We start from the raw sequence: 113,259 nt of genomic DNA on the forward strand, positions 1-113,259 counted from the left end.
GGCGGACGCCGCCGGGGACGACCTGCTGGTGCTCCTCGGCGAGGAGGTCACCACCCGCAACGGCCATGTCGTGGCGCTCGGCACCGACCCGGGCACGTTCGTCGACTGGCGCTACCGGGCCAGGGACAACCGTTTCGGCCACTACGCCCGGGCGATCCGCCGCGCCGGCGGCCTCGTCGTGCCCGCGCACCCGCACGCCACCTGCATCGGCTGCAACTGGAAGTTCGGGTTCGGCGACGCGGACGCGGTGGAGGTGTGGAACGGCCCGTACACCCCGGACGACGACGTGTCCCTCGCGGACTGGGACAGCACCCTCGTCGCCGCCGTCCGCTCGGGCGGCCGGTGGACCCCCGCGATGGGCAGCAGCGACGCGCACCGGGACCCGGACGCGGTCGGCACGCCGCAGACGGTCGTCCTCGCCGACGACCTGACGCGGGAGGCGATCCTGGACGGCCTGCGCGCCGGCCGGTCCTACGTGGCCGAGTCGTCGGCGGTGTCGCTGTCGTTCGCCGCGTACGGGGGCCGGGGCCGGCGTGCCGGTATCGGCGAGCGGCTCCGGGTGGACGCGGACGACCCGGTGACGGTCCGCCTGGAGGTCACCGGCGCCCCGGGCCGCACCGCGCGGATCGTCACCGACCAGGGCGTACTGCACACGGCGACGCTGCCCGCGGAGGGCACGGGCACGGTGGAGTGGCGTACGACGGCGGCGTACGCGGCGTACGTCCGCGCGGAGGTGCGGCACCCGGCGGTCGTGCCGGTCCCGGGCTTCCCGGGGCCGCTGGCGGCGTTCACGAACCCGGTCTTCCTGGGGCACCCGGGGTAGGCGCCACGAGGACCCGCGCCGGGTCGGCGGCCCGGCGGGCCCCCTCCCACGAACCCGGTCTTCCCGGGGCACCCGGGGTAGGCGCCACGAGGACCCGCGCCGGGCGGGCGGCACGGCGGCCCTCTCCGCGGCGGCTCACGCCACCCAGCCGCCCGTGGTCCCGAGCACCGCCGAGCCGTCCAGGTCGTTCAGCTTCATGCCCGTGAAGTCGCGGGCCCAGTCGGAGGTCTGGAGACGGAAGGCGGGCCGGTCCGCCGTCAGCGCCTCCAGTACGGCCGCGGCGGCCTCGTCCTGCGTCTGGGCGCCGGTCAGGAACTGGGCCACGGTGCGGTTGACGTAGGCGTCGAGGGCGGGGGCGTAGGGGCCGGCCGACGCGATCTCCGCCTCCAGGTCGAGGCCGACGTTGTTGACGAACTCGGTCGCCACCGCGCCCGGTTCGACGACGGACACGCTCACGCCGACGGACGCGGCGACCGGCGCCAGGCTCTCCATGTAGCCCTCGACGGCGAACTTCGCGGCGCAGTACGCCTCGTTGAAGGGCTGGCCGACGACGCCGCCGACGCTGGTGACGGTGATCAGCCGGCCGCCGGCCGCGCGCAGGTGGGGGAAGGCGGCCTTGGAGACGTTGAGGACGCCGAAGAAGTTGACCTCCATCACCGTGCGGACGTCGGCGACGGTGTCGTTCTCCAGGGTGCCGAGGTGCCCCGCGCCCGCGTTGTTGATCACGGCGTCGAGCCGTCCGTGGTCGGCGACCACCCCGTCGACCGCGGCGGCGACGGACGCCTCGTCGACGACGTCGAGCTGCCGGACGTCGAGCTCGACCCCGGCCTCGGCGGCGGCCTTGCGGAGCGCGTCGGCGCGGCCCGGATCGCGGAGGGTCGCGACGGTGCGCCAGCCGGCCTTCGCCGCGGCGACCGCGGCGGCCAGGCCGATGCCGGAGGAGGTGCCGGTGATCAGGACGACCTTGGGGGTGGTGGAGGAGGACATGAGGGTTCCTTCGGAAGTGGAGGGAAAGCACACTCGGGAGATCCGTGCGTGTACACACACCTTAAGCATTGTGTGTGCACACACGCAAGCCGGTATGATCGGAGGCATGGCGACCAGGAAACTCACCCCGGCGGAGATGCCCGAGGCCGATCACGCCTTCTACGGCCTCGTCTGGGCCGGGACCGTGCTCACCGAGCGCGTCGACCGCGCCCTGTCCAGGGCCCACGACCTGCCCGTCTCCTGGTTCGAGGTGATGCTCTGGCTCGCGAGCAGCGATGAGCCCGTCGCCGCCTCCGTACTCGGCAACAGCACCATGCTCAGCCGCAGCCAGGTGTCCCGCGTCCTCGACGCGCTGCAGGCCCGCGGGCTGGTCTCCCGTACGCCGTCGGCCAGGGACGCCCGTTCCGTCGAGGTCGCGCTCACCGCCGAGGGGCGCCGGGTCTTCGAGGAGGCCGACGCGACGCGGCGCGCGTGCCTGGCGCCCGTCTTCACCGATGTCCTGGACCAGCGGGACATGGAGGCCCTGAGCGCGGTCTGGCGCAAGCTCAAGGCGCACAAGGACGCCTGACGGCGAGGGCCGCGGGGCGGCTACGCGCCGCCCGGGACCGGACCCTCCCGGGAACCCGGCCTCCCCCCGCGGGACGTTCGCGGACCGCGGCTGAACGGTATGCCTGAGGGGTACCGATGACCTGCCCACGGGCCGCCGCCGGCACCTGGCCGGAGCCCGGGGCGCCCCAGGAGGCCGGATGTCCCCACCTGTCAGCTCTTCCGCCGAGACCGGGCAGCCGCTGCGGCACCGCCTGGTGGACACCCCGGGCGGACGCATCCATCTGGTGGAACAGGGTTCGGGGCCGCTGGTCCTGATGGTCCACGGGTTCCCCGAGTCCTGGTACTCGTGGCGCCATCAGCTCCCGGTGATCGCCGCCGCGGGCTACCACGCGGTCGCGATCGACGTGCGCGGCTACGGGCGGTCGTCGAAGCCCGCCGGGCGGGAGGCGTACGGGATGCTGGCCCATGTCGCCGACAACGTCGCGGTGGTGAAGGCGCTCGGCGCGGAGTCCGCGGTGATCGTGGGGCACGACTGGGGCTCGCCCATCGCCGCCGACACCGCCCTGCTGCGGCCGGATCTCTTCACCGCCGTGGCGCTGCTCAGCGTGCCCTACGCGCCGCGGGGCGGCGGGCTGCCGCCCACGGAGGCACTGGCGCTGCTGGGCGGGGCGGAGGAGTTCTACATCCAGTACTTCCAGGCACCCGGCCGGGCGGAGGCCGAGATCGAGCCGGACGTCCGGTCCTGGCTGGCCGGGTTCTACGCCGGCGCCTCGGGCGGGGTGAAGCCCTCGGCCGACGGCCCGCGCTTCTTCGTCCCGGCGGGGGGAAGGCTCCGCGACCGGTTCCCCCGCGGTCCGCTGCCGTCCTGGCTCACCGAGGAGGATCTGGACTTCTACGCGGGCGAGTTCGAGCGCGGCGGCCTCACCGGCCCGCTCAACCGCTACCGCAACATCGACCGGGACTGGGCGGATCTCGCGGCCTGGGACGGGGCGCCGATCACCCAGCCGTCCCTGTTCATCGGCGGGGAGCACGACGGGCCCACCCTGTGGATGGCGGACGCCATCAAGGCCTATCCGACCACCCTTCCCCGTCTGGTGTCCTCCCACATCCTGGAGGGCTGCGGCCACTGGGTCCAGCAGGAGCGGGCGGACGAGGTGAGCAGGCTCCTGGTCGACTGGCTGCGGGCGCTGCCGGGCGGCCCCGGGCAGCCCTGAACCCGAAGGGCCCGGCCGCTGTCCCGGGAAACCTCCGGGGACAGCGGCCGGGCCCTTCGCGGGCGGGCCGGACGGTTCAGGACCGCGGGCCGGTCCGGGCCGCGGTCGGTCGGGGACCGCCGGTCAGTCCGGGATGACCAGCGACGGGGTGTCCTTCCTCAGGACCTCGCCCCGGAAGAACGCCGGACTGCGCCGCTGCATGACCAGCATGATCACGCCGCCGAGGAGCAGCAGTCCGACGCCGATGACGAAGACCGAGCCGACGCCGAAGACCGCGGAGCCGGAACCGTACGCCGGGTCCCACATGTCGTAGAGCGTCTTGCCGAAGACCGCCGAGAGCAGCAGGCCGCCGAGGACGGGGAAGAGGCCCTTGAAGGCGAAGTCGCGGCCGGAGCGGAAGAGCTCTCCGCGGAAGTACCAGGCGCAGGCGAAGGCGGTCAGCGCGTAGTAGAAGCAGATCATGAGGCCGAGGGCGTAGATCGTGTCGACCAGGACGTGCTCGCTGACCAGCGTCATCACGGTGTAGAACGCGCCGGTGGCGACGCCAGCGACGACGGTGGCGCGGCCGGGGACCTTGAAGCGCGGGTGGACCTTGGAGAAGGACTCGGGCAGGGCCTCGTACGAGGACATGGCGAGCACGGTGCGGGCGACCGGGATGAACGTGGTCTGCAGGCTCGCGGCGGCCGAGGCGAGCACGGCGACGAAGAGGGCGACGCCGAGGACCGGGCCCATGACGGGGCCGGCGAGCGCGGCGAAGACGTTGTCGGAGGTGTCCGGGTTGGCGAGGCCGAGGCCCTTGTCGCCCGAGCCGACGGCCATCTGGGCGGCGACGCCGGTGGCGAGGTACGAGCCCACGAGGACGACCATCGCGATGAGGGCGGCGCGGCCGGGGGTCCGGTCGGAGCCGGTGGTCTCCTCGTTGGTCGACAGACAGGCGTCCCAGCCCCAGTACATGAAGATCGACAGCGACAGTCCGGCGGTGAAGGCCGCGAAGGACTGGACCGCGAAGGGGTTCATCCAGGACCAGGAGAAGTCGATGCCGGTGTCGAAGGCGCCGCTGCCGGCCTTCTGGAGGGCCATCGCGACGAACACGGCGAGGACGACGAGCTGGAGGCCGACCAGGGCGTACTGCACGCGCTTGGTGGCGGTCATGCCGCGGTAGCTGATCGCGGTGGCGACGGCGATGAGGACGAGGCAGGTGAGGATGTGGACGGCCTTGTTGCCGTCGAGGGCGGCGACCGACTCACTGCCCGTGATCTCCCCGGCGAGCAGCCAGAAGTACGACGTCGCGACGCCGGCGAGGTTGGAGAGCACGATGATCGTGGCGATCACCAGGCCCCAGCCGCACATCCAGCCCACGCGCGGGCCGAAGGCCTTCACGGTCCAGGTGAAGGAGGTGCCGGAGTCCGGCATCACCCGGTTCAGCTCGCGGTAGGCGAAGGCGACGAGCAGCATGGGCAGGAAGCCGGCCAGGAACACGGCGGGCATCTGCAGGCCGACCTCGCCGGCGGTGGAACCGAGGGTCGAGGTCAGGCAGTACACGGGGGCGACCGTCGAGATGCCGATGACCGCACTGCCGAGGAGGCCGACGGAATTCTTCTCCAGCCCCTTGGCCCGGACGCCCCCTTCAGAGCGTCCCCGTACCGTGTCTCCGACCTGGGGCCGCGTCTCCAGCTGAGTCATGAGGAGGACGTTAAGTGCTGCGGTTCCCGTATCCGGAAGGCTCAACTTCGGATACGGGACCTTGGATATCTATGCAGCCACGGAAGGTAGGCCACGGATTGAAAGGTCAGGTCGCGCCGAATATCGGCATTCACAGGCACCGGGCGGGCCGTTCCGGATTGCGAAAACCGCAGCCGTGTCCGTTTTGCCCGTTTGGAAAATTTCCCGTGACCTACGTCTCCCGGCCGCGGCCCGGCCGTCTCCCGGCCCGGCCGCTCAGCCACCGGGCCACACGATCGCCTGCAGCTCGCTGTAGGCGTGCAGCGCGTACGAACCCACGTCCCGCCCCACCCCGCTCTTCTTGAAGCCGCCGAACGGGGCCTCCATGTTCCGGCCCACCGTGTTCACGCCGACCCCGCCGGCCCGCAGCCGCCGCGCCACCCGGAACGCCCGGGCCACGTCGCCCGACCAGACGTAGTCGATCAGTCCGTAGTCGCTGTCGTTGGCCAGCGCCACACCCTCCTCCTCGTCGTCGAAGGGCACCACGACCACCACCGGGCCGAAGATCTCCTCCCGGACGACACGCATGTCGTTGCCGCAGTCCGCGAGGAGCGCCGGGGCGACGTAGAAGCCGCGCGCCATGGCGGGGCGCTCCCCGCCCACGACCAGGCGTGCGCCTTCCTTCCTCCCCAGCTCGATGTACGACTCGACGCGATCCCGGTGGGCGGCGGAGATCACCGGGCCCACCACGGTGTCCCGCTCCGCCGGATCGCCGACCTTCAGCCGGCCGGCGAAGGCGCCGAGCCGCTCGACCAGCCGCCCGTACACCCCGCGCTGGGCCAGCACCCGGGTCGGCGCGGTGCAGATCTGACCGCTGTAGAAGGCGAACGTCGTGCCGATGCCCAGGACCGCGGAGTCGAGGTCGGCGTCGTCGAACACCAGCGCCGCGCCCTTGCCGCCCAGCTCCATCAGCTGCCGCTTCATGCTCCGCCCGCACACCTCGCCGATGCGCTGCCCGACGGCCGTGGAACCGGTGAAACTGACCATGTCGACGTCGGGCGCGTCCACGGCGGCCTCCCCCACCTCCGTACGGGAACCGCTCACCACGTTGACGACCCCCGGTGGGGCGCCCGCCTCGGCGAGCGCCTCGGCCATCCGGTAGACCGACAGCGGGTCCTGCGGGGCCGGCTTCACCACGACCGTGTTGCCCATCGCGAGCGCCGGGGCGACCTTCCCCGCCGGGTTCGCCCACGGGTTGTTGTACGAGGTGATGCAGGTGACCACGCCCACCGGGCGGCGCGCGGCGAGCGCGCCGAAGACGCCCGCCCGCCCCATCGGGCCGGCCTCGTTGACCTGCGGCGGCAGGCCCCGCTCGACCGGCTCCAGCGCGCCCTTCGCGTACCGGCGGAACCGGGACACCCCGACCGCGACCTGCATGCCCCGCGCGGTCCCCGTGGTGGCGCCCGTCTCGGCCCGGGCGAGCTCCACGTGAGCGTCGAACTCCCGCTGGACGACGTCCGCGGCCCGGTCCAGGACCGCCGCCCGCTCCTCGGGGGCCGTACGCGACCACGCCTCGAACGCGCCCCGGGCGGCCGCGGCCGCCTCGTACACCTGGTCCCGGCTCGCCTCGGGCGCGAGACCGACGACCTCCTCCGTGGCCGGGTCGATCACCTCGTAGTGGCCGCGGCCCGGCTCGACCCACTCCCCGCCGATGAAGAGCCGCTGCTCGGGGACCGTCCGCGGCGCGGCGGACCGCCCGGCCGCCCGGAGCCCACCGGTCACTTGGTGCTCACCGTCCTGGTGTCGCGGCCGGAGCGCAGCACCCGGCCCGGCACGGCGCCGGTGACCCGGTCGTCGCGGATGGCCTCGACCCCGTTGACGCGGACGGACACGACGCCCGTCGCCCGCGAGTCCAGCCGCGGGCTGTCGCCGGGCAGGTCGTGGACGAGGGTCGCCGGTCCCGCGTCGATCCGCTCCGGGTCGAGGAGGACCAGGTCCGCGTGGTGGCCCTCGGTGATCCGGCCGCGCTCGCGCAGCCCGAAGAGCTGCGCCGGGGCGTCGGTGAGCATCTTCACGGCCGCCTCCAGGCCCACGAGCTTCCGGCCGCGCAGGCAGTCGCCGAGGAACCTCGTCGTGTACGGCGCCCCGCACATGCGGTCCAGGTGCGCGCCCGCGTCGGAGCCGCCGAGCAGCACGTCCTCGTGCTGCCAGGTCTCCGCCCGCAGCGCCCAGCTGGCCGGGTCGTTGTCGGTGGGCATCGGCCACAGCACCGTGCGCAGACCGTCGTTGGCGCAGATCTCCACCAGGCACTGGAAGGGGTCCTGTCCGCGTTCGGCGGCGATGTCGCGCACGACGCGTCCGGTGAGGCCCTCGTTCGCGGCGGAGTAGGTGTCGCCGACGACGTACCGCTCGAAGTCGGCGAGCCTGCGGAAGACGCCGGCCTCCTTGGACGCGGCGCGGCGCAGCATGTCCGCGCGGACGTCCGGGTCGCGGAGTTTCGCGATCCGCTCCGGTACGGGCAGGCCCAGGATCCCGCCCCAGCCGGGGATGAGGTTGAGGGCGCAGAAGGTGCCCAGCGACATGTTCATCGGGGTGAGGATCGGCATGGTGAGGGCGACGATCCGGCCGCCGGCGCGGCGGGCCCGTTCGCTCGGCACGAGCTGGCGGGGGACGCGTTCGGGTACGGCGGCGTCGACGGTGAGCACGTTCCAGTTGAGCGGCCGGCCCGCGGCGGCGCTCATCTCGACGAGCAGGTCGATCTCCTCGTCCGCGAACCGGTCCAGACAGCCGGCGACGATCGCCTCGAGCTGGGTGCCCTCGTGCTCGCCGACGGCCCGGGAGAGCGCGAGGAGTTCGGCGGGCTCGGCATGCCGGGAGGCCACGGGGTTGCCGTCGCCGTCGGAGTGGGTGGACGACTGGGTGGTCGACAGCCCCCAGGCCCCGGCGTCCATGGCGTCGTGGAGGAGCGTGCGCATCTGCCGGAGCTGCTCCTCGGTGGGCCGGCCGCCGATCGCGTCCGGGCCCATGACGTGCCGGCGCAGGGCGCAGTGGCCCACCATGAAACCCGCGTTGACGGCGGTACGGCCGTCGAGCGCGTCCAGGTACTCGCCGAACGTGTGCCAGTTCCACGGCGCCCCCTCTTCGAGGGCGACCAGGGACATGCCCTCGACCTTGGACATCATCCGCCGTGTGTAGTCGGCGTCCTCGGGGCGCTCGGGGTTGAGCGGCGCGAGGGTGAAGCCGCAGTTGCCGCCCACGACCGTCGTCACGCCGTGGTTCAGCGACGGGGTGGCGTACGGGTCCCAGAACAGCTGGGCGTCGTAGTGCGTGTGCGGGTCGACGAAGCCGGGGGTGAGGACCAGCCCGGTCGCGTCCTCGGCGGTCCTGGCCTCCTCGGTGACGGTGCCGGGTTCGGCGATGACGGCGATACGGCCGTCGCGGATGCCGACGTCGGCGGTGAAGGCGGGGGCGCCGGTGCCGTCGACGACGGTCGCGCGCGTGATGAGGTGGTCGAGCATGGTCGTCCCTTTCGCGTGCGGGGCGCTGCGCCGGCATCGAGGGCCGGGCGCCGGTGCCGTGGGCGCCGGGGCGGCGCCGGTGGGGTCGGGGGGAGCGTCGGGGTCGGGGGGAGCGTTTCGCTCGGGGGCGTTGGGATCGGGGGCGGCCGGGGTGGGTCGGGTCGGCTGGGGGCGGCGCCTGCGGCTGTGTGCGGACGCCTGGCGGGGGCGGGCCGGTGACGCGTGCGTCCGCCGGGCGGGCGGATGCGGGCCGGTGACGCGTGCGTCCGCCGGGCGGGCGGATGCGGGCCGGAACGGTCCGGGCGTACGGCGACGTGAGCGTGGCCCGGTCGGGGTGCGCCGCGGCCGGCCGCAGCCGCGTCGCCCTCCGACCGGGCCGGATGCGGGAGGCGGCCCGGGATGCCACCGCCCGCGGTCCTGGAGGCGGGGGTTCGCCCCGCCACGTACCCCCGGTCGGCGGATCGCCCGCCGCCGAAGCGCACGGACGCCTGCCGGCGGTCCGCTCCCCGGCCGCCACGCCCGTCCCGGACGAGGCCGGGCGCGGCCGGACCGGCCGGGAGCGGGGAACGCCCGGGGCCGGGGCGTCCGGGCCCGGGCCTTCGGACCGGCCGGGGCGGCCGCTCCGACCCGGGCGTCGGGCCGTCAGGCCCCGGTCACGCGGACTCGCGGAAGCGGGTCGTGCGGTGGACCGGGTCCGTGTCGATCTTCGGGATGACGTGCTCGCCGACCAGGCGGATCGTCTGGAGGGTGTCCTCCTTGGAGATCCCGATCGGCAGACCGAACGACAGCTGGTCCGCTCCCGCCTGCTCCCACCGCTTGCACTGCGCGAGCACCTCGTCCGGGTCGCCGCAGATGAGCAGCTCCTCCTGGATGAGGAGTTCGATGAGTTCCTCGCTGAACTCCGGCAGGGTCTCCGGCCAGACGGGGAAGCCCTCGGGCCGCGGGAAGGTGTCGTGGTAGTGGAAGACCAGCGACTGCAGGTAGTGCAGTCCGCCGCCCGCCGCGATCCGCACCGCCTCCTCGTGCGTCGGGGCGCAGACCGCGGTCGACGTCACCATCACGTTGTCGTTGACGTAGTCGCCGATGGGTTCGGCCTCGCGGATCGCGGTCTTGTACTGCTCCAGCACCCACTCCATGTCGGAGACCTTCTGGACGCTGAAGCCCAGCACGCCGAGCCCCTTGCGGGCCGCCATGGCGTAGGAGGGCGGGGATCCGGCCGCGTACCACATGGGCGGGTGGGACTTCCCGTACGGCTTCGGCAGCACCTTGCGCGGGGGCAGTGACCAGTGCTTCCCCTGGAAGCCCTCGTACTCCTCCTGGAGCCACATCTTGGGGAACTCGGCGATGGTCTCTTCCCAGATCTCCTTGGTGTGGTTCATGTCGGTGATGCCCGGGAGGAAGCCGAGGATCTCGTGCGATCCGGCGCCGCGCCCCGAGCCGAACTCGTGGCGGCCCTCGCTGAGGTGGTCGAGCATGGCGACCTTCTCGGCGACCTTGACGGGGTGGTTGACCTGCGCGAGCGGGTTGAAGATGCCCGAGCCGAGATGGATCCGCTCGGTGGCGTGGGCGAGGTAGCCGAGGAAGACGTCGTTCGCGGAGAGGTGCGAGTACTCCTCCAGGAAGTGGTGCTCGGAGGCCCAGGCGTACTTGAAGCCGGACGTGTCCGCCTGGATGACGTACTCGGTCTCCTCCATGAGCGCCTTGTGCTCGGCGAGCGGGTCGGTCTCGGCGCGCTTGCCGACGTATCCCTGAACAAAGAGCCCGAATTCCAAGGGTGTTCACCGTCCCGTCCTACGTTTCTGACGCATCGTCAGGTCCGACTCCGTCGACTGTTCCACCGTGCGTCCGGGGCGTCAATAGAGGGAAGCACCTTGCCTGACGATCCGTCAGAGAACGCTGACGCCGGCCAGCCAGCCGCCGTCGATGACGAACGGCTGCCCGGTGATGTAGGAGGAGTCGTCGCAGGACAGGAACAGCGCGAGCCGCGCCACCTCCTCCGGCTGCCCGACCCGCCCGAGCGGCACGAGCTGCCGGTAGAGCCCGTCCAGGGCGTCCGGGTCCGCGCCGTCCGGATTGCTCATCGGGGTGTCCACCGCCCCCGGGCACACCGCGTTGACCCGGATCCGCTTCGCGGCGAGCTCGATCGCGGCGACCCGCGTCAGACCGAGGATCGCGTGCTTGGTCGCGGCGTACGCGCCGACGTACGACATGCCCGTGAGCGCCGTGTACGAGGCGGTGTTGACGATCGTGCCCCCGCCCGCCGCCTCGATCTCGGGCGCGACGGTCTTGATACCCAGGAACGCGCCGACCTGGTTGACCCGGACGATCTGCTGGAACTCCTCCAGGGGCGTGCTGACCAGCTCGTTGAAGCGCAGGATGCCCGCGTTGTTGACCAGGCCGTCGATCCGGCCGAAGGCGTCCTTGGCCGCGGTCACCGCCGTCACCCAGCCGGCCTCGTCACCGACGTCGAGATGGACGTACAGCCCGCCGAGCTCCTTGGCCACCGCCTCGCCCCGGTCGTCGAGCACGTCGGCGAGGACGACCCGGGCGCCCTCCGCGCTGAAGAGCCGCGCCTCCTGCTCGCCCTGCCCGCGCGCCGCGCCCGTGACGATGAAGACGCGCCCGTCCAGCTTTCCCATGCCGTACTCCTAACGGTCGAGGTGCGGAGCGACGTCGGCGGCGAAGGCCGCCATCTGGTCGGTGAGTTCACTGCGGCTCCGGCTGCGGAACCGCACCTGGATCTGGTCCACGCCCATCGCGCCGTACTCGCGCAGCGACTCGGCGAGCGCGTCGGGCTTGCCGGTCAGCGTGCGCCGGCCCGTGTCCCAGCCGGCGTCACCGACGTACAGGGGCTCGGTGATCGCGCCGACGACGAGGGGGTCCTCGACACCTGCGTCCTCGCGCAGCGTCCGCAGCCGGGCGATCTGCCGCGGCAGACGGTCGCGCGGATCGCCCTGCGGCAGCCAGCCGTCCCCCTTGAGGGCGGCCCGGCGCACGGCGGCGGGCGAGGAGCCGCCGACCCACAGAGGCACCCGGGCCTGGACGGGCCGCGGTCTCTGCCCGAGGCCCTCGAAGGCGAACCGCTCGCCCGCGAAGCTCGGGAACTCCTCCGGCCCGAGCGCCGCCCTGAGCGCGTCGATCGTCTCGTCGAGCACGGCGCCGCGCCCCTCGAAGTCGGCCCCGACCGCTTCGAACTCCTCCCGCACATGCCCCGCGCCGACCCCGAGCACGAGTCGGCCGCCGGACAGATGGTCGAGGGTCGCGTACTGCTTGGCCGTGATCAGCGGATGGCGCAGCCCGACGACGGCGACATGGCTGAGCAGCCGCACCCGTTCGGTCGCCGCGGCCAGGAAGGACAGTGTGGCGACGGGGTCGTACCAGACGGTCGACATCGCCCCGGCGAGCCGTGCCGGTATGGCGACGTGGTCGCAGACGGCCACGTAGGCGAACCCGGCACGGTCGGCGGCGCGGGCGATCGCGACGAGATCGTCCGGGCCCGCGGCCGCCTCCCAGGACTCGGCGTAGAGGGTGCTCTGCGACTGAACCGGGAGCTGCATCCCGTACACCACCATGATTCGGCCCCTTCGCTCCCGGATCTGACGATCCGTCATATCAATTGGGACCCCATGGTCTTGGCTGGCGCCTGATCGGGCAAGGGGGTGTGCGGGTCCGCCGCCGGGGCGGGACGGCACATCTCCGGGCGCGTACGGGTGAGGGGCGGCCGGTGGCCGGTGGCGTGCGACCTGCGGACGTGCGGGCGTACGGGCGTACGGGCGTACGGACGACGGGGCCGCGGGGTACGCGGGGCGCGGGGCGCGGGGCGCGGGGCGAACGTACGAGGGGTACGCGGGGGCGGGGCGCTCGGCCCGGACAGGGGTGGGGCGGGGCCGGGACCGGGCCCGGCGCCTGGGAGGGGCGCCGGGGGCCGGTCGGTGGCCGCGGGCGGACCGTGCGCGGACCGGGGGCGTCCGGGCGTGCGCATACCCCCGTGACGCGGACGCCGTCACCCCGCGGTGCACGTGCTCGCAGCCGCACGGAGGGCATGCCTCCGCGACACCTGCACGTTAGGACGCGGCCCGGCCCCCGGGCCACCGTGCACGGTGATCAGTTTCGGCGGCGGGCAGTGCACGCTGCCCACCCGTCACGTCCAGCGCGTGGACGAGGTCGTGGATCCCCGAACCGGTCGTCAGCAGATCGCGGTTGAGCAGCCGCTCGGCGGCGCGCAGCCGGGACCGGACCGTGTTCCGGCTCAGCCCCAGCCGCGCGGCGGCCGCACGGGCGTCGGCGCCGGTGTCGACCCAGGCCTCGACGGTGCGGTGCAGATCACCGTTCCGGCCGGTGTGCAGCGGACCCATGAAGCTCTCCGCCCAGTTCACGGCGGGTGCGGTGCGCAGCAGTTCGGGCAGGGCCGGGGCCGGCCCGCGGCCGTCGGCGGGACCGGGGTGGACGGCGGTCAGCGACAGGGCCAGGTCCAGCGCTGCCCGGGTCCGCACATCGCCGAGGTCCACGCCCAGCGCCTCCTCCGCCCGGCGGCAGTGCGCAGCGACGGTGGTGCGGCTGATCTGCAGCAGCCGCGCCACGGCGGCACGGGGGAAGGTCACGGCCAGGCGCGTGACGTCCACGGTCGGCTTGGGCACGGCGCCCAGCGGCTCCAGGAAGGCGGACGCCCAGGCGGCCGCGGGCCGCCGGGGCAGGACCTGCACCAGGGACGGCCGGCCCCGGTAGACGGCGAGCCGGTCCGGCGAGTTGCGGGCGACGGTGAGGGCGTGCAGCGCCTCGCCGTAGGCCTCGCCCATGGCCGCGAGCGGATGCGGTCTGCTGACGCCGAGGGCGTATCCGGGGTTCTCCCGGACGAGCCTGCGCAGCACCTCGCCCTGCCGGAGCCGGCCGCCGGGTTCGACGTCCTCGGCGATGGGGCAGATCAGATGCTCCTTGAAGGCCGGGCAGTGCACCATCAGGGCGGCCCCGTGGTAGCCCGAGGGGTCCAGATAGGTCCGGGCCAGCCGGTCGCGGTCGGCGGGGGTGCAGTGCAGCAGATGGACCCGGACGCGCTCCGCGCCGAGCAGCGGCGGCACGTCGCCCGTGGTCATGCGCCGGGCCAGGGTGACGTCCCCGCTCATCAGCGCGGTCAGTACCGCGAACCGCAACTGACGGGACTTCGCCTCGTAGCCGCGTGCGTTCTCGTCCGCATCCCCCGCCCTGTCCAGCAGTTCGAGGAGTCCGCCGGCGTGCGAGGCGAGCACCGCCGCGTCGCGCGGAAGCGGTGCGGACGAGGCCGTCACGAGCACCGGGCGCGGCGCCCGCCCGCCGAAAGCCTCGAGACGCACCTCCCGGCCGTCCAGATGCGTCGTGGCGGCGGCCAGACCTCCGCCGGCCAGGGGTCCCGCGTGCTCGGGCAGCACGCGCGCGATCCCGGGCGGGAAGCCGGGCGTCGCGGCGTCGACCGCGCCCGCCCTGCCGACCCATGCGACGTCCGCCCCGACCCTGCCGCCGAGCCAGGCCAGCACGGCGGCCGGGCTGCGGCGCCGCACCACACTCAGCAGTTCGTCGAGTTCCGCCCCGTGCGTCCCCGCCTCCACAGTCGTTCCCACTCCTTCGCGGCGGTTCCCTCCGCCTTCGCGCACCACCGCGGACGGCGCCCGTCCGCGGTCCGGACCACCCGGAACGCCGGCCCGGACCGGCTGCGGTGCGCGTCGCCCTCGGAGCCGCGCACCCGCCGCGACGGGCGGCACCGGTCGGCCGGGACCGGCCGGGCCGGCCCGGAAGCCGACAGCGGAACCTTAGACGGCCCTACCCGAGCAGTGCGTACACGGTCGATGCTCGGGCGGCGGGCTCCTCGCCGCCGTGCGCCGTCATCGTGATCTCGGCGAACGCCATACGCCTGCCGAGCTTGGACACCCGGGCGTCGACGAGCACGTCCGCGCCCGTCACCGCCCGCTGGAACGTCGTCGACTGCTGGACCGTCGTCATCGGGACGAAACCTCCGCGGGCCGAGGACACGGCGATCACGGTGGCGGTGTCTGCCGCCGCCATCAGCGCCTGGCCGGACAGCGCGCCGCCCTCCCGGGCGAGCCGGTCGGTCCACGGCAGGCGGAGCACGGCGTGGAGTTCGCCCGTCTCGACGACGGTCAGACCGAGATCGAGCACCCAGGGGGCGAAGTTGTCGGCGAGGATCTTGTCGGCTTCTGCCGGAGTGAGCGTCATGTCCCGATGGTGGCGGCGGGCATGGGCGGATGTCCACGTCATGGGTGGATGTCCGTGCATGGGTGGATGGCCGTTCATGAGTGGACGGCCCGGGGCGGACGGCCCGGGGCGGACGGCCCGGGCATGGGCGGACGTCCACGTCACGGTTGGGCACCCCGGCGCGCGGGCCGATGCCCCGGGGCGCAGGGGGCTGCCAGGTCATCCGCGGACGTCCGGCACGGGCCCGCGGACCACGCCGGCCGCCGCACGTCCGGCACGGGCCCGCGGACCACGCCGGCCGCCGCACGTCCGCCCGGGCGGCTCAGGGGCCGGGCCAGAGCCCGTCCTCCGTCAGCCCCAGCAGGTCGATCGCGTTCCCGCGCACGATCCGCTCCACCACGTCGGGGGCCAGATGCCCCATCTGCGCCTCGCCGACCTCGCGGGACTTGGGCCAGGTGGAGTCCGAGTGCGGGTAGTCCGTCTCGTACAGCACGTTCCCGACGCCGATCGCGTCCAGGTTCCGCAGGCCGAAGGCGTCGTCGAAGAAGCAACCGTAGACGTGCTCGGCGAACAGCTCCGACGGCGGCCGGTGCACCTTGTCCGCGACGCCGCCCCAGCCGCGGTTCTCCTCCCACACCACGTCCGCACGCTCCAGGATGTACGGGATCCACCCGATCTGGCCCTCGGCGTACATGACGCGGAGATTCGGGAACCGCTCGAACTTGCCGCTCATCAGCCAGTCGACCATCGAGAAGCAGCAGTTGGCGAAGGTGATGGTGGAGCCGACGGCCGGCGGGGCGTCGGCCGACGTCGACGGCATCCGGGAGGAGGAGCCGATGTGCATGGCCACGACCGTCCCGGTCTCGTCGCACGCCGCCAGGAACGGGTCCCACGCGTCGGAGTGGACGGACGGCAGGCCGAGGTGCGGCGGTATCTCCGAGAACGCCACCGCGCGCACCCCGCGCGCCGCGTTCCGCCGCACCTCGGCCGCGGCGAGCTCCGCGTCCCAGAGCGGGATCAGGGCGAGCGGGACGAGCCGGCCCCGGGCCTCGGGCCCGCACCACTCCTCCACCATCCAGTCGTTGTAGGCGCGCACGCCGAGCAGCCCCAGCTCACGGTCCTTCGCCTCGGTGAACGTCTGACCGCAGAAGCGCGGGAAGGTGGGGAAGCACAGGGCGGACTGGACGTGGTTGACGTCCATGTCGGCCAGCCGGTCCGGGACGCTGTACGAACCGGGCCGCATCTGCTCGTACGTGATGACCTCGAGCCTGATCTCGTCGCGGTCGTAGCCGACGGCGGTGTCGAGCCGGGTCAGCGGCCGGTGCAGGTCCTCGTACACCCACCAGTCACCGACCGGCCCCTCCTCGCCCGGCGCGCCCATGACGGGGGCGAACCTGCCGCCGAGGAAGGTCATTTCCCTCAGTGGCGCGCGGACGACACGGGGGCCGCTGTCCCGGTACTTCGACGGGAGCCGGTCCCGCCAGACGTTGGGGGGCTCCACCGTGTGGTCGTCCACCGAGATGATCTTCGGGAAGGTCTCCATGCGTACCACGGTAGCGTTCATCTGACGGGTCGTCAGCTCCCTGTTCGGGCAGGATCCTGCAGATCCTGTGCAGAGCGTCACCCCTTGCTGACGAGCCCGGCCCCCACAAGGCAGACTGTCGGGGGCGAACCCGCGACACGAGCGGCACGAAGCGGGACGAAGGCGGTACCGGCAGGGGGTAGCGATGCACCGCGAGGACGGGCCCTCCGCACAGCCACACATTCCGGAGCCGCGGACTCCGGACCCGTCGGACAGCGACGGGCACCTGCGCTTCAGCGTGCTCGGACCCGTCCGCGCCTGGCGATCCGCACAGGCACTCCCCTCCGGATCACCCCAGCAGCGCGCCCTCCTCGCCGCCCTCCTCCTCCGCGAGGGCCGCACCGCCACCGCCGCCGAACTCATCGACGCCATCTGGGGCGAGGACCCGCCCTCCCAGGCCCTCGCCGCCGTACGCACCTACGCCTCACGCCTCCGCAAGATCCTCGACCCCGGCGTCCTCGTCAGCGAATCCGGCGGCTACGCCGTCCGCATCCCCGCCGACGCCCTCGACCTCCAGGTCGCCCAGGAGCTCGTCGCCGAAGCCGAGAAGGCCCGCGCCGGCGGCGACCGCTGCCAGGCCCGCGTCCTCATCAACAAGTCCCTCGGACTCTGGGACGGCGAACCCCTCGCCTCCGTACCCGGCCCCTACGCCGAGACCCAGCGCGCCCGCCTCGAGGAATGGCACCTCCAACTCCTCGAGACCCGCCTCGAACTCGACCTCGACGTCGGCTGCCACGCCGAAGCCGTCTCCGAACTCACCGCCCTCACCGCCGCACACCCCCTGCGCGAACGCCTGCGCGAACTCCTCATGCTCGCCCTCTACCGCAGCGGACGCCAGGCCGAGGCCCTCGCCGTCTACGCCGACACCCGACGCCTCCTCGCCGACGAACTCGGCGTCGACCCCCGCCCCGAACTCTCCGCCCTCCAGCAGCGCATCCTCCAGGCCGACACCGAACTCGCGCGCCCCGCCGAACAACCCGCACCCACAGCGCCGCAGCCCGCCCGGCCGGCACAACTCCCCGCCACCGTGCCCGACTTCACCGGCCGCGCCGCCTTCGTCCGCGAACTCGGACACCGCCTCGGCTCCGCCGACGGCACCGTCATGGCCGTCTCCGCCCTCGCCGGCATAGGCGGCGTCGGCAAGACCACCCTCGCCGTCCACGTCGCCCACGAAGCCAAACCCCACTTCCCCGACGGACAGCTCTACGTCGACCTCCAGGGCGCCGGCCACCGCGCCGCCGAACCCGAAACCGTCCTCGGCGCCTTCCTCCGCGCCCTCGGCACCGCCGACACCGCCATCCCCGACACCCTCGACGAACGCGCCGCCCTCTTCCGCTCCCTCCTCGACGGCCGCCGCATCCTCGTCCTCCTCGACAACGCCCGCGACGCCGCCCAGGTCCGGCCCCTGCTGCCCGGCACCGCCGGCTGCGCCGCCCTCGTCACCAGCCGCGTCCGCATGGTCGACCTCGCCGGAGCCCACCTCGTCGACCTCGACGTCATGTCCCCCGACGAAGCCCTCCAGCTCTTCACCCGCATCGTCGGCGAAGAACGCGTCACCGCCGAACGCGAAGCCGCCCTCGACGTCGTCGCCGCCTGCGGCTTCCTGCCCCTCGCCATCCGCATCGCCGCCTCCCGCCTCGCCGCGCGCCGCACCTGGACCGTCTCCGTCCTCGCCGCCAAACTCGCCGACGAACGCCGCCGCCTCGACGAACTCCAGGCAGGCGACCTCGCCGTCAAAGCCACCTTCGAACTCGGCTACGGCCAGCTCGAACCCGCCCAGGCCCGTGCCTTCCGCCTCCTGGGCCTCGCCGACGGCCCCGACATCTCCCTCACCGCGGCAGCCGCCACCCTCGGACTCCCCGAACACGACACCGAGGACCTCCTCGAAGCCCTCGTCGACACCTCACTCCTCGAATCCGCAGCCCACGGCCGCTACCGCTTCCACGACCTCGTCCGCCTCTACGCGCGTGCATGCGCCGAACGCGACGAACAGCCACCGGCCGAACGCGAGGCCGCCCTGTCCCGGCTGCTGGACTTCTACCTCGCCACCACCGCCCGCGTCTTCGCCCTCGAACGCCCCGGCGACCGCCTCGTCGACCACCTCGCCTCCACCGTCTACGAAGGACTCGCCTTCACCGACCGCCACGAAGCCCTCGACTGGCTCTACCGCGAGGCCAACTGCCTCCTCGCCTGCGCCCGCCAGTCCTTCGTCGGCACCAGGCTCCGCCGCGCCGTCGACCTGCTCTGGGCCGCCAAGGACCTCGCCGAGTCCGGCGCCAACAGCAAGCAGTACGAATCCACGGCACTCGCCGCACGCGACGCCGCACGCACATCCGGCGACGCCCACGCCGAGGGACGCGCAAGGACGACACTGACGAGCGTCCACCTCGTGGCGGGACGGTACGACGAGGCCGACGACGAAGCCACCCGGGCCCGCACCCTCGCCTCCGGCACCGGCGACCACGCCCCCGTCCCCTGGTCCGACAACGACCGCGGCATCATCGCCATCGTCCAGGAACGCTACGAACAGGCCGAGGAGCACCTCCTCAAAGCCGTCGAAGGCTTCCGCGCCGACGCCAACCTCGTCGGCGCCGCCAGCGCCCTGTGCAACCTCTCACGCGTCCACCTCCTCCTCGGCCGCACCGCCAGCGCCATCGACCTCGCCCAGCAAGGCATCGCCATCTACGACGGCATGGGCATCACCGTCAGGCTCGCCAACGGCCGCTACGCCCTCGGCGTCGCCCTCACCCACGCCGGACGCCACACGGAAGCCCTGGAACAGTTCGGCGACGCCCTGCGCATGTTCGCCGACGACCGCCAGCGCCTGTGGGAAGGCACCACCCACTTCCGCATGGCCGAAGCCCAGCTCAAGGCCCGCAAACCGGCCATCGCCGCCCAGCACGCCGAACAGGCCCTGGCCAACGGCTGCATCGGCGGCGACCGCATGCGCGGCAACGTCCTCACCCTCCTCGGCCGCGCCCTCGACGCCCTCGGCCAGACCGACCGCGCACGCGCCTGCTGGCGCGAGGCACTGTCCGTCTACGAACAACTCGGCGTGTCCGACGCGGACCAGGTACGAGCACTGCTGACGCCTCTCGCCGCCGCCTGACAGCCCCCCGACCCGCACGTTCAGCGTTTGTTTATGCCGACACGGCACTCTCGTACCCATCGGTCCGTCGCGTCGGGGGGCAGACGGGTCACGGGGGACTCACCACTAAGGTGAGCGGTCCCAAGACGCCCGTTCGGCGACCCACGGGGGAGTCGCCGAACGGGCGTTACCGATCGGATCCGAGACACTTCGGGGAGCAGACGATGAGCGAAGCACAGAAGAACGACGAGACCATCACCACGATGGACAACCACGTGCCGGCCCCTCCGAGGGACGGCGGCGCCACCACCCAGGACAACCACGTCCCCGCGCCGCCCAAGGACGGGAAGATCACCACGCTCGACAACCACGTGCCGGCCCCGCCGAAGGACGGCGGCATCACCACCATGGACAACCACGTCCCCGCCCCTCCGAAGCCCTGAGACCGCACACGACGGGGTGCGGCCGCGGCGGCGCGGAGGGGGAGCCGCCGCGGCCGCGGTGCGTTCAGCGGGCGTGCGCCTCGGCGCGCGCCCGCAGTTCCGTCTTCAGCACCTTCCCGCTCGCGTTCCGCGGCAGCTCCACCACGAACTCCACCGACCGCGGCACCTTGTAGTTCGCCATCTCCCGGCGCGACCAGGCGATCAGATCGTCCGCCGTCAGCGTCGAACCCGCCCGGCGCACCGCGTACGCCTTCCCCACCTCGCCCAGCCGCCCGTCCGGCACGCCGATCACCGCCACGTCCGCGACATCCGGGTGCAGACCGAGGAGCCGCTCGATCTCCGCCGGGTACGCGTTGAAGCCGCCCACGATGAACATGTCCTTGATCCGGTCGGTGATCCGCAGATTCCCCGCCGCGTCGAGGACACCCACGTCGCCCGTGTGCAGCCAGCCGTCCGCGTCGACCGCCTCCGCCGTGGCCACCGGGTCCTCGAAGTACCCCTGCATCACGTTGTGCCCGCGCACCAGGATCTCCCCCGGCTCGCCCGGCTCGGCCCGCACCCGCACCTCGGTGCCCGGGATCGCCCGCCCCGACGTCGCCGCGATCGTCGCCGGATCGTCCCCGCGACGGCACATCGTCACGATGCCCGAAGCCTCCGACAGCCCGTACGCCGTCAGAACCGTCCCGATGCGCAACTCGCGCCGCAGCCGCTCCACCAGACGCAACGGCACCACCGCCGCACCCGTCACCACCAGCCGCAGCGCCGACAGGTCGTGCGCGTCCCTGGCCGGGTGGTCCAGCAGCGACTGGTGCAGCGTCGGCGGACCCGGCAGGACCGATATCCGCTCGGACGCGATGTTCGCCAGTACCGTGTCGACGTTGAACACCGGCTGCGGCACCATCGTCGCGCCCCGCATCAGGCAGGCGATGATCCCGGCCTTGTAGCCGAAGGTGTGGAAGAACGGGTTCACGATCAGATAGCGGTCGCCCTCGCGCAGCCCCGCCAGCTCGGCCCAGATCGCGTAGCAGCGCAGCGTCTGCGCGTGAGTGATCACCGCACCCTTCGGCGCCCCCGTCGTGCCCGAGGTGAACACGATGTCCGACGGGGCCGACGGCTCCACCGCGTCCGCCCGCGCCCGCACGAGGGACACCGGCACCGCGTCCCCGCCCGCGAGGAAGTCCTTCCACGTCCGGTAGTCCTCCGGCGCGCTGTCTCCGAGCACCACCACCTGCTCTAGATACGGCAGTTCCACCTCGGCGCGCCGCAGCGAGGCCACGTACGAGGTGCCGAGGAACGTGCCGGTGATGAACAGCAGCTTCGCCCGGGACCGGGCCAGGACGTACGCGGCCTCCGTGCCCTTGAAGCGGGTGTTGAGCGGCACGAGCACCGCGCCGGCCGACACCGCGCCCAGCGCGGAGACGATCCACTCCAGGGTGTTCGGCGCCCAGACCGCCACCCGGTCCCCCGGCTCCACACCCGCGGCGATACAGGCGGCGGCCGCACGGTCGACGCGTTCGCCCAGCTCGGCGTACGTCACCCGGGTACGGCCCTCGGCCACGGCCTCCCGGTCGCCGTGTCGTTCCGCGGCACTCCGCACCAGTCTCGGGACGGAGCCCCACTCCAGATCGCCGCGCATAGCCCGGACCTCCCGCCGTCGCGTATCGCTTCTCGCACCCCGGTAGCTGACTGTCCGTCAGATTAGCTGTACCCTCCCCCGCATGGCGACCCTCAAGGACGCGACGGCGATAGCCGGAATCGGACAGACCGCCTTCGCGAAACACCTCCCCGAAACCGAGAAGACCCTGGCCTGCCGGGCCATCCTCGCCGCACTCGACGACGCCGGTGTGAGCCCCGCCGAGGTGGACGCCTTCGCCTCCTACACGATGGAGGACACCGACGAGGTCGAGATCGCCAAGGCGATCGGCGCGGGAGACGTCACCTTCTTCAGCAAGGCCGGCTACGGCGGCGGCGGCTCCTGCGCGACCGTCGCCCACCTCGCCGCGGCCGTCGCCACCGGCCAGGCGAACGTCGGCATCGCCTGGCGCTCCCGCAAACGCGGCTCCGGGCCGCGCCCCTGGAAGAACACCGCGGCACAACTGCCCACCCCCGGACAGTGGACCCGGCCCTTCGGACTGCTGCGCCCCGCCGACGAGATCGGCATGCTCACCCGGCGCTACATGCACGAGTACGGCGCCACCCGCGACCACCTCTTCAACGTCGCCCTCGCCTGCCGCAACCGCGCCAACCAGAACCCGGCCGCGATGATGTACGAGCGGCCGCTGACCCGCGAGATGTACATGACGGCGCGCTGGATCAGCGAACCCCTGTGCCTCTTCGACAACTGCCTCGAGACGGACGGGGCACTGGCCTGCGTCGTGGTCAGCGCCGAACGCGCCCGCGACTGCCGGCACCGGCCCGTGTACGTCCACTCCGTCGCCCAGGGCCTGCCGGCCCAGCACCACGGCATGGTCAACTACTGGAACGACGACCCGCTCACCGGCCCGGCCTGGACCGCGGCCCGGCACCTGTGGAAGACGGCCGACTTCGGCCCGCAGGACGTCGACGTCGCCCAGATCTACGACGCGTTCACCCCGCTGATCCCGCTGTCGCTGGAGGGATACGGCTTCTGCGGGCGCGGGGAGGGCGGGCCGTTCACCGAGGGGGGCGCCCTGGAGATCGGCGGTCGACTGCCGCTCAACACCGGGGGTGGCGGGCTCAGCGAGGCGTACGTCCACGGCTTCAACCTGATCAACGAGGGTGTGAAGCAACTGCGCGGTGCCTCCACGGCGCAGGTGCCGGGCGCGTCGACATGCCTGGTGACGGCGGGCGAGGGAGTCCCCACTTCGGCGTTGCTTCTGAGGAGTTGAACTGACAGATGACAGATTCTGACACCGCGTATCTGACACCCGTCATCGACGAGGACGGTGCGCCCTTCTGGGAGTACGCAGCCCGAGGACAACTCCGCGTCCAGGCCTGCGCCTCCTGCGACGAGCTGCGCTTCCCGCCCCGCCCCTGCTGCCCCCACTGCCAGTCGTTCGGCAGCACCTGGCGCCGTATGAGCGGCCGCGGCCGGATCTGGTCCTACGTCCTGCCCCACCCCCCGCTGCTTCCCGGCTACGCCGAGCAGGCCCCGTACAACGCGGTCGTCGTCGAGCTCGCGGACGCCCCCCACATCCGGTTGGTCGGCAACGTCGTGGCCGCCGCGGACGCCCCGCTGAACTCCGTCGACCCGGTGCGGCTGCGCGTCGGGGCCCCGGTGCGGGTGGCGTTCACGGAGGCCGGCGGCGGGGTGACCGTACCGCGCTGGCTGCTGGAGCGGTGATGCCGGAGTCCGGTGTGCGCGTGGAGCGGGACAAGGAGACCGGGGTCGCCGTCGTCACCCTCGACCGGCCGGACCGGCACAATGCCGTCGACCTCGCCATGGCGGAGGAACTGTCGATCGTCTGGCGGGAGTTCCGCTTCGACGACACCGTCCGCGCGGTGGTGGTCACCGGCGCCGGCGGGAAGGCGTTCTGCACCGGCATCGACCGGTCCGCGGTCGTTCCGCAGCCCGCGTCGCCCTACTCGGTGGACGATCCGCTGGTGCGGATCGGACCGAAGGCGAACGACCTGTGGAAACCGGTGATCGCGGCGGTACGCGGGCTGGCGTGCGGCGGCGCGTTCTATCTGCTCGGCGAGGCGGAGTTCCTGGTCGCGGCCGAGGACGCCGTCTTCTTCGACCCGCACACCACGTACGGCATGGTCAGTGCCTACGAGTCGGTGTACATGGCGATGCGGATGCCGTTCGGGGAGGTGGCCCGCACGGCGCTGATGGGTACGGCCGAGCGGCTCTCGGCCCGGCGGGCGTACGAGACCGGGCTGGTCAGCGAGGTGACCGCGCCCGGCGAGGAGGTGCCGGCGGCGGTGCGCTGCGCCGAGGTGATCGCCTCGTACCCGACGGGGGCGGTGCAGGGGACGGTCCGTGCGGTGTGGTCGGCGAAGGAGGCGGTCCGTGCGCAGGCGCTGGCTCACGCGCCGCAGCTGGTGACGTTGGGGAATCTGCCGCCGGAGCGGCAGGCGGAGCTGTTCGCCGCGCGGCGGCCGGGTTTCCGGTTGCGCTGAGACGTGCCGCTCCGGCGATCGGCTTTGAGCCGCTCCCACTCGTCCCGGGCCATCCCCCGAGTCCTCCGCGTTCCGGCGATGCGGTGCCCCGGTTCTCCGGGCCCCCGATCCGATACGCCATGAGCCCCGAAGGCGACGGACGAAATCAAACAACCTTCGGTTCCCATGGCGATCCCAGCCGCGACCTCGCCGTCCGCTCTACCGGCGGCGCACACCTTCGTGGGCAGAGCGCCTACCCCGGGGGCGTCGTGTCCAGGAAGCGGTGGAGCGAGGTGGTCATGGCGGTGACGAAGGCGTCGCGGGTCGGCTCGTCGAGGAGGTCGAGGGAGAGGTAGGGGTTGAGGTCCTCCAGTTCGACGAGGAGGAGGTCGCCGTCGCGGGTGCGGCAGGCGTCGACGCGCTGGATTCCGTGGTCGAGGGTGTTCCAGTCGATGAAGCGCCGGGCGAAGGCGAGGTCGGCGTCGGTGGGCTCGTAGGGTTCGAGGACCCAGCGTCGTTCGGGGTCGGGGGCGTGGAGCGCGTACTGGAAGGTGTCGTCGACGTAGTAGAACGACACCTCGTAGCGGAAGTCGATGCGCGGCTGGACGAGGATGTCGCCGTGGTCGAGGCCGGTGAGCCGGTCGTGGGGCAGGAACCGGAGTCCTATGGAGTCCGCTCCGTCGCGGGGCTTGACGGCGTACAGGTCGGTCTCGGGCAGCCGGTGGAGGTCCTCGGGCCGGTCGACGGTGGGGATGACGGGGTGCCCGGTCCGGGTGAGGTCGAGCAGGTACTGCTTGCCCGCCATGTCGCCGCGGCCGGTGAGCGGGTTGTAGACGCGGGTGCCGTGCGCGGTGGCCCGGGCGCGGAAGGCGTCGTGGGCTTCGCGGTAGTGGAGTACGGGGCCGCTGTTGCGGACGACGACGGCGTCGAAGGCGTCCATGAGGGCGGCGGCGTCGAGGGGGTGGCAGAGGGCGAGGTCGAAGTCGGCGCGGAGCCGGGAGGTGAGGTGGATGTCCTCGTCGCCGTAGCGCCGTCCGCGGGCCGGATAGGCGAGGTCGGTGACGTACAGGAGGCTGGGGCGGGCGGGCACGGGCTTCTCCTCGGTGGGGCGGGCACCAATGTAGCGGCGGGGTGCGGTGCGGCGGGCGGTGGCCGGTGGGGCGGTCCGGGTGGCCGGTGGGGCGGTCCGGGTGGCCGGTGGGGCGGTCCGGGTGGCCGGTGGTGAGTGCGGCGGGCGGGGCGGTCCGGGTGGCCGGTGGTGCGGTCCGGGTGGCCGGTGGTGAGTGCGGGACGCCCGGTCGGCCGTATGGAGGGCGAGGGGCCGCGCGGTGGCGGTGCCCGTGGCGGGCCTGTCCCCGGTCGGGGCGGGCCGGTGCGGGGCCGGTTCAAGGGTCGCGGTCGGGGTACCACGGGCGTAGCGTCGTGCTGCGGAGAGGAGGCCGGCCATGGTCCGTAACGTCTTCGGGTCGGTGCTGGCTCTCGCCGGAGCGGCGGCTGCGGTGTGCGGCCCGTTCCGTGCCTGGTACGGCGGTCGTCCGGGCGTCGACTACCGGGTGCAGGATCTGTTCGGCGGTATCACGGACGCGCAGACGGAGCTCGTGTCGTCGTTGGTGCTGCCGTATGCGTTCGCCGCGTTGGTGACGTTGCTCGGGGTGGTGTTGCGGTCGCGGTTGCTGGTGGCGCTGGCGGGGCTGGTGGTTCTCGGTTTCACGGTGCTGTGGATGGTGCGCCAGGGTCAGGCGGCGGGGTATCTGTCGGTGGGCGGCGATCTGCCGGGGCTGGGTGAGGGGGTCGCGGCGGCGTTGGGCGGCGGTTTCCTGCTGCTGCTGGGCGCGGTGGTGATGCGGGGGCGTGCGCCTCGGGTCGTGGGGTTCGACGAGCCGGGCTGGGACGGTCCGCCGGAGGAGCCCGTCGCGTATCCGCCGGGGGATGCGGCTGCGTATCCGCCGGGTGGTCCGGCCGGGTATCCGCCGGAGGAGGGGGGCCCGTACGCGTGGGCTCCGGGTCCGAACGACACGCAGCGGCTGCCGGTGTATCCGCCTCCTCCGCCGTACGGGTCGGGGCCGCGTCAGCCGCGGCCGGATCCGTACGGTGCGGGTCCGGAGCGGGATCCGTTCCGTGACGAGGGGCGTGGGCCGTAGTTCCGGTGTTCTGCCCGGCGACCCCGCCGGACCCGCCGGCCGGGGTGGTCGGCGGGTGTTACCGGGGTGCGGTGGTGCGGCCGGTGGCGGTTCCCTTGGCGGCGTCGAGGGCGTAGACGCAGCGGTCCTTGGAGCAGGCGTAGACGACGCCGTTGCGGGCGACGGGTGAGCCGGTGATCTCGCCGCCGGTGGCGAGTTTCCAGCGGAGCTGTCCGCCGGCCGCGTCGAGGGTGTAGAGGACGTGGTCGGCGGAGCCGAAGTGGATGCGGCCGTCGGCGACGACGGGGCTGCCGGTGACGTCGCCGCCGGCGGCGAAGCGCCATTTGGGGGTGCCGGTGACGGCGTCGAGGGTGTAGAGGGCGCTGCCGCTGCCGACGTGGATGCTGCCGTCGGCGACGAGGACGGGTTCGACGGACTGGCGGGCCTCGGTGGCGATGCGCCAGCGGTCCTTTCCGGTGGTGGCGTCGAGGGCGTAGACGGTGCCGAGGTAGTCGGCGAGGTAGATTCCGCCGCCGGTGACGGCGGGGCCGGGGGCGAAGACGGGTGGGGCGAGGAAGACGGCGGGGGCTTCGAAGTGCCAGCGCACGTGTCCGGTGATGGTGTCGACGCAGAGGACGCGGGTGCCGGCGGCGATGTAGGTGCAGCCGTCGGGGGCCTGGGTGACGCGTACGGGTGCGCCGCCGCACGAGGCGGAGTCGCCGACGGGGTAGGACCAGCGTTCGTTGCCGGTGCGGGCGTCGAGGGCCTGGAGGCGGGCGTTGCGCCAGACGTGGACGGTGTCGTCGCAGAGTGCGGGGCCGGCTTCGGGGGTTTCGAAGTCGGTCTGGGCGCCGGTGATCTCCCAGAGTTTTTCGCCGTTGGAGGCTTCCCAGCCCTGTACGCCGCCGCCGCGGGTGGCGGTGACGACGGTGCCTCGGGCGGCTTGGAGGGAGTAGACCCAGGCGTCGGTCTGGGTGCGCCATCGTTCGCCGCCGTCGTGGGCGTCGAGGGCGTAGAGGGTGGGTCCGTCGGAGGCGTGGATGCGTCCGGCGGTGACGGTCATGGCCCAGGCGACGTCGCGGGTCTTGAACTGGCGGCGGCCGCTGGCGACGTCGAGGGCGTGGACCTCGAAGGAGGTGACGTAGAGGAGGTCGCCGTCGACGACGGGGGTGCCCCAGACGTCGTTGGACATGCGGAAGCGCCAGGGGCGCCAGCGTGCGGGGCCGGTGTCCGGGGGTGTGGTGGGTGCGGGTACGGGCGGGGCGGCGGTCATGGCGTTGGTGGCGGCTTCGCCGCCGGGCGGGCGGACCCAGCCGGTGGCCGGGCCGGCGTCCACGGCGACGGCGCGGGCGTCGGCGGCGGCGCGGGGTCCGGGGCCGATGGGGACCTTGGCGCCGGGCAGCTGCACGGGGGCCGGGTCGGGGCCGGGGCCGGGTGGGGCGTGCTGGGGGCGGACGGGTCCGGTGTTGCGGGGGTCGGGTCCGGCGGGGTGCTGCTGGGCGGCGGCGGGGGCGTGTTCGGGCCTGGGGGGTGTGGGGGGACGGGGCCGGCCGGCGGGTGCGCCGGTGCCGGGCAGTCGTCCGCCGCGTCGGTCCTCGATGAGGGAGACGGCGCGGCCGGGCAGCCAGGCGGAGGCGGTGCCGCTGTCGTCGCCGCCGGAGGAGAAGAGGTGGGGTGCGAGTTGCGCCTGGAGGTCCTCGGGGCTGGGCCGGAGTGCGGCGTCCATCTGCATGCAGGACTCGATGAGGGGGCGCAGTTCGTCGGGGAGTCCGGCGAGGTCGGGGCCTTCGCGCAGGAGCATGAAGACGGTTTCGACGGGGTTGGCGCCGTGGAAGGGTGCGTGGCCGGTGGCGGCGAAGACGAGGGTGGAGCCGAGGGAGAAGACGTCGCTGGCGCCGGTGACGCTGCGGGAGTCGCGGGCTTGTTCGGGCGACATGTAGGCGGGGGTGCCGACGGCGACGTTGGTCATGGTGAGGCGGGTGTTGGAGACGCCTGACGCGATGCCGAAGTCGATCACGCGGGGGCCGTCCTCGACGACGAGGACGTTGGACGGCTTGAGGTCGCGGTGGACGAGGCCGGCGCCGTGGATGGACTGGAGGGCCTCGGCGATTCCGGCTGCCAGCCAGCGGACGGCCTGGGCGGGCAGGGGCCCGCACTCGTTCACGATCTCCTCGAGGGAGGGGGCGGGGACGTAGGCGGTGGCGAGCCAGGGCACGGCGGCGCGTGGGTCGGCGTCCACGACGGCCGCGGTGTAGAAGCCGGACACCGCTCGTGCCGCTTCGACCTCGCGGGTGAAGCGGACGCGGAACAGTTGGTCTTCGGCGAGCTCGGTGCGCACCGTTTTGATCGCCACGCGCCGGCCGGACGCCGACCGTGCGAGATAGACCAGCCCCATGCCGCCGGCTCCGAGCCGTCCCAGCACCTCGAAGGGGCCGATCCGCCTCGGGTCGTGCTGCGTCAGCTGCTCCACTTCGCTTGCCACCTCCCCGTAGGGGCCATGTAGGTACGGCCCCGTCGCCACCTGATTGTTCCTGCCGGGGGGCACGGTTGCGAACCCGGGGCGGTATCGGGGTGTCTCGGGCTATTTTGCCGGGCTGCCGGGGGGTGGCGGGCGGCTTCGGCGGGTTCGGGGGGGGCAGTGGGCGGGGCGGCCGGGGGTGTCGGTCTGGCGTTCGGTGGTGGAGTCGGCCGGGTGTTCGATGGTGGGGCGGGCTGGGGTGCCGCCGGGGCGGTCGGGGCGCGGTTCGGCCGGGCCGGGGTCGCGGGGTTACGTCGCGGGACCGGGTTGCCGTTCGGGTTGCCGTTCGGGTTGCCGTTCGGCCTGCTGTTCGCGTGGGCCTCGGGGCGCTCGCCCTGTCCGCTCCGACGCCTGTTCGGACGTCTGTTCGGACTGAGCCGCGGGCCCCGATGCCGGCCCGGATGCGGGCCGGGGTTCGGCCAGGACCGCGAAGGCCGCGCCCTGGTCGTCGGTGAGGACGGCCATACGTCCGTAGGGGATGTCGAAGGGCGGCGTGGTGACGCGGGCGCCGAGCCGGGTGGCGAGCTCCACGGTGGCGTCGGTGTCGTCGACGGAGAAGTAGACGAGGAAGTGGCCGGGCATCTCCACCGGGAAGGCGTCGGTGATGACGCTGCGGGCGCCGACGGCGGTGTCCTCGCCGGGCTCGGTCCCGGCGGGCGACCACATCAGGTAGTCGACGGTGTCGTCGGGCAGCGGGGTGCCCTGGAAGCCGAACACTTCCCGGTAGAAGGGGTCGACGGCGTCCTTGTCCCGTGTGTAGACCTCGGTCCAGCAGAACGATCCGGGCTTGCCCTGAAGCGCGAAGCCGTCACGTTCGCCCTTCTGCCAGAGGCCGAAGACGGCGCCCGCGGGGTCGGCGGCGAGGACGACGGTGCCGAGGCCGTCGACGGGCGTGGGGGTGGTGATCACCTGGCCGCCGGCGTCCCTGATCGTGCGGGCGGTGGCGGCGGCGTCGTCGGTGGCGAAGTAGACGCCCCAGGTGGTGGGCATGCGGCCGTCGCTCTTGGAGGCGAGGGCGGCGACGGGTTTCCCGTCCCGCAGGGCGTCGGTGTAGTGCGGGTAGGGGCCGCGATCAGCGCTTTTCTCGCGGTACGTCCAGCCGAACAGTTCGCCGTAGAAGCGCTTGCCCGCTTCGAGGTCGGGCAGCTGGGCGTCCACCCAGCAGGGCATGCCCTCGGTGAATGCGGCCATGGTCCGGCCCCTTCGTCGGCGCGGGCCCGCGGGGGCGGGTTCCGGGTGCGGATTCCGCGGCGCGGAGCCCTCTCCGCGGGATGTGACGTCACTCACAGTCAATCGGACTGTGACATGCGCCGCACGCAGAGGGGGGCCGTTCGTTGAGTTGTCCACCGAAATTATCCACAGGCTGTTGATAACACTGTTGCCCCACCCGGGGGACGGTGCGGGAGCACCCCATTTGCAGTCGGCCGAATCGCGCGCCGATCACCCCTCGGTAAGCTGACGGCATGACAGGACAAGTACGCACTGTCGACGGCCGGGTCGCCGGCCGTCGCGGACAGGCGACGCGGCAGAAGCTGCTCGACTGTCTCAGCGAGATGCTCAGCTCCTCGCCGTACCGGGACGTCAAGGTCATCGATGTGGCCCGGAAAGCGGGGACCTCGCCCGCGACCTTCTACCAGTACTTCCCGGACGTCGAGGGCGCGGTCCTCGAGCTCGCGGAGGAAATGGCCACGGAGGGCGCGGCATTGACGGAACTGGTCGCGGGCCGCTCCTGGGTCGGCAAGTCGGCCTGGCAGACCGCCGAGCAACTCGTCGAGGGATTCCTCGACTTCTGGCGCAAGCACGACGCGATCCTCCGCGTGGTCGACCTCGGCGCGGCCGAGGGCGACAAGCGGTTCTACAAGATCCGCATGAAGATCCTGAACTCGGTCACCAACTCCCTCGCGGACGCGGTGAAGGAGCTCCAGTCCAAGGGCAAGGTCGACAAGGACGTCAGCCCGATGGCGGTGTCGGGTTCGCTGGTCGCCATGCTGGCGTCGGTGGCCTCGCACCAGAAGGGCTTCCAGACCTGGGGCGTCAAGCAGGCCGAACTGAAGCCCAACCTGGCGCTGTTGGTGCACCTGGGCATCACGGGCAGGAAGCCGACGAAGTAGCGGACGGGCCGCGATGACGGGCGCGCTCGCGCCAAGTCCTGTCACAGGCACGCCCGTTCGCCACCGCCGGTGCCCGACGCCGTCGTTCCTTCACGCGCCGTGCCTTCCACGCGCCGTGCCTTCCACGCGCCGTGCCTTCACGCGCCGTACCCTCCGCGTCGCGTGCATCGCCCTCACGACGTCCCTCCGTTCGCGCCTTCACCCCACGGCCTTCCGCGCCGGGACCTCCGCCACGGCCCTCCGCGCCGTGCCGGTCACTCTGCGGGCTTCCGGATCCACCGGGCCGTTCGCCGCGCGTCTGCCCCGCCGCCGTCAGTCCCCGTCGGGGTTCCGCCGCGTCAGCCGGAACAGCCGGATCTCCCGCTCCACCCTCGCCTGGTACGTCGCGTACGGCGGCCAGAAGGCGAGTGCCGCGTCCCAGGCCGCCGCGCGTTCCTCACCGGTCAGCAGTTCCGCCCGTACCGGCACGTCCCCGCCCCGCCAGCTGATCTCCGCCTCCGGGTGCGCGAGGAGATTTCCCGTCCAGGCCGGATGGCCGGGCCTGCCGAAGTTGGAGCCGACGAGGATCCAGGTGCCGGTGGCCTCCTCCGGCATGCACGCGAGCGGCGTACGGCGCGGAAGCCCGCTCCTCGCGCCGCGCGCGGTCAGCACGAGCCCCGGCAGCATCCGGGCGCTGAGCAGCACCTTCCCCCGGGTGAGCCGATGGACGGCCCGGTCCAGGGCGGGGATGACGTGCGGGGCGAGGCGCGCGAAGACGCGGGTCGAGGAGATCTTCTGGACCGTGCGGATCCCGGTGCGCATCAGACGCCCGCCGCCTCTCGTCCGGCGTGCCCCGGTCCCGCCCCGGCCCGGCGTAGGGAGCCGTCGGCGGGGGCCGGGACCGAGACGGGGAGGGGGGCGGCGGCGGGGGGAGCCGGGGCGAACAGGTCCCCCGTCTCCGCCGCCCGTGCGCGAAGCCGGTGGACGGGGCCGAAGAGCAGTTCGTCGGAGGCGGCCCGCTTGAAGTACAGATGGGCCTCGTGCTCCCAGGTGAAGCCGATTCCGCCGTGCAGCTGGATCGCCTCACCGGCGACGGTCCGCAGCGCCTCCAGGCACTGGGCGAGGGCGAGCGCGCCCTCGCGCGGGTCCCAGGCGGCGTAGTACGCGGCGGACCGGGCCGCCTGGACGCGTACGTACAGGTCGGCGAGGCGGTGCTTGACCGCCTGGAAGGAGCCGACGGGCCGGCCGAACTGCCGCCGGTCCTTGACATGCTCCACGGTGCGGTCGAGCGCGGCCTGGGCCGCGCCGACGGCCTCGGCGGCGAGCAGCGCCCCGGCGGTGCGGCCGGTGGCGGCGAGTGCGGCGGGCACGTCCGCGTCGGGGTCGTCGCCGAGCAGTTCGGCCCGGGTGTCGCGGAGCTGGACGCGGGCCTGCGGCCGGGTCTCGTCGAGCGCGGTCCACCGGGTGCGGCGCAGGCCGTCGGCGTCCTGACCGCGGACGAGGAAGAGGAGGGCGCGGCCGCGGGTGAAACCGCCGGTGTGCGCGGCGACGAGGAGGAGCCCGGCGCTGTGCCCGTCCAGGACCTGCGCGGCCTCCCCGTAGAGCCGCCATCCGCCGTGGCCGTCGGGCCGGGCCTGGATGCCGCCGGCACGGCCGCCGCCGGCCCAGGTGCCGTCCGGGTCGCCGCCGGTGAGCGCGAGGGCGGTGGCGAGGGCGGTGCCGGGTACGCAGACGGCGGCGGTCAGCGAGCCGTCGGCGATGCCCGGCAGGAGCGCGGCACGCTGGCGTTCGGTACCGAGCGCGGTGATCAGTGGGGCGGCGAGGCCGGAGGTCGCGAACAGCGGCAGCGGTACGAGTGCGCGGCCGGTCTCCTCGAGGGCGAGGGCGAGCTCCGTGGTTCCGCAGCCGACGCCGCCGTACTTCTCCTCCAGGGCCAGTCCGGGCAGCCCGAGTCCGCCGGCCAGCCGCGACCACAGGGCGGGGTCGTAACCCGGCCCGGCCCCGGCGGCGGGCGCGCTGCCGTCCCGTCCCGGCGGCCCCGGCGGCACGCCTTTCGCGAACGCGGCGCGCAAGGTGCGTCGGATCTCGGACTGCTCCGCGGTGAAGGCGGCGTCCATCGGGGCTCCCCTCGACGTCTGACGGGCCGTCATGTTAGGGGTGGGGGGCGCAGATGCCCAGAGCGGGGCGTACGGGGTGAGGGCCGGGCGCGGGGGTGCCGCGTGCCGGCCGCCCGCAGCGCCCGGCTCAGCAGATCCCGCCGGGCGCCGCCGCGACCGCCTTCAGCAGGTCCCGCACGAGGTCGAAGTCGATCCCCTCGGTGCGGCGGAAGCGCAGGCACCCCTTGCCCATGTCCTGGTCCGCGAGCCGCGCCTCGAAGGCGTCCCGGACGTCGGGGCGCATCAGATAGAAGGAGACGTACTGCTTCTGGTCGGCGAAGGCGATCTCGGGTTCCCCGCCCGGCCTGCGGTACGCGGGCATCCCGTACGCCATGACCTCCTCGTGGTCGCCCAGCTCGGTCAGGCACAGTTCGCGGATGCGCACGAGGGCGGTCGACCGGTCGGGATCGGCGACCTCCGCGAGGTAGCCGTCGACGTCTTCCGCAGCGGATCGGGCCATGCCCCGAGGGTACCGCCGACCCCCTGCATCTGATGTACCGTCAGATACATGCCTCGGAGTCAGCGCCATCCCCGCAAGGTCGCCGTCGTCGGCATATCCCTCTCGGACTGCGGTCGCGTCGACGGCCCCACCCCGTACGCCCTGCACGCCCAGGCCGCCCGTCGTGCCCTCGCCGACTCGGGTCTCGGCCGGGACGTCGTCGACGGCCTGGCCTCGGCCGGGCTGGGCACCCTCGCCCCCGCCGAGGTCGCCGAGTACCTGGGACTCCGGCCGCGCTGGGTGGACTCGACCGCCGTCGGCGGCGCCACCTGGGAGGTCATGGCCGCTCATGCCGCCGACGCCGTCGCCGCCGGCCACGCGAACGCGGTACTCCTCGTCTACGGTTCGACGGCCCGCGCCGACATCCGCGCGGGCCGGCGCACCTCCGACCTCTCCTTCGGCGCACGCGGGCCGCTGCAGTTCGAGGTGCCGTACGGGCACACGCTGATCGCCAAGTACGCCATGGCGGCCCGGCGTCACATGCACGAGTACGGTACGACGGAGGAGCAGCTGGCCGAGGTCGCCGTCCAGGCGCGGGCGAACGCCTCCCACAACCCGGACGCGATGTTCCGCGACCCGATCACCGTGGACGACGTGCTGTCCGGGCCGGTCATCGCCGATCCGTTCACCAAGCTGCACTGCTGCATCCGCAGTGACGGCGGCTGTGCGGTGCTGCTCGCGGCGGAGGAGTACGTGCCGGACACCGCCAAGGCACCGGTGTGGGTCCTCGGCACCGGTGAGCACGTGTCCCACACCACGATGTCGGAGTGGGACGACTTCACGGTCTCCCCGGCCGCGGTCAGCGGGCGGCTGGCGTTCGAACGGGCCGGCGTGCGCCCGGGGGACATCGACATCGCCGAGGTCTACGACGCCTTCACCTACATGACGCTCGTGACGCTGGAGGACCTGGGTTTCTGCGCGAAGGGAGAAGGCGGGGAGTTCGTCGGGAAGGGCAGGCTGGGCCTGAAGGGGGAACTGCCGGTGAACACCGACGGCGGTGGGCTGTCCGCCTGCCATCCGGGCATGCGCGGCCTGTTCCTGCTGGTCGAGGCGGTGCGCCAACTGCGCGGGGAGGCCGGGGGGCACCAGGTGCGGCGGGCCGACGGCAGCGTCCCGGAGCTGGCCGTGGCCTCGGGCACCGGCGGCTGGTTCTGCTCCTCGGGGACCGTGGTGCTGGGCCGCTGAACCACACCGGCCAGGGCGGCGCGGGGGCCCGGAGCCCGGTGCACGAGAGGGTCCCGGAGGCCGGTGCACGAGAAGGTCCCGCAGCCCGGTGCACCAGCGCCCCGAAGCCCCGGACTCCCCAGCCCCGCGGTGCCGCAGCACGGCTTCCCCGGCCCCGGGCGCGTGGCCGGTTCCCGCGCGTCCAGGGCCGGTGCGGGCGGGGGTTCGGGCACAGTGGGAGAGGCGGTCCACTCGCCCGCAGACCGTTCACGAGCCCGTAAGGAGACTCCGGTGGCCCTCAGTCGCGAAGAGCGTGAGCAGTTCCTGGCAGAGCCGCATGTCGCGGCGATCGCGATCGACTCAGGTGAGAAGGACCGGGCGCCTCTGACCGTGCCGATCTGGTACCAGTACGAGCCCGGCGGTGACGTCTGGATCCTGACGGGCCGTGACTCCCGCAAGCACCGGCTGATCGGCGCCGCGGGACGGTTCTCGCTGATGGTCGACCGGCTGGACCCCACGGTCCGGTACGTGCAGGTCGAAGGGCCCGTCACGGCGACGGAGCCCGGCACCGAGGCGGCGCTGCGTGAGCTCGCCGCCCGCTATCTGCCGGCGGACAAGGTCGACGGCTATGTCGAGTTCGCCCTGAAGGACCACGGGGAGACCGTCGTGCTCCGGATGCGGCCGCAGCGGTGGCTGTCGTCCGACCTGGGGCGGGTGTGATGATCGGGGCATGACGCACGAGCCCGGCGGCGACGGCACCGCCCGAGAGTTCCGTGAGCTGCTCAGGTCGCTGAAGGTCTGGGACACGGACCTGCCGCGCTTCGACCCGGACGGCGCCCCCGCGGAGCCGCTGCCGCTGTTCCACCGATGGTTCGTGGAGGCCGCGGCCGCCGGTCAGCCCGAGCCGCACACCATGACCCTCGCCACCGTGGACCAGGACGCCCGTCCCGACCTGCGGACGCTGGTGCTGCACGACGCGGACGCCGACGGCTGGCACTTCGCCACCCACGCGACCAGCGCCAAGGGCCGCCAGCTCGCGTCCCGCCCGGAGGCCGCGCTCGGCTTCTACTGGCCCGTGCACGGCCGGCAGGTACGCGTCCGCGGCCGGGTCGTGTCGGGCACCCCTGAGGAGGCGTACGCCGATCTGCACGCCCGGTCCACCGGCGCGCTGGCGGCGGCGCTCGTCGGCCGGCAGAGCGAGGTGCTGGGCTCGCAGGAGGAGTTGCGACGGGCGAGCGCGGCCGCGTGGGAGCGCGCGGAGGCCGATCCGGAGGCGTCGGTGGAGACCTGGACGGTGTACGTGCTCGTCCCGTCCGTGGTGGAGTTCTTCCAGGGGGACGCCCGCCGCCGGCACGTCCGGCTGCGCTACCGGCGCGAGGGCGAAGCGGACGCGTGGGTGCGGGAGCTGCTGTGGCCGTAGCGGGGACGGGCCGGGAGGTGGACGCGGCCGCGCCGGTGCGGGACCTCCGCGACGTGCGGGTGCGGGGCGAGGAGCGGGAGCACGGTCCGACCCCGCTCACCGAGGACGAGGAGCGGCGGGCCCGCGCGGTCCTCTTCCCCGAACCGGGGAACGCCGTCGCCGACCGTGGCTGGGCGCGCTTCCCGGCGTACACGCCGGAGGGGCGGCGGCGGTTGGTCGACGTGGCGGCCGGGCTCAGCGCCCACTGGGGCCGGCAGGTGCTCGTCGTACCGGAGGACCAGTGCGCGCTGCGGCTCGTGCTCGAGGGCGCGGAGACACCTCCACTGCCCTGACGGACACCCCGCCGTGAGACGGACGCCGTCTCGCGTCGGCGTCGGAGCGGCTCTCGCCGGGCTCCCCCGCGAGGCGTCGAGTCCCGCCCGTCGGCCGGGTGTTCGTCCGACGCATGCCGACCCCCGACGGCAAATCGGTGGTTTCCGTTCTCAACCCGGGGAACCATTCGTGGCGCCGTCCCCTACTCCTGCGGTCGGACCGATCTCGGGCCCGGCGAGGGATTCCCCCAACTGCGGCCTGCGAAAGGGTGGGTGGGAATCGACCACCCCCCTTCTCAAGGACCGCCAACATGGTGCGAAGCAGACGAATAGCCCCCGTTCTGGCCGTCAGTGCCGTCGCGACCCTCGTCCCCGCGCTCACGCCCGCCGTGGCCTCGGCGGCCGCCCCGGCGCCCAAGGCCCCCGTCGCCGCGGACCCGCTGAAGCAGTACACGCAGCAGAAGCCGCGCTGGAAGCGCTGCGACGCCCAGAGCCCGGCGGGCTACCAGTGCGCGACGATCAAGGTGCCGCTCGACTACGGCCGCCCCGGCGGCAAGAAGATCGACGTCGCGGTGTCGCGGATGAAGGCCACCAGTACCAGGGAGCGGCGCGGAGTGCTGCTGCTCAACCCCGGCGGCCCCGGCGGCGAGGGCCTGAGCATGCCGCTCTACCTGGCGAGCGAACTGCCCGCGTCGGTGAAGAAGCAGTACGACCTCATCGGGTTCGACCCGCGGGGCGTCGGCCAGAGCTCCCCGGTCAGCTGCGGGCTGAAGGACGGCGAACGGAACTGGGAACGGCCCTACAAGGCGGCGACGTTCGCCAAGGACGTGAAGTGGGCCCGCACGGTCGCCGAGAAGTGCCGGGCCAAGGGCGGCGACGCGCTGCTGCACTTCACCACCCGCAACACCGCCCGCGACATGGACGTCGTCCGCGCCGTGCTGGGCGAGAAGAAGATCTCCTACCTGGGGTACTCGTACGGCACCTACCTCGGCGCCGTCTACACGCAGATGTTCCCCAAGCGTGCCGACCGGTTCGTGCTGGACAGCGCCGTCGACCCGCAGCGGATCTGGCGGGGCATGATCCAGGTGTGGGCGGAGGGGGCCGAGCCCGCGTTCACGCACTGGAGCGAATGGACCGCGAAGCGGCACGCACAGTACAAGCTCGGTGACACCCCGGCCAAGGTCCGCAAGACCTTCTGGGACCTGGTCGCCCAGGCCGACCGCAAGCCCATCGACTTCGAAGGGATGAGCCTGACCGGCGACGACATCCGCGCCGGGCGGGCGGTCTTCTTCGACGCGGACGTCGCCGCCCAGCAGATCGCCGACCTGAAGAAGGCGGCCGCGGGCAGGAAGCCCGCGCCGTCCCGCGAGCGCGGCTCGTCGCCGAGCCCCGTCCCGCCGTCGTTCGCCCGCGCCGTGCCCTCGGACAACGGGGACGCGAGCTTCTGGGCCGTGGTGTGCGCCGACACCCGCTCCTGGCCGCGCGACCCCGAGCAGTACCGCCGTGACGCCGTCCGCGACAAGGCCAAGTACCCGCTGTACGGCGACTTCGCGTCCAACATCAAGCCGTGTGCGTTCTGGAAGAACGGCCCCGAGCAGGCCACCCGGATCGACAACAAGGTGGGCGCGCTCGTCCTGCAGAACGAGTGGGACTCCCAGACCCCGCTGACCAGCGGTCAGGGCCTGCGCCGGGCCATGAAGGGCTCCCGCATGGTCACCGTCCTCGGCGGCGAGGGCCACGGCATCTACGGCTCCAGGTCCTGCGCGGACAAGACGGCCACCGCCTATCTGACGACGGGCCGGCTCCCGGCGAAGGACGTGACCTGCCGGACGCCGGCCGGCCAGCGCAAGGACCGGCTGCAGCTTCCGCTGCCGACGCCTCCGGGGATCCCGGGGATGCGCGACCGCTTCTGACGCACGGCGACACCACCCGGTCGGACGACGTGGGGCCTTCCGTTACGGGAGGCCCCACGTCACGTCCGAGGCCCGGCCGCCGGCCGGTCCCGCCGGGCGCGGACTCCGGGTTCGGCGCTCGGCGTTCAGCGCTTGCGCGCGCCCCGCACCGCGCGCTCCCGCCAGTCGCAGGAGACGGCGGCCGGGTCGGTCCAGTGGCGCCACGGCAGCGCGTCGACGTACCCGTCGACGATCCGGAACTCCAGCGCCGCGTCGTACCGGCCCAGGCGTGGTCCCCTGCCGGCCGGGCTGCGCGGTGCGGGGCCGAGGCCGGTGCCGTCAGCCCTCGGCGGTCACGAGGTCGGCGACGACCGCCGCGTGGTCGGACGGCCAGACGCCGTCCACCGGTCCGAAGCCCGCCCGCCGGACGGAGCGCACGTGTCCGAGCCCGCCCGGTCCGGGCGGACCGACGTGGATGTAGTCGATGCGGACGCTCGGCCCGAAGCCGGACAGGTACGGGTTGGCCGTGTCCCAGGTCGCGGACGGGGCCGACGGGTCCGCGTACTCCCAGGCGTCCAGGAACACCTGCCCCGCGACGGCTGGCGCGGTCCTGAGTCCGCCGAGCAGCCGGATCTCGTCGGAGTCCGACCAGGCGTTGAAGTCCCCGGTGATCACCGGCGGGTGGGGGCCGTCGCCCCGGTGCCGGGCGACGAAACCGACCAGCTCGCGCACCTGTGCCGAGCGCACGGCCGACGCGTCGGGGTCCGAGGTCAGATGGGTGGTGAAGAACGGCACGGGCGGGCCGCCGGGCACGTCCAGCCGGGTGTGGAGCACGAGGCGGCCGTCCTCGTACCTCGTGTTCGACGGCAGCCGCAGGACCTCGCGGCCGGCGATCGGCCAGCGGCTGAGCACGGCGTTGCCGAAGTCGACGTCCGGCTCGCCGTTCCTCTTCTGCCACCGCTGCGGCGCGTCGGACGCCGCCCATGCCCAGTGGAGCCCCAGCTCCCCGGCGAGCCACTGCGCCAGGTTCTCGTCGCCCGTCGCCCACACCTCCTGGAGGCCGACGACATCGGGCCTCAGCTCGCGCAGGACGGCCAGGATCGCGTGCCGCCGCTTCTCCCAGGGCCCGAAGCGCCACCACACGTTCCACGTCACCACACGCACGGCGCGAGCTACCGGGCCGGGCGCGGGGCGGCGGTCGTGGCGACGAACGCGGCCCAGGCGGCCGGGGCGACGGTGAGCATGGGACCGCTGGGCACCTTGGAGTCGCGGACGTGGACGGTGTGGGGGCAGGCGCCGCCCTCGTTGTCGCTGTAACTGCTCTTGAACCACACCAGGTCGGGGTTCACGGTCTCGCCGCCATCCTCTCGATCAGTTCCACCGACTCCCAGGGCGTGAGGGCCTGGGCCCGCAGTGCCCCGAAGAGGTCGAACGGCCGGTTGACCTCGTCCGGCTTGGAGATCAACGTAGCTCCGCCGTGCCCCTCCGTATACCCCGGATTCCGCCCTTGGCGGGTGCTCAGCAGTTGCATCGGCCCACTCAGTCCTGCGTGCACCTCCCGTTCCATCGGCATCACCTGCACCGTCAGATGGTTCCTCGTCCGCACCGACCCCAGCAGATGTATGCGGCACACGCTGCCCTGGGTCCATGCGCTGCACGACGATCCGGAGGCCATGCGCCGCTGCGCGGCCTCGTCCCATCTCCTGCTGCGCAGCAGTGCCGCGCGGGCGAAGCGTCTCCCGCCGGATGTCGTCGAGCGCCTGGCCCGGGACGAGGACCGGGTCGTGCGGCTGTTCCTGGCCGAGTCCTGCGACGACGCGCCCGCGTCCGTGCTGCTGGAGGTGTGGCTGTGGTGGGACGGCAGCCTCAGCTTCCCGGGGAGGCCCCGCTCGCACCCGAACTTCCCGCGCCGGGATCTTCTCCGGTACGCGGACGATCCGCATCACCGGCTGCGTCAGCCGGCGTTGGACGATCCGGACTCGACGCCCGAGCTGGTGGAGCGCTTCAGCCGGGATCCCCACTGGGAGGTGCGGCGCCGGGCGGCGGAGGACCCGCGGCTGTCGACGGCGTCGGCGGTGCCCTTGCTCGACGACCCGCACGAATGGGTGCGCGTGACGGCGGTGCGGCACGGGCGGTTGCCCGCGCGCACGCTGGTGCGGCTGCTGCGGGACCTGAGGACGGTCCGTGACGCCCTGGTCAGCCCGACGCTTCCCGTCGCCGTCATGCGCCGGATGGCCGAGCCCTCCGGCTGACGTCCGGCGCCGGGCGGAACACCGGCACCACCACTCCCCCGCCCTCCTCCCGGAAGGAGACCTCCAGCTCCATGCCGATGCGCAGGTCCGCCTCCGCGCACCCGACGATCTCGGTCATCATCCGAGGCCCCTCGGCGAGATCGACGACGGCGGCGGTGTAGGGCGTGCGGGCGCCGAAGGGCGGAAGATCGTTCCGGTGGACGACGGACCAGGTGTAGAGGGTCGCCCGGCCGCCGGTGCGCTCCCAGGTGACGTCCTCGCTCCAGCAGTACGGGCAGAACTCGCGCGGGTAGTGGTGGGCGCGACCGCACGCGCCGCAGCGGCGGATCAGCAGGCGGCCCTCGGCGGCGGCGTTCCACCATGGGCGGGTGAAGTCGTCGATGTCGGGGGTCGCCGCGGTCCGCTCCGCCGGAACCGCGCCCCGGTCCGCCGGGACCGCACTCCGGTCGGGGGGCGCAGCCGCCCCTGCGGGGGTCGCGGCCGTCCCGCCGGCACTGCTCCCGTCGCCGTTCCCGCGCGGGCTCACAGGAACAGTCCCAGCACGCTGTCGAGGGACCAGGTCTGCCACGACACGGCGAGCAGCGCGACGAGCGAGACAAGCGCCATCATCGCGTTCTGCCCCTGCTCGGCCCAGTCGTGGATCATCAGGACCAGGTAGAGGAGATTGAGGACCAGCCCTCCGATCAGGGCGACCGGGGTGAGGAACCCGGTGATCAGGCCGAGGCCGAGGGCGAGTTCGGCGTAGACGACGATGTACGCCATCGCCTTGGGGCGCGGGGCGACGATCCGGTCGAATCCGGACCTGACCGCCGTCCAGCGGTGCTTCGCGGCGACATCGGCGGCCCAGGCGATGCCGGTGCCGCGCTCGAACCAGCCCTTCCTGTCCTTGTGCCTCCAGCTCTCCAGCCACCACAGGCCGAGGCCGATGCGCAGGACGGCGAGCCATTCGGCGCCGGTGAGCCAGATCGTCCGCATCCCCGGTCCCCTCCCCACAGTTTCTGACGGTACGTCAGTTCACCGGAACCGGGCCCGTGTGCGCAAGAGGTAGCCGGCCGTGACCGTTTCGCAACCGCGTGCCACTAGAGTCAGCGCTCATGCCCGACCACAGAGCCATCGACCTCACCGACGACCGCCCGGTGTACGTCATCGGGGCCGGACCCGGCGGTCTCGCCGTGGCCGCCGCCCTGCGGGAGCGCGGGGTGCGGGCGGTCGTCCTGGAGAAGTCGGATTCCGTGGGCGCGTCCTGGCGCGGTCACTACGACCGGCTGCACCTGCACACGACCCGGCGCCTGTCGGGCCTGCCCGGCCTGCCCATGCCGCGCCGCTTCGGACGCTGGGTCTCCCGGGACGACGTGGTCCGCTACCTGGAGAAGTACGCCGAGTTCCACGAGCTGGAGCTGGTGACGGGCGTGGAGGTGTCCAGGATCGAGCCCGAGGGCTCCGACTGGGTGCTCCACGCGACCGGCGGCCGCCGGCTCACCGGGCGGGCCGTCGTGGTGGCGACCGGGTTCAACCACACGCCCCGTACACCGGACTGGCCCGGCCGGGACACGTACACGGGCGAGCTGCTGCACGCCTCCGCGTACCGCAACCCCGACCCGTACACGGGCAAGGACGTGCTCGTCGTCGGAGTCGGCAACACGGGCGCGGAGATAGCGGCGGACCTGGCCGGGGCGGGAGCCGCGCGGGTGCGTCTGGCCGTGCGGACCGCCCCGCACATCGTGCGCCGTTCGACCGCCGGCTGGCCGGCGCAGCGCACGGGGATCCTCGTGCGGCGGCTGCCCGTGCGGCTGGTGGACGCGGCGGGCCGGCTGATGGCGCGGGCGGCCGTGCCCGACCTGTCCGCCCAGGGGCTGCCGCGCCCCGAGGCGGGCCTGTACACACGCGTCCGGCAGGGCGCCATCCCCGTACAGGACGTGGGTCTGATCGACGCGGTCCGCACCGGGAAGGTGGAGCCGGTCGCCGCCGTCGACGCCTTCGACGACGACAAGGTGGTCCTCGCGGACGGCTCCCGCATATCGCCGGACGCGGTCATCGCGGCCACCGGCTACCACCGTGCGCTGGAGCCGCTGGTGGGGCATCTCGGCGTACTGGACGAGCGCGGCCGGCCGGTCGTCCACGGCGGCCGGACCCCGCGCGAGGCCCCGGGCCTGTACTTCACGGGCTTCACCAACCCCATCAGCGGGATGCTCCGTGAAATGGCCCTGGACGCACGGAAGATCGCCAAGGCCCTCTCGAAGCGGCCTTCCGGGCCGGGCGAGGAGCGTCCGGGGCGCGGATGACGCCCGGCGCCGGGCCTAGCGCTTGGGCCAGTACCAGAGCGGCTCGTCCAGAGGGCCCTCCCGGCCCGCGACCTTCGTCTCGCCCCACTCCTTGACCAGTTCGACCTTCCGCAGGTCCCTCCTGCGGCGGCGGCCGCCCGCGTCGAGCGCGTCCGCCAGGGGCGTGGCGTGGGTGACGACGAGGGTCTGGGTGTCCCGGCTCGCCGTCACGATCAGGTCCGCGAGGGGTGCGAGCAGATCGGGGTGCAGGCTGGCCTCGGGCTCGTTGAGCACCATGAGCGACGGCGGGCGCGGGGTGAGCAGTGCCGCGACCCACAGCAGATAGCGCAGTGTTCCGTCGGACAGTTCGGCGGCCTCGAGGGGTCGCAGGAGTCCCTTCTGGTGCAGTTGCAGTGCGAAGCGGCCGTCGCGTGAGGCGACGGCGATCCGGCTGCCGGGGAAGGCGGCGTCGACGGCCTCGTCCAGGGTCTCGGCGTCACCGGTCTCCCGGATGGTCTGCAGTGCCGCCGGCAGGTCGGAGCCGTCGGCGGACATGACGGGCGTGCGCGTGCCGATGCGGGCCGAGCGTGCCGGGGCCTCGGCGTCGGTGCGGACGTGGTCGTAGAAGCGCCAGGACCGGATGCGTTCGCGCATGCTCAGCAGGTCCGGGGCCAGCTGGGGGTCGGCGAACTCGCTGAGCATGGAGTCGTAGGGGCGCAGCCGACCCGTGCTGCGGTGCCAGTCGCCGTTCGCGGTGCGGGTCCGGACGGCCGGACCGGACCGGTCCGAGAGCAGGGCGGCCGGCCGCAGCACCGGCCCCGCCCAGGTCGCTTCCCGTTTGATCTCCGGGTCGAGGTTGAACAGCGACGGCGTCGAGCCGTTGTTCACGGGGACCGGGTGGCCGAAGTCGACGGCGTACCCGAAGTCGTCGCCGGCGAAGCCGAGGCGGACGCTGACGGGTCCGCTCCGTACCGTGCCCTGCAGGGGGTGGCGGCCTTCCTTCACGGCGCGACCGATGTTCTCGGGTCCGGCCCAGAGCGTGGAGGGCAGCCCGCCCTCCCGGGCGAGGGCCGCGACGGCTCCGCCGCGGGACGTGTCGGCGAGCAGCCGCAGGGCGCGGTAGAGGCTGGATTTTCCCGTTCCGTTGGCGCCGGTCACCACGGTCAGCCGGCCGAGGGGGACGATCAGTTTGCGCAGTGAACGGTAGTTCTCAACCGCCAGGGTGATGATCATTGCGTGGGGCGTTCCTTCGGGGGGCGGTGCTCGGTCACAGAGGTGGACGCGGATCGGGCGGGTGGCGTTGACCCCGACGGGCTTCGGCCGGGGTGCCGGCGTCCGGTCCCGACGCCGTAGCCCGGTCTCGGTCGCCGGCAGCGGACCACGGACCGGGCCCGGCGGCGACCGGACCCGCCGCCCAGGAGGCGCAGGCCTCACGCCGGGCGCCGACCGCGGACCGGACGCGCCCGCCCGGCGGTGTCCGGGCATGCCCGTCCCGGCGCCGTCGGACACGCCCGTCCCGGGAGGCGCAGGCCCCACGCCGAGGAGCCGCAGTCCCACCGGTACCGGTGATCCGGCCAGTCCCTCCCGTGCATCCGGCCATCCTGGACCCGTTCGCCCGGGGACGGGTTCCTTCCGCGCCGCCCCGGGCAGGCATCCCTCCGCGCACCCGCCCGGCCGGGCTCCCACAGGCACTTCCCCACGCACGAGCAGTTCCTGACATGCCGTCAGTTCTGTAATCTGACTATGCGTCAGTAACGTGGCCGACGAGCAAGGAGCGGGCGGAACGATGCTTGGATCAACCCACGGCACCTTGACCACCGACCTCCGCGCCCGAGTGGTGGCCTGCGGGCAGCAGACCGGGGCAGCCGTCCACGGCGTCACCGCGGCCGAGGGCGACCTCGACGTCAGCGGCCGTCCGCTGTACGCGCCCGTACCCGACCTCGACCGCTTCTTCCGGCCCGAGGCGGTCGCCGTCGTGGGCGCCTCCGACGCCGACGGCCGGCCCAACACCGGCATCACCCGGCAGCTGATCGCCTGGGCCGCGCGGGTCGGGGCGAGACTGCACCCGGTCCATCCGACCCGTACCGCCGTCTTCGGGCTGCCCTGCGTGCCGTCCGTCGCGGAACTGCCCGAGCCGGTGGACCTCGCCGTCCTGCTCGTCGGCGATCCGCTGCCCGTGATCGAGGAACTCGGCCAGGCGAAGGTGAAGTTCGCCGTCGCCTTCGCCTCCGGGTTCGCCGAGACCGGCGAGGCCGGCGCCGACGCCCAGCGGCGGCTCGCGGCGGCCGTGGAACGGTCCGGGCTGCGGTTGCTCGGCCCGAACACCAACCTCAACGCCTTCGAGCGGTTCCGCGACGACCTCGAAGGGCCCGCCATCGCGCTGATCACCCAGTCCGGACACCAGGGCCGCCCGGTCTTCACCATGCAGGAACTCGGCGTACGGCTCTCCCACTGGGCGCCGACGGGCAACGAGGCAGACCTGGAGACCTCGGACTTCATCTCGTACTTCGCCGGACGGCCCGAGGTCGGGGCGATCGCCTGCTACGTGGAGGGCCTCAAGGACGGCCGCTCCTTCCTGCTCGCAGCGGACCGGGCCGCCCGCAGCCGCGTCCCGGTCGTCGCGGTGAAGGTGGGCCGCACCGAGGCGGGCGCCCGGACGGCCGCCTCGCACACCGGCAAGCTCACGGGGGCCGACCAGGTCGTGGACGCGGCGATGCGCCAGTACGGGGTGATCCGCGTCGACGGGCTCGACGAACTCCAGGACACCGCCGCCCTGCTGGCCCGGGCCCGCCGGCCCGCCGCCGACGGTGTCGTCGTCTACTCGATCTCCGGCGGGACCGGCGCGCACTTCGCGGACCTCGCCACCGCCGCCGGGCTGCGGCTGCCCCAGCTGTCCGCGGCACGCCAGGCCGAACTGCACGAGTGGATACCGGACTACCTGAACGTCGCGAACCCCGTCGACAACGGCGGGCACCCCGTCGGCGACTGGCGCGGCCGGAAGATCATCGACGCGATCCTCGCCGACCCCGCCGTCGGCGTGCTGATCTGCCCGATCACCGGCCCCTTCCCGCCCATGAGCGACAAGCTCGCCCAGGACCTGGTGGACGCCGCGGAGGCCACGGACAAGCTGGTGTGCGTGGTGTGGGGTTCACCGGTCGGGACGGAGGAGGCGTACCGGACGACGCTGCTCGGCTCGTCCCGGGTCGCGACCTTCCGCACGTTCGGCAACTGCATCACGGCCGTCCGGGCGTACTTCGACCACCACCGCTTCACCACCGGCTACCGCTCCCCCTTCGACGAGGCGCCCCGCACCCTGTCCCCCTCCTTCCGCAAGGCACAGGCGCTGCTCCGGCCCGGCCACCGGCTCAGCGAGCACGCGGCGAAGCAGCTGCTGCGCGCGTACGGGATCCGCGTGCCGCGCGAGCAGCTGGTGACCAGCGCGGCGGCCGCCGTGCGGGCGGCGGGGCTGGTCGGCTACCCGGTGGTGATGAAGGCGTCCGCGCCGCAGCTCGCGCACAAGACGGAGCTGGGCCTGGTCAAGATCGGGCTGACCTCGGCCAGCCAGGTCCGTGACACCTACCGGGAACTGACCGACATCGCCCGTTACGAGGGGGTGGACCTGGACGGCGTCCTCGTCTGCCAGATGGTCGAGCGCGGAGTCGAGATGGTCGTCGGTGTCACGCAGGACGAGCTGTTCGGGCCGACGGTGACGGTCGGTCTCGGCGGGGTGCTCGTGGAAGTGCTGCGGGACGTCGCGGTAAGGGTCCCGCCGTTCGGCGAGGACCAGGCCCGCGCCATGCTCGCCGAGCTGCGCGGCCGGGCCCTGCTGGACGGGGTCAGGGGCGGGCCGCCCGTGGACGTGGACGCGCTCGTCGAGGTCGTCCTGCGGGTCCAGCGGATGGCGCTGGAGCTCGGCGGGGACCTCTCCGAGCTGGACATCAACCCCCTGATGGTCCTGCCGCGCGGGCAGGGCGCGGTGGCCCTGGACGCGCTGGCGGTGTGCCGGTGATCGAGGGGGAGCCGGTGGCACGGGGCGTACTGCACCGCACCGGGAACGGCGTCTCGTGGATCACGCTCGACCGGCCCGAGGCGATGAACGCCGTCACCCGGGACCAGCGCGAGCGCATCATCGCACTCCTCGCGGACGCTTCCGCCGATCCGGACGTCCGGGCGGTCGTGATCACGGCGACGGGCAAGGGCTTCTGCGCCGGCGCGGATCTGCGCGGGGAGCGCTCCGGGCGGTCCGCGTCCGGGAATCCGGCGTCCGGTGCGCCCGCGGACGGTGCGGAGGAACACGGGCGGGAGAGCGTGCCCGGTGACGTGGCCCGGATGATCCGGCTCGGGGCCCAGCGGTTCGTCGCCGCCGTGCTGGACTGCGAGAAGCCCGTGATCGCCGCGGTGAACGGCACGGCGGCCGGCATCGGGGCGCATCTGGCCTTCGCCTGCGACCTGGTCCTCGCCGCCGAGTCCGCGCGTTTCATCGAGGTGTTCGTACGGCGCGGGCTCGTCCCGGACGGGGGCGGCGCGTATCTGCTGCCGCGGCTGGTCGGGCCGCAGCGCGCGAAAGAGCTGATGTTCTTCGGTGACGCGCTGTCCGCCGCCGACGCCGAGCGGATGGGGCTGGTCAACCGGGTCGTGGCGGCGGACGAACTGGAGAAGACGGCCCGCGCGTGGGCGGAACGTCTGGCCCAGGGCCCGACCCGAGCCCTCGCCCTCACCAAACAGCTGGTGAACGCCTCGCTCGACACCGACCGCGCCTCCGCGTTCGCGGCGGAGGCGTCTGCGGTGGAGATCGCCATGACGACGCGGGACGCCAACGAGGGCGTGGCGAGCTTCGTGGAACGCCGCACACCGGAGTACCGGGGACGGTAGGCGGTCACCGGGGCGGGGCGGGGTTCCGGGGCGGTTCCTGGCCGGTTCCGGGCCGATTCCGATCCCCATGGCCCGCGGTCCGTGGCCCTTGGCCCTCGGCCCTCGGCCCTGGGTCCGATACCGGGCCGGGGGGAACGGGCCCAGCCCGTACGGCCCGTCGTCCGATACCGGGCCGGGGCGCGGGTTCAGCCCGTGCGGCCGTCACCGGACCGGCGCGGGTTCAGCCCGTGCGGCCGTCACCGGACCGGCGCGGGCCCGGCCCGTGCGGCTCGTCACCGGCCCTTCCAGGTCACGGGCTCAGTCCTTGCGGCCCGTCGCCGCGACGGTGACTCCGAGGCCGATCATCGTGAGCCCGCCGACCCCGCCGACCATGGCGAGCCGCCGCGGCGACCGGGCGAACCAGCTCCGTGTGGTCGCCGCGACCAGGCCCCAGGCACTGTCGGAGACCAGCGCGATGACGTTGAAGACCAGACCGAGCAGCAGCATCTGCACCACCACGTGTCCCGCCTCGCGGTCCACGAACTGGGGCAGCACGGCGGCGAAGAACACGATCGTCTTCGGGTTCGCCACCCCGACCGCGAACCCCTCCCACAGCGTGCGCGCGCTTCCGTGCCCGGGGTCACCGGCCGTGAACGCCGACTGCAGGGCGGACCGCCGCTGCCGCACCGCCCTGACCCCGAGGTACACCAGGTACGCGGCACCCGCGAGCTTCAGCGCCGTGAACACGAGAACGGAGCGCTCCACGACGGTGCCGACCCCGAGGGCGACGGTCACGACGAGCAGGTAGGCCCCCAGCGTGTTGCCGACGACCGTGGTCAGCGCGGCACGGCGCCCCTGCGCCAGAGCGCGCCCGATCACGAACAGCACGCTCGGGCCGGGGACCACGATCAGCAGGAACGACATGGCCGCGAAGGCCGGCAGACGGTCGGTGGACACCATGGGCTCATGGAACCCGCGGGCGTCAGGCCCGCGCGACCCATTTTCCGGGCCGGCCCCGAGGCCCCGGCCGGCTGCGTCCCGCCTCACACTCCGCGCGCTGCCGCGATGAACGCCGTGATCAGTTCCGGGCTCTTCACACCGCGGCTGATCTCGATGCCGCTGGAGACGTCGACACCCCAGGGGCGGGCCGCGCGGACCGCCTCCGCGACGTTGTGCGGGTCGAGTCCACCGGCGAGCAGCCACCGCACGCCGGGGTCCGGGAGTCGCTTGCCGGTGCGGTCCCAGACCTCGCCCGCGCCGGGTACGGGCGCGTCGAGGAGGAGGATGTCCTCACCGCGCTCGCCGTACGGCGGTACCGCGTCCTTGACGGCGACTCCCCGGAGCAGGGTCCGGCCGTCCGGGCGCAGGGCGTCGTAGTACGCGAGGTCCTCCCGGCCGTGCAGTTGCACGGCGCGCATCCCGGTCTCGGCCAGCAGGGCACGGACCTCGTCCAGCGGCTGGTCGCGGAAGACGCCGACGGTCAGGACGCCGTCGGGGACACGGGCGGCAAGGCGGCGCGCGGTGCCGGCGTCGACCCGGCGCGGGCTCGCGGCGAAGACGAAGCCGATGGCGTCGGCCCCGGCCTCGACGGCGGTGTCCACGTCCCGCTCCGTGCGCAGACCGCAGACCTTGACGAACAGGGGTGTGCCCATGCCGGTGCTTCTCCGTAACTGCGGCGGCGACTGGTCGACCGCCACGCTACCGGCAGCGGGCGTCCCGCACCGCGGGGTCCGCCGGGGTTCGGGAGCGGGGCGAGGGGGCGGCGGAGGGTTCCTATCTGACGAGCCGTCAGGTTCAATGGACGGTGTGATGGGACACGCAGGGATGGCCGCGACCGCCGTCCGCTACCTCCGCTCCGTCGGCGCCGCCACGGCGGCCGGACCGGCCTTCGACGCGCTGCCGCGTCCCGTGCTGCGCACCGTCGGGGAGGACGAGCGGCTGCCGGTCGCTCCTGCCGAATTCCGACGTGTGCTGGGGCAGTTCGCGAGCGGCGTCACGGTGATCACGGCCCAGGACGAGGAGGGCAGCGGCCCGGCGGGCTTCGCCTGCCAGTCCTTCGCCTCGCTGTCGCTCGACCCGCCCCTGGTGGTGTTCATGGTCGCCCGTACGTCGACGACCTGGCCGCGCATCGCCCGCGCGGGGGCGTTCTGCGTCAACGTCCTCGGCGCGGACCAGGGCGGGCTCTGCCGCGCCTTCGCGGTGAGCGGCGCCGACAAGTTCGCGGGCGTCGGCCACACCCCGGCCCCGGTGACCGGCTCTCCCCGTCTCGCCTCCGTCCCCGCCTGGATCGACTGCACGATCAGCACGGTCCACACCGGTGGCGACCATCTGATCGTGGTGGGGCGGGTCGAGGCCCTGGGCGCCGAGGAACACGGCGATCCGCTGCTGTTCCACCGGGGACGCTTCGGGCGCTTCGCGCCGTAGGCGCCGGGCGGGGACCTCGTCGTCGGCAAACCCGCACGGCTGTCGGGGCAGGGCCTTCCCGGTGAGCCGTGCGCGGAGAGAGGGTCCGGGAGGAGTCGCGGCACCCCGGCGGCGTGCGCCGGACGGACGGACCGCTCGCGACGTACGGAACGCGCGTCGGGCCATCGGTCCCAACCGCCGGACCGGCGCGCACGGCTCCCCGTGGGATCGTCCCGCCCATCGGGACGCGGCTGCGGTCAGCGCACCCGGGTCAGCGTGTGGACGTCCGGGGAATCCGGGTCCCCGCACACGTGGTGCAACTCCAGGGCGCCGGCGGTCCCGCCGACGCTCCACCCGGGAAGCGCGCAGTCCGGCACCTCGACGGAAACGGTCTGCCGCCATGGGTCGTCGTCCGGTACGAACCTCCAGGTGCCGGTCCCTCCGCAGCGTTCGCCGCCGGTGCCCCCCTCGGCCGGCTCGTGCTTGACGGCGACCGCCTCGGCCGTACCGTCGGGCGAGAGGCGGAGCGTTCCCCCACTGCCGTCGGACCACGTCCCGGTGAGCGGGTCCTTCGTCACGCGGGGCGGCGTGTACACGTCCATCAGTCCGGTCTGCGAGGCCGCGCCCCCGAGCGCGAACACCACGGCGACCAGCAGCGTGCCGTACAGCAGCACCGTTCTCAGGCGCAGCCCGGGACGGCCGGCCTCGCGCCGCAGGACGGAATGCCGGGCCAGCAGGGCCGCGACGGCCACCCCGGAGGTGCCGACGAGCCAGGTGCCGAGGGCGAGGCCCGGCCCCTCCCAGCCGGCGACCGCGGCCGCCGGTACCGCCACGAGTCCCGAGGAGACCAGCGGTACCCACCACCACGCCTCGCGTCCGGTCAGCCGACGGCCCAGCCAGGCCGCGAGAACCGCCACGGGAAGCACCACCGCGGCGGTCCCCACGACGGCCACCGGCAACCCGAAGCACAGCAGGAACGGGATCATCAGCAGGAAGACCCCCGGGTCCCGCGGCTGTACCGGGGACGGCTGCCCGAGGGCGACGAACTCATGGACTTCCAGGGCGAGAACCGTCGCCATGAACAGTCCTGCCGCCGACACCACGTACGCGTTCGAGTCCTGCCACGCACCGCCCCGGCCGGGCACCCCTCGCGGCGGCACCGTCCCCCACCCTCCCCTGACCATGTGGTCCACCTCCGGCGGGAATTCTGCTCCGGGCCGGAAGGCGGCCTGCGTCTGGGTTGCCCGTCGGCCCTTCCGGGGCCTCAGGCCACCGCCACCCCTGCCCGCGCCCCCGCTCCTCGCCGCCGGATCACCAGCGCCATCAGCGCCGCCGCCGCGCACAGGGCGCCCGAGGCGTACCAGACCACGTCGTAGGTGCCGAAGACGTCGCGGGCGAGGCCGCCCGCGAACGCGACGACCGCGGCGCCGACCTGGTGGGAGGCGAGGACCCAGCCGAAGACGATCGCGCTGTCGTCGCCGTAGTGCTCCCGGCACAGCGCGATCGTCGGCGGGACCGTGGCGACCCAGTCGAGGCCGTAGAAGACGATGAAGAAGATCATCGGCGGGTGCACGGACGGCGCCAGGAGCATCGGCAGGAAGAGCAGCGAGACGCCGCGCAGGGCGTAGTAGACGGCGAGCAGCCGGCGGGCGTCGAAGCGGTCGGTGAACCAGCCGGAGGCGATCGTCCCGACGACGTCGAAGACGCCGATGACCGCGAGCAGCGAGGCGGCGGCCGTGATGGGCATGCCGTGGTCGTGGGCGGCGGGGACGAAGTGGGTCTGGACGAGGCCGTTCGTGGACGCGCCGCAGATCGCGAACGTGCCGGCGAGCAGCCAGAACGGCCCGGTGCGGGCGGCTGAGAAGAGGACGCCCAGGGTGCGGCGGGCCGCGCCCGGCACCGGCGGCGGCTTGGGCACGAACTCCTTGGCCCCGTAGGGGGCCGTCCCCACGTCCGCCGGGTGGTCGCGCAGCAGGAGCCAGACGAACGGGACGACGGCCAGCGCGGCGAGCGCGACGGTGACGGCCGCGGGGCGCCACTGGTGCTCCTGGACGATCCAGGACAGCAGGGGGAGGAAGATCAGCTGCCCGGACGCGGCGGCCGCCGTCAGGATGCCGGTGACCAGGCCCCTGCGTTCGGTGAACCAGCGGTTCGTCACCGTCGCGGCGAAGGCCAGCGCCATCGAGCCGGTACCGAGCCCGACGAGCAGGCCCCAGCAGAGGAGCAGCTGCCACGGCGCCGTCATCCACACCGTCAGGCCGGAGCCGGCCGCGATCACGGTCAGCGCGACCGCGACGACCCTGCGGATGCCGTACCGGTCCATCAGGGCGGCGGCGAACGGGGCGGTGAGCCCGTACAGCGCCAGGTTGATGGAGACGGCGAGCCCGATCGTGCCGCGCGACCAGCCGAACTCCTGGTGCAGCGGGTCGATCAGCAGCCCCGGCAGGGACCGGAAGGCGGCCGCGCCGATGATCGTCACGAAGGCGACGGCGGCGACGAACCACGCGCGGTGGACGCGACGCCGGCGGCGGACCGCCTCCCCGTCGGGGGAGGCGGCGCGGGCTGCGGGGAGATCGCTTGTCTGGGTCACGTCACCAGCATCCGCAGGGCGGGGCACGGCAACGAGTGGCCTGAAGGACAGCATTCGATACGATCGGGCCATGGTCCGTACCCAGGTGTCCGCCCCTCCCCGGGCATCAGCCCCGTCCCCCGATGCCGCACCGCCGCGCACCACGCGCCCGCACCGCGTCGTCGTCCTGGCGCTCGACGGCTGCCTCCCGTTCGAGCTGGGCATTCCGCAGCGGATCTTCGGCCGTGCCGCCGACGCCGCCGGACGGAAGCTGTACGAGGTCGTGACCTGCTCGGTGCGGCCGCCCGGGCCGGTCCGCACGGACGCAGACTTCGCCGTGCTGGTGGAGAACGGCCCGGACGCCCTGGCCACCGCCGACACGGTGATCGTGCCGGCGTCGTACGGGCTGGGCCCCGTCCACGCCGAGGGCGTCCTCACGCCCGAGCTGGCCGCCGCCCTGGCCCGGCTGCGGCCCGGCACCCGGATGGTGTCGATCTGCACGGGCGCATACGTCCTCGCCGCCGCCGGCTTCCTCGACGGGCGGCCCGCGACGACGCACTGGTCGTCCGCCGAGCACTTCCAGAAGACGTTCCCGAAGGTCCGGGTGGACGCGGACGTCCTCTTCATCGACGACGGGGACGTGCTGACGTCCGCCGGGGTGGCCGCGGGCATCGACCTCTGCCTGCACATCGTGCGCCGCGACCACGGCACGGCCGTCGCGAACGACGTCGCCCGGCGCACGATCGTCCCGCCGCACCGGGACGGCGGGCAGGCCCAGTACATCCACCGCCCGGTGCCCGAGCCGCAGACGGCGACGACCTCGGGGGCCCGGGCCTGGGCGCTGGCCCACCTCCACGAGCCGATCCAGCTGCGCGACCTGGCCGGCCGGGAGTCCATGTCCGTGCGGACCTTCACCCGCCGCTTCCGCGAGGAGGTCGGGGTGAGCCCCGGCCAGTGGCTCGCCCGGCAGCGCGTGGAGCGGGCCCGGCAGCTGCTGGAGTCCACGGAGCTGCCCATGGACCGGGTGGCCCGCGACTCCGGGTTCGGGACGGCGCAGTCGATGCGCCAGCATCTGACGGCGGCACTGGGCGTGACGCCGACGGTCTACCGGCGGACGTTCCGCGCGACGGCCGTGCCGCGCTGACGCCGCCGGACCTGCCGCACCCGCCGCACCGCGCTCAGAACGTCAGCACGCCCCGCGCCACCCGTCCGTGCTCCGCGTCCTCGGCCGCCTTGGCGAAGTCCTCCACCGGGTACGTCTCCGTGACCAGTTCGTCCAGCAGCAGCCGCCCCTCCCGGTAGAGCCGGGCGTACAGCGCGATGTCGTGCTGCGGGCGGGAGGAGCCGTAGCGGCAGCCGAGGACGGCCTTGTCCAGGAACATCGCCGCGGGCAGGAAGGTCGCCTCCGCGGTCGGCGCCGGCATGCCGAGCAGGACCGCCTGCCCGTGGCGGTCCAGGAGGTCGATCGCCCGGCGCACCAGTCCCGTGTGCCCGACGCACTCGAAGACGTGCTGCGCGCCGTGCGGCAGCACGTCCCGTACCGCGTCCACGGAGGTGAGGAAGTGCGTCGCGCCGAAGATGCGGGCCGTCTCCTCCTTCGCCGGGTTGGTGTCGACGGCGACGATCGTCACCGCGCCCGCGAGGCGGGCCCCCTGCAGCACGTTCAGCCCGATGCCGCCGGCGCCGATGACCACGACCGTGTCGCCGAGGGCCACCCTGGCCCGGTTGAGGACGGCTCCCACGCCGGTCAGCACCCCGCAGCCGATGAGCGCGGCGGAGGTGAGGGGGATGCCGTCGGGGATCCGCACCGCCTGGACGGCCTCGACCAGGGTGCGTTCCGCGAAAGCCGAGTTGGCGGCGAACTGGTAGAGCGGCTTCCCCGCCCGGGTGAACGGCCGCCCCGGCCTGCCGATCGAGGCCCGGCACATCGTCGGCCGGCCCCGGTCGCACTCCGCGCACGCGCCGCAGTTGGCGAGCGTCGACAGCGACACATGGTCGCCCGGCGCGACATGGGTGACGCCCGCGCCGACGTCCTCGACGACGCCCGCGCCCTCGTGCCCCAGCACGACGGGCACGGGGAAGGGGATGGTGCCGTCGATCACCGACAGGTCGCTGTGGCAGAGCCCCGCGGCCACGACGCGGACGAGCACCTCGCCCGGGGCCGGTTCGCGTATCTCCAGGTCGTCGGCGACCTCGACCCGTTCGCCGTCGAAGACGACACCTCTCACCGCAGCTCCCTGGGTAGGCCGAGCACCCGCTCGGCGATGATGTTCCGCTGGATCTCGTCCGAGCCGCCGTAGATCGTGTCGGCGCGGGTGAAGAGGAACAGCCGTTGCAGCGCGTCCAGTTCGTACGAGGGCGACCAGGCGCCCGGTCCGGCGGCGGCGGCCGCGCCCCGTACCTGCACGGCCAGTTCACCGAGCCGCTGGTGCCAGCCGCCCCACAGCAGCTTCGCGACGCTCGGCGCGCCCGGGTCGCCGGTGCGGCCGAGGGTGCGCAGCGCGTTCCAGCGCATGGTGCGCAGTTCGGCCCACTGGCGGATCAGGCGGTCCCGGAGCACGGGGTCGTCGTCGAGGACGCCGCCTGCGGCGGCGAGGCGCAGGACACGGCCCAGTTCCTCCTCGAAGCCGATCTGCTGGACGAGTGTGGACACCCCGCGTTCCAGGGCGAGCAGGCCCATGGCGACGCGCCAGCCGTTGCCCTCGCCGCCGACCGTTCCGACGGCCTCGGCGCCGTCGAGGAAGACCTCGTTGAACTCGCTGGTGCCGGACATCTGCCGGATGGGCCGTACGTCGATGCGGCCCGGCTGGTCCATCGGCACGAGCAGGAACGACAGTCCGCGGTGGCGGGTGGAGCCGGGCTCGGTGCGGGCCAGGACGAAGCACCAGTGCGCCTCGCGGGCGAGCGACGTCCAGATCTTCTGTCCGGTGACGCGGTAGCGGCCGCCGTCCGCGACGGCCGTGGTCCGCACGGACGCCAGGTCGGAGCCCGCGCCGGGCTCGCTGTAGCCCTGGCACCAGAACTCCTCGCCGCGGGCGATGCCGGGCAGATGGCGGGCCTGCTGGTCCGTGTCGCCGTGGGCGATCAGGGTCGGGGCGAGCAGGTTCTCGCCGATGTGGCCGAGCCGTGCGGGGGCGCGGGCCCGGGCGTACTCCTCGGCCCAGACCACCTGCTGGGTCAGGGTGGCACGGCGGTTGCCGTGGTCGGCGTCCCAGCCGAGTCCGATCCATCCGCCGGCGCCGAGCTCCCGCTCCCAGGCGAGCCGGGTGCGGGCGCTCTCGTGCTCGCTGCCGGAGTCGCCGCGCCCGGCGGCGTCCGCGAACGTGCCGGTGAGACGGTCCTCCAGCCAGGCGCGTGCCTCGTGCCGGAAGGCGCTGTCGTCGGGGCCGAAGGCGAAGTCCATGGCCGCGGGCCCGCGTCAACGGTTCGGGCGGTCGCCGGCGGCGGCCGCCTTCGCCATCGCCTCGAGTCGGGCGAGCATGGGCATCGGGTCGGTGCCGACGGTCCCGGGGAGGAAGTCCGCGATCCGCTCCGGGGTCCACGCGCCGTCGGCGTAGGCCGCCCGGAGTTCGCGGGGCTGGGCCCAGACCGCGATCTTGGGGCCGGCGATCGTGTAGACCTGCCCGGTGATGTTCTCCGCGCGCGCCCGCTCGGACAGCAGGTAGACGACGAGTGCCGCCACGTCCTCCGGCTCCCCGATCTCCTTGAGCTCCATGGGGACGTTGGCCGACATACGGGTCCGGGCGACGGGCGCGACCGCGTTCGCCGTCACGCCGTACTTGTGCAGTCCGAGTGCCGCGCTGCGCACCAGCGAGATGATGCCGCCCTTGGCCGCCGAGTAGTTGGCCTGGGCGACGGAGCCCTGGTGGTTGCCGCTGGTGAAGCCGATCAGGGTGCCGCCGCCCTGTGTGCGCATGACCGCGGCGGCCGCGCGGAAGACGGTGAAGGTGCCCTTGAGGTGGGTGGCGACGACCGGGTCCCATTCGTCCTCGGTCATGTTGAAGAGCATGCGCTCGCGCAGGATGCCGGCGACGCACACGGCGCCGTCGAGCCGTCCGAACCGGGCGAGCGCGGTGTCGACGACCCGCTGCCCGCCCTCCATCGTCGAGATGTCGTCGGCGACGGCGACGGCCTCTCCGCCCGCGGCCTCGATCTCCTTGACCACCGCCTCGGCGACCTCCGAGGCCGGTTCGCCGCCGTCGACGGAGACGCCGTGGTCGTTGACGACGACCTTCGCCCCCTCGGCGGCGCACGCGAGTGCCACGGCGCGGCCGATGCCGCGTCCGGCGCCGGTCACGGCGACGGTCCTGCCTGCCAGGAAGTTCCCCACGTCCGGCCCCTTCCAGTTTCCTGACGGTCCGTTAGATTTTATGGTCCGCCGGATGCATGAGCACAAGCCCCAGGGAGACGCGGATGTCACTGCCGGAGGAGTTCCACGAGATCGCCGAGCGCGTCAACAACTGGGGGCGCTGGGGCGACGACGACGAGATCGGGACGCTCAACCTGATCACCGACGACGTGGTGCGGGAGGCCGCCGCCGCGGTGCGGGCCGGCCGGCGCGTTCCGCTCGCCCTGCCGCTCCGGCAGGACGGCGTCCAGACCGGGATGATCCCGGGGCGGGTGAACCCCCTCCACACCATGGTGCAGATCAACCAGGAGCTGTTCGGCCCCGGCACGGTCGCGACCAGCGACGACGCCGTGACGATGGGGCTCCAGGCGGCCACCCACTGGGACGCGCTCACCCATGTCTCGCACTCGGGCAGGATCTGGAACGGCCGCCCCGCGGACAGCATCACCGCCCACGAGGGCGCCCGCTTCAGCGGCATCGAGACGGTCCGCAGCCTCGTCTCGCGCGGTGTGCTGCTCGACGTGGCGCGCGCCAAGGGCGTGGACCGGCTGCCGGGCGACCACGCCGTCGCCCCGGAAGACCTCGCCGAGGCGGAGGAGTTCGGGGGCGTGCGGGTACGGCCGGGCGACGTGGTGCTCGTCAGGACCGGTCAGATACGGGCGTACCTCGCCGGCGACAGGCACGCGTACGCCCATCCCTCGCCGGGCCTCTCGGTCCGTGCGCCCGAGTGGTTCCGCGCCCGCGACACGGCCGCCGTCGCGAACGACACGCTCACCTTCGAGATCTTCCCGCCCGAGATCGAGAACCTCTGGCTGCCCGTGCACGCCCTGGACCTGGTGGAGATGGGCATGCTGCAGGGCCAGAACTGGAACCTGGAGGAGCTCTCCACGGCCTGCGCGGAGGAACGGCGGTACGCCTTCCTGCTGTCGGCCACACCCGAGCCGTTCGTCGGCGGCACGGGGACACCGGTCGCGCCGGTGGCGGTGCTCTGAGCCCGTCGGCACCGCACCGGCGCGGGGCCGCCGTCAGGCGGTGTACGCGCCCGGCGTCACCCCGGAGGGGAGGACCTGGACGACGGGGACCGCGGGCGGCGGCACCGGGGGGCGGGCCACCACACAGCGGTCCACCTCGCACCAGATGCTCTTGCCCGCGCCCTCGCGCTTCCAGCCCCAGCGGTCGGCCAGACCGTCGACGAGTTCGAGTCCGCGGCCGCCCGTGTCGTCACCGGCCGCGCGGCGCGGCTGCGGCGGCCGCGCGCAGGTGTCCGCGACCTCGACCCGCACCGTGCCCGCCTCCGCCGCGCCGAGGCCGAACAGCATCCGCAGCACGGCCGGACAGCCCGTGTGGACCACCGCGTTGGTGACCAGTTCGGAGATGAGCAGCACCAGCGTCTCGGCCAGCGGCTCGTCGTCCCCTATGCCCGACCCGGCGAGCCGTGAACGGGCCCATCTTCTGGCCCGTCCCACCTCCGCGGGATCCGGCCCGACCTCCAACTGAACCTGAAGCACCTGCACCGCTCACACCATCCGAACCGGCGGACACATCGCCTCGCGCCTCACAGCCATTACGGAACGTGATTTCCCTGCGAGACAGCATGGTTGACGTACAGTCACCGCAACAAGCGCTTCGGGCATATTCCAGCGCGAAGGAGTACCCGTGGTGCATACTGTGCGGCGCAGCTTGCGAATAGTCGAACACCCTGTGCGAGCGGCGCGTTCTTCTCCGCCGGCCCTGTCTGATTCGGGCCGGGGCGTCGGGATCACTGCCCCCGGGCAGTACGCGTCTCGCACCCCACGGAGCGTACCCGAGGGCGGGCCCGACTCCGGGCCGTGACGGCCCGTGCCAAGGACACAACCCGATATCGACGCAGGGTGACTCCCGCGCGTACGCCGCCCGGTTGCCTTCCGGCCCACCGTCCGCCCTCACCGTCGGTTCCCGGCCGGCCCTCAGAGGGCGGCCGCCAGCGCCTCCTCCGCCTGCGCGGCCGTCAGGCCCAGCTCGGCGCGCACCCAGGCCCGTTTGAGGTGCAGATGCACCTCGGCCTCCCAGGTGAATCCCATGCCGCCGTGCACCTGGAGGCAGTCCCGGGCGCCCTGGACCGCGGCCTCGTCGGCGAGGAGCTTGGCGCCCGCGATCTCCACGGGATCGGCGGTCACGGCGGCGGCGTACACGGCGGCGCGGGCCAGTTCGGTCCGCACCAGCATCTGCGCGCAGAGGTGCTTGACCGCCTGGAACGCGCCGATGGGCCGGCCGAACTGCTCGCGCTCCTTCGCGTACCGCACGGCCATCGCCGTGGTGCGCCCGGCGGAGCCCAGCTGTTCGGCCGCCGTCAGCAGCACCGCCGCCGGGTCCGGGTCGCCGGGAGGCGCGGAGGGAATCCGGTGCAGCGGCGTGAGCGGGTCGACGGACCGTACGGGCACGGCGTCCGAGGCGTCCCCGAGCACCACGTCGGCCTCGTCCAGCCAGGGCACGAGCCCCCCGTCGGCCCGGGTGACGACCGTCGTCCCGTCGGCGGCGCCCGCAACGGTACCCGCGGCGAGGTGCGTGGCCACCAGCGGACCCGTCAGCAGCACCCGTCCCGCCTCCTCGAAGACCAGTGCTGCCTCGGGGAGTCCGAGCCCCACACCGCCCTCCGCCTCCGGCAGCCGCAGCGAGAAGAACCCGGTCCGGCCGAGCTCCCGCCACAGGGCCCGGTCGATCCGCGCCCCGGCCGTCCGGAGGGCGTCCGGGGCGCAGCGGGCCGACAGCAGCTCCCGGACGCCCCCGCGCAAGGCCCGCTGGTCCTCCGTCGGTTGGAAGTGCACGGCCCTCACCGCTCCTTCGGCAGGCCGAGGATCCGCTCGGCGACGATGTTCCGCTGGATCTGCGAGGTGCCGGCGGCGATGGTGTACGACAGCGACGACAGCCGGTCGAGGGTCCACTCGCGGGACAGGTCGAGCGCGTCCGGGCCGAGCACCTCGGCGGCCGTGTCGTACAGCTCCTGGCGGGCGTGGGAGTAGCGGAGCTTGAAGACCGAGCCGCCGGTGCCGGGAACGCCGCCGGTGGCCTCGGCCTCGCTGACGTTCCACTGCGTGAGCCGCCACAGGGCGCCGAACTCCGCGTTCAGCCTGCCGAGCCGGCGGCGCAGGACGGCGTCGTCCCAGCGACCGTCCTCCCGTGCCGTGCGGGCCAGTGCGGCGAGCGTGCGGCGGCAGGCGACGACCTCGCCGACGAAGGCGGTGCCGCGTTCGAAGGACAGCGTCACCATCGTGACCCGCCAGCCGTCGTTCTCCTCCCCCACCCGGTTCGCGACCGGCACCCGCACCTCGTCGAGGAAGACCTCCGCGAACTCGGCCGAGCCCGCGAGGGTGCGCAGCGGCCGGACGGTGACGCCGGGCGCGTCCATCGGCATCGCCAGCCAGCTGATGCCGCGGTGGCGGGGCGCCTCCGGGTCGGTGCGCACGAGCAGTTCGCACCAGTCGGCGACCTCGGCGTGCGACGTCCAGATCTTGGCGCCGGTCACGACGTAGGAGTCGCCGTCCCGGACGGCCCTGGTCCGCAGGGAGGCGAGGTCGGAGCCGGCGTCCGGCTCGCTGAAGCCCTGGCACCAGATCTCGTCGCCGCGCAGGATCGGCGGCAGCCAGCGCTCACGCTGTTCGCGCGTGCCCTCGGCGGCGACGGTCGGGCCGGCGTGCAGCAGTCCCACGAAGTTCGCGCCGACGTACGGCGCCCCGGCCTTCTCGGTCTCCTCCAGGAAGATCAGCCGCCGGGTCGGGGACGCGTCCCAGTGCACGTCCGCGTATCCGGCGTCGTAGAGCGCCCGCTGCCAGGCGCTGTCGTGGGCGCGGCGGGCCGGCCAGTCGTCGGGCGGGGGCCGGGGCGGGAGTTCGGGCAGGGCGACGCCGAGCCAGTCCCGCAGCCCGGCCCGGAAGGCCTCCTCCTCCTCCGTGTACGTGAGGTCCACTACGTGTCCAGGTCCAGTCCGAGCATCCGGATCGCGTTGCCGCGCATCAGCTTGTGGACGGTCTCGTCGTCGAGGTCCTTCACATGGTCCAGGGCGACCTCCCTGGTGTGCGGGAAGGTCGAGTCGACGTGCGGGTAGTCCGTCTCGAAGGTGGCGTTGTCGCGCCCCACGACGTCGAGCGAGGCAACACCGTGCTTGTCGCGGAAGAAGCAGCAGAAGATCTGCCGGTAGTAGTACGTGGACGGCGGCTCGGGGACGAGGTCGCGCACGCCGCCCCAGGCCCGGTGCTCCTGCCACACGTCGTCCGCGCGTTCCAGGGCGTACGGGATCCAGCCCATCTGGCCCTCGCTGTACGCGAGCTTGAGCGCCGGGAACTTCACCAGCACCCCGCTGAAGAGGAAGTCCATCATCGACGCCATCGCGTTGTTGAAGGAGAGGGACGCCTGGACGGCGGGAGGGGCGTCGGGCGAGGCGGCCGGCATCTGGGAGGACGAGCCGATGTGCATGTTGACGACCGTGCCGGTCTCCTGGCAGGCGGCGAAGAACGGGTCCCAGTAGCCGGAGTGGATCGACGGCAGCCCCAGGTGGGTGGGGATCTCGGAGAAGGTCACGGCGCGCACGCCACGGGCCGCGTTGCGCCGGATCTCGGCCACCGCGAGGTCGATGTCCCACAGGGGGATGATGCAGAGGGGGATGAGGCGGCCGCCGCTGTCGCCGCACCACTCCTCCACCATCCAGTCGTTGTAGGCGCGGACGCACGCGAGCGCGACCTCCTTGTCCTCGGCCTCGGCGAAGGTCTGGCCGCAGAAGCGGGGGAAGGTCGGGAAGCACAGGGACGCCTCGACGTGGTTGAGGTCCATGTCCTCCAGCCGGGCCCTGGGGTCCCAGCAGCCGCGCCGCATCTCGGCCCGGGTGATCCCCTCCAGCGTCATGTCGTCGCGGTCGAAGCCGACGGCGGCGATGTTGCGCTTGTACGGGAACTTCAGGTCCTCGTAGATCCACCAGTCCGTGGGCGGCCCGTCCGGGTCCATCGTGATCTGGTACTTCCCGCCGACGTAGGCGAGCTCGCCGATGCCCGCGGTGAGGGGCCGGGGTCCGCGGTCCCGGTACTTCGCCGGCAGCCAGGTCTCGAAGAGATGCGCGGGCTCGATCACATGGTCGTCGACGCTGATGATCCGAGGCAGTTCCCGTTCCATCGGGCCCCTCCGTTCGACACATTTCTGACGGGTCGTCAGACAGCAGGCTAGCTCCGCACCCCTGGACCGACAAGGCGACGAGCCCTACGCTTCCGGCGTTATCTGACGATCCGTCAGTCAGGTTCGGCAAGAAGGGACGGCCGTGACCGACACCGCACACTCCCTGGGCGCCTCCCGCACGCTCTGGGAGCTCATCGACCGCCGCGCCCGGCTCACCCCCGACCGCACCGTCCTGCTCCAGGAGGACCGTCGCATCACCTTCGGCGAACTGCGCGAGCGCTGCGAACGGGTCGCCGCCGGCCTGTACGCGCGCGGCGTGCGGCCCGGCACGGTCGTGGCCTGGCAGCTGCCCACCAGGATCGAGACCGTCCTGCTCGCCGGGGCGCTGGCCAGGATCGGCGCGGTGCAGTCCCCGGTGATCCCCTTCTACCGGGACCGCGAGGTCGGCTTCGCCCTGGACGCCTGCGCGGCGGAGTTCTTCGCCGTGCCGGGCGTGTGGCGCGGCTTCGACCACACGGCGATGGCCGGCCGGATCGGCGCCCGCGGGGTCTTCGAGGCGTACGGGGAACTGCCCGACGGCGATCCCTCCGCCCTGCCCCCGCCGCCCGCGGACGGAACCGAGGTGCGCTGGATCTACTGGACCTCCGGCACCACCTCCGACCCCAAGGGAGTCCTGCACACCGACCGGTCGCTGATCGCGGGCGGCTCCTGCCTCGCCCACGCGCTGCGGCTGACGTCCGACGACGTCGGCTCCATCGCCTTCCCGTTCGCCCACATCGGCGGTGCGGACTACCTGGTGATGATGCTGCTGTACGGCTTCCCCGCCGTGCTCTTCGAGAGGTTCGCCCTCCCGGAGGCGCTGGACACCTACCGCAGGCACGGGGTCACCACGGCCGGCGGGTCCACGGCCTTCTACTCGATGTTCCTCGCCGAGCAGCGCAAGCAGCCGGACGAGCCCGTCGTCCCCACCCTCCGGCTGCTGGCCGGCGGGGGCGCCCCCAAGCCTCCCGAGCTGTACCACGCCGTCGTACGGGAGATGGGCGTGCAGCTCACCCACGGCTACGGCATGACCGAGGTCCCCATGGTCACGATGGGGTCGCCGGACGACCGCCCGGAGGACCTCGCGACGACCGAGGGTCGGCCGCCCGAGGGCATGGAGATACGGATCGTCGACGGCGAGGTGCGGCTGCGCGGCGAGGCCGTCTGCCGGGGCTATCTGGACCCCGGGCAGACCGCGGCCGTGTTCGACGCCGACGGCTTCCTGATCACCGGGGACCTGGGACACCTCACCGAGTCCGGCCATCTCGTCCTGACCGGACGGCTCAAGGACGTCATCATCCGCAAGGGCGAGAACGTCTCGGCCAAGGAGATCGAGGACCTGCTCCACACGCACCCCGGCGTCGGCGAGGCGGCGGTGATCGGACTGCCGGACGTGGAACGCGGCGAGCGGGTCTGCGCCGTGGTCGAACAGCCCGAGGGCGCGGGACCGCTGAGCCTGGACGAGGTCACGGAGTACCTGCGCGGCGCGGGTCTCGCCGTCCACAAGCTCCCGGAACAGCTGGAGCTCGTGGACGCGCTCCCCCGCAACGACACACTGCGCAAGGTGCTCAAGTACAAGCTGCGCGAGCGGTTCACTGGGGCGGACACGACATCCAGGACGTGAACGACATCCCCGACACGAACGGCACGACATGAGCCTGAGCATCCGCAACCAGCTGCCCGGCACCGTGATCGCGGTCTCCGGCGGCCCCGCCATGGCGACGGTGAGGATCCGCCTCGACAGCGGTGAGGAGGTCACCTCGGCCGTGACCGCCGACGCCGTCGCGGAGCTGGGCATCTTTCCGGGCGGTGCGGTCAGCGCCCTGATGAAGGCCAGTGAGGTCGCGCTCGCCACGGCGCGCGTGGAGGGCGTCAGCATCCGCAACCAGCTGCCCGGCACGGTGACCTCGGTGACCCCGGGCTCGGCGGTGGCCGCCGTCCGGATGCGGCTGGACGGCGGCCAGGACCTGACCGCCGTGATCACCAAGGACGCCCTGGACGAACTCGGGCTCACGGAGGGCAGTTCCGCGGTCGCCCTGGTCAAGGCGACGGAGATCTCGCTCTCCACCGCCTGAGACGCGGGGGCGGCCGGCCGGGCCGCCCGCCCGGTTCGCCTCGGACCTCGCGCCGCGTGGGCCGGGGCCGAGCCGCGCCGGACGGGGGGCCGGTTGAACCTCACGGCCCGCGCCGCGCGGACCGGGCCCGACCGCATCGGCCTGAACCTCACAGCCCTCGCCGCGCCTGCCTCAGCCGCACCGCACCGCGCCTGCCTAAGCCTCACAGCCCTCGCCGCGCCTGCCTCACCCCTCGCCGCGCGGACCGGAACCGAGCCGCACCGGACCGCGGCCCGGAGCCGTGCGCCTCGGACGGCGCCGGCCGGCACCGGGCGGGCGGCCCGCGCCGCCGGTCAGAGCCGGGAGAGCGAGGCGGCCGCGAACAGCACGTCCCGCACGGCCTCCCGGTCCCCGTCCTGACCGGCCGCGGCGTCCGCCGGCGGCACATGGCCCGCGACCAGCTGACAGAACTCCACACCGTCGAGGGCGATCTGGGCGACCGCGTGGTCCGGGTCGCCCACCGCCGCGGGCGAGTCCAGCGCGATGTACCAGTGGCCGCCGCCCGCGCCCTCCACCTCCAGGTGCAGTGAGCGACCGGGCGAACCGGCCGCCACCAGCCGGCGGGCCGGGGCCGCGAGACCCGCCCGGCGCCGGGCGGCCAGCACCGCGGGCAGCAGCCGGACCGCCAGATCGATCATGCGGTGCAGGTGCGCGCCGGACGGGGGCTCGTACGGATAGGCCACCGCGGCCGCGATGTCGTCCGCGTGCACCCAGCACTCGAAGGCCCGGTCCAGCATCGCGTCCTGCAGCGGCAGCGCGAAGTCCCCGTACGTCACCGACAGCTGCTCCACCCCCTGCCCCGCGAACGACACGGTCCGCACGAGCGCATGGCTCTGCTCGCGCCACGGCCCGCGCACCGAACGCGTCACCGGGCGCTCGCCCGAGCTCCACAGCCGCTCGGTGCGCTCGGCCGGGGAGACGGGCGCGTCGGGACCGGCCGGGTCGCCCAGCCCCAGGGCCGAGGCCACCAGCCCGTCCACGGACATGAGATGGCCGATCACCCCGGCGACCGTCGTCCTGCGGCTCACCTTCTCCTCGCCGTCGAACCACTTCAGCCGCACCGGAGCGTGCCACTCCGAGTCCCCGATGTCCCGCAGCAGCGCGTCCAGCCGGGCTGTCTCCGCGTCGTAGGCACCCGCCCAGGCGGGCACCGGGATCCGGGCGGGCCGCCGCCCCAGGCAGTTCTCCAGCACCCGGGAGCGCAGCAGCGGGTCCAGGTCGAGATCGCGGTCGGTCTGCAGCAGACCCACGGCGTCCCGCAGCCGCAGGGCCTCCTCGGCGCAGGGCGCGCAGCCGGTGAGGTGCTCCTCCACCGCCGCGGTCTCCTCGGCCGAGCACGCCGCCAGCGCCCAGGCGCCGAGCAGCGACTTGAGCACACCGTGGGCCAGGGGCTCCGGCGGCGGCGAGGGCAGTACGTCCGGCGGCGAGAGGTCGTCCCCCGCCGCCCGCGGTCCGGGTATGCGCGGCGCGGCGCCCGGTGCGTCGTCGGGACCGCCGGGACCGCGGCCGCCGTTCAGGGGCCCGCTCATCGGCGGCGCCCCGGTCCGGGAGGCGACGATCCGTCCAGCGCACGGGTGTTGGCCGTCGCCAGCAGCTGCAGGCCGAGCCGCAGTCTGCGGCGGGCCTCGTCCTCGGTGACCCCGAGGTCGGCGGCGGCCTGCCGGTAGTCCCTGCGCTGGAAGTACGCCAGCTCCAGTGCCGCCCGCAGCGGCGCCGGCATCGACGTCACGATGTAGTCCGCGCGGGCGGCGACGGACGCGCGGCGCACCTTCTGCTCCAGGTCCTCCGCGCTGCCGCCGCTCTCGGCTGCGGCCGCGCGCTCCTGCTCCCGCAGCCGGTGGACGGCCTGGCTGTGGGTGAGGCGCGCCACCCAGGAGCGCATCGAGCCCTGTTTGGGGTCGTATGCGTCCGGGTTCTCCCACACGTAGCCGAACACCTCGCGCGTCACCTGGTCGGCGGCCGCGTCGTCGTCGAGCACCCGGTGGGCCTGGCTGTGGACGAGCGAGGCGAACCGGTCGTACAACTCGCCGAGCGCGGCGGCCTCGCCCCGCGCCAGCCGCTGCTGCATCCTGCGGTCCCAGCGAGGTGGTGTGTCCTTGCCCATCCGGCGGCCCCCAAGCCTCTGCCCGTCCTCGTCGCCCTCTGCTCGTCCTGTCGTCCACTCGAATGTAATGCGACGCGGCTGAAACGCACGCCCCTTTACGGCAAGTACGCCCCGGCCAACACCGCGCGTGATAGAGGGTTTCGCCACGGTTCGGCGGGGCAGCAGCGCCGGAAGGGAACGACTACTTCCGGATGGGGACCGGTGTGACGAGAGAGCCACGCACGATGCTCAAGGTGGAACAGACCGAGCAGACCCCCTGGACGATACTGCACATTCAGGGCGAACTGGATCTGGTCAGCTCCCCCGAGGTCCGGCGGCACGTGCACGACGCCGTGGCCGTCGGACGCCGTGATCTCGTGCTGGACCTCTCCGGAGTGCTCTTCTGCGACTCCAGCGGCGTGGGAGTGCTGATCGCCTCGCGCCGCCTGCTGCGCTCCTGCCGCGGCCGCCTGCGGCTGATCCTGCCCGCCCGCGGAGCGGTCGACGGCTCCCATGTGAACCGGGTGCTCGCCGCCCTGGGGGTGCGCCGGCTGTTCGACGTGTACGAGGACGTGGACGCCGCCACCGGCGACGAGACGCGGCCCCTGTCCGCGTAACAGGACGCAAGGACCGCTCTGACGTCGTACGCTCCCCGCATGGACAGCGCAGAATACGAGCGCAAGATCGCCCACCGGTTCGCCGAGTTCGACCAGGACGGCAACGGCTACATCGATCGCGCGGACTTCAGCAAGGCGGCCGCGGCGCTCCTCTCCGAGTTCGGCACGACCGCGCGCTCCGACAAGGGGCAGGCCCTCTACTCGGGCGCGGAGGCGTTCTGGCAGGGCATGGCGGGCATCGCCGACGTCGACGGCGACCAGCGGGTCTCCCGCCAGGAATTCGTCACGGGCGCCGTGAAGCGCCTGCGGGACAACCCCCGCCGCTTCGCGGAGATCGCCCGCCCCTTCCTGCACGCGGTCGTCGCGATCGCCGACGAGGACGGCGCCGGGGTCACCAGGGCCGGCGCCGAGCGGGTGCTCCGCGTCCTCGGCGTCGAGCCCGACCGCTGCACGGCGGTGGCCGCCGCGCTGGACTCGGACGGGGACGACCGGATCGGCGAGGACCAGATCCTGGAGGCGTTCGCCGCCTACTACGTGACCTCGGAGCCCGACACCCCCTGATCCTCCGGCCCCGGCGTCCGGCACACGGGCCCCGGAGACGCGGATGGCGCCCTCGCGCCGCGCGTCTCCGGGGCCCCCGTCATCGCCGGGCGGCCGGTCGGGCCGGTCAGGCCATGGGCGCCTGGGACATCGTCCGGCCCACGTTCACGAACCCCGGCCGCTGGGCGACCAGACGGCCGTCCCGGACGACCTGGAAGGTCACGTTGGGGTTCACGATCCGGGGAAAGCCCGGGACACCCAGCATGTCCTCGAAGCGCCAGCGCAGCGCCGGCGTGAGGCCGCCGGTGTCGACGCTGACGCCGGTGTCGAGCGCGTGCGAGACCGCGCTCGAGGTGATGCTGTCGCGGTCGAGGGCCTCGATCACCTTCCTCAGCACGGTGTACGCGATCCAGGTGGTCTGCACCCCCGCGTCCGCCGGGTCGATCCGGTCGTCGCCGAACGCGTGGTCCTGGATCACCTGCCGCATCACGCCCCAGCGGGCGTCCCCCGCTTCCGGGTACCAGCCGGTCATGTACGCGCCCTCGAAGGGCCCGCCGGCGCCGCCCGTGCGGTCGATCAGCGGCTGGCCGACGGAGCTGAGGACGGAGGAGATGCGTACACCGCCGTCGTCCCCCGGGAGCCGGCGGAAGGAGTCGAAGAAGTTCGCGGTGCGCTCGCCCAGCACGGCCGTGACGCAGCCACTCCGGCTGCCGGCCTCGTCCCGGGCCCGCTCGGCCTCCGCCAGGTACTCGGTGGCGTCCTCCGCGGCCCTGACGTCGGTGGACGGCCGCCCGTCGCCCTCGGACAGCCCGGTGTTCAGCAGGACCGGCAGGTCGTCACCCGCGATCGTGTCGGGCCGCACCAGCGACACCCTCCGGCAGCTGTCCGCCAGCTGCCGGCCGTTTCCGGCGAGGAGCGCCGCCTGGCCTCCGTTGACCGGGTAGGAGAGATAGCTGGTGAACTCCTCCTCGGACACCCCGTAACCGCCGATGTACGGAATGCCCGCGGCCTCCAGCGGCGCCATGAAGGCCCGGCCGTTCTGGCTGTACGAACCGACGACGGCGACCGCGCCCTCGGCGACCGCCCGCCGGGCGCAGGCCGCCGCGCCCGCCGTCGTGTTGTGCTCGTTGCAGGTCAGCACGCGCAGCTCGTGGCCGTCGACGCCGCCCTTCTCGTTGACGTACTTGGCGTACGCCTGGGCCATGGCGGGCATCCCGGGCATGTTCGTGGCCCGGGTCTCCTCGGGGGCGAAGGTCATCACGGTGATCGGCTCCCTGGCCCCCGCGGAGCCGCCGGGGAGCACTCCGCACGCGACGATCGAGGCGCCGACGGCCGCCGTGCACGCGGCGAGGGCGGTCGCGGTCCTGAAGGGGCGGGGGAAGGAGAAGCGTCGCCTACCGGTCATGTCCCTGCACAATTCCGCCCCATGGGTAACAGCGGAGTGGTGGCGGTTCAACGCAGGGTGACGCCGAGGTGAATTGCCGGGGGCCCGGATCGCCGAACGGCGGAGAACGTACGATCGAGACCGAGCAAGCTTCGGTGCCGACCGTTTCGCGGAGCTCGCACGGACCGAGCTCACGAGGTGAACGTCAATGAACTCTTCCCGCCGCGGCCGTCACTCCTCCACCATGGGCGACATGCCGCTCAACGACATGCCCTGGTGGCGCTGGCGTGCCAATGTGCGCTCGGCGCTTCACATGTTCTCCGACCCCGCCTTCCACCAGGAGACCTGGCTGGCAGGCCACGAGGGGTACGGCGATGTCACCGACGCCGTCTACCGGCTGGTCGAGGACACCTGGCTGGACAACTGGTCCGCCGAGAAGTACGTGGGGACGATCTTCCGGGACTCCGGTGAGGCCGCGCTCGTCGACGTGGCCGTGCTGCGGGTGCTGCGGATCATGCACCAGGTCGGCGCGGACGCGCCGGTCTCGGCGTACATGGAGCACCACGGCTGGCCGGAGGCCGTACGGGCCGCGCGGGACGCCCACGTACGGCTGGCGACCAACGACGGCGAGGACCCGGACGCTCCGCCGCGCACCCTGGAAGTGCTGCGGATCATGACGCGTTCCGCCTGACGGAGAGGCCCGCGGACCGCTCCCGTCCGCCCGACGGAGCCCGCGTGATCACGGCGGTCCGCCTGACGGACGCACTTCCGCCGGCGGCTCCGCGGTGTGGCAGTCTACGAGAATGACCGACCAGTACGTCCTCACGCTCTCCTGTCCGGACAAACAGGGCATCGTGCACGCCGTGTCCAGCTACCTGTTCATCACCGGCTGCAACATCGAGGACAGCCGGCAGTTCGGGGACCGGGACACCGGCCTGTTCTTCATGCGGGTGCACTTCTCGGCCGAGGAGCCGGTGACGGTGGAGAAGCTGCGGGCCGGCTTCGCCGCGGTGGGCGACTCGTTCTCCATGGACTGGCAGATCCACCGCGCCGACGAGCGCATGCGGGTCGTCCTGCTGGTCAGCAAGTTCGGCCACTGCCTGAACGACCTGCTGTTCCGGTCGAGGATCGGGGCCCTGCCGGTCGACATCGCGGCCGTGGTCTCCAACCACACCGACTTCGCGGAACTCGTCGCCTCCTACGACATCCCGTTCCGGCACATCCCCGTCACCAAGGACAACAAGCCGCAGGCCGAGGCGGAGCTGCTGGAGCTGGTGCGCGAGGAGAACGTCGAACTCGTCGTGCTCGCACGCTACATGCAGGTCCTGTCCGACGACCTCTGCAAGCAGCTGAGCGGCCGGATCATCAACATCCACCACTCCTTCCTGCCGAGCTTCAAGGGCGCGAAGCCGTACCACCAGGCGCACGCGCGCGGCGTGAAGCTCATCGGCGCGACGGCCCACTACGTGACGGCCGACCTGGACGAGGGCCCGATCATCGAGCAGGAGGTGGAGCGGGTCGGCCACGAGGTGACACCGGAACAGCTGGTCGCGGTCGGCCGCGACGTCGAGTGCCAGGCGCTGGCCCGCGCGGTGAAGTGGCACGCGGAGCACCGGATCCTCCTCAACGGCCACCGCACGGTGGTGTTCGCGTAGCGCACCCGCGTCCACGGGGGCGTCGCACCGCCCTGCGGGCGGCGGGCGCCCCTGAAGCACACGGCACGCACCGCGCCGAGCACGCACCGCGCCGCCCCCGCCCCGCGTCGGAGTGCCCGCGCCGACGCAGCGCCGGCGCACGGCGTGCGGCTCCGCGCGAGGTGGAGGGGCTCAGAGCTGTTCCGCCCGGCGCTCCGTCAGTGCGTACTTCGTCGCGATCCGGTTCCAGAGCGTCGCCGCCTCGCGCTTCGCCGTGGTCGCCACACCGCTCTGGGCGTTGCCCTGCGCCGTCTGGCCCGTGTTGCGCGCCTTGCCGCCCTTGCAGCCCTTCTTGTCCTTGACCTGGCCCGCCCACGCCGCGTAGTGGTCGTCCGCCGAGGCCGACGCCTCCCACGCCTTCTTCAGGGACGCGGTGAGCGCCTCGTGGTCCGGGAGTTCGTCCACGGCGACGTCCTGCAGCCGCGTCACGAGGCCGCGGCGCTGCTCCGCGGCGCCGCGCAGGTCCGCGGCCGCCTGGTCCAGGTTCCGGCAGGACTTGATCGCCTCCACGGAACGGATCACCGCGGCGCGGCTGTCGTTGCTGTCCGCGAGCAGTTTGTCGAGCTCCACGGCCTGCGCCTTCACCGGGTCGTCCGCCGCCTCCTCGGACGACTCCGCCGCCGGCGACGTCGCGGCGGCGACACCGGTGTTGGCGTCCTGGCCCTTGTCGTCGTCACCGCCGCCGAACATCAGCGCGCTCGCGCCGAGCCCGAGCACGGCGCAGCCCACGACGACCGCGGCGACCAGCGGAAGCCGCGAGGAGTTCCGCGAGGAGCCCCTCGGGGAGGGCCCGGGCTCTGCGGCGCGGCGGGAGGCACGGCCGCCCGGGGAGGCGTACGGCGGCTGGGCCCCGTACGCCGGCTCCTGCACGGGCGGAAGGTACTGCGTTGCCTCCGCGCCGCCGCCGGTCGCGCCGGCCTCGCTGCGGAAGAGGTTGTCGAACTCCGCCGGCGGCCGGCGGTCCCCCGGCGCTCCGGGACGGATGCCGTACGGGGCGCCGGGCGGCGGCTCGGGGGCGTTCTGCTGCGCCGCGTTCCCGTGCGCCGCGTTCTCGTGCGCCACGGGCGGCAGGTACTGGGTCGCCTCCGCGTTCCCCGCCGGAGCCGCCGGAGCGGCACCCGCCGACCGCACCCCGAGGAACTGCGTCGACTCGGCCGGGTTCTCCGGCGGCAGCGCCCCGGGTCCCGGGTGGACGGGCGGGAGGTACTGGGTGGCGTCGGCGCCGGACCCGGGTGCGACGGGCGGGATGTACTGCGTCGCCTCACCGCCCGACCCGGGTGCGACGGGCGGGATGTACTGCGTCGCCTCACCGGCCCCCGGCGGAACCGGCGCGATGTACTGCGTGGCGTCGGCGTCGGGTCCCGCGGGCGTCTGCGCGCCCGGCTGCCCGTACCCGTAGGGCGGCAGAGCCTGCTGCGGCACCTGCGGAGGCAGTACCCGGGCGGGCGCGGGCTGCGGGTACGGCGCGCCGGCGCCCCCGCCCGGCGCCTCCTCCTGCGGCAGCGGCTGCCGCGCGTCCTGGCCGGGGCCCCAGGGCTCACCCCACGGAGTGCCGCCGGCCGGGGCGATCTGCTGCGCGCCGACTCCGGGTATGAAGGGCTCGCTGCCGTCCGCGGGCAGCACGACACCTTCGTGCGCGGGCCGCGAGCCGTGATGCCGCGACTCGTCACCCTGTCCGCTGTGCGTCACCGGGACTCCTACGTGTAAACCTACGGAATCGTCGGTTCACGCTACCGGGTGACTCAGGGCGTCCGCACACGCGTGTGGTACCCGTAACAAGAACACCCGTGGAGACGCTGTTATCGCCTCAAGATCCTTCCGGGGGCGCGCAGCGGCCCGCCCGGGACCCGTCGCACGGACGTGAAACCGGTTCCGCGAACTGCCCGGGGCGGACCCGCCGGCAGCGGGGACCGCCCCGGGGCCCGCTCACGCCGCCTGCAGTTGCAGCCTCGCGCCGAACTCGCGCACCGACGGCTCCGCCGCGTACGGCTCCAGCCGCTGGTGCAGGTCCTCCAGGTATTCCGAGCCCCGGCTCGAACGGAGGGTGCCGAGGAGTTCCATCGCCCGGGTGCCCGTGCGGCAGGCCTCCTCGACCTCGCGCTGCTGGAGCCGGGCCGTGGCGAGCAGGACCAGCCCGATCCCCCGGCGCCGTGCGCGCGACTCGGGATGGCCGTCCAGGGACTCGGTGGCCCGGCGGGCCGCCTGGTCGGCCTGGCCGAGGTCGCGGTGGCAGTGGGCCAGTTCGTCGGCGAGGTACGCGTGGTCGAAATGGGCGATCCAGTCCGGGTCGTCACCGGCATCGGGGTTCGCCCGGTCCAGCGCCGCGATCGCCCTGGCGGCCGCCTCCTGGCAGGTACGGGCGTCCCCGAGCAGCGCGTGCCCCCGGGCCTCCGCCGCGTGGAACATCGCCTCCGCCCTCGGTGTGACCTGGCCCCGGGCGCCTTCCTGCGCGGCCCGGGCGAGCTGTGCGATCTCCCTCGGATTCCCGAGTTCCGCGGCGAGGTGGCTCATCGACGCGGCCAGGACATAGCCCCCGTACGCGCGGTCGCCCGCGGCCTGGGCCAGCCGCAGGGCCTGGATGTAGTAGCGCTGGGCGAGGCCCGGCTGGCCCGTGTCGACGGCCATGTAGCCCGCCAGCTCCGTGAGCCGCGCCACCGCGGCGAAGAGCTGCCGCCCCACCGGCTCGCGGTACGAGCCGGAGAGCAGCCCGGACACCACGCTGTTGAGGTAGTGGACGACGACCGGCCGTACGTGCCCGGCACCGAACCGGTGGTCGAGCCCGGTGAGCGCCTTCGTCATCGCCCGCACCGCCTCGACGTCCGGGAGCCCCACGCGGGCCCCCGCCTGCCGGGCCACCTGGGCGTCCGCCCCGGTGATCAGCCAGTCCCTGCTGGGTTCGACGAGCGCCGAGGCGGCCACCGTCGAACCGGTCAGGAAGTCGCGCCGGCCCACGTCGCTGCGCCACAGCTCGCAGACCTGCTCGATCGCACCGAGCACGGTGGGTGCGAACTGCAGTCCCACCCCGGAGGCCAGGTTCTTGCCGTTGGCCATCCCGATCTCGTCGATCGTGACCGTGCGGCCCAGCTTGCGGCCCAGTGCCTCGGCGATGATGCCGGGCGCCCGCCCGCGCGGCTGCTGCCCGCGCAGCCAGCGCGCCACCGACGTCTTGTCGTAGCGCAGATCGAGGCCGCGTTCCGCCCCGACCATGTTGACCCTGCGGGCCAGACCGGCGTTGGAGCATCCGGCTTCCTGGATCAGCGCCTGCAGCCGTTCGTTCGGCTGTCGGGCGACGAGTGGCCTCGCTGCCATCACTAACCCCCTGTGCCGGACCGCGCCGGTCGTGATCTCCGTGGTGATCTGCAATCGATCACTTCCCGGCGTTATCCGGAGAATGCCAATGAGCTCGGACGATTACGGGTGAATGCCGCTCACCCGCAACTGGTTACCCGTCCGCCGGGCCCGGCCCGCACGCGCGCCCCCGTCCGTGCACCCGTGCGCCCCACGTGCGGGGTCGGTGCGCCACCGCCCGGCGCCGCGCGCCCGTAACCCGGCCTGGTGGGGGGAGTTGTGTTCATCGTGGAAGACACCATCGACGGGTCGATCGGCCTCACCGGGGCGGCACAGATCCCCGCACAGCGCGGCACACAACTGCTGGACAGCGCGGTCCGTTACGTGGAGGAGCGCCACTGGGAGGTGTTCCCCGGCACCTGGCTGGAGCCCGTCGAGGGCGCCGAACGGTGCTCCTGCGGCGCGGCCGTGTGCGATGCGCCGGGGGCGCACGCCGCCCTGCCGGACTGGTCGGGCCAGGGGACCGGCAGCGCCGCCGCCGCGCGCCGGCTGTGGGGCAGGCACCCGAAGGCGTCGATCCTGCTGCCCACGGGCCGGACGTTCGACGCCCTGGATGTCCCGGAGTCGGCGGGCTTCCTCGCGCTGGCCCGGATGGAGCGGATGGACATGGCCCTGGGGCCGGTGGCCTGCGCCCCGAACCGGCGCATGCTGTTCCTCGTCCTGCCGGGCGCTGCCGTGAAACTCGCGGACCTGGTGCGCAGGCTCGGCTGGATGCCCGGCTCGCTCGACCTGGTGGCGCGCGGCGAGGGCCAGTACATGGCGGCGCCGCCGACGCGCGTCGGCGGCCAGGGCGCCGTGCAGTGGGTCCGCAAGCCCACGCCCGCGAACCGCTGGCTGCCGGACGCCGAGGAGCTGATCAGCCCGCTGGCCTACGCATGCGGTCGGGAGGCCGCCGACGGGCGGGACCGCCGATCGTAGGGTTGTTCCCGTACCACGGGGACAACGGAAGGCGGCAACATGCCGGACCAGGCATCGGACCGGACGGTGGACACGACGGGCTGTGCGCCCGGGGCGGCACCTCTGGCCGTCCGTGTCGAGGGGCTCTGGAAGCGGTTCGGCGAACAGATCGCGGTCGCCGGCGTCGATCTCGTCCTGCCCGCGGGCCAGTTCATCGGTCTGGTCGGCCCGAACGGCGCCGGCAAGACCACGACGCTGTCGATGATCACCGGACTGCTCCGCCCCGACCAGGGACGCGTCGAGGTCGTCGGCCACGACGTCTGGAAGGACCCGGTCGAGGTGAAGGCCCGGATCGGGGTCCTGCCCGAGGGCCTGCGGCTGTTCGAGCGGCTTTCGGGCGGTGAACTCCTCGCCTACACGGGCCGGTTGCGCGGCCTCCCGGGCGAGGAGGTCGACAAGCGGGCCGCCCAGCTGCTGGACGTACTGGATCTCGCGGGCGCACGGCACAAGCTGGTCGTCGACTACTCGACCGGGATGCGCAAGAAGATCGGCCTGGCGGCGGCTCTGCTGCACAATCCCCAGGTGCTCTTCCTGGACGAGCCGTTCGAGGGCGTCGACCCGGTGTCCGCCCAGACCATCCGCGGGGTCCTGGAGCGGTACACCGCGTCCGGGGCGACCGTCGTGTTCTCCAGCCATGTGATGGAGCTGGTGGAGTCGCTCTGCGACTGGGTCGCGGTGATGGCCGCCGGACGGATCAGGGCCCACGGACCCCTCGCGGAGGTCCGCGGCTCGGCGAGGTCCCTGCAGGACGCCTTCCTGGAGCTCGTCGGCGCGAACGGGCGGGACAGCGGCGACGCGCTGGACTGGCTCGGCGGCGGTACGCGGTGACGGCCACGACGGCCGGCCCGGCCCCCTCGCTCACGTCCGTCTTCGTACGGCTCAAGCTGTCGCTGCTGGCCAACGGGCTGCGGCAGTCGTCCGGCCGCACGGCCGCGTTCATCACCTCGGCCGTCCTGGCGCTGCTGGTCGCCGCCGGCCAGCTCATCGGCTTCTTCCTGCTGCGCGGCACGCCGCACGCCGCCTCGCTGGTGGTCCTGCTGATCGCGGTGCTGGCGCTGGGCTGGGCGTTCCTCCCCCTCTTCTTCCCGAGCGGCGACGAGACGCTGGACCCGACCCGGCTGGTCATGCTGCCGCTGCGGCCGGGCCCGATGGTGTCGGCCCTGCTCGTGGCGTCCCTGGTGGGCATCGGACCGCTGTTCACGCTCTGCCTGGTGGTCGGCGCCGCGCTGGCCCTGGCGCACGGGGCCGCGGGGGTGGTGGCCGCGGCCGTGGCGGTGCCGCTTGCGGTGCTGGTGTGCGTGGCGCTGGCCCGGGCGGTGGCCGCGGCCAACACCCGCCTGCTGACCAGCCGCAAGGGCCGCGATCTGGCCGTGCTGAGCGGTCTGGTGATCGCGGTCGGGATCCAGGTCGTGAACTTCGGTGTGCAGCGCCTCGGTCAGGCGGGCGGGCTCACGGCACTGGAGCCGGCGGCGGCCGTGGCCCGCTGGATCCCTCCGGCGTCGGCGCTCGGCGCGGTCGACTCGGCGAGCACGGGAGCGTACGGGACCGCCGCCGCGCAACTCGCGCTGTCCGCCGCAGCCCTGGCCGCACTGCTGTACGGATGGCAGCGCAGTCTGACCCGGCTGATGACCGCCCCGGACGGGTCGACGCTCGCGGCGGCCTCCGAACCCACCCGCCGGAGCACGTCCACGGGTCTGCACCGGCTGCTGCCCGGCGGACGCACGGGCACGGTCATGCAGCGCAGCCTCCGTTACGTCTGGCGTGACCCGAAGACGAAGACGGCGTGGGTGACGGCGCTGGTGATCGGGCTGATCGTGCCGCTGTTCAACGCCCTCCAGGGCACCGGCTCGATCTACTTCGCGTGCTTCGCGTCGGGGATGCTCGGCATCCAGATGTACAACCAGTTCGGCCAGGACACGTCGGCGTTCTGGATGGTCGCGCAGACGATCGCGTCGCCCCGCGACGCCTATCTCGAACTGCGTGCCCGGGCACTGGCGTTGCTGCTGATCACCCTGCCGTACACGCTGCTGGTCACGGTCGCCACGGCCGCCGTGCTGGGCGACTGGCGGGCGCTGCCGGAGGCGCTGGGGATCGCGCTCGGGCTGCTCGGCGCGATGATGGCGACCGGGGCGGTGGCCTCGGCACGCTTCCCGTACTCGATTCCGCAGGACAGCGCGTACAAGAACGTGGCTCCCGGGCAGGGCGGGCTCGCGTGGATCTCCATCTTCGGCGGGATGATCGCCTCGGCGCTGCTGTGCTCCCCGCTGATCGCGCTGACGATCTGGCTGAACGCCGCGAACGCCGAGTCGGCGATATGGGTCCTGCTGCCGCTGGGCGCCGTGTACGGCGCGGTGGTGGCGTGGGGCGGGCTCCGGGTGGCGGCCCCGCAGACGGCCGCACGGCTGCCGGAGATCCTGACGGCGGTCAGCAAGGGATGACCATGGCCTGATCCGTACCGTACGCCGGGCGTTGCGGCCCATGACGTACGGTACGGATCATGTCCATGCCTCCTCCGCCCCAGGGACAACCGCAGTACCCGGGATATCCGCCGCCGGCCCAGGGCGCGGCGCAACCGCAGCCCCACGGACCCCGGCCGGGCCCCTACGGGCCACCGCAGCCCGGCCCGTACGGACCCGGACAGCCGGCTCCCCACGGGCCGGGACAGCCGGGCCCCTACGGTCCGCCGCCACAGGGGGGCCCGTACGGTCCGCCGCCCGGAAGCCCCTACGGACAGGGGCAGACGCCCTTCCCGCAGCAGGGCGGCTGGGCGCCCCCGCCGGCGCCGCCGAAGAAGTTCTGGTCCGGTCCGAAGGCCGCGGTCGTCGGCGTGTCCGTCGCCGTCGCGGTGGCGGTGCTCGCGTGGGCGGGAAACCGGGGCGGCGGCTCCGGCGCGTTCCCGGAGGCGACGCACAAGGTCGCCCTCCCCGAGACGCTGCTGGGCGGTGAGTACGCGCTGGCCCAGGATCTGTCCGAGCAGGGCGATTCGGCGCTGGCCGGCGCGAGCGAGGCCAACATCCGCGACCCGAAGGGCGTCGTGGGCCAGTACACGTCCGCCGGCGCGAAGCAGGGCGGGGTGCTGGTCCTCTCCGCGCTCTACGGCCGGATCAAGGACCCGGACGACGCCCGGGAGAGCATGCTGAAGGGCGCCGCCGAGTCGGAGGGCGCGACGGTCGCCGTGCCGCCGAAGGACATCGAGGTGCCCGGCTCCGACGTCACCGTCACCTGCCAGGTCCTGACCGCGGCGTCCGCCGGGGGGAAGAGCTCCTTCCCCATGTGCGCCTGGGCCGACGAGAACACCAACGGCTCCGTCGCCGAGGTGGACCCGGAAGCCGCGACGGGGAGTCCCGAGTCGGTGGACCTCCGGACCGCGGCCGCGAACACGCTGAAGGTGCGCGAGGAAGTCAGACAGCCCATCGACTGAACTCCGCTTGTGAGGGTCGTGTGCAGAACGCACGTCCTCACGACGACGGGCCGGTAACGGGGTCGGAACACCCCGCTGCCGGCCCTTCGCTGTATACGAAGGCGTACGTCGCACACGAAGGCGCACGGCGGTCCAGGGCGGGCGAACACCCGTGACAGGCACCGGAATCCGGCCGAAGGGCGCCGGGCGACGATATTCAAAGATGAAACCGCTTTTGTATCAACGCAGGCCAGGTCATTGTTCCGAGTTGGACCACTCACCACTGTCCATATACCGGACGCCGGATCACCCGCCCCGCACACCCCTCCCGAGCTGCCCGAACGGCCATTCGGTCGGCACGTCTTGAACGTATGCGGCCGGAAACAGGTGATGGATGTGCGATCACTGTACGCATCAGCAAGACTCCCGACCGCAACCGCACACACCGTCAAAGGGGTTCACTCATGCGTTACATCGTCCACACACTCGGCGCGACGGCCTCCGCAGCGGCGCTCGTGCTCAGCGGCCTGGCCGCAGGCACCGCGCACGCCGATGCCGCCGGTGACACGGGGCTCTACGCGCCGTCCGCCCTGGTGCTGGCGGTCGGCAGGGGCGAGGCCGCCGCGACGGCGACCGTCGAGCGCGCGGTCACGCTGAACTGCGCTCCGGCGCCCGGCGGCACCCACCCGTCCGCCGACGCGGCCTGCCGGGAACTGACGGCGGTGGAAGGCGAGTTCGCCATGCTGGCCGGCTCGTCCGGCCGCCCCTGTACCCGGCAGTGGGACCCGGTCACGATCACCGCCACCGGGGTCTGGCAGGGCAAGCGCGTCGACTGGTCGGCCACGTACGGCAACGCCTGCGAGATGCGGGAGAGCATGAACGGCTCGACGGTGTTCGCCTTCTGAGCCCTCCTCGGCCGCGGCGGACCGGGGCGACACGACGGCGGTCCCGGTCCGTCGCACCGTCGGCGCACCGCGCCGGCACCCCATGGACCGGTCGGCCCCCTCCCCGGCCGTCCGGTCCCGGGCGGGACGACCTGGACCGCGGTCCTCGACGGCCCCGGCGGCCCTGGCACCCGGGGCCGCCGCTCCTCCGGAGGCGTCATGCCGTCAGAACGCCCTCCAGGAAGGGTTCGACGACCGCGCGCCAGGCGTCCGGCTGGTCGTAGTGGACGAGATGGCCGGCGTCCGCCACCTCCGCGTACTGCCCGCGGGCCAGGACCCGCACCATCTCCTGGGCCTCCGCACGGCCCAGTTCACCGTCGAGCCCGCGGACCACGAGCGTCGGGCACGCGACCTGGGCGAGCGAGTCCCAGTGGGCGTCGTGCACCCAGGTCGCGCGGGACCTCAGCATCTGGCGGCGGGAGAAGACCGGCCGCCAGCCGTCCGCCCGTTCGGCCATCACCTCGGCGAAGAACTCGCCCCGCGCGGGGTTGGGGCGCTCGACCCAGGGGTCGTCCTCGCCGAACCACTTGCGCACGTCGGCGAGGGTCGCGAAGGGCACGGGCCACGAACGGAACCAGTCCTCCCACTCCCGCTGGGAGGCGGCCCCGAGGGCGGAGGCGCGCATGTCGCAGATGACCAGGGCCTGGACGAGGTCGGGACGCTCGGCGGCGAGCTGCCATGCGGTGAGGGCGCCCATGGAGTGGCCGACGAGGACGGCGGGGCCCAGCCCCAGCTGCTCGACCGCGGCCGCCGCGTCGGCGACGTACGCCTCGCGGGTGAACGCGCCGTCGGCCGGCCGCTCGCTCCGGCCGTGCCCCCGCTGGTCGAGGGCGATCGCCCGGTGCCGCTCGGCCAGCCAGCGGGCGGTGGGGGCCCAGTGCGAGGCCCGGCCCATCAGCCCGTGGAGGAGTAAGACGCCCGGGGCGCGGTCCGTCTCGCCGTGCCCCTTGGGCGGGTCGGCGAACTCCCAGGCAGCGAGCCGTACACCGGCCGTACCGGTCACGTCGATGCGCCGCACCATGGTCCTGGCACCCCCTTCTGGGCCCCGTGGTTCTCCGGGCTCTCCGAAGTGATCGAGCTCCGCCAGACTATCGAACTTCTATTCGAAAACCGGCTTCCGGCGAGCAACATCCCTCGTTCGAGTGACCACCCTCAAGGATTGACGGCCGCCGCCGAGGGGAGATCTTCAGCGGGAGGCGGGCCGCTCGGGGAAAACGGTCCGAGGGGATTGACCCTGGGAGCTCGGGGCTCCGGGTCAGCGAAGGGGAGGACAGGCCCCGGCGCCCCAGGGCGCCGGGGCCCTCCGCGTTCGACGGGCGCATGATCCGCTCCCTCCCCTGCGGCGCGCCGACCCCCCGGCCCGCCCCGGCCCAGCCGGTCGTATGCCTCAGCCACAGCGTGGCACGGGAACCGTCCGAGCGCTGCCGTTCCGGCCGGAAAGCGCGTTCTGGAAGAGGCGTCGGGGCGGGCGGAGGAGTCGCGTGGCGAACGACGAAGCGCGCCCGCACCGCGGCATGTGCGGTACGGACGCGCCGGATGGTCCTGACGGGCCGGTGGCCGACGGGACCCTTGGCTCAGCGGGTCCCGGAGGACGCCGGCCGGGACCGTGTGCGATGCGCCGGGGAACTCAGCGCTTCGCCACGAAGACATGCGAGGCGACGTCCGCCTCCAGCTCCGCGGCCTCACCGCCGCTGCCCACCAGCACACCTCCCGCCGACTCGGTCACGCTCACCACCGAACCGGGCTGCACACCCGCTCGGCGCAGGGTGTACATCAGCTGGGCGTCCGTCTGGATCGGCTCACCGATCCGCCGGACGACCACCGTCTTGGCCTCCGTGCCGGCGTCCAGATCGGCCAGGCTGACCATGCCGTCGTCCAGGAACGCCTCGGCCTCCGACTTCTCGCCCAGCTCCTCCAGGCCCGGGATCGGGTTGCCGTACGGCGACTCGGTCGGGTGCCGCAGCAGCTCGAGCACGCGCCGCTCCACGGCCTCGCTCATCACGTGCTCCCAGCGGCACGCCTCGGCGTGGACCTGCTCCCACTCCAGGCCGATCACATCGACCAGGAGGCACTCCGCGAGCCGGTGCTTGCGCATCACGCGGGTGGCGAGGCGGCGGCCCTCCTCGGTGAGCTCCAGATGACGGTCGCCCGCGACCGTCACGAGCCCGTCGCGCTCCATCCGCGCGACGGTCTGGCTCACCGTGGGCCCGCTCTGGTCGAGCCGCTCCGCGATGCGGGCGCGCATGGGGACCACGCCTTCCTCTTCCAGCTCGAGGATGGTGCGGAGATACATCTCCGTGGTGTCGATCAGTCCGGACATACGTGCCCCTCGATGAAGTCGTGCGGTGGCCCTGCCTCAATTCTGACGCATGCCGCCGACAACCGGACCACGCCTGCCTGGAACCCGTATTGACAGAGCAATGGTCCAGACCGCAACGTGATCCGCGACACGACGAGAAAGGGCGACCGCAATGGGCGAGAACAAGCTGGCGGACCAGTTCTTCGACGCCGCGATCGGCCTGCTCCGGCGCGTGCGCGACGAGGAGGCGGCGAGCATCGCCGCGGCCGGCGCGGCCATCGCGGACACCGTCGCCGCGGGCGGGCGGCTCTTCGCCTTCGGCGCGGGACACTCCTCGCTCGCCGCGCAGGACGTCGTCTACCGGGCGGGCGGTCTGGCGCTGATGAACCTGCTCGCCGTCCCGGGCGTCGTCGGGGTGGACGTGATGCCCGCGACACTCGGCTCCGCGCTGGAGCGCGTGGACGGTCTGGCCGGCGCCGTACTCGACTCCAGCCCTGCCCGCGCCGGCGACGTGCTGATCGTCGTCTCCCTCTCCGGCCGCAACGCCCTGCCCGTCGAGATGGCCCTGAACGCGCGGGCGCTCGGACTGAAGGTCATCGGTGTGACGTCCGTGGCCTACGCCACGGAGACGAAGTCCCGGCACGCCTCGGGCACGTACCTCAAGGACCACTGCGACATCGTCCTCGACTCCAAGATCGCGGTCGGGGACGCCGAACTGACCGCCGAGGGCATCGAGGCCCCGTTCGCCCCGGCGTCCACGGTCGTCACCAGTGCCCTGATGCAGGCGGCCGTCGCCGCGGCCGCCGGCGAACTGGCCGAACGCGGCATCGAGCCGCCGCTGCTGCGGTCGGGGAACGTGGACGGCGGCCACGAGTGGAACGACCGGGTCATGACGGAGTACGCGGACCGGATCTTCTACCGCCGCTGAGCCGGCCCACCCCGGTACCCGGCCACCCGGCGGCCCCGGCACGGGCCCTGCGCCCGCTCGCGGAGGGTGTGCCTCGCGCACCCCGGTCGTACGGGCGCACCTGCGGAGGGCGTACCCCGCTCGCGGAAGGAGTGCCTCGCGCACCCCGGTCTGCGGGCGCCCCCCGATCGCGGAAGCGCCCCCCGGTCTCGGGCGGCGCACCCCGGTCGAACGGGCGGTCCCGACAACGGGCTACTCGCCGCCCACCCGCCCCAGGTCCAGCGCCGAGGCCACGTGCGTCGCGACGCTCTCCGCGTACTCCGCGTCGGGGCGTTCGAAGCGGGGACGGTTGGCGGACCGCAGGAAGGTGACGACCCCGAGCGTGCGGCCGCGGCTGCGGAGCACCGTCGACAGGGCGTGCACCGCGTCGCGCGGCCACTGGCGTTCCGCGGCCCAGCTCTCGGTGCGGCCCGGTCCCCCGCCCGTGCTGGTGCGGACGGAGCCGACGCGGTCCATCGCCTGGAGGGCCGGGTGGCCCTGCGGGTACCGGAGCGGGATGCCCGCGCCCGCCACCCGGGCGACCGGCCCGGGGGCACCCGAGGGTGTCGCGGCGGCCCGCACCAGCCGATCCCCGTCCTCCGTCGCCACGTCGAGGAGGGCGTGGTCCGCGAACCCGGCGAGGGCGAAGTCCAGCTGCGTCGTCGCCGCCTCCATCGGGTCCTCGCACTCGGCCGCAGCCCTGGCGGCCCGGTGCAGTTGGCTGAAACGGAACCGCAGCCGGTCCGCCTCCTGCTCCGCGAGCTTGGCCTCCGTGACGTCCTGGAACAGCCAGCCGACGCCCAGCGGCACCGGCTCCTCGGCCAGCGGCGACGCCAGCCTGAGGAAACCGCTGCGCCAGCACCTGCGCCGCTCGCCCGCCTCGGTGCGCACCGTCAGCCACAGCTCGACGAGCGCGCCCGGCGCACCGTCGGCGAGGACGTGGTGCAGCGCGCCCTCCACCTCTTCGACGCCCTGCACGATCAGCTCCCCGAGAGGACGCCCGAGGGCCGTCGTACGCGCGGCGGAACCCAGCATCCGGGCCGCGTGCCGGTTCACGACGGCGGGCCTCAGGTCCACGTCCACCAGCACGACGCCCCACGACGCGTCCTCGAAGAGCGCCTCGCTCAGGGCGATCGAGCGCTCCAGGTCGATCTGGGCGTGCACCTCGCTGAACGCGCAGTACACCCCGGCGGGCCTGCCGTCGGCCCCGCGCACCCCGGCGGACTGGGTCCTGACGAGCACCCGCCCGCCGTCCTTGCGCAGCAGCGCGAACTCGTGCACCTGGCGGCCCGGCGCGGTCATCGCGGCCATCAGCCGGCCCTGGACGTCGTCCGCGTCCGCGGTCCGCACCGCCCATCCGGCGAAACCGCGCCGCCCGACGGCCTCCTCGGGCGACCAGCCGAGGATCCGCTCGGCCTCCCGGTTCCAGTGGGTGACCACACCGTCCGCGTCGAACGCGCACAGCGCGGCGTCCATCCCGTCCAGCAGCGCCGCGAGCAGATCGGAACCGGGGCCGTCCCGCTCCGGCTCGTCCGGACCCAGCGCGCTGGTGGTCTCGCTCTTGGAAGCACTCATCCTGGCACCCCCTGCAGGACGTGTCCTCGGGCCGGTGCCGCCCTCCGCAAAGCGGCACCCCGATCATTCAACTGGAACGTGACTCAGGACACATCAATTTCCCGGAAATCGTCGCCCGAGTGAAAAAGGGTTGAGCCACACTCGCGAGGTTCCTAGTGTGGGACGCCTCGAGAAGGGAGGTGATTCGGAACATGAAGGCATTCCGGACGCGAGAGGTGGCTGCGGGCTAGCGGCCCGTCGTCGCATTCGTGCACCTCGGCAGGGCCTCTGCCGAAATCCAAGCAGTCACCGACCCGCGGGCTCGCCGGTACGTCCGGCCGGCTTCCTCCCCGGAGGAACCCCGAGCCCGCGGGTTTCTGCGTTCCCGGGCCCGGGAACGCGGACGCCGCCCGGCCCGGCGGCACGGATCCGTCTCACACCGCCCGGCGGCACGGACCCCGCGTCACACTGCCCGACCCGCCGCCCCGGCCCACCGCCCGTCACGGGGCCAGCCGCTCCACGCGCCAGCCGCCGGGCTCCGCCGGGGTACGGACGTACCGGAGCCGGTCGTGGAGCCGGTTCTCGTGGCCCTGCCAGAACTCGACGGTCTCGGGTGTCACCCGGTAACCGCCCCACTCCGGCGGCACCGGGACCTGCTCGCCGGCCGGGTACCGCTCGGCGAGTTCCTCGTACCGCCGCACCAGTTCCCCTCGGGACGGGAGCACCGACGACTGGGGGCTGGCCCAGGCACCGAGCTGGGAGCCGTGCGGCCGGGTGCGGAAGTACGCGGCGGTCTCGTCGCGGCCGACCCGGGCCGCGGTGCCGGTGACGATGACCTGCCGGGTCAGCGGGTGCCAGGGGAAGAGCAGCGAGACGTGCGGATTGGCGTCGAGTTCGCGGCCCTTGCGCGAGGCGTAGTTCGTGTAGAAGACGAAGCCGCGGTCGTCGAAGTGCTTCAGCAGCACGGTCCGGGAGGACGGCCGGCCGTCGGGGGTGGCCGTGGAGACGATCATGGCGTTCGGCTCGTGGAGCCGGCCGGCCGCGGCGTCCTTGAACCAGTGGACGAACTGTTCCATCGGCTCGGCGGGCAGTTCCGCCTCGTCGAGCGGCATCGAGCGGTAGTGCTCGCGCATGGCGGCGGGGTCGAGGGCGTCGGTCACGGGATCATCCTGCCGCACGGCCCCCGGGCGGCCCTTCGCCCTCCCGGGTCCGCGCCGTGGCGGTCCGGGGCGGCGCGGCCCCTTCGTCACCCGTACGGAGCGCGGCAGAGTGTTCCCGGCACGGAGTGCCGCCAACCCTCCCGGCCCGGATCGGCCCACTGTGCCGGATGTCACGCTTCCCCGCATCAGTGGGACCGGCCAAAATCGTGCGCTGGGCCGCTGTGGCCTCCCTACGACGCGGAGCGGGTGACCACGCACCGCGCGGGGCATCACCGTGGTGGTGACCCACCCGGGCCGAAGCTTGTCTCGCACACATCTGAGGAGCCGCCTGATGTCCGATTTCGTACCCGGACTCGAGGGAGTCATCGCGTTCGAGACGGAGATCGCCGAACCCGACAAGGAAGGCGGCGCGCTCCGCTACCGCGGTGTCGACATCGAGGACCTCGTCGGCCACGTCTCCTTCGGGAACGTGTGGGGGCTGCTGGTGGACGGGGCGTTCAACCCCGGGCTGCCGCCCGCCGAGCCGTTCCCGATCCCGGTCCACTCCGGTGACATCCGCGTCGACGTCCAGTCGGCGCTCGCGATGCTCGCCCCCGTGTGGGGCCTGAAGCCGCTCCTGGACATCGACGAGGCACAGGCACGGGACGACCTCGCGCGGGCCGCCGTGATGGCGCTGTCGTACGTGGCACAGAGTGCCCGCGGCCAGGGCCTGCCGATGGTGCCGCAGCGGGAGATCGACAAGGCCGAGTCGGTCGTCGAGAGGTTCATGATCCGCTGGCGCGGGGAGCCGGATCCCAAGCACGTGAAGGCCGTGGACGCCTACTGGACGTCGGCCGCGGAGCACGGCATGAACGCCTCCACGTTCACCGCCCGGGTCATCGCCTCCACCGGCGCGGACGTGGCGGCCGCGCTCTCCGGTGCCGTGGGTGCCATGTCCGGGCCGCTGCACGGCGGTGCCCCGTCCCGGGTGCTCGGCATGATCGAGGAGATCGAGCGCACCGGCGACGCGGTGGCGTACGTGAGGAAGGCCCTGGACAAGGGCGAGCGCCTGATGGGCTTCGGCCACCGGGTGTACCGGGCCGAGGACCCGCGCGCCCGCGTCCTGCGGCGCACAGCGAAGGAGCTGGGCGCACCCCGCTACGAGATCGCGGAGGCGCTGGAGAAGGCCGCGCTGGAGGAGCTGCACAACCGCCGCCCGGACCGGGTGCTGGCCACGAACGTGGAGTTCTGGGCCGCGATCATGCTGGACTTCGCCGAGGTGCCCGCGCACATGTTCACGTCGATGTTCACCTGTGCCCGTACGGCCGGCTGGTCGGCGCACATCCTGGAGCAGAAGCGCACCGGGCGGCTGGTGCGCCCGTCCGCCCGGTACATCGGCCCGGGCCCGCGCGACCCGCGCTCGATCGAGGGTTACGCCGACATCGCCGACATCGCCGCGCGGTAGCGCGCCGCGGTGTGACGGTCCGGGCACCGCGAAGGGCCGGACCGGCGGTCAGGCCGCCCGTTCCACGAGATCCGCGTGGTGGCGGGCGGCGACCAGCGGGTGCGCCCGCAGCTTGCCCTTGAGCTCGTTGCGCCCGTACTCGGCGAACAGCGGGTTGGCCGGGTCGGTGGTGACGCCGGGCGCGTCCGCCGCGTACGGGAAGGGCAGCGGGGCGACCCGGGCGTCGAGCCGCGGGTTGAAGAAGAACGGCACGGAGAAGCGCTCGGTGGCACCGGGCGGGCTGACCACGCGGTGGTTGGTGGCGACGAGGTAGCCGTTGGTGGCGACCTCGAGGAGCTCGCCGAGGTTGACGACGAACGCGCCGGGCAGCGGCGGCACGTCGTGGAAGAGGCCGTCCTCCCGCTGCACCTGGAGACCGCCGATCCGGTCCTGGTGGAGCAGGGTGAGGAAGCCGTAGTCCTTGTGGGCGCCGACACCCTGGTCGGCGCCGTCCCCGGCGCTGCCGGGGTAGCGGACCAGCTTCAGGTGCAGATGCGCCCGATCGCCGAAGACGTCGTCGTAGAAGTCCGGCGGGGCGCCGATGGCGGTGAGGAGCTCGTGCAGCAGCCGGTGCGCCACCTCACTGAGCCGCTCGATCCAGCCGAGCGCGGCGGTACGCAGCTCGGGCAGCGCGGCGGGCCACTGGTTGGGCCCCTCCAGCCACCAGTACGCGGGCTCACCCGGCCCCGGTACGTGCGCGGGCCGCTCGGCGCCGATGTCGAGCTGGTCGCGCCAGTCGCGGCTGCCGCCGGTGCGTTCGTCGCCGATGCGCGTGTAGCCGCGGAAGTGGGGCGAGTTGACGTTGTCGATGGCGTGCCGCTCGGCCTCGGGGAGGGCGAAGAACGCGCGCGTCGCGCTCATGAGGGCGTCGGTCTCGGCCTCGGTGACGCCGTGGCCGACCAGCTGGAAGAAGCCGACGTCGTGCGCGGCGCTGTGCAGGCGGGCGTGCAGGTCGGCGCGGGCCGCGGGGCCGCGGTCGGCCGCCGAGAGGTCGATGACCGGGAGCTGCGAGAGGTCCCGCGAGGCGTGCCGCGGGAGGTGCTGCGAGGAAGACATGGGTGCGTCCGCTGTTCTGTGTCCCGGCCGCCGGTCCCGGTGATGACCGGGTGTCTGTGCCGCCGACGTCCGCCGGGGTGGGGGCGGGGCCGGTGGGCCGGGTGGGGTGGAGTCAGGGCGTGGGGCGGAGGTGAGCCCGACAGCCCATGCTCGTGACGCGGAGGAAGTCCACGTGGCGACGGCGAACGAGCGGAAGCATGGGAAAAGGGTACGACGCCGGACACGGCGAGCGGCCGTGACCCGGGTCACAGGACCGGAGCGTGGGTGCGGGGCCGGGGGAGGCCCCGTATCCCGGGCCGGCCCCGGGTCGCGGGACCCACCCGACCGACCGGGCCGACCGCGGAGGGCGGCCGCGGTGCCGGGGTCCGTCCCTCGGACGGGCCCGAGGGCCGCGCCCCGTCCGGCCGACCGCGGAGCCTCACCGCACCCGGCGGCGGGGCCGGAGACCGAGGGCCGACGGGTCGGACGCTCAGGAGCCGGATCCGGTCGCCGCAGAGCCTGGCCATGTCGTCGAGGTCGGACGTCGTCATCACGACGGGGCCCGGCCGGCGCAGCGCCATCTCGGCTACGGTCGCGTCGACGGCGTACGTGCGGCCCGTGCAGTCCGGCGTCCTTGGGCAGCCGGGTGGCGGCCTTCGCGGACTCCTCGGTGACGGGCTCCACCTTGACGCGGAAGAGGAGCCAGTTCAGCACGGGAGCGCGACAAGGCGTAGACGACCGAGTCAACAACCTCTGTCGTTCACGGCCGAGAAGCCGACCCCAGCGTCTCCTCCAGCAGCCGCGCCCACTGCCCCACGACCCGCTTCCGCCGTGCGGCGTCGTCGGTCAGCAGGTTCGCCAGACCCAGGCCGCGTGCCATGTCGAGCAGGCCCTGGACGGTCTCGCGCACGCCCGGCACCGTCTCGTCCGCACCGAGCAGCTCCACCGCGATCCGGTGGGTCTCGCGGCCGACGCGCGCCTCCAGTTCGGTGACGCGGCCGCGCAGCTGCTCCTCGTTGGAGGCCGCGACCCACAGATGGAGGGCGGCGCGGAAGAGCGGGCCGGTGTAGAGGTCGACCAGGGCGGACACGACGGCCGCCCGGCTCTGCCCCGGAAGGGACCGCAGGGCCGAGGAGCGCTCCTCGGCCACGTACTCCACGGCCGCCGTGAACAGGTCCTCCCGGGTCGGGAAGTGGTGCTGTGCCGCGCCCCGCGAGACCCCGGCCCGCTCGGCGACCACCGAGACGGTGGAGCCCGCCCAGCCGCGTTCGGCGAGGCAGGCCACCGCGGCCTCCAGGAGCCGCTGCCGGGTGGCCCGGCTGCGGTCCTGCTTGGGCTCCTTGGCGGAGCCGGCGGGGGAGGTCACAACACCCATGCGGGGTCCCGTCGTTCGAGGAAGGCGGTCATCCCCTCGCGCGCCTCCGCGGAGGCGAAGATCGACGCCGAGCGTTGGACGAGGTCCTCGGCGTCACGGTCGAAGGTTTCCCGCACCCTAGCCGTGATCAGCTGTTTCGTCGCGTCCAGGGCCTGCGGTGAAGCCTTGCGGAAGCCGTCGAGCACCGGCTCGAGGGCCTCGTCGACGTCCTCGGCGACGGCCGTCAGCAGTCCCGTGCGGACCGCTTCCGCGGCGTCGAAGCGCTCGCCGCTCAGGTAGTAGCGGGCCGCCGCCCGGGGCTCCAGACGCGGCAGCAGCGGCAGCGAGATCACGGCGGGCGCCACCCCGATCCGCACCTCCGTGAACGCGAAGTCGGACCCCGTGGACGCCGCGGCGACGTCGCAGGCTCCGACGAGGCCGAGCCCACCGGCGCGCACATGGCCGTCCACCCGCGCCACCACCGGTTTGGGCAGTTCGACGATCCGCCGCAGCAGCGCGACGAAGGTGTACGGGCTCGGGGGCTCCTTCAGATCGGCGCCGGCACTGAAGGTGGTGCCGGTGTGGGTCAGGACGACGGCCCGTACGGCGGGGTCCTTCCCGCACTCGGCGACGGCGTCGGCCAGTTCGCCGACGAGCCGCGCCGAGAGGGCGTTGCGGTTCGCCGGCGAGTCCAGCGTCAGGGTCGTGATGCCGCGTGCGGTCGCCGCCTTGACGGTCTTTGTGCCGGTGGATGTCACGTGGTCTCCTTCTCCGAGTCCTCCCGGGTCCCCCGGGTCTCCCGATCGCGCAGCTCGCGGCGGAGGATCTTCCCCGAGGCGGCCCGGGGCACCCCTCCGATGAACTCGACGCGCCGGATCTTCTTGTACGGGGCCACGCGCTCGGCGACATGGGCGAGGACGGCGTCCGCGGTGAGGTCGGGCGCGGCGGCCTGCCGTACGACGTACGCCTTGGGTATCTCGTTCCCGTCCTCGTCGTACACGCCGATCACGGCGGCGTCCGCGATCCCCTCGTGGGTGAGCAGCAGGGCCTCCAGCTCCGCCGGGGCCACCTGGAAGCCCTTGTACTTGATGAGTTCCTTGACCCGGTCGACGACGAACAGCCAGCCGTCCTCGTCCACGCGGCCGATGTCGCCGGTGTGCACCCAGCCGTCGTCGTCGATCATCGCCGCGGTGGCGTCGGGACGGTTCAGATAGCCCTTCATCACCTGCGGCCCGCGGATGGCGATCTCGCCCTCCTCGCCGGGCGCGGCGTCCCGGCCGGGGTCGTCGAGCGCCAGGATCCGCATCTCGGTGCCGGGCAGCAGTTTGCCCACGGCGCCGGGCGGCGGGTTCTCGGCGTCGAGGGGCACGACGTGGGTGCCGGGCGACAGCTCCGTCATCCCGTACGCCTGGAGCACCGGCGGCAGCCCGAGCCGCTCCGAGCAGGCCCGGGCGAGCCGGGCGTCCAGCGGGGCGGCGGCGCTGACGACGTACTCCAGTGACGACAGGTCGTAGCGTGCGACCGCCGGGTGCTTGGCCAGGGCCAGCACGATCGGCGGGGCGACGTACAGGGCGTTGATGCGGTGCCTCTCGATCGCCGCGAGGAACTGTTCGAGGTCGAACCGCGGCAGGACGACGACGGTGGCGCCCTTGCGCAGCGGCGCGTTCATCAGCGCGGTGAGGCCGTAGATGTGGAAGAACGGCAGCACGGCGAGGATGCGGTCGCCGGGCTTCATGGGGATCACGGGTTCCAGCTGCGCCAGATTGGTGGCGATGGACCGGTGGGTGAGCATGACGCCCTTGGGCACGCCGGTCGTGCCGGAGGAGTACGGCAGGGCGGCGATGTCCTCGGCCGGGTCGATGGCGACGTCGGGTTCGGGGGCCGTGGAGCCGAGCATGCCGAGGACCGAGCGGTGGCCGTCGGCCTGGTCGCAGACGAAGATCTCCTCGATCCCGCCGACGAGTTCCGCCGCGCGCCGGGCCGCTTCGAGCAGCGGCGAGACGGTGACGATCCAGCGGGCGGAGGAGTCGCGCAGCTGCTTGGCGAACTCCTCCGCCGTGGACAGCGGGTGGACGGTGGTGACGGCCGCCCCGGCGCGCGTGGCGGCGTAGAAGACCGTCGGGTAGGCGATCGTGTTGGGGCTGTGCAGGGCGAGCACGTCGCCCTTGCGGACGCCGGCGTCGGCGAACGCCGCGGCGAGCCTGCGGTGGTACGTGTCGAGCTGGGCGTACGTGAGCGTCGCGCCGCCGGTCCCGTCGACCAGGGCGACGGTGTCGCCGTACTCGGCCGCCCGGCCGAGTACGGCTTCGTGGATCGGGACGGAGAGGGACGGGACATCCGCGTACTCGCTGTGCATCACCATGACAGCCCCTTCACGGTCGGGTCGTGGTCGCCAGAATCGCGGCTGTCAGTACGATTTGGGGAGACCCAGGGACTGGTGGGAAACGAAGTTCAGGACCATCTCGCGGCTGACCGGGGCGATCCGGGCGACCCGGGCGGCGGTGACCAGGGACGCGAGGCCGTACTCACGGGTGAGGCCGTTGCCGCCGAGCGTGTGGACGGACTGGTCGACGGCCCTCACACAGGCCTCTCCGGCCGCGTACTTGGCCATGTTGGCGGCCTCGCCGGCGCCCAGGTCGTCGCCCGCGTCGTACAGCGCCGCGGCCTTCTGCATCATCAGCCGGGCCAGTTCCAGCTCGATGTGCGCCTGTGCGAGGGGGTGGGCGATGGCCTGGTGGGCGCCGATGGGGGCCTTCCAGACCTGCCGTTCCTTCGCGTACTCCACGGCGCGGGCCAGCGCGTAGCGCCCCATGCCGATCGCGAACGCGGCCGTCATGATGCGCTCAGGGTTGAGCCCGGCGAACAGCTGGAGGAGTCCGGCGTCCTCGTCACCGACGAGCGCGTCCTCGGGCAGTTCCACGTCGTCGAGGACGAGCTCGAACTGCTTCTCCTGCGCGTGCAGTTCCATGTCGATCTGCGAGCGGCCGAAGCCGGGCGCGTCCCGCGGGACGACGAACAGGCACGGCTTCAGCCGCCCCGTGCGCGCGTCCTCGGTGCGGCCCACGATCAGCGTCGCGTCGGCGATGTCGACGCCGGAGATGAACACCTTGCGGCCGTTGAGGACCCAGCCGCCCTCCGTGCGCCGCGCGGTGGTGGTGATCCGGTGGGAGTTGGAGCCGGCGTCGGGCTCGGTGATGCCGAAGGCCATCGTGCGGGTGCCGTCCGCGAGGCCCGGGAGCCACGCACGGCGCTGCTCCTCGGTGCCGAACCGGGCGATGACGGTGCCGCAGATGGCGGGGGAGACCACCATCATCAGCAGGGGGCAGCCGGCGGCGCCGAGTTCCTCCAGCACGATGGACAGCTCGGCCATGCCGCCGCCCCCGCCGCCGTGCTCCTCCGGAAGGTTGACACCGAGGTAGCCCAGCTTGGCGGCCTCGGCCCACAGCGCCTCACGGTCGTGGTGGCGGCCGTGCCGCTTCCCGAGGGCCGCGACCGCGGCGCGCAGCGCCGTGCGCTCTTCGCTTTCGATGATCGTGCTCATGATGCGTGCTCCTCCTGTGCTGCGGCTTGTACGACGGCGAGAAGGGCACCGACCTCGACCTGGCGGCCGGGGGCGGCGTGGAGCGCGGTGAGGGTGCCGGAGGCGGGAGCGGTGATGCGGTGCTCCATCTTCATCGCCTCCAGCCAGACGAGCGGCTGGCCGGCGGTGACCGTCGCGCCGGGGGCGAGCCCCTCGGCGACCCGGACGACCGTGCCGGGCATGGGGGCGAGCAGGGAACCGGGCTCGCGCTGGGCGGAGGGGTCGGGGAAGCGGGACAGTCGGACGAGTGTGTGGGCGGCGGTGGGGGTGTCGACGTGGATCCGGTCGCGCTCGTGGACGGCGATCCGGAACTCGCGCTCCACACCGTCGACTTCGAGCCGCACCGCGTCCGGCGCGGCGTGCCGGACCCGTACGCCGGGGAAGCCTTCGGCCTGCGTGCCCCGGCGGGTGACGCGGTAGCGGACCTCGTGCTCGGTGTCCCGACCCCGGTAGCGCTTCACCTGGGGCTGCGAGGGGAGGTTGCGCCAGCCGCCGAGGCGGGCGGTCGTACCGGCCGCGCCGCCGTCGGCCCGCCGGGCGGCGGCGTCGGCCAGGGCCGCGGCGAGCGCGGCGAGTTCCTCGCCGTCCTCCGGCGCTGTCAGTGCGGGCAGATGCCGGTCGTAGAAGCCGGTGTCCATCCGGGCCGCGACGAACTCGGGGTGCCGCAGGGACCGTACGAGCAGCTCCCGGTTCGTCACCGGGCCGTGGATCCGGCCCCGTGCCAGATCGCCCGCGAGACGCCGCACGGCGTCCTGCCGCGTGGGTGCCCAGACGACGATCTTGGCGATCATCGCGTCGTAGTGCACCCCGATCCGGTCGCCGTCGCCGTACCCGGTGTCGATCCGCGTCCACGCCCGCGGCTCCGCGGCGCCGTCCCCACCGGCCCGCTGCCGGCCGGCCGGGAAGGACAGCGCGTGGAGCGTGCCCGTCTGCGGGGCCCAGGAGCGCGACGGGTCCTCGGCGTACAGCCGGGCCTCGACGGCGTGGCCCTGCGGGGCGGGCGGGGCCGGCGGCAGGGCGTCGCCCTCGGCGACCGCGATCTGCAGGGCCACGAGGTCGATGCCGAACACCGCCTCGGTGACGGGGTGCTCCACCTGCAGCCGGGTGTTCATCTCCAGGAAGTGCGCCCGGTCGCCGACCACGAGGAACTCCACCGTGCCCGCTCCCCGGTAGTCCGTGGCCCGGGCCGCGCGGACGGCCATCTCCTCCAGCCGCGAGGCGAGTTCGGCGCCCAGCCCGGGCGCGGGCGCCTCCTCGACGACCTTCTGGTGCCGGCGCTGCAGCGAGCAGTCCCGGGTGCCCAGCGCCCACACCGTGCCGTGGGCGTCCGCGAGGATCTGCACCTCGACGTGGCGGCCGCCCTCGACGTACGGCTCGACGAAGACCTCGCCGTCCCCGAAGGCGCTCAGCGCCTCGGCCCGTGCGGCCGCCAACTCCGTCTCGAGCGCGTCCAGTTCCCGGACGACGCGCATACCTCGCCCGCCGCCGCCCGCCGCCGCCTTGACCAGCAGCGGCAGATCGTCCCCGGTGACCGCGTCCGCCGCGAACGGGGCGATGCCCATCAGCTCCTTGGCACGGGTCTTGGACGCCATCGCCTCGATGGCCTCCGGGGGCGGTCCGACCCACGTCAGTCCCGCACCGATGACCTCCCGGGCGAAGTCGGCGTTCTCGGACAGGAATCCGTAACCGGGGTGGACGGCGTCCGCGCCGGCCGCGAGCGCCGCCTTCACGATCAGGTCGCCGCGCAGATACGTGTCGGCGGGCGCCGCACCCGGCAGCCGTACCGCCGCGTCGGCCTCCCGGGTGTGCAGCGCGCCCTCGTCGGGGTCGGCGTAGACGGCGACCGTCGCGATGCCGAGTTCCCGGCAGGTGCGGAAGACCCGGCAGGCGATCTCACCGCGGTTGGCGACGAGCAGGGTTTCGATCATCTGGGGCCTCACATCCTGAAGACGCCGAAGCCGCCGCGCGCGCCTTCGACCGGGGCCGTGTGGATGGCGGACAGACACATGCCGAGCACCGTGCGGGTGTCGCGCGGGTCGATGACACCGTCGTCGTACAGCCGCCCGGACAGGAACATCGGCAGCGACTCCGTCTCGATCTGCTGCTCCACCATCGCCCGCAGACCGGCGTCCGCCTCCTCGTCGTACGGCTGCCCCTTCGCGGCGGCCGAGGCGCGGGCGACGATCGAGAGGACACCGGCGAGCTGCTGCGGTCCCATCACGGCGGACTTGGCACTGGGCCAGGCGAAGAGGAAGCGCGGGTCGTACGCCCGGCCGCACATGCCGTAGTGCCCGGCGCCGTACGAGGCACCCATGAGGACCGACAGATGCGGGACCTTCGAGTTGGACACCGCGTTGATCATCATGGCCCCGTGCTTGATGATGCCGCCCTGCTCGTACTCCTTGCCGACCATGTAGCCGGTGGTGTTGTGCAGGAAGACCAGCGGGATGTCGCGCTGGTTGGCGAGCTGGATGAACTGGGCGGCCTTCTGCGACTCTGCGCTGAACAGCACCCCCTGCGCGTTGGCGAGGATGCCGACGGGATGGCCGTGGAGCCGCGCCCAGCCGGTGACCAGGCTCGGGCCGTACAGCGGCTTGAACTCGTCGAAGTCGGAGCCGTCGACGAGCCGGGCGATGACCTCGCGCGGGTCGAAGGGGGTCTTCAGGTCCTCGGGGACGATCCCGAGGAGCTCCTCCTCGTCGTACACGGGCGGTTCGACCGCGACGGCCGGAGCGGGATGCGCCTTGCGGTGGTTGAGGCGTGCCACGATCCGGCGGGCGTGGCGGACGGCGTCGTACTCGTCCACCGCGTAGTGGTCGGCGAGTCCGGACGTCCGGGCGTGCATCTCGGCGCCGCCGAGGGACTCGTCGTCGCTCTCCTCGCCCGTGGCCATCTTCACCAGCGGCGGCCCGCCGAGGAAGACCTTCGACCGCTCCTTGATCATGACGGTGTGGTCGGACATGCCGGGGACGTACGCCCCGCCGGCGGTGGAGTTGCCGAAGACCACCGCGATCGTGGGGATCCCGGCGGCGGAGAGCCGGGTGAGGTCGCGGAAGAGCGCCCCGCCCGGGATGAAGATCTCCTTCTGGGACGGGAGGTCCGCGCCGCCGGACTCGACGAGGCTGATCACCGGCAGCCGGTTGGCGAACGCGATCTCGTTCGCACGGAGGATCTTCTTCAGCGTCCAGGGGTTGCTGGCGCCGCCGCGCACGGTCGGGTCGTTGGCGGTGATCAGGCACTCGACGCCCTCGACCGTGCCGATACCGGTGACGACGGAGGCGCCGACCGGGTAGTCGCTGCCCCAGGCGGCGAGCGGCGACAGTTCCAGGAACGGGGTGTCGGCGTCGAGGAGCAGCTCGATCCGCTCCCTGGCCAGGAGTTTGCCCCGCTTGCGGTGCCGAGCGGTGTACTTCTCGCCGCCGCCGGCAAGGGCCTTGGCGTGCTCGGCCCCGAGCGCGTCGAGTCGGGCGAGCATGGCCTCCCGATGGGCGGCGTGGTCGGGGGACGCGCTGTCGAGCGTGCTGGTCAGGACGGTCACGAGGTCACCTCCGGTGCGGGGTGCGGTGCGCGGACGGGGGCGCGCCGGGCGGCGCCCGGTGGGAACGGTCCGGCGGCCCGGGGCGGCTCGGCGGTGGCCGGCCCGCTCGGGGCCGAGGGGGCGGGACGGCGGGCGCCGTGAGAGGGGGCACGGGTCACAGCAGGCTCTCCGGGATGTCCACGTGCCGGGCCCGCAGCCACTCCCCCAGGCCCTTCGCCTGCGGGTCGAAGCGGGCCTGGGCGGCGACGCCCTCGCCCAGCAGGCCCTCGACGGTGAAGTTCAGCGCCCGCAGATTGGGCAGGACGTGGCGTACGGCGGTCAGGCCGGCGGTCTCCGGCAGGAGCTCGCGCAGCCGTTCCACGGTCAGCTCGTGCGCCAGCCAGCGCCACTCGTCGTCCGTGCGGACCCAGACCCCGATGTTCGCGTCGCCGCCCTTGTCACCGCTCCGGGCACCCGCGACCAGGCCGAGGGGGGCACGCCGGGTCCTCGCGCCGGCCGGCGGCGGCTCGGGCAGCGGCGGTTCCGGGACCGGCTCCAGGGCGCGGGACCGCGGCGCGGCCGGGACCGGCAGCCGGCGCCCGTCGTCGAGCACGGCCGTGTGCGCGACCGACCCCGCGTCCACGTAAGCGGCCTCGAACACCCCGTAGGGCGCGCCCTTCCCGGGCGGGGCGGTCACATGGAAGCCCGGGTAGCTGCCGAGGGCCGTCTCGACGGCCGCTCCGCTGACGACCCGGCCGACGGCTTCCGCGTCCGGGTCGCGCACGACCAGCCGCAGCAGCGCGCTGGCGGTCTCCTCGGTGGCGGCGTCCGGCCGGTCGGTGCGGGCCAGTTCCCAGCGGACCTCCGCCGGGCGGGACCCGGCGCGGGCGAAGGCGTCCTCGATCTGCTCGCGCACGAGCCGTGCCTTGGCGTCGATGTCGAGCCCGGTCAGGACGAACACGACCTCGTTGCGCCAGCCCCCGAGCCGGTTGAGGCCGGCCTTGAGCTCCGGCGGCGGCGCCTCGCCCCGCACACCCGAGACGCGGACCCGGTCCGGGCCGTCCTGGACGAGCCGTACGGAGTCCAGGCGCGCGGTGACGTCGGGACCCGCGTAGCGCGCCCCGCCCGTCTCGTAGAGCAACTGGGCGGTGACCGTCCCGGTGTCCACGAAGCCGCCGGTGCCGGGGTGCTTGGTGATGACGCTGCTGCCGTCGGCGTGCAGTTCGGCGAGGGGGAATCCGGGGCGGCGCAGGTCCCGGCCGGCGTACCGCCCGTCGGCGAAGAAGGCGTAGTTGCCGCCCGTCGCCTGCGTGCCGCACTCCAGGACGTGGCCGGCGACGACGGCTCCGGCGAGGGCGTCGTGGTCCTCGGGCCCCCAGCCGAAGTGCCACTGCGCGGGCCCGGTGACGAGCGCGGCGTCGGTGACCCGGCCGGTGACGACGACGTCGGCGCCGGCGTCCAGACACGCGGCGATCCCGGCGCCGCCGAGGTAGGCGTTCGCGGCCAGCGCACCGGGGAAGCGGTCGGTGAGGTCGTCGCCCTCGACATGGGCCACGCGCACGGGGACCCCGACGCGTGCGGCCAGTTCGCGCACGGCGTCGGCGAGACCGGACGGGTTGAGCCCGCCGGCGTTGGCGACGATCCGCACGCCTCGCTCCTGTGCCAGGCCGAGGCCCTCCTCCAGCTGGCGCAGGAAGGTCCTGGCGTAGCCGAGGCGCGGGTCCTTCATCCGGTCCCGGCCGAGGATGAGCATGGTCAGCTCGGCCAGGTAGTCCCCGGTGAGCACGTCCAGTTCGCCGCCGGTGAGCATCTCGCGCACGGCGTCGAAGCGGTCGCCGTAGAAACCGGACGCGTTCCCGATGCGCAGCGGGCCGGACTCCGCGGGCGGCAACGGTCAGGCCCCCTTCGGGGCGCGGCCGGTGCCCGCCGGGCCGGCGAAGGCCTGGGCGATGTCCAGCCAGCGGTCGGCGTCGGCGCCCTCCGCGCGGACGGCGAGATCGTCGCGGTGCGCGCGCTGGGTCACCAGCAGGCAGAAGTCCAGCGCGGGACCGGTCACCCGTCCCCCTCCTTCGGCACGGGGGGCCTCCGCGGCGTCCTCGGGCCCCCACGTCCACAGCTCCCCGCCCGGCCCGGTCAGCTCGACCCGGAACTGCTCCTTCGGCGCCTCGAGCCCGCGCACGAGGTAGGCGTAGTCACGGGCCCGTACGCCGATGTGCGCGACGTGCCGCAGCCGGGCGGTCGGCTCCCGGACGACCCCGAGGGCGTCGGCGACGTCCTGGCCGTGCGCCCAGGTCTCCATCAGCCGGGCGGTGGCCATCGACATGGGGCTCATCGGCGGCCCGTACCAGGGGAACCGGGCACCCGGCGGCGCGTCGCGCAGCGCCTGCCGGAGCCGCTCACGGCCGGTGCGCCAGTGGGCGAGCAGGTCGGCGGGAGGCCGGCGGACCCCGGCCTCCGCGGCCCGGTCGACGAAGGTGTCGGGCTCGGCGAGCGCCTTCTCGACCTCCTGGGCGAAGGCCCCGGGGCTGGTGGCGGCGAGCAGCGCCACCTCGTCGGTCCAGGCGAGGTGGGCGATCTGATGGGCGATGGTCCAGCCGGCCGCGGGGGTCGCCGTCCCCCATTCCTCGTCGCTCAACCCGGCCACGAGACGGTCGAGTTCGTCGCTCTCTGCGCGCAGGTCGTCGATGACGGCCGCGGGGTCGGACACGGGGCGCTCCCTCCGGGACACGGCGTGGTGTCCCGGAGCATGACAGCGCGCGAAGAAACAATCAAGCATGCTTGCTTTAACTTTCCGGCCGGGTCCGGCTGCCCCGGCCGGGGGGTTCCCGGCCGGCCCGGACGCCTCCGGCGCGATTCCCCCGGCGGTCCGGCCGCCTCCACCGGAGGCCGGTACCGTGCCGCCCGTGAGCAGACAGAGCAGACCCATACCGTTCGAACGACTGCACAACTTCCGGGACTTGGGCGGATACCCCACCGGGGACGGACGCTTCGTGCGGTGGGGACGGCTGTACCGCTCCGACTCGCTGGCCAAACTCGCCGGGGACGACTGGGAGCGCTTCCTCGGCCTGGGCATCGGCACGGTCGTCGACCTGCGCCACCCGTGGGAGATCGAGGCCCGCGGACGGGTCCCGGAGGACGCGTCGTTCGCGTACCACAACCTCAGCATCGAGCACCGGCCGTACGACCAGCCCTCGCTCGGCCCCGAGGTCGAGGTCGGACCGTTCCTCGCCGAGCGGTACCTGGAGGTCGCGGACGACGGGGTCGCGGAGCTGCGGCAGGCCCTGGGGGTGATCGCCGCGGCGGACGGTCCGGTGGTGTTCCACTGCGCGTCCGGCAAGGACCGCACGGGCCTGCTGGCCGCGCTCGTACTGCTCCTGTTGGGCGTCTCCGAGGCGGACGCCGTCGAGGACTTCACCCTCACCGAACTGGCCACCGGACGCCTGCTGGCCGACTGGCGAGCGGCGCACGGGGACAGGGAGCCGACGTGGCCCGGCTACGGACGCGCACCCGCGGAGGTCATGACCCTGTTCCTCGCGGCACTCGCGCGCAGGCACGGCTCCGTACGGGACTACGCGGCGAACGCACTGGGCGTGGACGAGGCGCTGACCGAGGCGCTGCGGGAGAGGCTGCTCACGCCGGCGGGGCCTGAGGAGGCGGAGCCTGAGGAGGCGGAACCTGAGGCCGGGACCGGGACCGCGGATGGGGCCGGGCCGGCGCGCGGGGGTGCGGCCGGCGCCCTGGGCACCGCCGGAGCCGGGGAGACGCGGACGGAGGCGGCGGGGAGGGCGTAAGGCGCCCGGGAGCGGCGAGGACGGACCGGGCGGCAGACGGGCGCGTCGGGCACCCGGGCCGCATCCGGCGGGTGCACGGGCCGGGTTCGGTGCGCGGCGGTTCGGTGCGCGGCTGCGGGGACGGGCACCGGCGGACCCGGACGGACCGCCGCGCGTACGGACCGCCGCGCGTACGGACCGCCGCACCTCGCGGGCGCCGCCCTGCGGGGCACCCCGCGACACGTGCCGGGTGGACCGCCGGTCCGCGCCCCCATCAGGCCGTGCGGCTGCCCGCCCCCACCTGGGTGCGCACCGCGCCCATGCTCGCCGCGACGACGAGGGCGATCGCCAGCGCGTCGGCCGCGGACAGCGCCTGGTGCAGCACGAGGAACCCGGCCGTCGCGGCGATCGCCGGCTCCAGGCTCATCAGTACGGCGAAGGTCGGGGCGGGCAGCCGTCGCAGGGCGAGGAGTTCCAGCGTGTACGGCAGCACGGACGACATCAGCGCGACCAGGAGACCCAGCCCGATCGTGGACGGCACGAGCAGCTTGCCGCCCGCCTCCGCGATGCCGAACGGCAGGCTCAGGACGGCGCCGACCGCCATCGCGAGGGCGAGCCCGTCGGCCTGGGGGAAGCGGCGTCCCGTGCGCGCGCTGAAGACGATGTACGCGGCCCACATCGCGCCCGCGCCGAGGGCGAACGCCGCGCCGACCGGATCGAGCCGGTCGAAACCGCCGCCGCTGAGGAGGATCACGCCGCCGAGGGCGAGACCCGCCCAGACCAGGTTGACCAGCCGCCGGGAGACGATCACCGAGAGCGCCAGCGGGCCGAGGACTTCCAGCGTCACGGCGGCGCCGAGCGGAATGCGGTCGGCCGCCTGGTAGAAGAGCATGTTCATCCCCGCCATGGCCGCGCCGAAAGCGACCACCGTGCCCCAGTCGGCGCGGGAGTGACCGCGGAGCCGGGGCCGGCAGACCAGCAGGAGCACGACGGCGGCGAGGACCAGCCGGAGCGTGACGACGCCGAGTGCGCCCGCGCGGGGCATCAGGAGCACGGCGACGGCGGCGCCGAACTGCACGGACAGCCCGCCCGCGACGACGAGAGCGACCGGCCCGAGCGAGCCGCGGCCGCGGCGCGTGCCGCGCTCCAGTTCACCGGCGGCTTCCGGGAGGGCCACCGCGGCGGCCGCCCGCTCCACACCCTCCCGGCCGCCGGTGCTGGGGGTCGCGCCTGCGCCACGGAGCCTGCTCACCGTTCCACCTTCGTCTATCCGACTGAACCAGAAGTTCAAAATACTGCACTGGAGGTGCCCAGTCCACTTCGTTTCCACTGCCACGCTACGGAAGCCCGCGCCCTTGGTGAAATACCGATTGGGCTGCGGTTATGCTCCGCACGCATGAGCATCGAGCTGCGTCATCTCCGCTGCTTCCTCGCCATCGCCGAGGAACGGAGCCTGACCCGGGCCGCCGTCGTCCTGCACCTCACCCAGCCCGCCGTCTCCCGCACGCTCGCCGCGCTGGAGCGCCACCTCGGCGTGCGGCTCGTCGACCGCTCCACGCACCACCTGGACCTCACCGCCGAGGGCCGGGCGTTTCGCGAGCGGGCGGCCGCGGCGGTGGCCGCGTTCGACGACGCGCTCGACCCCGCCCGGCTGCACCACCGGCCCCTGCGCCTCGGCCACGCCTGGTCGGCCTTCGGCGCGTTCACCACCCCCCTGCTGCGGCGCTGGCAGCAGGAGCACCCGGACACCCCGCTGGAACTCCTCCGCATCGACGACCGCACGGCGGGACTCGCGCGCGGCGCGGTGGACGCCGCCGTGCTGCGCGGCACGGTCGACACCCCCGGCCTGGTGACCGCGCTGCTGTTCACCGAACCCCGGGTGGCCGCGGTCACCTCCGACGGGCCGCTCGCCGGGCGCGCGTCGCTGACGCTCGCCGATCTCGCCTCCGTCCCGGTCGTCCTCAACACCGTCTCGGGGCTGACGACGCCCGACCTCTGGCCCGCGGGGTCAGGACCGGTGTCGACCCTGACGGTCGGGAACACCGACGACTGGCTGACCGCGATCGCCGCGGGCCGCGGCGCGGGGGCGTCGGCGGCGTCCACGGCGGAGATGCACCCCCACCCGGGCGTCACCTACCGCCCGCTCACCGACGCGCCTCCGGTACCGGTGGTCCTCGCCTGGCGCGCCGCCGCACCCCACCCGGCGCTCGGGGCGCTGGCGGCGCTGGCGCGCGAACTCAGCGCCGAGGACTGATCCGACGCGGCGGCACGCGCCGTACCGTCGGCAGCGTTCGCCCTGTTGCCGGCCGGCGGAGCAGGCCCCGCCGAGCAGCGCCCTCACTCGCCGTCGAGCTGATGGTCCGCCCAGACGTAGCTCGTGGGCAGCAGGTCGGTGACGGGGACGGCGCGGATGCGGTCGCCCTCCCCGACGATGACCTCCAGGGCCGGGAAGTAGTCGAGCAGTACCTGACGGCAGCGGCCGCACGGCGGAACGACGCCCCGATCGCGGTCCCCGACCGCGACGATGGTTTCCAGCTCGTAGGCGCCCTGGGCGGCTGCCGCGCCGATGAGAACGAGTTCGGCGCAGGGCCCTCCCGTGAAGTGGTAGGCATTCACGGCGGTGACGATCCGGCCGTCACGGGTGCGGCCCGCGGCAGCCATGGTGTGGTTGTCGCCCCGGCAGGCCGTCCGGGCCACGTGCGCCGCGGCCTGCACGAGTTCGTGGTCGACGGCATGGAACTGCGTGGTCATCTTCTGTGCTTCCCTGCCTTCGTCGGGTGTCGGACGACGGTGGCCCGTGTCGCGAGGGTGCGCAAGCGAGTATCGGCAACGCGCTCGTTGCCGGGGACGGGTCCGGAGGAGCCGGACGAGCGGAGAACCGGATCCCGGAACCGGCCTGTGGCGGCCCTAACATGGGCCGATGCGGCACCCTCGCTCCCGCCCCCGGCTCATCGCGACGGACCTGGACGGCACGCTCCTGCGTCGCGACGGCACCGTGTCGGGGCGCACGCTGCGCGCTCTGCGCGTCGCTGTCGAGGGCGGCGCGGAGCTCGTCTTCGTCACCGCCAGGCCGCCGCGCTACGTCGACGCGCTCGCCGCCGCGACGGGGCTCGTCGGCACGGCGGTGTGCAGCAACGGCGCGCAGGTGTACGACGTGCGGGCGCGTACGGTGGTCCACTCCCGGGCCCTCGTCCCGGACACGGCCCGCAAGGTGGCGACGGCACTGGCGGTGGCGGCACCGGGACTGGGTTTCGCCGTGGAGACGGGCCTGCGGGTGCTGTACGAGCCGGCGTATCTGCTGCGTTTCAGCGGCGGGCTCGGCGCGGAGTCGCCCGTGGCGTCCCTCGGGGACCTCTGGCTGCTCGACGTCCCCATCGTGAAACTGCTCGCCCACTCGAACCGGTTCGACGCGGACGTGCTCGTGGCCCTGGCGGAGGAAGCGGCGGGCGGGGAGGCGCAGTTCACCCACTCGGGCGGGCGTGGGCTGCTGGAGATCAGCGCACGGGGGGTCACCAAGGCCGCGACGCTGTCCGCGCTCTGCGCGGAACGGGGCATCACCGCGGACGAGGTCGTGGCGTTCGGCGACATGCCCAACGATCTCGCGATCCTCCGCTGGGCGGGCGGCGGTTACGCGATGGGCAACGCGCACCCGGTCGTGCTCGCCGCCGTCCCCCGGCGGACCGCGTCCAACGAGGAGGACGGCGTGGCCCGGGTCCTGGAGCACCTCTTCGACGGGGACTGAGGCCGGCGGCGCACGGGACCCGGCGAGGGTCACCGTCGAATTCGAGCCCCGCGCACCGTGGTGACTCCCTGGCGGCCCCGACGGGGCCGAGAGCCTGCAAGCTCAACGGGAACCCCGGGAACCGCTTGTCGGGTGCACGACGTCTGCGGTACAAACGCGCGACACTCAGGGATCAGTTCCGGCCATCTCCATGCCCGGACATCCCGTGAATTGACGTGCACACAACTACCTGGGGGGTCGTCATGCAGGGACGCTGGGAGAAGCTGAAGCAGAGAGGCGGCATCAGCCTCTTCGTCCTCGCGGTGGGACTCGGCATCTTCTTCTTCGTCGGCAGCGCCTCGCAGGCGCCCAGCGGCTGGGGCGCCGCGTACGCCGCCGGCAAGCCCGTCACCGTTCAGCTGTCCAGCTCCTGCCGTATCGAGACCGTCGGCGACGGCAAGAGCACCGGCAAGTGCGAGGGCACGAAGTGGACGGTCGACGGCCGGTCCCACACCGGAACGCTCTACGCCTACGGCGACGACATCACACGCTCCGCGGACGGGGCCCTGACCTTCTCCGGCGAGGCGAAGGCCCTCGGCGACCGCGCCTACGGCCGTCCGGACACCTGGCTGACCGTCGTCCACCTCGGCGCCCTCGGCCTCGCGGCCATCGGCGTCCTCGCCCTGCTCGGCAGCCTGGTCTCGGTCGTGCTGCCGTCCCGCCGGACGGCCTGAGCCGCGCGGGCACGGCCGGGCCGCGACGCCCGCCCCGCGAGGTCGCCGCACCCGTGCGGCGACCTCGCGGAGCCCGGCGGCACCACCGGTTCACGGGGCGCGCCGATCACGGTGACCGTCGCGCCGTTCAGCCCCCGGCCATCCCGAGCAGCGGGGGAAGCTCCCGCATGTCGTCGAACACCACCGTGCCCGGCCCCGCCGGCCGCGCCGCCGGGGTCAGGCCCCCGCAGTGGCCGAAGGCCCGCATACCCGCCGCCCGGGCGGCCCGCACTCCGTAGGCGCTGTCCTCGACGACCGCGCACCGGCCGGGCTCCACGCCCAGGGAGCGCGCCGCGTGCAGGAAGAGGTCGGGCGCGGGCTTGCCGACCGACAGGATCGAGATGGCTGAGAGCGACAACGAGCGCACCCTGGACGCGATGTTCGATGCGCTCGAGCGGATGCCCGTCCCCGAGGGGTACAAGGTCGAGATGGCCGAGGGGACCGTCTTCATGTCGCCGCAGCGCTCCACGACGGTCACCATGGCGCTCCTCCACGGCCGCCGCGTCGTGGCGGGCAGCCGCGCAGTACAACGGTACGTACGGGAGCCGGGACCCGCCCGGCACCGTCACACGCCGTCCACCGGCTCCACCGGCTCCGCCGTCAGCACCTCCGCCAGCACCTCCGCCAGATGCCGCCCCCGCCGGCCCGCCAGCTGTTCCAGCTGGGTGCGGCAGGAGAAGCCGTCCGCGAGCAGGACGGTGCCGGCGGTCGCCGCGCGCACCGCGGGCAGGAGCCTGTCCTCCGCGCAGGCCACCGACACCTCGTAGTGGCCGCGCTCGAAGCCGAAGTTGCCCGCGAGCCCGCAGCAGCCGCCGCTCAACTCGCCGATGAGACCCGCCCGTTCGCGCAGCCGGCGCTCGGCTGCGTCGCCCAGGACCGCGTGCTGGTGGCAGTGGGTCTGGCCGGCGACCGGGCGGTCCAGACGGGGCGGGCGCCAGTCCGGGGCGTACTCCTCCAGGGCGGCCGCGAAGGTGCGTACGGAACCGGCCAGCCGCCGTGCCCGCGGATCGTCGGCCAGGAGTTCCGGGAGGTCCGTGCGCAGAGCCGCCGCGCAGCTCGGTTCGAGCACGACCACGGGCGCACCCCGGTCCAGGACCGGTTCCATCACGTCCAGGGTGCGGCGCATGACCGCGCGGGCGCGGTCCAGTTGGCCGGTGGAGACGTAGGTCAGCCCGCAGCAGACCCGCCCCGGGGGCAGGGAGACGCCCAGGCCCGCCGACTCCAGGACCCGGACGGCGGCGCGGCCGACCGACGGGGAGAGGTGCTCGGTGAAGGTGTCGGGCCAGAGCACGAGCGGTGAGCCGGGAGTTCCGTGGCGCCGCCACCAGGAGGTGAAGGTGCGCGTGGCCAGTCGCGGGATGTCCCGCTCGGGCGCGATGCCGCCGAGGCGCTTCGCGAGCGACGCGAGGGGCCCCACCCGCGAGGCCGCGTTCAGCAGCCCGGCCAACGGCGCGGCCGCCCGCAGCCAGCGCGGCAGCCGGCCCATGGTGTAGTGCGCCGCCGGGCGCGTCCGCCCCGCGTAGTGGTGGTGCAGGAACTCCGCCTTGTACGTGGCCATGTCGACGCCCACCGGGCAGTCGCTGCGGCAGCCCTTGCAGGACAGGCACAGGTCGAGGGCCTCGTGCACCTCGCGCGAGCGCCAGCCGCCGGTGACCACCTCGCCCGCCAGCATCTCGTGCAGGAGCCGGGCCCGTCCGCGCGTGGAGTGCTGCTCCTCGCCGGTCGCACGGTACGACGGGCACATCACCCCGGGCCCAGCGGAGGGCCCGTCCACACGGCACTTGGCGACTCCGACGCACCGCCGCACGGCGGCGGTGAAGTCCCCGCCGTCGTGCGGGTACCCGAAGGCCACGTCCACCGGTTCCCTCGGCAGGACGGCGAAGCGCAGGTTCTCGTCCAGCCGCGCGGGCCGGACCAGCATGCCCGGGTTCAGTCCGCCCGCCGGGTCCCAGAGGTCCTTGAACCGGCCGAAGAGCGCGACCATTTCGTCGCCGTACATCCTCGGCAGCAGCTCCGCGCGCGCCTGCCCGTCCCCGTGCTCCCCCGACAGCGAGCCGCCGTGCGCCACGACCAGCCCGGCCACGTCCTCCGAGAACGCGCGGAAGCGCCGTACGCCCGCCTCGCCCAGCAGGTCGAAGTCGATGCGGACGTGGATGCAGCCGTCGCCGAAGTGGCCGTACGGCGTGCCGCGCAGCCCGTGCTCGGCGAGCAACGCCCGGAAGTCCCGCAGATAGGCGCCCAGCCGGGCCGGGGGCACCGCGCAGTCCTCCCAGCCTGGCCAGGCCTCTCCCCCGGAGCCTCCTGCCTGGGTGGGGGTGCCCCCGGCGTAGCCAGGGGGAGTACCCCCACGGTCGGGCATCCGGGTCGCGGCGCCGGAGGCGTCCTCCCGGACGCGCCAGAGCATGCGCTGCCCCGCGGGGTCGGTGACGACGGTCCCGTCGAGGGCGTCCGCGCCGCGCACGACCTCCTCCGCGCGTGCCCGTGCCTCGGCGGCGGTCGCCCCGCCCGTCTCGACGAACAGCCACGCCCCGCCCCTCGGCAGCCCCGCGCCCACGGCGTCCGGGACGAGATCGTCCGCCATGCCCTCGACCGTGAGCGGCCGGTGGGACAGCAGCCCGGCGGCCGCTTCCGCGGCGGCGCTCTCGTCCGCGTACCCCAGCAGGGCGAGGGCGCGTGCGGGCGGCGAGTCCACCAGCCGTACGGTCGCCTCCGTCAGCACCGCGAGCGTGCCCTCGCTGCCGCAGAAGGCGCGGGCGAGATCGGTGCCGTTCTCGGGCAGCAGGGCGTCCAGCGCATAGCCGGAGATACGGCGCGGCAGTCCGCCGGGGAATCCGGTGCGCAGCAGCGCCAGATGGCCCGCCACCAGGTCCCGCAGCCCCTCCGGGGCGCCGGCCGTCCCCGGCCTGCTCCCGTCCGGTCCCCAGCCCTTGCCGAGCCGTAGTTCAGCGCCCCCGTACGTCACGACGGACAGTTCCCGGACGTTGTCCGCGGTCGTCCCCCACGCCACCGAGTGCGAGCCGCACGAGTTGTTGCCGATCATTCCGCCGAGCGTGCAGCGGCTGTGCGTGGAGGGGTCGGGGCCGAACGTCAGCCCGTGCCGCCCCGCCTCGTCCCGCAGCCGGTCCAGCACCGCGCCGGGCTGGACCACCGCCGTGCGGGCCGCCGGGTCGACGGAGACCACCGACCGCATGTGGCGGGTGAAGTCCAGGACGACACCGGTTCCGGTCGCCTGTCCGGCGATCGACGTCCCCGCCCCCCGGGGCACCACCGCAACCCCGTGGCCGCGGCAGACGGCGAGCGCCGCCGCGACGTCCGCGGCGTCGTACGGCGCGACCACGCCGTCCGGCACCCTGCGGTAGTTGGACGCGTCCATCGTCGTCAGCGCCCGCGCCCCGGGCGAGAAGTCCACCTCGCCGCGGACCTCGGCCCGCAGCGCCCGTTCCAGCTCCCTGCGATCCGCCACCGTGCGATCAGCCATGGACCCAGCGTGCCCCACGCTCGATCGGGTGACGCCGAAACCCGTCCCGACCAGTGATCGCTTGTCTCATTCGCCGGACAACGAGCCCGGTGACCTGGCGGAACCGACTAGGCTCCGGCTCGTGGCCGATATCCAGATTCCCGCTGACATCAAGCCCGGCGACGGTCGTTTCGGCGCCGGACCCTCCAAGGTGCGTACGGAGGCGCTTGACGCCCTGGCCGCCACCGGTACGTCCCTGCTCGGCACCTCCCACCGCCAGGCCCCGGTCAAGAACCTGGTCGGCTCCGTGCGCGAGGGCATCCGCGAGCTGTTCTCCCTCCCCGAGGGCTACGAGGTGATCCTCGGCAACGGCGGCTCCACCGCGTTCTGGGACATCGCGACCCACGGGCTCATCGAGAACAAGTCGCAGCACCTGTCCTTCGGCGAGTTCTCCTCGAAGTTCGCCAAGGCGGCGAAGCAGGCGCCGTGGCTGGCCGAGCCGACCGTGATCTCCTCCGACCCCGGTACGCACCCGGAGCCGCGGGCGGAGGCGGGCGTCGACGTCTACGCCTTCACCCACAACGAGACCTCCACCGGTGTCGCCGCCCCGATCAAGCGTGTCGAGGGCGCCGACGAGGGCGCGCTCGTCCTCGTGGACGCGACGTCCGGCGCGGGCGGCCTGCCGGTCGACATCACCGAGACGGACGTCTACTACTTCGCCCCGCAGAAGTCGTTCGCCTCGGACGGCGGCCTGTGGATCGGCGTGTTCTCGCCCGCCGCGCTGGAGCGCGCCGCCCGCGTCCACGGCTCCGGCCGGCACGTCCCGGAGTTCTTCAGCCTGCCGACGGCGATCGACAACTCGCTGAAGAACCAGACCTACAACACCCCGGCGCTGGCGACCCTCTTCCTGCTCGACGAGCAGCTGAAGTGGTTCAACGGGCAGGGCGGGCTGGACTGGGCGGTCCGGCGGACCGCCACCTCCGCGCGCCACCTGTACGGCTGGGCGGAGGAGTCGAAGCACGCCACGCCGTTCGTCACGGACCCGGCGAAGCGCTCGCAGGTCATCGGCACGATCGACTTCTCGGACGACATCGACGCGGCGGCGGTCGCGAAGGTGCTGCGGGCCAACGGGATCGTGGACACCGAGCCGTACCGCAAGCTCGGCCGCAACCAGCTGCGGATCGCGATGTTCCCGGCGGTCGACCCGGCGGACGTGCAGGCGCTGACGGCCTGCGTGGACCACGTGATCGAGAGGCTGTGACCCGGGCGTCGTGAACGCCGGCAGCCGGCCGGTCGTGTCACGGCGGCCCGGCGGACGCAGCGCGTCAGGCAGGAACAGGGCGGCACCACCGAGTGGACTCGGTGGTGCCGCCCTCTGCGTCGTGGCGGGTGCGTGCGCGGTCGGCCGCGGCCGTGCCGCGACCGGTTCGGGGGCGCGTCCGGTGCCGTTCCGGCGGACACCCGAGGGGGTGCCCGGGGCGGTACCGGCCGTTGGGGCATTGCCCAATGAGCCGATGCGGGGCGCGAGTCGACCGTTCTAGGGTGGAGGCCGGGCAGCGCCGCTCGGGCGCGATCCCCTCGGCCTCCGGCCGGAGCGGAGCGTGCGGGGGATCCCCCGGGACGAGCGAGCGGAGGCGCTACGGCAAGGTTCTTGGAGGGCACGTGAGGGGCAGGACACGGTCGCTGGTGGCCGTCGCGGGGATGACCGCCGTGATCGGCATCGGCGGTTCGGCGGGGAGCGTGCAGGCGGCACCCCAGAGGGCTGACGGAGCGAGCTGTTCCCTGGGCCAGGTGTGCCTGTGGGACCTGAAGAACTACAAGCGGCAGCAGACCTCCTGGGGGGCCACTCCCACATCCGCCAACGCCTGCTCCAAGGGCGCCAGGGGCCTGATCGACATCCGGCGGCACACCAACCGGCTGCCCCGCTCGGGATGGAACAAGTCCACGCGGAACTGGTACCTGGTCGGCAAGGACAAGAAGACGGTCAAGCTGACGGTCCCGAAGCGCGGGATGCGCGGCTCGAAGGTGCCGGACATCGCGAAGTACAAAGAGGTCTACTACATGTGCTGGAAGTAGGCACCGGGGTGGGCGGTACGTAGGCACCGGCGTTTGCCCGAAGCAGCCGGGGTTCGCGGGAAGTACGCACCGGCGTTTGCGGCGAGTGCACACCGGCACGCGGAACACCGCCGCGGGCGCCGGGCGTCCACCGTCCCGCGGCCCGCGGCGGTCCGGACGGGTTCCGTGGCGGGGGCCGCGAGCGGGAGGCGGGCTTCCGGCTCGTACGGCAGGGCCCGAGCGACAACCGGGCGCCCTGGGCGCAGGCGTCGCCCGGGGCGGTCCGGCGGCGGGACGGCCGCGGCGCCGACCGCACGGCAGTGACGGCACCACCGGTCCGACCCGGTGTGCCGCCCACCGGCTCGTCCCGGCTGCCGACGCCGGGACGAGCGCTCCCCCGTCGACCGGCCGCGGACGAGGCCGCTTCCGGCATCTCACCGCCACCTCCGGCCCTGACGGCCGGCCGGGACGCACACCGTGAACCGGGTCCGCGGCCCGCGCGGCGGACGACCGCCCCCGCACCGTTCAGGCCGGTACGCAAGGCCGCCGGCCCCGCCCGCCGCGTGCACGCAAGGTGCTCAATGTGTGAAAACGGTGTGCAGCAGGCGTGGAGATACGGCTGATAACCGCCCTACCCGGCAGGTGAGTTGGTCCCTACGATCCAAGCGATCCGATGCGTCTGACATGTTCACGCCTCAACAGTCCGGTGCTGTCGAAGGGCGGGACATGGGATCGGCTGGACCCCCCACGGTTCACGTCCCCGCAAGGCCACCGACCGACTCTCCCCCGACCACTGGAGTGCGCATCATGTCCCGTGCCTTACGCACCAGCGCCGCTCTCACCGCGGTCCTCGCCTCCACCCTCGTCGCCGGCAACGCCGGCAGCGCCAACGCGTCCATCGTCGCGCCGCCCGACAAGATCGTCATCGAGATCGCCACGGTGAACGGCTCGGGCTGCAGGCCCGGGACCGCGGCGGTGGCGGTCTCCCCCGACAACACCGCGTTCACCGTCACCTACAGCGACTACCTCGCCCAGGTCGGCGGGGGCGCCTCGCCCACCGACTTCCGCAAGAACTGTCAGCTGAACCTGATCGTCCACGTCCCGCAGGGCTTCACCTACGCCGTGGCCAGCGCGGACTACCGCGGTTACGCCAGCCTGCAGCGCGGCGCCACGGCCGTCCAGAAGGCGTCCTACTACTTCCAGGGCTCGCCCGACACTGCCGCCAGAAACCATCCCTACAGCGGCCCGTACGACGACAACTGGCAGGCCACCGACGAGACCGAGTGGGGCCAACTGGTCTGGGCTCCCTGCGGGGTGAAGCGGAACTTCAACATCAACACCGAACTCCGGGTGAAGGCGGGCACGTCCAGCCCGTCGAAGACCAGCTTCATGACGATGGACTCCACGGACGGCGAGATCAACACCGTCTACCGCCTCGCCTGGAAGGAGTGCCCGGCGTAACGGGAACGCCCGGCGAAGGCGGACCGGTCCGACGGAACCGCCAGGCACCGGGCGACCGGCGTGACGCCGTCCGGCCTCCCGCGGACCGGCGTCGCGCCGACGGGGTGGGCCCGCGCCCTCTCGCGGGCCCACCCTCCGGAACCCGGCCGGGCCCGGCGGTACGGACCCACCGGGCAGCCCGCCCGCGGCGCTCCCGCGACCGCCGGGCGGCAGACGGCCGGGCGGCCGGGAGGCCGAGCCACGCTCCGGCCCGGGCCACGTTCCCACCCGATCCGTGCACCCGCCCGACCCGCGTACCCGCCGCGTTGCAGACGGCCGGACGCGGCCGGCTCTCAGCGGCCCTCGGCCGCGCCGCCCCGCGAGGTCGGTGCGATCGGCCGCGCCCGCCCCGCGACGTGGGCGCGCTCAGCCGCGGCGCCGCCGGGACCTGAGCACGAGGAACGCCAGGACCACGGCGACGACGGCGCCCGCCGGCACGGCGAGACCCTTCTCGCCGTCGCCGCCCGCGCCCCGCGCCGACGCGTCCGTACCTCCGGACCGGGAGGGCGATGCCGCGTCCGGGCCCTTGCCGTCGTCGCGTCCCGCGTCCCGGCGCAGGACCTCGCTCTGCTGGCCCTCCGTCCCGAACATCAGCGACCTGCCGTCCGGGGTGAAGGTCACCGACTCGGCCTGGCCCTGCAGCGGCGCGCTGACATGGCGGTCGGCGCCCAGCCGCCCGTCGCGCCAGGCATAGCCGCGGGCGCTGAAGTACGAGCGCAGTACCAGTTCCCTGCCGTCGGGCGAGAAGGCGCCGTCCGTCACCCACGGCACCTCGCCGATCCGCCGGAAGACGTTCGTCCCGCCGGTCACCAGCCGTGCGGGGCCCTCGTAGAGCCCGCCGCCGTCCTCGTTCTTGCTGGCGATGTAGACCCGGCCGGTCTTCGGGTGCACCATCATCGCCTCGGCGTTACGGGGGCCGTCCGCGTACTGGACCGTGTACTGGGTGGCGTGGACGGTCACGTCCCGCAGCGTGCGCGGCTCGGGGAAGCGGTAGATCCAGACGTGGTCCCAGCTGCCGTTCGCGTTGTCGCCGATGTCCCCGACGTACACGTCGCCGTCGGGGCCGACCGAGATCGCCTCCATGTCGCGCGGCTTGCCCACGCCCTTGAGCGTGACGGTCGCCACGGTCCTGCCCGTCCGGGAGTCGACCGCGAAGACCCGGGGCTCGTCCTGGTCGTTGTGCGTCCAGTACACGCCGGGGTGGGCACGGCTGGCCGCGAGCCCGCTCGACTCCGTGATCCGCGGGTCCTTGATGGTGAAACCGTCGGAGTCGTCGGCGGCGGCGGGCACGGCGGTCCCCAGGACCAGCACGGCGGCGGCGACGGCAGCCGCCCGAGTCGTACGCAACGAACGCATGCCCCCAAGTGTCCATCGTCACGTCACCGGCCGGAGCCACGCCCGGCGGGGGTCGGCCATCATTGGCCCCATGCGTTTCATGTTCGTCGGTGACTCCATGACCATCGGACGCGCCGGCGACTACACCTGGCGCTACCGGATGTGGCAGCACCTGAACCGCTCCTTCGGCGGCCCGTACGCGATCGTCGGCCCGCGCACCGAGCTGTACGACACCGCCGCCGACGCGCCCGTGTCCGCCGACTACGCCTGCCCCGACTTCCCCGCGAACGCCCGCCGCCACCTGGCGGGCTGGGGCGAGGGCTGGCTGCACATGGCGCCGGTCATCGGCGGGACGGTGGCCGCGACGAAGGCGGACGTGCTCCTCGTGTCGCTGGGGCTGATAGACCTCGGCTTCTACACGAACAGCACTCAGACCGCCGCGAACGCCCGGCAGTTCATCGCCGCGGCCCGCGAGGCC

The 113,259-nt window shown here is 73.5% G+C and carries 99 protein-coding genes and 3 pseudogenes (2 of these 102 cut by a window edge); 44 read left to right on the forward strand and 58 right to left on the reverse strand.

Translation table 11 applies throughout. The annotated features are described in order from the left end of the window. Window positions 1–823, forward strand: the 3' portion of a protein-coding gene (locus QRN89_RS15095) for a CehA/McbA family metallohydrolase (protein WP_290349916.1). The gene continues 698 nt to the left of window position 1, outside the view; the window shows 823 of its 1,521 coding nt (coding positions 699–1,521); its start codon lies beyond the left edge, outside the window; it ends in the stop codon at window positions 821–823. Between the two features lie 135 nt (window positions 824–958). Here QRN89_RS15095 and QRN89_RS15100 read toward each other — a convergent pair whose 3' ends face one another. Continuing rightward, entirely contained in the window at window positions 959–1,810 is an 852-nt protein-coding gene (locus tag QRN89_RS15100) for an SDR family NAD(P)-dependent oxidoreductase (protein WP_290349917.1), read from the reverse strand. Between the two features lie 106 nt (window positions 1,811–1,916). On the opposite strand from QRN89_RS15100, the gene QRN89_RS15105 reads away from it, so the two are divergent. Beyond that, window positions 1,917–2,378, forward strand: coding sequence for a MarR family winged helix-turn-helix transcriptional regulator (locus tag QRN89_RS15105; protein ID WP_290349918.1), 462 nt, complete (start codon window positions 1,917–1,919; stop codon window positions 2,376–2,378). Between the two features lie 178 nt (window positions 2,379–2,556). Beyond that, window positions 2,557–3,573: an alpha/beta fold hydrolase gene (locus QRN89_RS15110; RefSeq protein ID WP_290349919.1), complete on the forward strand. Its 1,017-nt coding sequence runs from the start codon at window positions 2,557–2,559 to the stop codon at window positions 3,571–3,573. 123 nt (window positions 3,574–3,696) lie between these two features. On the opposite strand, the gene QRN89_RS15115 is transcribed toward QRN89_RS15110, so the two are convergent. The 9 genes from QRN89_RS15115 to QRN89_RS15155 all read right to left on the reverse strand — a co-directional run bounded on the left by QRN89_RS15115 (window position 3,697) and on the right by QRN89_RS15155 (window position 16,479). Then, entirely contained in the window at window positions 3,697–5,256 is a 1,560-nt protein-coding gene (locus tag QRN89_RS15115) for an APC family permease (RefSeq protein WP_290349920.1), read from the reverse strand. 255 nt (window positions 5,257–5,511) lie between these two features. Next, window positions 5,512–7,017, reverse strand: coding sequence for an aldehyde dehydrogenase family protein (locus QRN89_RS15120; protein WP_290349921.1), 1,506 nt, complete (start codon window positions 7,015–7,017; stop codon window positions 5,512–5,514). Next, entirely contained in the window at window positions 7,014–8,753 is a 1,740-nt protein-coding gene (locus QRN89_RS15125; protein ID WP_290349922.1) for an N-acyl-D-amino-acid deacylase family protein, read from the reverse strand. Before QRN89_RS15125 ends, QRN89_RS15120 begins: the two co-directional genes overlap by 4 nt. A 653-nt stretch (window positions 8,754–9,406) precedes the next feature. Then, complete coding sequence (locus QRN89_RS15130; protein WP_290349923.1) at window positions 9,407–10,525, reverse strand: LLM class flavin-dependent oxidoreductase; 1,119 nt, start codon at window positions 10,523–10,525, stop codon at window positions 9,407–9,409. Between the two features lie 114 nt (window positions 10,526–10,639). Further along, on the reverse strand, window positions 10,640–11,392 hold the full coding sequence (locus QRN89_RS15135) for an SDR family NAD(P)-dependent oxidoreductase (protein ID WP_290349924.1): 753 nt from the start codon (window positions 11,390–11,392) through the stop codon (window positions 10,640–10,642). 9 nt (window positions 11,393–11,401) lie between these two features. Further along, the gene (locus QRN89_RS15140) at window positions 11,402–12,325 is read right to left on the reverse strand and encodes an LLM class F420-dependent oxidoreductase (RefSeq protein ID WP_290349925.1); all 924 of its coding nucleotides are present in this window, start codon (window positions 12,323–12,325) and stop codon (window positions 11,402–11,404) included. A gap of 492 nt (window positions 12,326–12,817) precedes the next feature. Next, complete coding sequence (locus QRN89_RS15145) at window positions 12,818–14,332, reverse strand: helix-turn-helix domain-containing protein (protein WP_290349926.1); 1,515 nt, start codon at window positions 14,330–14,332, stop codon at window positions 12,818–12,820. 211 nt (window positions 14,333–14,543) lie between these two features. After that, window positions 14,544–14,957, reverse strand: coding sequence for a PaaI family thioesterase (locus QRN89_RS15150; RefSeq protein ID WP_290349927.1), 414 nt, complete (start codon window positions 14,955–14,957; stop codon window positions 14,544–14,546). Window positions 14,958–15,258: 301 nt separating this feature from the next. Next, a complete protein-coding gene (locus QRN89_RS15155; protein WP_290349928.1) occupies window positions 15,259–16,479 on the reverse strand; it encodes an amidohydrolase family protein in 1,221 nt (406 codons plus the stop codon). Between the two features lie 184 nt (window positions 16,480–16,663). Between QRN89_RS15155 and afsR the strand changes: the two genes are divergently transcribed. Together afsR and afsS are read left to right on the forward strand one after the other, a co-directional pair. Then, window positions 16,664–19,627, forward strand: coding sequence for an SARP-family global regulator AfsR (afsR, locus tag QRN89_RS15160; protein WP_290349929.1), 2,964 nt, complete (start codon window positions 16,664–16,666; stop codon window positions 19,625–19,627). A gap of 203 nt (window positions 19,628–19,830) precedes the next feature. Then, window positions 19,831–20,049 (forward strand): regulatory protein AfsS, encoded by a 219-nt coding sequence (gene afsS / locus QRN89_RS15165; protein WP_290349930.1) that lies wholly within the window; start codon window positions 19,831–19,833, stop codon window positions 20,047–20,049. Between the two features lie 64 nt (window positions 20,050–20,113). Here the strand turns inward: afsS and QRN89_RS15170 are convergent, their stop codons facing one another. Further along, the gene (locus QRN89_RS15170) at window positions 20,114–21,685 is read right to left on the reverse strand and encodes a FadD3 family acyl-CoA ligase (RefSeq protein WP_290349931.1); all 1,572 of its coding nucleotides are present in this window, start codon (window positions 21,683–21,685) and stop codon (window positions 20,114–20,116) included. A gap of 82 nt (window positions 21,686–21,767) precedes the next feature. On the opposite strand from QRN89_RS15170, the gene QRN89_RS15175 reads away from it, so the two are divergent. From QRN89_RS15175 to QRN89_RS15185, 3 genes are read left to right on the forward strand one after another with little or no spacing between them, the layout of a single operon-like run. Beyond that, entirely contained in the window at window positions 21,768–22,916 is a 1,149-nt protein-coding gene (locus tag QRN89_RS15175; protein ID WP_290349932.1) for a lipid-transfer protein, read from the forward strand. Between the two features lie 8 nt (window positions 22,917–22,924). Beyond that, window positions 22,925–23,371, forward strand: coding sequence for a Zn-ribbon domain-containing OB-fold protein (locus QRN89_RS15180; RefSeq protein WP_290349933.1), 447 nt, complete (start codon window positions 22,925–22,927; stop codon window positions 23,369–23,371). Then, window positions 23,371–24,150: an enoyl-CoA hydratase/isomerase family protein gene (locus QRN89_RS15185; protein ID WP_290349934.1), complete on the forward strand. Its 780-nt coding sequence runs from the start codon at window positions 23,371–23,373 to the stop codon at window positions 24,148–24,150. Before QRN89_RS15180 ends, QRN89_RS15185 begins: the two co-directional genes overlap by 1 nt. A 232-nt stretch (window positions 24,151–24,382) precedes the next feature. Here QRN89_RS15185 and QRN89_RS15190 read toward each other — a convergent pair whose 3' ends face one another. Further along, window positions 24,383–25,219, reverse strand: a complete 837-nt coding sequence (locus tag QRN89_RS15190; RefSeq protein WP_290349935.1) for an ATP-grasp domain-containing protein — start codon at window positions 25,217–25,219, stop codon at window positions 24,383–24,385. 355 nt (window positions 25,220–25,574) lie between these two features. On the opposite strand from QRN89_RS15190, the gene QRN89_RS15195 reads away from it, so the two are divergent. Further along, a complete protein-coding gene (locus QRN89_RS15195) occupies window positions 25,575–26,270 on the forward strand; it encodes a hypothetical protein (protein WP_290349936.1) in 696 nt (231 codons plus the stop codon). A gap of 58 nt (window positions 26,271–26,328) precedes the next feature. Here QRN89_RS15195 and afsK read toward each other — a convergent pair whose 3' ends face one another. Continuing rightward, window positions 26,329–28,719: a protein serine/threonine kinase AfsK gene (gene afsK, locus QRN89_RS15200; protein WP_290349937.1), complete on the reverse strand. Its 2,391-nt coding sequence runs from the start codon at window positions 28,717–28,719 to the stop codon at window positions 26,329–26,331. Window positions 28,720–29,016: 297 nt separating this feature from the next. Then, the gene (gene kbpA, locus QRN89_RS15205) at window positions 29,017–29,958 is read right to left on the reverse strand and encodes an AfsK-binding protein KbpA (RefSeq protein WP_290349938.1); all 942 of its coding nucleotides are present in this window, start codon (window positions 29,956–29,958) and stop codon (window positions 29,017–29,019) included. 272 nt (window positions 29,959–30,230) lie between these two features. Here kbpA and QRN89_RS15210 point away from each other — a divergent pair, with 272 nt between their 5' ends. Continuing rightward, complete coding sequence (locus QRN89_RS15210; RefSeq protein ID WP_290349939.1) at window positions 30,231–30,878, forward strand: TetR family transcriptional regulator; 648 nt, start codon at window positions 30,231–30,233, stop codon at window positions 30,876–30,878. A 312-nt stretch (window positions 30,879–31,190) separates the two neighbouring features. Here QRN89_RS15210 and QRN89_RS15215 read toward each other — a convergent pair whose 3' ends face one another. The 3 genes from QRN89_RS15215 to QRN89_RS15225 all read right to left on the reverse strand — a co-directional run bounded on the left by QRN89_RS15215 (window position 31,191) and on the right by QRN89_RS15225 (window position 33,473). Then, window positions 31,191–31,679 carry a nitroreductase family deazaflavin-dependent oxidoreductase gene (locus tag QRN89_RS15215; protein WP_290349940.1) on the reverse strand — a complete coding sequence of 163 codons (489 nt, stop codon included), beginning with the start codon at window positions 31,677–31,679 and terminating at the stop codon, window positions 31,191–31,193. Beyond that, window positions 31,679–32,974 (reverse strand): acyl-CoA dehydrogenase family protein, encoded by a 1,296-nt coding sequence (locus tag QRN89_RS15220; RefSeq protein WP_290349941.1) that lies wholly within the window; start codon window positions 32,972–32,974, stop codon window positions 31,679–31,681. Before QRN89_RS15220 ends, QRN89_RS15215 begins: the two co-directional genes overlap by 1 nt. 127 nt (window positions 32,975–33,101) lie before the next feature. Then, window positions 33,102–33,473, reverse strand: a complete 372-nt coding sequence (locus QRN89_RS15225) for an iron chaperone (RefSeq protein ID WP_290349942.1) — start codon at window positions 33,471–33,473, stop codon at window positions 33,102–33,104. A gap of 48 nt (window positions 33,474–33,521) precedes the next feature. Here QRN89_RS15225 and QRN89_RS15230 point away from each other — a divergent pair, with 48 nt between their 5' ends. The 5 genes from QRN89_RS15230 to QRN89_RS15250 all read left to right on the forward strand — a co-directional run bounded on the left by QRN89_RS15230 (window position 33,522) and on the right by QRN89_RS15250 (window position 38,320). Beyond that, complete coding sequence (locus tag QRN89_RS15230) at window positions 33,522–34,697, forward strand: thiolase C-terminal domain-containing protein (protein ID WP_290349943.1); 1,176 nt, start codon at window positions 33,522–33,524, stop codon at window positions 34,695–34,697. 270 nt (window positions 34,698–34,967) lie between these two features. Then, complete coding sequence (locus QRN89_RS15235; RefSeq protein ID WP_290349944.1) at window positions 34,968–35,396, forward strand: pyridoxamine 5'-phosphate oxidase family protein; 429 nt, start codon at window positions 34,968–34,970, stop codon at window positions 35,394–35,396. A 10-nt stretch (window positions 35,397–35,406) separates the two neighbouring features. Then, window positions 35,407–36,096, forward strand: a complete 690-nt coding sequence (locus tag QRN89_RS15240; RefSeq protein ID WP_290349945.1) for a pyridoxine/pyridoxamine 5'-phosphate oxidase — start codon at window positions 35,407–35,409, stop codon at window positions 36,094–36,096. Next, window positions 36,087–36,428, forward strand: coding sequence for a hypothetical protein (locus QRN89_RS15245; protein WP_290349946.1), 342 nt, complete (start codon window positions 36,087–36,089; stop codon window positions 36,426–36,428). The genes QRN89_RS15240 and QRN89_RS15245 overlap by 10 nt, the downstream gene beginning before the upstream one ends. Before the next feature lie 290 nt (window positions 36,429–36,718). Beyond that, on the forward strand, window positions 36,719–38,320 hold the full coding sequence (locus QRN89_RS15250; RefSeq protein WP_290349947.1) for an alpha/beta hydrolase: 1,602 nt from the start codon (window positions 36,719–36,721) through the stop codon (window positions 38,318–38,320). A 318-nt stretch (window positions 38,321–38,638) separates the two neighbouring features. Here QRN89_RS15250 and QRN89_RS15255 read toward each other — a convergent pair whose 3' ends face one another. The 3 genes from QRN89_RS15255 to QRN89_RS15265 are packed head-to-tail and all read right to left on the reverse strand — an operon-like array spanning window position 38,639 to window position 39,974. Beyond that, entirely contained in the window at window positions 38,639–39,463 is an 825-nt protein-coding gene (locus QRN89_RS15255; RefSeq protein WP_290349948.1) for an endonuclease/exonuclease/phosphatase family protein, read from the reverse strand. Window positions 39,464–39,471: 8 nt separating this feature from the next. After that, a complete protein-coding gene (locus QRN89_RS15260; protein WP_290349949.1) occupies window positions 39,472–39,648 on the reverse strand; it encodes a DUF397 domain-containing protein in 177 nt (58 codons plus the stop codon). Beyond that, window positions 39,645–39,974: a Scr1 family TA system antitoxin-like transcriptional regulator gene (locus tag QRN89_RS15265; RefSeq protein WP_356948636.1), complete on the reverse strand. Its 330-nt coding sequence runs from the start codon at window positions 39,972–39,974 to the stop codon at window positions 39,645–39,647. The genes QRN89_RS15260 and QRN89_RS15265 overlap by 4 nt, the downstream gene beginning before the upstream one ends. Between QRN89_RS15265 and QRN89_RS15270 the strand changes: the two genes are divergently transcribed. Further along, a complete protein-coding gene (locus QRN89_RS15270) occupies window positions 39,922–40,551 on the forward strand; it encodes a hypothetical protein (RefSeq protein WP_356948705.1) in 630 nt (209 codons plus the stop codon). The genes QRN89_RS15265 and QRN89_RS15270 overlap by 53 nt on opposite strands. Here QRN89_RS15270 and QRN89_RS15275 read toward each other — a convergent pair. After that, complete coding sequence (locus QRN89_RS15275; protein WP_290353717.1) at window positions 40,520–40,933, reverse strand: Zn-ribbon domain-containing OB-fold protein; 414 nt, start codon at window positions 40,931–40,933, stop codon at window positions 40,520–40,522. The two genes, QRN89_RS15270 and QRN89_RS15275, sit on opposite strands and share 32 nt — an antisense overlap. A 140-nt stretch (window positions 40,934–41,073) precedes the next feature. After that, a complete protein-coding gene (locus QRN89_RS15280; RefSeq protein ID WP_290349950.1) occupies window positions 41,074–41,526 on the reverse strand; it encodes a DoxX family protein in 453 nt (150 codons plus the stop codon). A gap of 119 nt (window positions 41,527–41,645) precedes the next feature. Here QRN89_RS15280 and QRN89_RS15285 point away from each other — a divergent pair, with 119 nt between their 5' ends. Beyond that, window positions 41,646–42,833: a flavin-containing monooxygenase gene (locus tag QRN89_RS15285; RefSeq protein WP_290349952.1), complete on the forward strand. Its 1,188-nt coding sequence runs from the start codon at window positions 41,646–41,648 to the stop codon at window positions 42,831–42,833. A gap of 15 nt (window positions 42,834–42,848) precedes the next feature. Here the strand turns inward: QRN89_RS15285 and QRN89_RS15290 are convergent, their stop codons facing one another. Then, window positions 42,849–44,045: an AAA family ATPase gene (locus tag QRN89_RS15290; protein ID WP_290349953.1), complete on the reverse strand. Its 1,197-nt coding sequence runs from the start codon at window positions 44,043–44,045 to the stop codon at window positions 42,849–42,851. Between the two features lie 553 nt (window positions 44,046–44,598). Between QRN89_RS15290 and QRN89_RS15295 the strand changes: the two genes are divergently transcribed. Both QRN89_RS15295 and QRN89_RS15300 read left to right on the forward strand, forming a co-directional pair. After that, window positions 44,599–46,821, forward strand: a complete 2,223-nt coding sequence (locus QRN89_RS15295) for an acetate--CoA ligase family protein (protein ID WP_290349954.1) — start codon at window positions 44,599–44,601, stop codon at window positions 46,819–46,821. Window positions 46,822–46,904: 83 nt separating this feature from the next. Then, window positions 46,905–47,684, forward strand: coding sequence for an enoyl-CoA hydratase/isomerase family protein (locus QRN89_RS15300; RefSeq protein WP_356948693.1), 780 nt, complete (start codon window positions 46,905–46,907; stop codon window positions 47,682–47,684). A gap of 297 nt (window positions 47,685–47,981) precedes the next feature. On the opposite strand, the gene QRN89_RS15305 is transcribed toward QRN89_RS15300, so the two are convergent. Beyond that, on the reverse strand, window positions 47,982–48,623 hold the full coding sequence (locus tag QRN89_RS15305; RefSeq protein ID WP_290349957.1) for a LysE family translocator: 642 nt from the start codon (window positions 48,621–48,623) through the stop codon (window positions 47,982–47,984). A gap of 83 nt (window positions 48,624–48,706) precedes the next feature. Beyond that, the gene (locus QRN89_RS15310) at window positions 48,707–49,315 is read right to left on the reverse strand and encodes a phosphoribosylanthranilate isomerase (RefSeq protein ID WP_290349958.1); all 609 of its coding nucleotides are present in this window, start codon (window positions 49,313–49,315) and stop codon (window positions 48,707–48,709) included. 172 nt (window positions 49,316–49,487) lie between these two features. Here QRN89_RS15310 and QRN89_RS15315 point away from each other — a divergent pair, with 172 nt between their 5' ends. Next, the gene (locus QRN89_RS15315) at window positions 49,488–50,087 is read left to right on the forward strand and encodes a flavin reductase family protein (protein WP_290353718.1); all 600 of its coding nucleotides are present in this window, start codon (window positions 49,488–49,490) and stop codon (window positions 50,085–50,087) included. Window positions 50,088–50,323: 236 nt separating this feature from the next. On the opposite strand, the gene QRN89_RS15320 is transcribed toward QRN89_RS15315, so the two are convergent. Both QRN89_RS15320 and QRN89_RS15325 read right to left on the reverse strand, forming a co-directional pair. Then, window positions 50,324–51,250 carry a hypothetical protein gene (locus QRN89_RS15320; RefSeq protein ID WP_290349959.1) on the reverse strand — a complete coding sequence of 309 codons (927 nt, stop codon included), beginning with the start codon at window positions 51,248–51,250 and terminating at the stop codon, window positions 50,324–50,326. Window positions 51,251–51,330: 80 nt separating this feature from the next. Next, window positions 51,331–52,656 (reverse strand): MFS transporter, encoded by a 1,326-nt coding sequence (locus QRN89_RS15325; RefSeq protein WP_290349960.1) that lies wholly within the window; start codon window positions 52,654–52,656, stop codon window positions 51,331–51,333. Between the two features lie 70 nt (window positions 52,657–52,726). Here QRN89_RS15325 and QRN89_RS15330 point away from each other — a divergent pair, with 70 nt between their 5' ends. Beyond that, complete coding sequence (locus tag QRN89_RS15330; protein WP_290349961.1) at window positions 52,727–53,779, forward strand: GlxA family transcriptional regulator; 1,053 nt, start codon at window positions 52,727–52,729, stop codon at window positions 53,777–53,779. A 34-nt stretch (window positions 53,780–53,813) separates the two neighbouring features. Here QRN89_RS15330 and QRN89_RS15335 read toward each other — a convergent pair whose 3' ends face one another. The 3 genes from QRN89_RS15335 to QRN89_RS15345 are packed head-to-tail and all read right to left on the reverse strand — an operon-like array spanning window position 53,814 to window position 56,965. Continuing rightward, window positions 53,814–54,863 (reverse strand): Zn-dependent alcohol dehydrogenase, encoded by a 1,050-nt coding sequence (locus tag QRN89_RS15335; RefSeq protein WP_290349962.1) that lies wholly within the window; start codon window positions 54,861–54,863, stop codon window positions 53,814–53,816. Further along, a complete protein-coding gene (locus QRN89_RS15340; protein ID WP_290349963.1) occupies window positions 54,860–56,038 on the reverse strand; it encodes an acyl-CoA dehydrogenase family protein in 1,179 nt (392 codons plus the stop codon). The genes QRN89_RS15335 and QRN89_RS15340 overlap by 4 nt, the downstream gene beginning before the upstream one ends. A gap of 15 nt (window positions 56,039–56,053) precedes the next feature. Beyond that, entirely contained in the window at window positions 56,054–56,965 is a 912-nt protein-coding gene (locus QRN89_RS15345) for an SDR family oxidoreductase (RefSeq protein ID WP_290349964.1), read from the reverse strand. Between the two features lie 83 nt (window positions 56,966–57,048). Here QRN89_RS15345 and QRN89_RS15350 point away from each other — a divergent pair, with 83 nt between their 5' ends. Further along, complete coding sequence (locus tag QRN89_RS15350) at window positions 57,049–57,975, forward strand: cyclase family protein (RefSeq protein ID WP_290349965.1); 927 nt, start codon at window positions 57,049–57,051, stop codon at window positions 57,973–57,975. A 33-nt stretch (window positions 57,976–58,008) separates the two neighbouring features. Here the strand turns inward: QRN89_RS15350 and QRN89_RS15355 are convergent, their stop codons facing one another. The 4 genes from QRN89_RS15355 to QRN89_RS15370 form a co-directional block, all read right to left on the reverse strand. Further along, window positions 58,009–58,497 carry an ATP-binding protein gene (locus QRN89_RS15355; RefSeq protein WP_290349966.1) on the reverse strand — a complete coding sequence of 163 codons (489 nt, stop codon included), beginning with the start codon at window positions 58,495–58,497 and terminating at the stop codon, window positions 58,009–58,011. Between the two features lie 432 nt (window positions 58,498–58,929). After that, a complete protein-coding gene (locus QRN89_RS15360) occupies window positions 58,930–59,787 on the reverse strand; it encodes an acyl-CoA dehydrogenase family protein (protein WP_290349967.1) in 858 nt (285 codons plus the stop codon). A 5-nt stretch (window positions 59,788–59,792) separates the two neighbouring features. Then, the gene (locus tag QRN89_RS15365; protein ID WP_290349968.1) at window positions 59,793–60,926 is read right to left on the reverse strand and encodes an acyl-CoA dehydrogenase family protein; all 1,134 of its coding nucleotides are present in this window, start codon (window positions 60,924–60,926) and stop codon (window positions 59,793–59,795) included. After that, on the reverse strand, window positions 60,926–62,122 hold the full coding sequence (locus tag QRN89_RS15370) for an amidohydrolase family protein (RefSeq protein WP_290349969.1): 1,197 nt from the start codon (window positions 62,120–62,122) through the stop codon (window positions 60,926–60,928). Before QRN89_RS15370 ends, QRN89_RS15365 begins: the two co-directional genes overlap by 1 nt. Window positions 62,123–62,264: 142 nt before the next feature. On the opposite strand from QRN89_RS15370, the gene QRN89_RS15375 reads away from it, so the two are divergent. Together QRN89_RS15375 and QRN89_RS15380 are read left to right on the forward strand one after the other, a co-directional pair. Further along, window positions 62,265–63,785 carry a class I adenylate-forming enzyme family protein gene (locus QRN89_RS15375; protein WP_290349970.1) on the forward strand — a complete coding sequence of 507 codons (1,521 nt, stop codon included), beginning with the start codon at window positions 62,265–62,267 and terminating at the stop codon, window positions 63,783–63,785. A 28-nt stretch (window positions 63,786–63,813) separates the two neighbouring features. Beyond that, window positions 63,814–64,236 carry a TOBE domain-containing protein gene (locus QRN89_RS15380; RefSeq protein WP_290349971.1) on the forward strand — a complete coding sequence of 141 codons (423 nt, stop codon included), beginning with the start codon at window positions 63,814–63,816 and terminating at the stop codon, window positions 64,234–64,236. 332 nt (window positions 64,237–64,568) lie between these two features. On the opposite strand, the gene QRN89_RS15385 is transcribed toward QRN89_RS15380, so the two are convergent. Both QRN89_RS15385 and QRN89_RS15390 read right to left on the reverse strand, forming a co-directional pair. Then, entirely contained in the window at window positions 64,569–65,804 is a 1,236-nt protein-coding gene (locus QRN89_RS15385; protein ID WP_290349972.1) for a maleylpyruvate isomerase N-terminal domain-containing protein, read from the reverse strand. Further along, window positions 65,801–66,379, reverse strand: coding sequence for a sigma-70 family RNA polymerase sigma factor (locus QRN89_RS15390; protein ID WP_290349974.1), 579 nt, complete (start codon window positions 66,377–66,379; stop codon window positions 65,801–65,803). Before QRN89_RS15390 ends, QRN89_RS15385 begins: the two co-directional genes overlap by 4 nt. Before the next feature lie 224 nt (window positions 66,380–66,603). Between QRN89_RS15390 and QRN89_RS15395 the strand changes: the two genes are divergently transcribed. Both QRN89_RS15395 and QRN89_RS15400 read left to right on the forward strand, forming a co-directional pair. Next, window positions 66,604–66,975 (forward strand): STAS domain-containing protein, encoded by a 372-nt coding sequence (locus QRN89_RS15395; protein ID WP_290353719.1) that lies wholly within the window; start codon window positions 66,604–66,606, stop codon window positions 66,973–66,975. A gap of 39 nt (window positions 66,976–67,014) precedes the next feature. Next, entirely contained in the window at window positions 67,015–67,536 is a 522-nt protein-coding gene (locus QRN89_RS15400) for an EF-hand domain-containing protein (RefSeq protein ID WP_290349975.1), read from the forward strand. Window positions 67,537–67,642: 106 nt separating this feature from the next. On the opposite strand, the gene QRN89_RS15405 is transcribed toward QRN89_RS15400, so the two are convergent. Further along, window positions 67,643–68,920 carry an ABC transporter substrate-binding protein gene (locus QRN89_RS15405; RefSeq protein WP_290349977.1) on the reverse strand — a complete coding sequence of 426 codons (1,278 nt, stop codon included), beginning with the start codon at window positions 68,918–68,920 and terminating at the stop codon, window positions 67,643–67,645. 223 nt (window positions 68,921–69,143) lie between these two features. On the opposite strand from QRN89_RS15405, the gene QRN89_RS15410 reads away from it, so the two are divergent. Then, window positions 69,144–69,590, forward strand: coding sequence for an SCO4402 family protein (locus tag QRN89_RS15410; protein ID WP_290353720.1), 447 nt, complete (start codon window positions 69,144–69,146; stop codon window positions 69,588–69,590). Window positions 69,591–69,702: 112 nt separating this feature from the next. Then, entirely contained in the window at window positions 69,703–70,554 is an 852-nt protein-coding gene (purU, locus tag QRN89_RS15415; RefSeq protein ID WP_290349979.1) for a formyltetrahydrofolate deformylase, read from the forward strand. 171 nt (window positions 70,555–70,725) lie between these two features. Here purU and QRN89_RS15420 read toward each other — a convergent pair whose 3' ends face one another. Then, window positions 70,726–72,216 carry a hypothetical protein gene (locus QRN89_RS15420; protein ID WP_435833304.1) on the reverse strand — a complete coding sequence of 497 codons (1,491 nt, stop codon included), beginning with the start codon at window positions 72,214–72,216 and terminating at the stop codon, window positions 70,726–70,728. Window positions 72,217–72,519: 303 nt separating this feature from the next. Beyond that, the gene (locus tag QRN89_RS15425) at window positions 72,520–73,902 is read right to left on the reverse strand and encodes an NsdA family TPR-like regulatory protein (RefSeq protein WP_290349982.1); all 1,383 of its coding nucleotides are present in this window, start codon (window positions 73,900–73,902) and stop codon (window positions 72,520–72,522) included. 267 nt (window positions 73,903–74,169) lie between these two features. Between QRN89_RS15425 and QRN89_RS15430 the strand changes: the two genes are divergently transcribed. From QRN89_RS15430 to QRN89_RS15450, 5 genes are all read left to right on the forward strand, one after another. Next, window positions 74,170–74,859: a bifunctional DNA primase/polymerase gene (locus tag QRN89_RS15430; RefSeq protein ID WP_290349983.1), complete on the forward strand. Its 690-nt coding sequence runs from the start codon at window positions 74,170–74,172 to the stop codon at window positions 74,857–74,859. A 39-nt stretch (window positions 74,860–74,898) separates the two neighbouring features. Beyond that, window positions 74,899–75,726, forward strand: coding sequence for an ABC transporter ATP-binding protein (locus QRN89_RS15435; protein ID WP_290349984.1), 828 nt, complete (start codon window positions 74,899–74,901; stop codon window positions 75,724–75,726). After that, on the forward strand, window positions 75,723–77,336 hold the full coding sequence (locus QRN89_RS15440) for a transporter (RefSeq protein ID WP_290349985.1): 1,614 nt from the start codon (window positions 75,723–75,725) through the stop codon (window positions 77,334–77,336). The genes QRN89_RS15435 and QRN89_RS15440 overlap by 4 nt, the downstream gene beginning before the upstream one ends. A gap of 389 nt (window positions 77,337–77,725) precedes the next feature. Further along, window positions 77,726–78,319 (forward strand): hypothetical protein, encoded by a 594-nt coding sequence (locus QRN89_RS15445; protein ID WP_290349986.1) that lies wholly within the window; start codon window positions 77,726–77,728, stop codon window positions 78,317–78,319. 443 nt (window positions 78,320–78,762) lie between these two features. After that, entirely contained in the window at window positions 78,763–79,203 is a 441-nt protein-coding gene (locus QRN89_RS15450; RefSeq protein WP_290349987.1) for a subtilase-type protease inhibitor, read from the forward strand. A gap of 196 nt (window positions 79,204–79,399) precedes the next feature. On the opposite strand, the gene QRN89_RS15455 is transcribed toward QRN89_RS15450, so the two are convergent. Beyond that, window positions 79,400–80,263: an alpha/beta fold hydrolase gene (locus tag QRN89_RS15455; protein WP_290349988.1), complete on the reverse strand. Its 864-nt coding sequence runs from the start codon at window positions 80,261–80,263 to the stop codon at window positions 79,400–79,402. A 606-nt stretch (window positions 80,264–80,869) separates the two neighbouring features. Continuing rightward, window positions 80,870–81,562 (reverse strand): iron-dependent transcriptional repressor DtxR, encoded by a 693-nt coding sequence (locus QRN89_RS15460; RefSeq protein WP_290349989.1) that lies wholly within the window; start codon window positions 81,560–81,562, stop codon window positions 80,870–80,872. A 151-nt stretch (window positions 81,563–81,713) separates the two neighbouring features. Between QRN89_RS15460 and QRN89_RS15465 the strand changes: the two genes are divergently transcribed. Beyond that, on the forward strand, window positions 81,714–82,469 hold the full coding sequence (locus QRN89_RS15465) for an SIS domain-containing protein (RefSeq protein ID WP_290349990.1): 756 nt from the start codon (window positions 81,714–81,716) through the stop codon (window positions 82,467–82,469). 231 nt (window positions 82,470–82,700) lie between these two features. Here QRN89_RS15465 and QRN89_RS15470 read toward each other — a convergent pair whose 3' ends face one another. Further along, a complete protein-coding gene (locus QRN89_RS15470; protein WP_290349991.1) occupies window positions 82,701–84,062 on the reverse strand; it encodes a PAS domain-containing protein in 1,362 nt (453 codons plus the stop codon). Window positions 84,063–84,541: 479 nt separating this feature from the next. After that, a complete protein-coding gene (gene pdxH, locus QRN89_RS15475) occupies window positions 84,542–85,201 on the reverse strand; it encodes a pyridoxamine 5'-phosphate oxidase (protein ID WP_290349992.1) in 660 nt (219 codons plus the stop codon). Between the two features lie 331 nt (window positions 85,202–85,532). On the opposite strand from pdxH, the gene QRN89_RS15480 reads away from it, so the two are divergent. Continuing rightward, complete coding sequence (locus tag QRN89_RS15480) at window positions 85,533–86,645, forward strand: citrate synthase 2 (protein ID WP_290349993.1); 1,113 nt, start codon at window positions 85,533–85,535, stop codon at window positions 86,643–86,645. Between the two features lie 48 nt (window positions 86,646–86,693). Here the strand turns inward: QRN89_RS15480 and QRN89_RS15485 are convergent, their stop codons facing one another. The 10 genes and pseudogenes from QRN89_RS15485 to QRN89_RS15530 all read right to left on the reverse strand — a co-directional run bounded on the left by QRN89_RS15485 (window position 86,694) and on the right by QRN89_RS15530 (window position 98,877). Continuing rightward, window positions 86,694–87,740: an isopenicillin N synthase family dioxygenase gene (locus QRN89_RS15485; RefSeq protein ID WP_290349995.1), complete on the reverse strand. Its 1,047-nt coding sequence runs from the start codon at window positions 87,738–87,740 to the stop codon at window positions 86,694–86,696. Between the two features lie 464 nt (window positions 87,741–88,204). Beyond that, window positions 88,205–88,436 (reverse strand): annotated as a pseudogene (locus tag QRN89_RS15490) (DNA-binding protein); the annotation flags it as partial. A 43-nt stretch (window positions 88,437–88,479) separates the two neighbouring features. Beyond that, window positions 88,480–89,094, reverse strand: a complete 615-nt coding sequence (locus QRN89_RS15495) for a TetR/AcrR family transcriptional regulator (protein WP_290349996.1) — start codon at window positions 89,092–89,094, stop codon at window positions 88,480–88,482. After that, entirely contained in the window at window positions 89,082–89,831 is a 750-nt protein-coding gene (locus QRN89_RS15500) for an enoyl-CoA hydratase family protein (RefSeq protein WP_290349998.1), read from the reverse strand. The genes QRN89_RS15495 and QRN89_RS15500 overlap by 13 nt, the downstream gene beginning before the upstream one ends. Then, window positions 89,828–91,435 carry a 4-coumarate--CoA ligase family protein gene (locus QRN89_RS15505; protein ID WP_290349999.1) on the reverse strand — a complete coding sequence of 536 codons (1,608 nt, stop codon included), beginning with the start codon at window positions 91,433–91,435 and terminating at the stop codon, window positions 89,828–89,830. Before QRN89_RS15505 ends, QRN89_RS15500 begins: the two co-directional genes overlap by 4 nt. 45 nt (window positions 91,436–91,480) lie before the next feature. Further along, window positions 91,481–92,614: an acyl-CoA dehydrogenase family protein gene (locus QRN89_RS15510; RefSeq protein ID WP_290350000.1), complete on the reverse strand. Its 1,134-nt coding sequence runs from the start codon at window positions 92,612–92,614 to the stop codon at window positions 91,481–91,483. Continuing rightward, a complete protein-coding gene (locus tag QRN89_RS15515; protein ID WP_290350001.1) occupies window positions 92,611–94,581 on the reverse strand; it encodes an ATP-binding protein in 1,971 nt (656 codons plus the stop codon). Before QRN89_RS15515 ends, QRN89_RS15510 begins: the two co-directional genes overlap by 4 nt. 8 nt (window positions 94,582–94,589) lie before the next feature. Beyond that, window positions 94,590–96,191, reverse strand: coding sequence for an acyl-CoA carboxylase subunit beta (locus QRN89_RS15520; protein WP_290350002.1), 1,602 nt, complete (start codon window positions 96,189–96,191; stop codon window positions 94,590–94,592). Between the two features lie 154 nt (window positions 96,192–96,345). Further along, window positions 96,346–98,061, reverse strand: a complete 1,716-nt coding sequence (locus QRN89_RS15525; RefSeq protein WP_290350003.1) for an acyclic terpene utilization AtuA family protein — start codon at window positions 98,059–98,061, stop codon at window positions 96,346–96,348. Window positions 98,062–98,064: 3 nt separating this feature from the next. Beyond that, window positions 98,065–98,877, reverse strand: coding sequence for a TIGR03084 family metal-binding protein (locus QRN89_RS15530; protein WP_290350004.1), 813 nt, complete (start codon window positions 98,875–98,877; stop codon window positions 98,065–98,067). 196 nt (window positions 98,878–99,073) lie between these two features. On the opposite strand from QRN89_RS15530, the gene QRN89_RS15535 reads away from it, so the two are divergent. Then, window positions 99,074–99,961, forward strand: coding sequence for a tyrosine-protein phosphatase (locus tag QRN89_RS15535; RefSeq protein WP_290350005.1), 888 nt, complete (start codon window positions 99,074–99,076; stop codon window positions 99,959–99,961). Window positions 99,962–100,214: 253 nt separating this feature from the next. On the opposite strand, the gene QRN89_RS15540 is transcribed toward QRN89_RS15535, so the two are convergent. Next, window positions 100,215–101,117, reverse strand: coding sequence for an EamA family transporter (locus QRN89_RS15540; protein WP_290353721.1), 903 nt, complete (start codon window positions 101,115–101,117; stop codon window positions 100,215–100,217). Window positions 101,118–101,336: 219 nt separating this feature from the next. On the opposite strand from QRN89_RS15540, the gene QRN89_RS15545 reads away from it, so the two are divergent. Then, entirely contained in the window at window positions 101,337–102,194 is an 858-nt protein-coding gene (locus tag QRN89_RS15545; RefSeq protein ID WP_290350006.1) for a LysR family transcriptional regulator, read from the forward strand. Window positions 102,195–102,277: 83 nt separating this feature from the next. Here the strand turns inward: QRN89_RS15545 and QRN89_RS15550 are convergent, their stop codons facing one another. Then, window positions 102,278–102,691 (reverse strand): cytidine deaminase family protein, encoded by a 414-nt coding sequence (locus QRN89_RS15550; protein ID WP_290350007.1) that lies wholly within the window; start codon window positions 102,689–102,691, stop codon window positions 102,278–102,280. A 169-nt stretch (window positions 102,692–102,860) separates the two neighbouring features. Between QRN89_RS15550 and QRN89_RS15555 the strand changes: the two genes are divergently transcribed. Together QRN89_RS15555 and QRN89_RS15560 are read left to right on the forward strand one after the other, a co-directional pair. After that, the gene (locus QRN89_RS15555; RefSeq protein WP_290350008.1) at window positions 102,861–103,682 is read left to right on the forward strand and encodes an HAD hydrolase family protein; all 822 of its coding nucleotides are present in this window, start codon (window positions 102,861–102,863) and stop codon (window positions 103,680–103,682) included. A 215-nt stretch (window positions 103,683–103,897) separates the two neighbouring features. Beyond that, complete coding sequence (locus tag QRN89_RS15560; protein ID WP_290350010.1) at window positions 103,898–104,395, forward strand: hypothetical protein; 498 nt, start codon at window positions 103,898–103,900, stop codon at window positions 104,393–104,395. Between the two features lie 127 nt (window positions 104,396–104,522). Here QRN89_RS15560 and QRN89_RS15565 read toward each other — a convergent pair. Further along, window positions 104,523–104,837, reverse strand: a pseudogene (locus tag QRN89_RS15565) (HAD-IA family hydrolase); the annotation flags it as partial. Here QRN89_RS15565 and QRN89_RS15570 point away from each other — a divergent pair. Further along, window positions 104,803–104,898 (forward strand): annotated as a pseudogene (locus QRN89_RS15570) (Uma2 family endonuclease); the annotation flags it as partial. The pseudogenes QRN89_RS15565 and QRN89_RS15570 overlap by 35 nt on opposite strands. A gap of 101 nt (window positions 104,899–104,999) precedes the next feature. Here QRN89_RS15570 and QRN89_RS15575 read toward each other — a convergent pair. Next, window positions 105,000–107,912 carry an FAD-binding and (Fe-S)-binding domain-containing protein gene (locus QRN89_RS15575; protein WP_290350011.1) on the reverse strand — a complete coding sequence of 971 codons (2,913 nt, stop codon included), beginning with the start codon at window positions 107,910–107,912 and terminating at the stop codon, window positions 105,000–105,002. 121 nt (window positions 107,913–108,033) lie between these two features. On the opposite strand from QRN89_RS15575, the gene serC reads away from it, so the two are divergent. The 3 genes from serC to QRN89_RS15590 all read left to right on the forward strand — a co-directional run bounded on the left by serC (window position 108,034) and on the right by QRN89_RS15590 (window position 111,407). Further along, window positions 108,034–109,152: a phosphoserine transaminase gene (gene serC, locus QRN89_RS15580; RefSeq protein ID WP_290350012.1), complete on the forward strand. Its 1,119-nt coding sequence runs from the start codon at window positions 108,034–108,036 to the stop codon at window positions 109,150–109,152. Between the two features lie 401 nt (window positions 109,153–109,553). After that, a complete protein-coding gene (locus tag QRN89_RS15585) occupies window positions 109,554–109,967 on the forward strand; it encodes a hypothetical protein (RefSeq protein ID WP_290350013.1) in 414 nt (137 codons plus the stop codon). Between the two features lie 786 nt (window positions 109,968–110,753). Next, a complete protein-coding gene (locus QRN89_RS15590) occupies window positions 110,754–111,407 on the forward strand; it encodes a DUF4360 domain-containing protein (protein WP_290350015.1) in 654 nt (217 codons plus the stop codon). A 405-nt stretch (window positions 111,408–111,812) separates the two neighbouring features. Here QRN89_RS15590 and QRN89_RS15595 read toward each other — a convergent pair whose 3' ends face one another. Continuing rightward, window positions 111,813–112,802: an SdiA-regulated/phytase-like domain-containing protein gene (locus tag QRN89_RS15595; protein ID WP_290350017.1), complete on the reverse strand. Its 990-nt coding sequence runs from the start codon at window positions 112,800–112,802 to the stop codon at window positions 111,813–111,815. A gap of 70 nt (window positions 112,803–112,872) precedes the next feature. Between QRN89_RS15595 and QRN89_RS15600 the strand changes: the two genes are divergently transcribed. Next, a protein-coding gene (locus QRN89_RS15600; RefSeq protein ID WP_290350018.1) for a GDSL-type esterase/lipase family protein crosses the window boundary here: on the forward strand, window positions 112,873–113,259 show its 5' portion. 303 nt of this gene lie beyond the right edge of the window; only the first 387 of its 690 coding nucleotides appear in the window; its start codon is at window positions 112,873–112,875; its stop codon lies off the right edge, out of view.

This window comes from Streptomyces sp. HUAS CB01 (genome assembly GCF_030406905.1).
Taxonomy (GTDB): Bacteria; Actinomycetota; Actinomycetes; order Streptomycetales; family Streptomycetaceae; genus Streptomyces; species Streptomyces chengbuensis.

What these genes read in the sequence shown, in the direction of transcription:
- QRN89_RS15100 (WP_290349917.1), bottom strand. Translation starts at nt 1,810, where the DNA reads ATGTCCTCCTCCACCACCCCCAAGGTCGTCCTGATCACCGGCACCTCC.
- QRN89_RS15105 (WP_290349918.1), top strand. Translation starts at nt 1,917, where the DNA reads ATGGCGACCAGGAAACTCACCCCGGCGGAGATGCCCGAGGCCGATCAC.
- QRN89_RS15110 (WP_290349919.1), top strand. Translation starts at nt 2,557, where the DNA reads ATGTCCCCACCTGTCAGCTCTTCCGCCGAGACCGGGCAGCCGCTGCGG.
- QRN89_RS15115 (WP_290349920.1), bottom strand. Translation starts at nt 5,256, where the DNA reads ATGACTCAGCTGGAGACGCGGCCCCAGGTCGGAGACACGGTACGGGGA.
- QRN89_RS15125 (WP_290349922.1), bottom strand. Translation starts at nt 8,753, where the DNA reads ATGCTCGACCACCTCATCACGCGCGCGACCGTCGTCGACGGCACCGGC.
- QRN89_RS15135 (WP_290349924.1), bottom strand. Translation starts at nt 11,392, where the DNA reads ATGGGAAAGCTGGACGGGCGCGTCTTCATCGTCACGGGCGCGGCGCGC.
- QRN89_RS15140 (WP_290349925.1), bottom strand. Translation starts at nt 12,325, where the DNA reads ATGGTGGTGTACGGGATGCAGCTCCCGGTTCAGTCGCAGAGCACCCTC.
- QRN89_RS15150 (WP_290349927.1), bottom strand. Translation starts at nt 14,957, where the DNA reads ATGACGCTCACTCCGGCAGAAGCCGACAAGATCCTCGCCGACAACTTC.
- QRN89_RS15155 (WP_290349928.1), bottom strand. Translation starts at nt 16,479, where the DNA reads ATGGAGACCTTCCCGAAGATCATCTCGGTGGACGACCACACGGTGGAG.
- afsR (WP_290349929.1), top strand. Translation starts at nt 16,664, where the DNA reads ATGCACCGCGAGGACGGGCCCTCCGCACAGCCACACATTCCGGAGCCG.
- afsS (WP_290349930.1), top strand. Translation starts at nt 19,831, where the DNA reads ATGAGCGAAGCACAGAAGAACGACGAGACCATCACCACGATGGACAAC.
- QRN89_RS15170 (WP_290349931.1), bottom strand. Translation starts at nt 21,685, where the DNA reads ATGCGCGGCGATCTGGAGTGGGGCTCCGTCCCGAGACTGGTGCGGAGT.
- QRN89_RS15175 (WP_290349932.1), top strand. Translation starts at nt 21,768, where the DNA reads ATGGCGACCCTCAAGGACGCGACGGCGATAGCCGGAATCGGACAGACC.
- QRN89_RS15180 (WP_290349933.1), top strand. Translation starts at nt 22,925, where the DNA reads ATGACAGATTCTGACACCGCGTATCTGACACCCGTCATCGACGAGGAC.
- QRN89_RS15185 (WP_290349934.1), top strand. Translation starts at nt 23,371, where the DNA reads ATGCCGGAGTCCGGTGTGCGCGTGGAGCGGGACAAGGAGACCGGGGTC.
- QRN89_RS15195 (WP_290349936.1), top strand. Translation starts at nt 25,575, where the DNA reads ATGGTCCGTAACGTCTTCGGGTCGGTGCTGGCTCTCGCCGGAGCGGCG.
- kbpA (WP_290349938.1), bottom strand. Translation starts at nt 29,958, where the DNA reads ATGGCCGCATTCACCGAGGGCATGCCCTGCTGGGTGGACGCCCAGCTG.
- QRN89_RS15210 (WP_290349939.1), top strand. Translation starts at nt 30,231, where the DNA reads ATGACAGGACAAGTACGCACTGTCGACGGCCGGGTCGCCGGCCGTCGC.
- QRN89_RS15215 (WP_290349940.1), bottom strand. Translation starts at nt 31,679, where the DNA reads ATGCGCACCGGGATCCGCACGGTCCAGAAGATCTCCTCGACCCGCGTC.
- QRN89_RS15220 (WP_290349941.1), bottom strand. Translation starts at nt 32,974, where the DNA reads ATGGACGCCGCCTTCACCGCGGAGCAGTCCGAGATCCGACGCACCTTG.
- QRN89_RS15225 (WP_290349942.1), bottom strand. Translation starts at nt 33,473, where the DNA reads ATGGCCCGATCCGCTGCGGAAGACGTCGACGGCTACCTCGCGGAGGTC.
- QRN89_RS15230 (WP_290349943.1), top strand. Translation starts at nt 33,522, where the DNA reads ATGCCTCGGAGTCAGCGCCATCCCCGCAAGGTCGCCGTCGTCGGCATA.
- QRN89_RS15240 (WP_290349945.1), top strand. Translation starts at nt 35,407, where the DNA reads ATGACGCACGAGCCCGGCGGCGACGGCACCGCCCGAGAGTTCCGTGAG.
- QRN89_RS15250 (WP_290349947.1), top strand. Translation starts at nt 36,719, where the DNA reads ATGGTGCGAAGCAGACGAATAGCCCCCGTTCTGGCCGTCAGTGCCGTC.
- QRN89_RS15270 (WP_356948705.1), top strand. Translation starts at nt 39,922, where the DNA reads ATGCGGCACACGCTGCCCTGGGTCCATGCGCTGCACGACGATCCGGAG.
- QRN89_RS15265 (WP_356948636.1), bottom strand. Translation starts at nt 39,974, where the DNA reads ATGGCCTCCGGATCGTCGTGCAGCGCATGGACCCAGGGCAGCGTGTGC.
- QRN89_RS15280 (WP_290349950.1), bottom strand. Translation starts at nt 41,526, where the DNA reads ATGCGGACGATCTGGCTCACCGGCGCCGAATGGCTCGCCGTCCTGCGC.
- QRN89_RS15285 (WP_290349952.1), top strand. Translation starts at nt 41,646, where the DNA reads ATGCCCGACCACAGAGCCATCGACCTCACCGACGACCGCCCGGTGTAC.
- QRN89_RS15290 (WP_290349953.1), bottom strand. Translation starts at nt 44,045, where the DNA reads ATGATCATCACCCTGGCGGTTGAGAACTACCGTTCACTGCGCAAACTG.
- QRN89_RS15295 (WP_290349954.1), top strand. Translation starts at nt 44,599, where the DNA reads ATGCTTGGATCAACCCACGGCACCTTGACCACCGACCTCCGCGCCCGA.
- QRN89_RS15300 (WP_356948693.1), top strand. Translation starts at nt 46,905, where the DNA reads ATGAACGCCGTCACCCGGGACCAGCGCGAGCGCATCATCGCACTCCTC.
- QRN89_RS15305 (WP_290349957.1), bottom strand. Translation starts at nt 48,623, where the DNA reads ATGGTGTCCACCGACCGTCTGCCGGCCTTCGCGGCCATGTCGTTCCTG.
- QRN89_RS15310 (WP_290349958.1), bottom strand. Translation starts at nt 49,315, where the DNA reads ATGGGCACACCCCTGTTCGTCAAGGTCTGCGGTCTGCGCACGGAGCGG.
- QRN89_RS15315 (WP_290353718.1), top strand. Translation starts at nt 49,488, where the DNA reads ATGGCCGCGACCGCCGTCCGCTACCTCCGCTCCGTCGGCGCCGCCACG.
- QRN89_RS15320 (WP_290349959.1), bottom strand. Translation starts at nt 51,250, where the DNA reads ATGGTCAGGGGAGGGTGGGGGACGGTGCCGCCGCGAGGGGTGCCCGGC.
- QRN89_RS15330 (WP_290349961.1), top strand. Translation starts at nt 52,727, where the DNA reads ATGGTCCGTACCCAGGTGTCCGCCCCTCCCCGGGCATCAGCCCCGTCC.
- QRN89_RS15340 (WP_290349963.1), bottom strand. Translation starts at nt 56,038, where the DNA reads ATGGACTTCGCCTTCGGCCCCGACGACAGCGCCTTCCGGCACGAGGCA.
- QRN89_RS15350 (WP_290349965.1), top strand. Translation starts at nt 57,049, where the DNA reads ATGTCACTGCCGGAGGAGTTCCACGAGATCGCCGAGCGCGTCAACAAC.
- QRN89_RS15370 (WP_290349969.1), bottom strand. Translation starts at nt 62,122, where the DNA reads ATGGAACGGGAACTGCCTCGGATCATCAGCGTCGACGACCATGTGATC.
- QRN89_RS15380 (WP_290349971.1), top strand. Translation starts at nt 63,814, where the DNA reads ATGAGCCTGAGCATCCGCAACCAGCTGCCCGGCACCGTGATCGCGGTC.
- QRN89_RS15385 (WP_290349972.1), bottom strand. Translation starts at nt 65,804, where the DNA reads ATGAGCGGGCCCCTGAACGGCGGCCGCGGTCCCGGCGGTCCCGACGAC.
- QRN89_RS15390 (WP_290349974.1), bottom strand. Translation starts at nt 66,379, where the DNA reads ATGGGCAAGGACACACCACCTCGCTGGGACCGCAGGATGCAGCAGCGG.
- QRN89_RS15395 (WP_290353719.1), top strand. Translation starts at nt 66,604, where the DNA reads ATGCTCAAGGTGGAACAGACCGAGCAGACCCCCTGGACGATACTGCAC.
- QRN89_RS15400 (WP_290349975.1), top strand. Translation starts at nt 67,015, where the DNA reads ATGGACAGCGCAGAATACGAGCGCAAGATCGCCCACCGGTTCGCCGAG.
- QRN89_RS15405 (WP_290349977.1), bottom strand. Translation starts at nt 68,920, where the DNA reads ATGACCGGTAGGCGACGCTTCTCCTTCCCCCGCCCCTTCAGGACCGCG.
- QRN89_RS15410 (WP_290353720.1), top strand. Translation starts at nt 69,144, where the DNA reads ATGGGCGACATGCCGCTCAACGACATGCCCTGGTGGCGCTGGCGTGCC.
- purU (WP_290349979.1), top strand. Translation starts at nt 69,703, where the DNA reads ATGACCGACCAGTACGTCCTCACGCTCTCCTGTCCGGACAAACAGGGC.
- QRN89_RS15425 (WP_290349982.1), bottom strand. Translation starts at nt 73,902, where the DNA reads ATGGCAGCGAGGCCACTCGTCGCCCGACAGCCGAACGAACGGCTGCAG.
- QRN89_RS15435 (WP_290349984.1), top strand. Translation starts at nt 74,899, where the DNA reads ATGCCGGACCAGGCATCGGACCGGACGGTGGACACGACGGGCTGTGCG.
- QRN89_RS15450 (WP_290349987.1), top strand. Translation starts at nt 78,763, where the DNA reads ATGCGTTACATCGTCCACACACTCGGCGCGACGGCCTCCGCAGCGGCG.
- QRN89_RS15455 (WP_290349988.1), bottom strand. Translation starts at nt 80,263, where the DNA reads ATGGTGCGGCGCATCGACGTGACCGGTACGGCCGGTGTACGGCTCGCT.
- QRN89_RS15460 (WP_290349989.1), bottom strand. Translation starts at nt 81,562, where the DNA reads ATGTCCGGACTGATCGACACCACGGAGATGTATCTCCGCACCATCCTC.
- QRN89_RS15465 (WP_290349990.1), top strand. Translation starts at nt 81,714, where the DNA reads ATGGGCGAGAACAAGCTGGCGGACCAGTTCTTCGACGCCGCGATCGGC.
- QRN89_RS15470 (WP_290349991.1), bottom strand. Translation starts at nt 84,062, where the DNA reads ATGAGTGCTTCCAAGAGCGAGACCACCAGCGCGCTGGGTCCGGACGAG.
- QRN89_RS15480 (WP_290349993.1), top strand. Translation starts at nt 85,533, where the DNA reads ATGTCCGATTTCGTACCCGGACTCGAGGGAGTCATCGCGTTCGAGACG.
- QRN89_RS15485 (WP_290349995.1), bottom strand. Translation starts at nt 87,740, where the DNA reads ATGTCTTCCTCGCAGCACCTCCCGCGGCACGCCTCGCGGGACCTCTCG.
- QRN89_RS15495 (WP_290349996.1), bottom strand. Translation starts at nt 89,094, where the DNA reads ATGGGTGTTGTGACCTCCCCCGCCGGCTCCGCCAAGGAGCCCAAGCAG.
- QRN89_RS15505 (WP_290349999.1), bottom strand. Translation starts at nt 91,435, where the DNA reads ATGGTGATGCACAGCGAGTACGCGGATGTCCCGTCCCTCTCCGTCCCG.
- QRN89_RS15510 (WP_290350000.1), bottom strand. Translation starts at nt 92,614, where the DNA reads ATGAGCACGATCATCGAAAGCGAAGAGCGCACGGCGCTGCGCGCCGCG.
- QRN89_RS15515 (WP_290350001.1), bottom strand. Translation starts at nt 94,581, where the DNA reads ATGATCGAAACCCTGCTCGTCGCCAACCGCGGTGAGATCGCCTGCCGG.
- QRN89_RS15545 (WP_290350006.1), top strand. Translation starts at nt 101,337, where the DNA reads ATGAGCATCGAGCTGCGTCATCTCCGCTGCTTCCTCGCCATCGCCGAG.
- QRN89_RS15550 (WP_290350007.1), bottom strand. Translation starts at nt 102,691, where the DNA reads ATGACCACGCAGTTCCATGCCGTCGACCACGAACTCGTGCAGGCCGCG.
- QRN89_RS15555 (WP_290350008.1), top strand. Translation starts at nt 102,861, where the DNA reads ATGCGGCACCCTCGCTCCCGCCCCCGGCTCATCGCGACGGACCTGGAC.
- QRN89_RS15575 (WP_290350011.1), bottom strand. Translation starts at nt 107,912, where the DNA reads ATGGCTGATCGCACGGTGGCGGATCGCAGGGAGCTGGAACGGGCGCTG.
- QRN89_RS15590 (WP_290350015.1), top strand. Translation starts at nt 110,754, where the DNA reads ATGTCCCGTGCCTTACGCACCAGCGCCGCTCTCACCGCGGTCCTCGCC.
- QRN89_RS15595 (WP_290350017.1), bottom strand. Translation starts at nt 112,802, where the DNA reads ATGCGTTCGTTGCGTACGACTCGGGCGGCTGCCGTCGCCGCCGCCGTG.